We start from the raw sequence: 115,343 nt of genomic DNA, 5'->3' as shown, positions 1-115,343 counted from the left end.
TCATAACGAGATTTAACCTCTTCGATTAACTCTTCTGGGTTTTCTAAGTGCAGGGCATGAACATAGAGCCATTTTTGATCTTCAGAGATCTCGGCGCTGACTGTACCTGGGGTTAGAGACACTGTGCTAGCAAGCAAGGTGATGCCTAACTCTGTTTCTATGTCTAATGGTACAGCAACAAATCCAGGGCTTAGTTTTTTGAGAGGACCAACCACTAAGAGAGCCACAGAGAAATTCGCGCTAATGACGTCTCTAAGTACGAGAAATACATAGGAAATGGCAAGCATGGGCTTTTTAATGCGAGGGCGTTCAGTTGTCATACTGCTTACCCCCCAAGGAATAATAATCGCCAAAATGCTTGCTAATAGTATGTGCCCAGCAGAGAGGCTGTTATTTAATAAGAGCCAAATAACAAAGAGCAACATGCTGTGAAAAGGCATAGGGAACAAGCGAAAGCTAGATTGTTTCATTATGATTCCTCAGGCAATAAAGGATACACAGAGACATCCATATTATGAAGGTCAGCAGCGGCTTGGATGACGTATTCGGTCATAGGTCCACCAAAGAGCACAAGTAAAGGTGCACCTAGAATGAGTAAGACAATGGCAGTCACTTCGTAAGGATGTGCTTTTTCAAGTGTGGTGTTTTTAGTATTGGGCGATTTCCAGAAGAGCTTAGAGGTCGCTCTTGAAAAGGCCACCAAGGTAATCAAGCTGCTCATCAAAATCACAGGCCAAATCCATAAACGAGTGGCCATGCTCTCCGCTGAGTTAAGCACCATGACTTTTCCGATGAAGCCAGAGAATGGCGGCATACCGATAATGGTTAAAGCCAGTATGGCAAATCCAAAACCAATGAGTTTAGGTTGAGACAGGGCTCTAGAGTTCACTAGCCTGTCTTCTGCTTGACCTCTTTGCTTGGCAATCACATCTGCTAACAGGAAGAGCCCTGCTGTTACTAGCGTACTGTGCACTATGTAATAAAGCGCGCCCGCGATAGCGAGTTCAGAGTGCAGTGCAGCGGCAACGAGCAAGGTACCAGCAGAGACGACAACCAAATTAGAGGTAAGCAGTTTTAAGGTGGGGCTTGCTAATACACCGAGTGATCCAATCGAAATGGTTAGTATTGCCAAAGGCCATAACCAATCGGCTGAGAAGTTGGCTAGCTCACCAGCATCGTCGCCAAATATCACGGTAAAGACGCGGAAAATACTATAGATACCTACCTTTGTCATGATGGCGAATAAGGCGGCAACGGGGGCGCTGGCCGAAGAGTAGGTTCTAGAAAGCCAGAACTGTAATGGTAGCATGGCGGATTTAAGGCCAAATACTATCAATAGCAGTAGTGCACCAATTTTAGCCAGTATGGTTTCACTTTCTGGAAGTTGGCTGATTTTAACCGCCATATCTGCAATGTTTAAGGTGCCTAATGTGCCATATAGGATACCGAGGCCGAACAGGAATAAGCTAGAGCCAAGCAGGTTGATGACCACATAGTGGACCGCGGCTTGGGTTTTATTCTTACCACCAGAATGCACTAATAGGGCATAAGAGGCGATTAGTAAGACTTCGAAAAAGACGAAGAGGTTAAACAGGTCGCCAGTTAAAAAGGCACCATTGATACCCATGATTTGGAATAAGAAAAGTGGGTGAAAGAATTCACCGCCCTTATCATGATCCGCACAGGCATAAATCATACAGCACAGGGCAAGGAAGCTGGTAAGAAGTACCAATAAAGCAGACACTTTATCAGCCACAAGGACGATACCAAAAGGCGGTGACCATCCACCTAGAATATAGAGCTGCGTGCCTTCAGTAATAACGGTAGCGACTTGCAGTGCAGAAAGGATAGTGAGTATGACTAAGGTACTAATAGATGCGATACGTAACCACTGAATCCTTGAGGATAAAGGGGGTAATAGCATGGCAGATGCAACGAGCAAAGGCAGTAAAATAGGCAGAATTGTCCAGTGTTGCATTTAGTTTATCTCCCCTTTTTTATTCAGCGTCATTGAGGCTGCGACTTCATCAGGGTCTTTTCCATCAACATGGTCGTTACCTAAATCTGCGCGAGCCCTCATGGCGAGGATCACCACAAAGGCCGTCATCGCAAAACCAATAACAATGGCAGTGAGTACCAGTGCTTGAGGCAGTGGGTCTGCATAAATTTCAGACTCTCCCAGGATAACGGCGCTGTTGATCGCAAGACGACCACTGGCAAAGAGAAATAAGTTGACCGCGTAAGACAACATGGTAAGGCCTAATACAACGGAGAAGGTGCGTCCGCGTAGCGTTAAAAAGATACCGCATGCGGTGAGCATACCAACACAAAAAGCGTAAATGCCTTCCATTTATACTTCCTCCTTCTGAATAGGACGTTCGCTGGTGGTTAATTTGCCAAGGTTCGCCAAGATGAGCATGGTCGCACCTATGACTGTCAGGTAAACACCTAGATCAAATATCATGGCGCTGGCTAATTCAAATTTACCCACCACAGGCCAGTAGAAATAATCGAACCAAGAGGTGAGGAAAGGCTTATCAAATGCCCAGCTGCCCACACCCGTTAATGCGGCAATGGCAATACCGCTACCGATTAAGATTTGGTAATCGACTTTTACTCTGTGTTTCATCCAATCAACACCGTGAGCAATGTATTGCTGAATGATGGCAACCGACGTGATTAAGCCTGCAATAAAGCCGCCCCCTGGCATATTGTGGCCACGGAAGAAGATGTAGGCTGACACGAGTAACGCAATAGGTAATAAGCTTTGTGATAAGACAGCCAACATCATAGGGTGTCCATCATTCGACCAAGGGCGGCCTTTGTAGTCACTGCTTGGCATAAAGAGCTTCATGCGGGCAATCAGCTTGTAAATACCTAACGCTGCAATACCTAATACGGTAATTTCTCCCAGCGTATCAAATCCACGGAAATCAACGAGTATGACGTTAACAACATTGGTGCCACCACCGCCAGTTTTACTATTGGCAATGAAGAAGTCCGAAATGCTGCTTAATGGGCGAGTCAGTAGGGCATAACAAATGGTGCCGATTAGACCACCGACCACCGCAGAGATGCCCAAGTCACGAATAAGACGACGAGGATTGGACTGCTTTTGCGCTCTTTGGGGTAAGAAGAATAAAGACAGCATGAGTAATACGGCGGTGACCACTTCTACCGATAATTGCGTTAAAGCAAGGTCAGGCGCAGAGAAGCGTGCAAAGGCTAACGACACCACAAAGCCGACGATGGATAAGGAAATTAATGCCAGCATCCTGCGTCTATGACAAATGGCGGTTGTGAGTGCACCTATGACCAATAAAACGGCTGCGGTGACATCGACAATGTTATAAGGCAACTCAGGGCGCACACCCAAGGTTGTACTTAAATCCATCAGCGGTGCTGCCATCATGATGGCCGCTAAACTAATGAGTAAGTAGTTATACCTTTGTAATGACCCATTCTCTAATAAGTTAAAGAGGGTGGTTGAGCGCTTAATGATATTTTTGACGATCTTATCAAATATTAGTTTTGCATCAGGTTCAGAGAAGTTGGCTTGAAAGGCAAACAAATGCTGCCTGAAGTAGTAGATAACCAAGCCACCGGCTGTTGCGACAAAACTCATTAATAATGGGTAATTAAAACCATGCCAGATAGATAGGCTGTATTCAGGAACAGGACCATTTATCGCGGCCAAGGAAGCAGCATACAATAAATCACCAATAATAAAGCCTGGGAAGATACCCACTAATAAACACAAGGCGACCAATATTTCGACCGGCACTCGCATGTAACGGGGAGCTTCATGGGGCGTTTTAGGTAAATTGATTGGCTCACCATTAAAGAAAACGTCGTGTATAAAGCGCATTGAATAAGCCACCGCAAATACGGCGCCGACAGTTGCCAATACGGGAATCATCCAAGAAAGTGAGCCAAGTGCCGCTTGGTGTAGGGTTTCAGTAAAGAACATCTCTTTAGATAAGAAACCATTTAATAGCGGTACACCGGCCATGGAAGAGGCTGCCACCATGGCAAGGGTTGCCGTATGGGGCATGTATTTCCACAAGCCGTTTAGTTGTCGCATATCCCTTGAGCCTGTTTCATGGTCAATGATACCCGCGGCCATGAAAAGGGACGCCTTAAAGGTGGCGTGGTTGATGATATGAAAGAGTGCCGCCACAGTAGAGAGGCGAGTATCCAAGCCTAACAGCAAAGTAATCAGACCAAGGTGACTGATGGTTGAATAAGCCAGTAGCCCTTTTAAGTCGTGTTTAAATAGGGCGATATAGGCACCCAGTAATAGTGTGGTTAAACCCGTTAAACTTACGATTAAAAACCAGAGTTCAGTATCTGCTAAAACAGGGTGCATGCGAGCCATCAAGAAGATGCCCGCTTTTACCATGGTGGCTGAGTGTAAATAAGCGCTGACAGGTGTGGGGGCTGCCATGGCATGCGGCAACCAGAAATGGAACGGAAATTGTGCCGACTTTGTGAAAGCACCTAATAAGAATAAAACCAGAATAACAGGATAAGCAGAGTGCGCGCGGATGATTTCGCCGCTTTCTAAAATGACTTGCAAAGAGTAGCTGTCTACCACATTACCTAAAATGATAATGCCGGCCAGTAGGCACAAACCACCTGCCCCTGTGATTGTTAGCGCCATTCGGGCGCCTTTGCGCGCTTCAGACTTATGGCCCCAGAAGCTAATCAGTAAGAAGGAGCTGATGCTGGTTAATTCCCAAAACATCCACATTTGCAGTAAGTTGTCGGAAAGCGCCACACCTAGCATGGAGAACATGAACAACATTAAAAAAGAGTAGAATTTACCAATCGAATCGTTGGGTGATAGGTAATAACGAGCGTATAAAATAACCAGTAGGCCTATGCCTAAGATTAAGATGGAGAATAAGAGGGATAACCCGTCTAAACGAAAGGCAATGTTTAGGTTTAATAGGGGGATCCACTGAGCGGCGGCGTAATGGTTTTCACCATTGAGCACATCCGGTGTCATTTGTGCGACCAGTAAGAGTGCAATAAAGGGGAGAATAGCGGTGAATAATGTACAGACGTTACGGTGATAACGTGCGGTAAGAAGAGGAACTAAACTGCCTAATAAGGGCAGTAAAGGCAGCCAGAGTAAGGTATTCAACTATGATGCTCCTGCATTAAAAAATAACAAACTGGTCGATGTTTCTATATATCAAAAATAACAAATTAAAGGGGCTTAAAAGATAACCAGAGAGAAAGGTTATACAGTTAAGGGTAATTTTATCACGCTAGTCAATCCAACTTCTGCTTCAAAAAATATCTCTTATCTATGGGTTTAATCGTGCTGGTAAAAGGTCGGTATCAAACGTCTTATCTCAATGAGATTTAGACTAATGAACGCTAGCGCCATTTGATTCACTGTCGTTCGCTTCAAAGTAAGGCATAAGCCTAAATTAACCCCTAGTATTGATAATGAAAGACAGGGTTAGAATCATAACGTTTTAACTGACTATTTTATGAAGAAGATAGCTTAAAAGATATAGTTACGCTACCAAAAGAAAACAAGCCTGTCTTACAATAAATTGCCAAAGAAATCATTAACCTAGAAAATCTTGCAAACTAAAAATGATGAATCGACGCTGAATTCTAAAATTGAAGGCAGACTATCAAATGGGCATGAAAAAGAAAAGGTTCGGCTAGAAATTCCCACCAGATAGCCGTTATAGGGAAAGATGATGTGTTGAGCTTGAACTTAATCGATTGATCGTCTTCTCTCTAAAAAGCGAAAACCCACTTTTAGCTGCTGCATCAAGCAGATGGCTAGGGAACCTGCGAATAAGTCCTCCCGCCTCAGCGTGTGGATAAAAGCCGCTAGATTTATGGCGAGGAGCGCAACTTAATAGTTATTCTATTGATAAGGTTCTCAACATAAAGATAGGGCTTTTAGACCACGCCCTTCGGGTCTTTAAATAATACCTACTCGGCATTTCAGAAAAAGTAACACCCTGTGTTGTTACTTCTCGAAAGGTACCTACAATGACTTTCTATTAATAAACGCAAAGTAACGCCTTGTGTGACACTTTTTCCCCATATACCTTAAAAGAGCAGACTGGGAAGAGGTGACTTAATCGCAGGTTCCCTAGTGTACATGGCGCATTAAAAGTGGGGTTATTTTTTAAATTAAAGAATTTGCTTGAGAATGTGGTCGGCTTTAACTCTATGAATGCGTTTCATCAGCTTTTTGACCTCATTAGGATAACTATTCACGTTATCTATCATCAAATAGCTCCTTACACGCTTAGTGTGTTTCATGATCTGATCTAGCTCTTGCTTGTTTTGTTCTAGCAGTAATTGGTGCTTGTCATGAATTAAGATGGCATTTTCTAAATCTAGCTTCCAAGCTCTCGGGTTCAGGTTATTACCTGTAATCATCATGTATTCTTGATCGACCCAAATACCCTTTAAGTGAAAGCTATTATTGTCGTGACGCCAAAGGTGTAATGATAATTGACCTTTGTTAATCGCCATCTCATTTTGCTTGGCAAACTTTCTTAAATTAACTTCGTATAAATAAGGGAGACCAGCGATCGTTGTGAAGGGTTGGCTTGGCGGAATAAAAAAGTCATTAGCGGTTTTGTCGCCAATAATAATGTTGATGTTTACGCCACGCTTGAGAGCGAGTTTAATTTCTCGGCTAACTAATCTTGGAAAATTGAAATAAGGGGTGCAAATGGTGATTTCTTTTTGTGCACTTCCAAGCAAGGTGCAGATATGTTTGTTTAAACGGTTTTTGCGTTTTCCTAACCCTATCAGTGGGGTTAGGCCCACTTGATGATTGTCTATGGTTTGCTTTTCAAAACTGTAACTGGCGCTTTGTAATTGCGTTCTAAGGTCTTTAATTGCACCTTTAATGGTTTTGGTGGTGGGACGCGAGTGTTTGTTTAAACAGTTAACCGCCTCACTTTGGGATAAGGTCGAGATAATAAACTCAGCCATGGTATTAGCTAGGGCAATATTCTGAAACACGTGATATCTGTCGTAACGGTATTTATTGTTTTGGGCTAAATAAATATCATTTAAGCTTGCGCCGCTGTATATCACTTTATCGTCAATAATGAAGCCTTTTAAGTGAAGTACGCCAAATACTTCCCTATTACGAACGGGGACACCTAATACCTGAATCTGATGTTCATAGGTGTTTGCAAACTCGCGATAAAAAGCGGCATTTCCGTCTGATTTATTCGCCCCTATTAAGCCTCGTTGTGCCCTGTGCCAATCGACTAACACCCTAATGTCTAATTGAGGGTTAGCTTGTTTCGCCTCATACAGGGCCGTCATAATATTACGGCCAGCGGTATCGTCTTGAAGGTATAAGGCAACTAGGTAAATTCTGTCTTTGGCTTGGCTTATTTCAAGGTGTAAGCGTTCACGAAATGAACCTGCATCAAGCAGTGTGTCTAAATTCTCTGGCGCATGGGCAATGCAAGGAAGTTTGTCCAAGCGCTGCTTGTTAGCAATGGCTAAATCCATTCTCGTCTCGATGTTCGTACAATCTAAAAATAAAAGGGAAAACTAAAAAGAGCGCGATTATAACAGAAAAATATAAAAATCTTCTATCTCTTAGATGACGAGCTTTTGGCCTGCATTTCAGCTTATCAATCCGGCAATAAAATAAAGAAATTAGGGCCCTGAGTATAAGGAAATAGAGGATAGAGCAGACTTTGTTGATACTATTAACCCCATCAAGATTTAACCGGAGCTGAGCAATGAAACAAACCATAGTACATATCTCATTAGTGGTAAAAGATTATGATGAGGCGATCGATTTTTATGTCAATAAACTCAAGTTTGATTTGATTGAAGACCTTTATTTACCCGAAGAAGATAAACGCTGGGTTGTGGTTGCGCCTCCTGGCTCAAAAGAAATGAGTCTGTTACTCGCCAGAGCCTCGAAACCAGAACAAGAAGACTTCATCGGTTATCAATCTGGAGGGCGTGTTTTCTTGTTTTTGAATACAGATGATTTTTGGCGTGATTATGAGAGGATGAAAGGCCTAGGCATTGAGTTTGTGAGGGACCCTAAAGATCAGCCTTATGGCACAGTCGCTGTGTTTAAAGACTTGTATGGTAACTTGTGGGATTTACTCCAATTAAAAGAAGATCATCCTGTTATGTCTCGCATGTTAGCCAGAGCAAGTGAGTAAGGCATGAGGAAGAATAGGGTAAGAGGAAGAGTAGGGTATGAGGGAGAACCGAGTGACAGAGTTACAGATCAGAAAAATGAGCCAAGAAGAGCTTGGTTTAGCACTAAGCTGGGCGGCGCTTGAAGGCTGGAATCCTGGGCTTCATGATGCAAAAACCTATTACCTTGCAGACCCTCATGGCTTTTTATTGGCCGAATTAGAGGGTGAGCCAATTGGTTGTATTTCGGCGATTAAGTACTCGGCTGATTTTGCCTTTATTGGCTTTTATCTCGTTAAGCCTGAATATCGAGGCCAAGGTTATGGTATGCAACTTTGGCAAGCGGCACTGTCTTATTTGTCGGGCTGCAATATTGGCTTAGATGGTGTGGCTGCACAGCAAGAAAACTATCAAAAGTCAGGCTTTGAACTGGCTTATGCCAATGTGCGTTTTCAGGGAGGCGTTAGTTTAGAGAATAGCAATAAATTAGATAAGCTTAAAGGCGCTTTAGTGCCTCTTAAAACGTTACCGCTTTCATCATTAATGGCCTATGAGAAAGCCTTTTTTCCTGCCGATCGTACTGCATTTATGCAAGCTTGGGTTGAACAGGAGGATGCAAATGCTTTGGCTTATGTTGATGAGGGTAAGGTGCAAGGTTATGGGGTAATCAGGCAATGCCAATCAGGTTATAAAATCGCCCCTTTGTTTGCTGATTCACAAGAGATAGCGAGGTCTTTAATCACTGCGTTAACGGCTAATCTGGCTAAAGGAAGTGAATTCTTTTTAGATGTACCCGCTTGTCATCAAGAGGCCATGCTATTTGCAAAAGAGTTTGCCATGGTGCCGGTATTTGAAACCGCTCGCATGTACACTCAAACCAAACCAGAGCTCCCGTTAAATCGCATTTATGGTGTGACATCTTTTGAGATAGGTTAAAAGATAAGGCAAACTTTTCAAACTATAAAAAGAATTTGTATTATGAAATGATATTTTCTCGAATCTAGAGCGTTAGAGCCATACAATATAAGGCGTTATTTTGTTGATGAGATCCTCATCAATTTTTACATTTTTAATTAATAGGAATCACGCCATGAGCATTACTCGCTTGCAAACAGACGAAAGAGTTAGCCGCATTGTTATTCATAATGAGACGGTTTACCTTTGTGGCCAAGTGCCACATGATGTGACTGAAGATATGGCAGGTCAGACAAAATCTGTACTTGCTCGCATTGATGAGCATTTAAAAGAAGCGGGTACTGATAATACTAAAATCCTTTCTGCCCTTATTCATGTTAAAGACAATAAAGATGTACCAACATTTAATGCCTTGTGGAATGAGTGGTTACCAATGGGGTATGCACCTGCTCGAACGTGCGTTCAAGCGACTATGGTTCGTGATACTGTTTTAGTTGAAGTGACGGTAACCGCCGCTCTTTAAGGGAATAGAATCCATAAGCCGTAGCATTTTCGGATGTTGCGGCTTTTTTGTGTCTATAGGGAAAGTGCCTGGTTTTTAGGAATAGCACTTAGTTTTTAGGGATAGCACTTGGTTTTTGGCGCTGAATGTCATAACAAAGTTAAAAAGAAGTCCAATGAAGAAACATGCTTTTCGCTTAAGCGTTTGTATCATGTTAAATATTGGGTGTATTCACATGACGTTTGGTCAACGCGTTTCAATATTGGACTTAAAAGGTGAGCTTAGGAAGCAAGCTAAACAGATTGACTCTGCATTGATGCCTAGATAGCTAAATACCTAAAGCGCCGAACTACCAGAAGGGGGAGCCTGCTGGTAGCCCTAATCAGTCTTTAAGGGGAATAAAGAAGGATTAAAGGTGCGCTTTTAACAAGAGGCTAACGGCATTTTGATCTTGTCCATCGGTACCAAATTGATTGGTCCAATAGGAGTATTCAACACCCACTTTGACCTTGTTTTGAGTCCCTAACATAGGGCCAATGTTGTAAGTGATTTGAGGTGTGAAATTCATGCTGTCTTCAGTCGAATCATTATCACTGTTAAAGGCATAATCCATAAATCCATCAATGGCAAAGTTACCTTGGCTATAGCCAAAAACCAAGGTGAGCTGATAGTCTTTTGAGTTACCGTAATATTCTTCATTGTTCGCCATGTATACCGTCGCGCTAGCGAAGTCTAGGCCAGGTACATTTAAGTTAGAGCCAATACCAAATAGGTAATTATCTAGGCTTTGCCCGCCTTGGGTGGTACCAAACTCATAGGTGAATGCTGCGTTAATGTCCTTAAAAAAACCATCATCACTTAATTTTGTTAAGGTGTAAGCTGGGCTGAATTCACCGTAAGATTCCGAATAAGAGCCACCTTTGTGACGGTCTTGGAAGAAAAAGAGACTGCCCCAACTGTGACCGGACACATGCTCTAGTGTCATGGTGGTGATGTCTTCATCGGTAAATTCATAATCATCGCCATTTAAGATGGAGATACTGGTATCAGACCAGAATTGCTCTGCTTGAGCTGGGATAGAAATGAGTGAGGCCGTAGCCAATGTGATGAGTGCTTTTTGCATGGAAAAACTCCGTTATATGATTAAATCTTTGGTTAATTTATTTTTATTTTTTCTGATAAACGACCTAACTTTAAAAGCTGTACGATCGTTCAGATTTATTCAGAAGACCCATGCATGCTAGCTTTGAGCGAGGTTAGTAACAACGATTAAAGATTTCATAAGGTGAGTAATGGGGGGTTTTAGCTTGGTAAATATTCATGCTAAAACCAAAGTGGATAATAAATTTTCAATTTTAATAATGTTGAAATTAATGGTCTTTTTCTTGTGTTTTTATGGGGTTAGCGAGCGTCCATGAAAATGACTAAAAAGACAGGAATAGCCCTGAAAAAACGACCAAGATTGGTTTAAAAAAAGATCAATATTTTTTCAATAAAAGGCTTGAATGCCATTTTTGGGTGCTAGATGTTGGCATTTAATATTGAGATTTAGCCGTGTCTTGTTTGATTTTTTTCCGCTATTTTCTATTCATTGCTAACCACAAAAAAGGCTAACCCAATGGCTAGCCCCTTTTTATTTGTGATGCTACAACTTCATTATTTCGCTAATTGAGCGGCATCTTTTTTCTGTTTATCAAAGTACTCTCGGGTTAGCTGGAATACCACAGGGCTCAATACTATGATTGCGATCAAGTTAGGTAAGGCCATCATAGCGTTTAGTGTATCTGCCAGTAACCAAACAAAATCAAGACTTAATGTCGCACCCACTGGGATAGCAAGCACCCAAAGTATGCGATAAGGCTTGATGGCTTTCACGCCAAGTAAAAACTCAATACAACGCTCTCCATAGAAAGACCAGCCTATGATAGTCGTGAAAGCAAATATAGCTAGAGATATAGCTACAAGGTAGTTACCTATGCCAGGTAGTGCTTGAGCAAAAGCGGCTGAGGTGAGTGCAGCACCAGAAGTACCGCTTGTCCAAAGACCAGAAGACACAATCACAAGACCCGTAATAGTACAGATTAGGATGGTGTCTAGGAAAGTACCTAGCATAGCAACCAGACCTTGGCGAACAGGGTCTTTAGTTTGAGCGGCAGCGTGAGCAATTGGCGCAGAACCAAGACCGGCTTCGTTCGAGAACACACCACGAGCGACACCAAAACGAATCGCAGCCCAAACAGCCGCACCGGCAAAACCACCTTCAGCGGCATGACCTGTGAAAGCACTTTCAAGGATTAAAGACATAGCAGGCCCAATTTGGTCCGCGTTTGTCGCAAGAACAATCAGTCCAGCAATGATATAAGCAACAGCCATAACAGGAACAAGTGCACCTGCTACAGAACCAATTCGCTTAATACCACCCATTAATACGGCACCGACAAGCACCATGATGATAAGGCCAGTCACAAGCGGCGGCACAGAGAAGTTGGTTTCGATTACTTGGGCGATAGAGTTTGACTGCACACCGTTACCAATACCAAAACCAGCAATGGCGCCGAAGATAGCAAAGGTGGTGCCTAACCAAACCCAGTTTTTACCCATACCGTTTTTGATGTAGTACATAGGGCCACCGACATGGTTACCTTCTTCATCAACTTCTCGGTATTTTACCGCAAGTACGGCTTCTGCATACTTGGTTGCCATGCCGACTAATGCCGTCATCCACATCCAAAATAGCGCGCCTGGGCCCCCTAAAAATACGGCGGTGGCAACACCGGCAATATTACCTGTACCCACTGTGGCTGCCATGGCTGTCATCAAGGCTTGATAAGGAGGGACTTCACCCTCATTTTCTTCACCTTTTTCTGCCTTGGTGCCCCCTGCAAGTAGCTTAAAGCCTGTGCCCAGTTTCAAAATTGGCATGAGCTTTAAGCCTATGCTCATAAAGAAACCTACGCCAAGAATGAGGATAAGCATTGGCCATCCCCAGACTATGCCATTAACTGTGCCGATAAAATTTGTTAAAGCTTCCATCGAAAGAACTCCAGATATTGTTTTTTTTGTGTTTATGGGTGTTCGCTAAGTGCTTTTATAAGTCGAAAAGTACGTGAGTGTGCTTTTCTAAGGTGGGTGCGAATAAGCGATTTAAGCCAAGTTTGGAATCTTTTGAGAAGCAGCAACACAGGGTGAGCCTTTTTCAAAAAGTCCCAAAATACCTTGTGATCACCTTGGTTTAGTAAAATTTGGCCGCACTGATCCCGTACACGAAAAAAGTGCAAAAAAATTGGTCTAAAAGGGTGTCTCTACAAAATTAGGCTTGAAAACGAGTTCGCATCTTCCTTAAGTGCGCCGTGCTATGTCTAGGTAGTTTTGATACTCCTCCTGTGGAACAAATGAACCGCCAGTTAACCAGGCGATATGAGTGGATTTGTCTAGTTTGTCTGCTAGATTATGCTTGGCTAAGTAGACTTGCCCTTTCTCACTGGTTAGAAATTGTGGGCCAAGGCAAGCAATCGCAGCAGAAGGCTCGACTTCAATTTTTTCATTTTCTTTTAGCGCTAACAGAGATTGGTAGAGTGCTTGATCTGTTGCTGTATAAACGCCAGATAAAAGGTGTCGCGTCGCATCACATACCCATTGAGAGGCTGTTCCTACCGCCAGTCCGTCGGCATCTGTGTTAATACTTAACCCCATTTCTTTAACATGAATTGGGTGAGAGTTTTGAGTGCCTGCCATACCTAATAACATGCAAGGGGCTTGCACTGGCTCGGCAAAGAAACAATGCACATCTTCCCCAAATAAGCTCTTTAAACCAAAGGTGATGCCGCCGGGTGCGCCACCAACCCCTGCGGGTAAATAAACAAACAAAGGGTGTTCACTATTGACTTCAATGCCTTGATCATCGAGTTGAGCTCTGAGTCTTAACGCCGCTACCGCATAACCCATAAAGAGATGGCTTGAATTTTCATCGTCAACAAAATAACTAAAGGGGTCTGCATCCGATTCAGCACGACCCGCAGCCACTGCCGCGCCATAATCCGCTGTATGTTCGATAACAGTGACGCCACGCTTTCTCAGCCTTTCTTTTTTCCATTCCTTGGCATCAGATGACATATGTACCACAGCGTTAAAGCCAAGTGCATTGGCCATAATGCCAATACTTAGGCCGAGATTACCGGTACTACCCACAGCAATGGTATAGCGCTCGAACACGTCACGAGCTGGTGGTTCTGCTAGGGTTTTGTAATCAAAGTTTTGCTCATTTATGATGCCATTTTTAACCGCTAGGCTTTCGGCAAAATGCAGTACTTCGTGAATGCCACCACGGGCCTTAATCGACCCAGCGACGGGCAATTGGTGGTCTGCTTTGTAATATAAATGAGGCTTATCTTTGTTTGTGTTTTGGCTTGCTAGAAGAGGGGATTCAATTAAACCATTAAAGCTTTCTAGTTCTGGAAAAAGGCGCGCTAGCAAGGGGGCAAAGCGCGCTAACCTAGCTTCAGCAGCAAACAGTTCTTTACGGCTTGGTGTCACGGATGGCGTAATGGTTTTTTTAAATGCCGCGTTTAACCAAAGTAGTGGTTCGGCATTTTTAATCTTAACTTTTTCTTCATCTGTAATATTTAGTACTGCCATAATGTGTCCGAATTCGTTAACATTTGAGCGTCATTATGTTTTGCGATGTGAACGAAAACAAATGATACTTTCTTAAAAGGGGTTTAGTTATACTAAACAAGTTTTCTATTATAGGTGATTGAATGACCAAGTTGAACGCAAGAACATTCTCTTCTTTAGTTTATTTTGAGGCCAGTGGCCGGTTATTAAGCTTTTCGGCGGCAGGTAAAGAACTCTGTGTCACAACTGGGGCGATTAGTCAGCAAATTAGAAAGCTGGAAGAGCAATTGGGCTTTAAACTATTTCAACGTCAACCCAGTGGCATTGTGCTCACTCAGGAAGGTAAAGAGATGCTGAATGTGACACAGCAATCTATTGAATCCGTGGAAATGGTCATACGCAGATTGCAGGCCAAGCTTTCAGATAATGTTGTCAGGCTCAAATCAACACCATCCTTTGTTTTTAAATGGTTAATTCCTAAGTTGCAAGAGTTCAATTTAGAATATCCTCATATCAAGGTGGAAACCTATGCGGATGAGGCATTGCTGGAACTTGCAGGGGCCGATTTTGATATCGCCATTGACTATGGTGATGGCCAATATGAAGGTTTTACTTCAAACCTCTTGGTGAAAGAAACTCTCTTGCCCGTGATCAGTCCTGAATATATGAAACAGGCAAATTGGCGGGAGAAAAACACCTTAAAAGATGCCTCTTTGTTACATGATGCCATGCCTTGGATCGATGCTGAACGAGATGCAGAATGGCGGTTTTGGTTAGATCAAACCAAGCTGCCAGGTATTGATAGCACCAAGGGCCACTTTTTTAACCGTTCATATATGGCCATTGCGGCGGCGGAAGCGGGTTTGGGCATTGCTTTGGCAAGAGCATCCCAAGTGGGTGAAGAATTAAAAAATGGTCGCCTGATTGCGCCTTTTAATGGCGTGCCATCTTGTTGTGATTACTACTTGCTGATCCCGAAAAAAGGCCGAGCGAATATTCATGCTTATGTATTAAAAAACTGGTTATTAGAGCATGTCGATATGAACCAAGAGGTTAAAGTGCTTGACCCCAGTGTTAAATAATCGGCATCGGCTGTGTTATCTATATTGTCGCTTCAAACTTAGAAATAATTGCGTCAATAAACAATTGAACCGCTTGTGTTCTTAATTGGCTTGGGGGACGAACAATATAAATACCTCCTTCTCTCAGCTTCCAGTTAGGTAATAGTTCTTGCAGGACCCCTGCTTTTAAGTCTTTTTTGACGGTAAAATCAGGTAAAACACCAAAATACTGGCTGGTAAGCAAGGCTTCTCTAATGGCTAAGGTGGTATTGAAGCTAAGGTTTGTGGTGAGTTCGACTTCGGTACTTTGCTCTTTTGTTCCCCTGCTAGCTTGATGGATGAAGGTTCGAGTTGAGCGATCAATCACATCATAAGCGGTAAAGGGAAGTGAAGATAAGTCTTTCGGGGTTTTAGGTGCCCAGTTTTTTGCAAATGCTGGGGTAGATAACGCGACTTCACGAAAGCTTCCTATCTTTCTTGCGCGATTAGAGGAATCTTGTAACCAACCCACTCTAAAGGACAAATCATAGCGCTTAGCCACTATGTCTTTGACTTCGTCACTTAAATTTACCTCAATTTTAACTTTAGGATATTTAGCACAAAACTGTGTGATGATAGGCGCCAGTTGAAATATCCCTAAATCAATTGGCGATGTTAGCCTAATTAGTCCGCTGGGCTCGTGACTGTCTTCTGCCGCTGTATCAAAGGCATGTTGCGCATACTTAAGGGCTTCTTTACTGCGAGTATAAAAGGCTTCACCTGTTTTAGTGGCATGTAAATGACGCGTGTTTCTCACCACTAAACTCACACCAAGCTCTTCTTCTAAAAGCTGTAACTGTTTACTGACAACCGCTTTGCTTAACCCTAGCCTTTCAGCCGCAGCTGTTATGGTTTTTTCTTCAATAATGGCAACGAAATAAGTCAGGCGATTTAAATTATATTTGGTATTTGTATTCATTGTAAGTAAAAAGCTAACACAGTTTATTGGTAATCAATCTATCACGAACACTCCTTGGCTTGTATAGTTTTTCTAGCTTATTGCTGTTCGATCCTTTGTTAAGTCTTAAAACGAGCCGTTAGATTTAAGGTCTCAGCAGTAATTTAAGCAAGACGTTAAGCAATGAAAAAAGATTTTAAACCTTACATATTAAGCATTAAGGAGTATATCTCGTGATTACACTTTACGGACATCCTATATCGGGCAATAGCCATCGCGTGGCAAATTTTTTAAGTATTCTAGGAGTGGAATTCTCTGAGAGATTAGTCGATCTAGCAGAAGGGGAGCACAAATCCGCTGAATACTTAGCTATAAACCCGCTAGGCCAGGTGCCTGTCTTAAGTCATGACTCTGTCACCTTGAGAGACTCTACTGCCATATTGATTTATCTTGCCCGCACCTTTGATAAAACCAACACTTGGTGGCCAGAAGATGCATTAACTCAAGCCAAGATTCAGCAATGGTTATCGGTTGCAGTGCATGAAGTGATGAATGGTCCTTTTGTGCTTCGCGCAATACAGCTTTTTGGCATGCCAGCAGACGAAGCACAAGCAAGAGAAAAAACTGAAAAACTCTTTGGCGAGCTGTTTGAGCCTCATTTGAAAGAGACAAAGTGGTTGGTGGGAGAGACTCCGTCGATCGCTGATATTGCCTGCTATAGCTATATTGCCCGAGTTAATGAAGGCAACTTTAGCCTTGATGCTTACCCAGCGATTCAGCAATGGTTGCGCAACATCGAAGCCATTGAAGGCTTTAAACCTATGATGCACGCCGGTAACTAAAGTCAGTAATAAGGGGGCACTATGTTTATTAAAGGGCGAAATGAAACGTCTATGACAGATAAGAATACTGGCAAATTCCCATATCATCAGGGCGAATTAGCCGCTCAAGATAAAGCGGGCACCCGTGGCGCCGCGTCTGAATTAGCTGCAGGTAAGCGCAGTGCCCTCAATTTTTTAGCTAACCATGATGCGTTTTTGGCTGCTCAGTCATTTGCAGCGATGAGCAGTGTGGACTTGAATACGGGGAATGTCTGGGTAACCCCCTTGTTTGCAAAAGCAGGGGATCTTAGGGCTGTTACTGAAAACGAAATTGTTATTTCGCCCCATAGTATTCCCGACAATGATGTGCTCAATACGGTTGAATCAGGCACACCATTTTCCTTATTAGGTATTGATCTCAATAGACGGATTCGACATCGCATTAATGGCGTGGCACTGGGCTTTGAAGATAATCGTTTTGAAGATAGTAGCTTTGAAAATAATAGCTTTGAAGATAATGACGATAGAGGTAATAACGACAGAGGCCTTCATCTTCAGGTAAATGAATACACACCTAACTGCCCAAAATACATTAACCGCAGAGAAATCATTCTTGATGCGAGCAATGCTGAATCCATCAATAGGAAGGCGAAGAGAGAAGAGCGCACAAGTCTAACAGAAGATGACCAAGGCTTTATTCAAGCGATGGATACCTTATGGATTGGCAGTTATGCGCCAGATATTGGGGCAGACTGTAATCACCGTGGGGGTAAACCTGGGTTTATTCGAGTGACTTCTCCAACCACCATTGAATGGCCAGAGTATCGCGGGAATGGCATGTTTTTTACTTCGGGTAATTTGGAAGTCAATGACAGAGCTGGTGTCACTTTGGTGGATTTCGAAACGGGTAGCATGATTCAAATGACAGGTCGTGCGCTGGTGGACTGGAAGCATGATGGCCGCTATGAAGGGGCATCTAGAGCCATTGTTTTCCATATAGAGCGTTTAGTACGAACGGATAATGTAACGAGCCATAGGTGGAAGCGATTGGATTATTCTCCTTACAACCCTGTCGTTGCTGACAGTGATGGTACGGGCAAGGATAGTACAGGCAATGACAGTGCTATCAATGACACTGCTATTAATCACTCAGAATGTCCTATGAAGGCGACCTTAGTCAAAATTGTTGAGGAGACAGAAACCGTTAAAACATTTCGTTTTGTGGTCTCACAACGCATTGCTTTTTTGCCGGGCCAATACGCAAGCTTTGAATTTAATAATATTCTAGGAGGGGCTGCCTCAGAAGTGAGGACTTGGACTTTATCCGAGACACCAAATAGCTTAAAGGGCGATAATACGTTAGATATTAGCGTAAAACGTGTGCCAAATGGCTTAGTCACAAACTGGCTGCATGATCATGCCGAGTTAGGTTTAGAGCTTGTATTAACGGGTATTCAAGGTGAAATGACAGCCATCACATTAGATGCTGATACCCAAACGCCCCTTGTACCCGAGCAGCTTCTTTTATTAAGTGCTGGGATTGGCATCACCCCTAATTTAGCCATGGTGAGGGGGATTGGCGCTTTTTCATTACAAGATAAAACCAAGGTGACAATGATTCATGTGGAGAGGTATCAGCGCCATCTACTTAGCCATCATGAGCTTGTTCGCCGTTCACACAAGTATCCAGATTTTAGCTACACAAATATTATCACCAGTGAGCAAGGGCGTTTAACCAAAGCGCAATTAGAGGCTTTGGTTCCAAATCCGAAAGAGCAACAAGCCTATGTTTGTGGCCCAGCGTTATTTATGGCGCAGATGACGGAATACTTAGCTTCTATTGGTGTACCTGTCGCAAATATTCATACGGAGGCTTTTGACTTTTAAACGCTTTTAAGGTGGATTTTAAGGTGGATTTTAAGGTGGAGAGGGCTTTTAAGTTAGCCCGTTTCGAATCTTGATAGGTCACTTAACAAGGAATAAACAGCCTTGATCTTTTATTGTTTGATGTTTTCATGCAAAAAAAGAAAGGCTGCTTATTCGTTGGTGTTTCGTCAATTCGTTATGCTTAGCTGGTTAGATAATCATAGCTATCTTAATTAGCCAAATTCCTATCGCTATCTTAATTAGCCAAATTCCTATCGCTATCTTAATTAGTTAGATGGGCATAGCTATCAACAAAACGTTTGTACTTATGCTGTCCACAGGTATAAGCCTGATACTTAGCTGGGTTCTCCTCACTTTGACAGCTTGGTACAACACTCACCTCAGCATCAAAGTCCAGATCGATAAAGAAAGGGATAGAGTAACGCTCTTTACCGCTGGTATTAATCACTCTGTGTAGGGTGGAGATGTATTTATCATTGGTAAATGTCTGTACCAAATCCCCAATATTGACGATAAAAGTATCCTCAACAGGCGGAGCGCTGACCCACTGTCCATCACGGTTTTGTACTTGTAACCCCCCTATATCATCTTGGGATAATATGGTTAGAAAACCATAATCCGTATGGGCACCGATACCGATTTCTTCTTGGCTTATAGGGCCTTCTTGAGGCGGGTAGTGGAGTAACCTTTGAATGGTAATGGGCTTTTGCTGTAGCTTGGCAAAATAGTCTGCCTCTAGATCCAAGCTTAAAGCAATGGCACTGATGAGTTTACGGGATAAGGTCATCATGGCCTCATGATATTGCTCGAAGGTTTGTTTAAATTCAGTTGGATCTTCAGGCATCTGGTTAGGGCCAAAAAAAGGCGACACAGTCTTTTCATTTAAACCAAAATCAAAGCACTCTTTAAAATCACGGGTATTTTCAGGGTCTACATTCTCCCCGTACATAGGAATATAGCCTCTTAGGGTTTGACCCGAATTGACGATATTCAAGGCTTGTTTTTGTGCCAATGGTAAATCGAAAAACGCTTGAGCTTGGTCGTAGGCTTTTTTAACCAGTTGCCTATTAACGCCATGGTTTTTGATATAGAGAAAACCGACATTTTGACAGACATCACCAATCTCATTTGCTACCGCCATAGGGTCGCTACCATCAATGAGTTTAGCAAGGTCAATAATAGGGATTTCATTGAACGAGGTGGACTTACTTTCTAGACGAGAATCGAATTGGCTAGCGGTTGAAATTGACATAATTAAATACCTTCATGGCGTTGTTTTATGTCTTTCAGTGTCGCTGAATCCGAGGCTTCACTTATATAACAAAAGCGAAATATCCTGCTAGTTTAACGATGAATTTACCTGTCTTATCTCAGACGGGCTTTGGTGATATAAGTCCTTGAAACATTTACTGAAATGGCTTTGCGAACTAAAGCCTGTCGCTTGTGCCACCTTGGTTAAACTGAGGTGAGTTTCTTCTATCATTTTCCGGGCTTGTTGTAGGCGTAAACGTAGATAATAACGGCCAGGGCTAATCTGCTCATACTTCTGGAAAACGGTTTCTAGGTTTCTTTGAGTAGTCCCGATTTTATTGGCAAGTGTCGTTATTTGATAAGGGTGGCTAATGTGTTTTTCCATTAACTCTACTGCGGCACCTAAACAAGGTGATTTCATTCTTAGGTTAAGATGACGACGGCTGGTTTGTATCTCTTCACTGCTACGAATGCGTTCAAGTAAGAATTGCTGTGAGGTATTGTGGGCAAAGTCGCGTCCGTGATCTTGGCTAATGAGGTAAAGCAGCATGTCTAATGTGGCCGTACCACCTGCACTGGTCAACAAATTATCTGTCACTGTATAGAGGTTTTCCTGAATCGAAATATCAGGGTAAAGCTCTGTAAATGTGGTTTTGTATTCGGGTACCAAGGTGCAGCTTTTGCCTTGTAATAAGCCTGCTTTGGCAAGAATAAAACTGGCGCAACTGAGCGCCGCGATACGTCCTTTTTTACGGGCGACACTGCGCAATAAACTAAATAGGGCTGGGTTATCGTAATCCGCTGTATTTAGATAACCACAGACAAATATTAGATCGCTATTCTGGCAAAGGTTTAAGTCACCACTGGTTTCAATGGGAACATGGTTTGAGCTGGTGACAGTGGTTTGGTGGTTTGAGCTATGGCTATCGTTATTATTAGAGACATGAGCATGGCAAATTTGATATTGATACACCTCTTCAGCATAAAGCAGATTGGCCACACTTAAGGCCTCAATCGCCAGTGAAAAAGAGGTTAGAGCAAAGCCTGGTAACAAGATAAAACTGACTTTAACCTGTTTCATTTGGGTTCCATCCTGTGTTGTCTTTGCCCTGTATAGCACTTGTTTTTACTATATTGGATTGAGCTTAATTAAACTTATCCATTTTACCGCTTAATATGACTTATTGAGGCATTATTAATGATACTCGCGACAAAATGGTTCTTTTTTATTAGATAGATTAATTGGGACGTTTAACCTAGGGAGACATCAGCTGGTTAAAGAGTGCCTCACAACTCTCTGCCTGTTCTAAGGTATCAAGCGCATTAAGTATCGAGTCCATTCTCCCTTGGCTAAAATTAACTGAAGCAAGCAACTCAAATTTAGCTTTAAACTCGGCTTGGCTCATGGCGGTTTCTGGATCACCTTTTGCTTGAGTAATGGGGCTAGTTAAGCAACGTCCGTCTTTCAGTTGAATACTGACTCTTGAGAGTATTTCTTCTGGAAAACGATCGGATAAATCTTGTGCTTCTGTTATCTCGATCAAACGACTCATTTGCAAGATATCTTCTGCCTGTATGGCATCCCCTGTGACTTCATTTGGGCCGACTTGGCCTCGGCTGATTAATGCGGCCAAAGGAAAAGCTAAACCATACTGGGCTTCATCTGCATTCTTAGGAAAGTGCCCTTGTAAGCGCATGGATTCGTGGAAGGTTTCTACCTTGACGGACTCTATATTGGCTGGCGTAATTTCAGGCGAATGGCGCATCATGCTGGTGACAGCTGTTAGTGCTGGCTGCGCCCAACGACACACGGGCCAAGGTTTGAAGTATTGAGCATCTATTTCCCATCGTGTGCCTAGGTCATGCCAACAATGGCTTAATGTATTTTTTTCCACGGTTTCAGCAGGCGCACCAGTGATACCTGCTTGTGCCATGAATAAGGCATTCACACCCGCATAAGCGCCAGCGCCATGGGCATCTCGTAACATAGAAGGAAAATCTACTAGACGCATCATGGGGCAACGGGGCCCAAAATACTCAGCGATACCTAACGCATGTTTGAATTCTGCTTGGTTTAAGCCTAATAATCTTGCCCCGCCGCAGACGACCCCTAAACCCGAAAAAGCCCCAGAGGCATGATATTCAGTGGCACTGTCCATCAAGGCAACACCAGCTCTTAATGCTGTTTCATAGGCGATGGTTACCGCGACTAAAAATTCCTCGCCAGTGATGCTTCTACCTTGCTCATGACAAGCATCGGCTATAGCAAGGAGGGCTGGAATAACCGTCGCACCCGCATGGCCTTTAGAAGTAAAGTGACCTTCGTGGGCATCAAGGCTGTCGGCACTAAAGCCGCCTGCCCAAGCCGCACCTAATGGACTAACATGGCGGCCATCAAATAATAGACGACAGCTTAATATATTGGCTGGGTAATGTTCAGCCGCAAAGTGACGAATAGTGTCACTGGTTTGGTTGTTCTTAGCGCCAGCAAGGACACCGACAATGTCAATTAAAGAGGTTTTGATCAGAGCGCGCGTTTTGTTGGGTACCTGATGAAACTGCAAGCTTTGGACAAAATTAAATAACAGCATGTTGAAAATCCAAGAGTATACGAGAGGGAAGAGTGCCTTCCATGGCTAATTGAGATTAACGCCCAGTGAATAGCGCTAAACTAACTTAGAGCTGGTTAAATTGTTTAAGCACAGCATCATAGGTGCCATTGGTTTGAATCTTGATGAAGCCTGCATTAAAGTCATCGCGAATTTTTTCTGCATTGGCAATTTTCTTAGAAATCATAATGTAGAGGTCATTCTTTTCGATGGGTGGCTGCACCATAGCGAAGTCACTAGGCTCAAGGCCGAGTTTACTCGCAGCGCTTTTAGCAACGCTCAGGTTGTCGGCAAAGAGGTTAATTTGCCCATTTTGTAAGGCTTGGATGCCATCTTCAGTGCCTGCAAACCCTTGTAGCTTCTCAAAAGGGAATGAGTCAAAACTCTGGCCGACCACAGCCCCTTCAATCTTGCCTATCTTGTATTGGTTAAGCATTTCATAGGAGGAGTAAAAATCTAGCTCTAAGTTTTTATGTTTAATTACCCCGGAAAAGACAGAATAGATAGGGATAGAGACATGGTAATCTTGAGCCCGTTCATCTGAGTAAAATGCGCCCACTAATACGTCTTTTTCTCCTTCTTTTACTTGTCTCATAGCGTCTGTCCATTGGGCGAACTCAAGCTCACTTTGATAACCTGATGCCTTGAAAGACTCATTGACTATGACTGAAATAAAGCCACCCTGTTCTAGGTTATCCCCATAATAAGGCGCCCAGTTGGTGGTGGTTAAAGAAACATTTTGAGCATAAGAGAAACTGGTAAGGCTTAGGCCTAATGCGATTGTTGCCATGGTTAAGGTTTTCAAACTTGTACCTCGCTTTGCAATCTGAATGTGTGTGTTTATGGTCGAAACAGTGAGTACTAAAGTGTTGCCCCAAAGACTCATTTTTAATCAAGTCGTCCTTGGGGCTAATGCTTTTATTTGATAGGTAAAACTACATCGCAGTGCGGGCCGCTTCTAACCAACTGTCGTATTTAGCTTGGTTAGCCGAGATCCATTCTTGGGCATGGCGTTTAATGTCTTTCATAGACTTCTCGCCATTTTGCATTTTAAGGTTTTGTGCGCTTTCATCACTGGCACTGATTTGGACTAAAGATAAGAATTTAGTCGCTGCTGGGTTTTCTTCGGCAAAGTCCTTATTCAAAATAGATTGAATTTGGTCGACCGCGAAGCCTAGGTTTTTACCATTAAAACTAGTGTTAACTGAGTTGTTGCCATCTGGTAGATCGGTTTGTGGCACTTCTAACCAAACTACGTCTTCATTTTCGACTAGCACGCCCGCAATCCACTGAGGCACCCAAGTGTAATAAAGAATAGATTGGCCTTCGTTGTAACGTGTGATGGTATCTGCCATAAGGGCAAAGTAGGAACCACGGTTGTGATTGACGGTATCACCTAGGCCATAAGCTTCTATATGATGGTCGATAACAAGTTCACAACCCCAACCTGGGTTACAACCTGTTAAGTCTGCTTTACCATCATCATCTGCATCAAAAAGCTTAGCAATTTCAGGTTTTTTCAGATCGGTTAGTTGAGTGATATTGTGCTTTTCAGCGGTTTTCTTATCGATGAGATAACCTTGCAATACACCAGGGATCACATTACCTGCTTTGACTAAGGTGTCATCACCGCCGGCTTTTTTGTAGAAGGTTTTATGTAATTCTTCCCACGCATGTACACTAAAATCTGCATCGCCGTATGAAAGCGCCAGCATCAAGGTGGCGTATTCTGTTTCTTTTGGCTCTTCAACTTCATAGCCAAGTGCTTCTAGACCGGCAATGGCAATTTCACCACGAAAGCGTTCTTCCGCAATGGTTGGGAAGATAGGCGTAATTTCTACCCCTTTACCCGGCATTGCCTCTGCTGCAGAAGCGATACTCGACATTGTCAGGGCAGAAAAAGAAGCGGCTGCTGTCAATGAGAATAAGGTTTTAGAAAGTGCTTTTAAGCGTGATTGCATCATGGTCAATTCCTCGTTATGTTTTTTTAGTGAGAATCTATTGAAAGACTGTTTGCTATTACTTAAGCGAATCTTTTATTTAGTGCTCTCTATTTAGAGAGCAGGCTGCGATAAGCGCGAACTAAGGCGCCGATAGGGCCTGTTTCATACCATTGTTGGGTATGACTAATCCTGGCTCGCTCACCCATTGCCTGAGTAAGGCGGTCAAGGAAGATGGCAAGCAGTACCAAGCCAACACCGCCAACCGTGGCAAGGCCCATATCAAGACGGCCAATGCCGCGTAATACCATTTGTCCTAAGCCACCTACCGCTATCATGGAAGCGATCACCACCATAGACAGGGATAACATTAAGGTTTGGTTAATGCCGGCCATAATGGTGGGTGTTGCCAGTGGTAGTTGGATCTTGAGTAGCATTTGCTTAGGGGTGCAACCAAAGGCACGGGCTGCTTCTATCTTGTCTTCTGGCACTTGGCGTATGCCTAAGTTTGTCAGCCTCACTAAAGGTGGAAGCGCGAAAATAATGGTGACTAGAACACCAGGTACGTTACCGATACCGAAAAGCATGACCACAGGGACTAGGTATACAAAGGCAGGTAAGGTCTGCATGGCATCCAGTACAGGTCTCACAAGACGTTCTACCCTGTCACTACGGGCTGAAAGAATGCCGAGAGGAACGCCAATCACCACACAGAAGAAGAGGGCGGTTAACACCAAAGAAAGGGTTGTCATTGACTCAGCCCAAACACCGATTAAGCCCAGTATTGTCAGCGTGATAGCGCAGAATAGCCCCATTTTTTTACCGGCAACTTGCCAGCCTAAAAGGGAAGAGAGAATAATACCGATTAAAGGTGGAATGGATTGCAACATAGTTTCTATCAGGTCGAGTACCTGATCGATTGGCCAACGAATCGAACGGAAAAAGCCACGGAAGTTTTGAACTAAATAGTTGAGTACCGTTTCTACCCATTCCCCTAATGGGACACTGAGAAACTGAAAGGGATCTAATAGGTTAAATTCAGACATTCTAATTTACCTTACATTTATCATTATGATGAAACTTAACGTGTGAGCATCGAATTAGTGGCTCAAGGTCTTAAGCATTAGGTCTTTGGAAATCACGCCGCAGAAGGTGCCATTGCGCTCTATCACAGGCACTGGGTAGTCAGAATGAGCCACTTTCTTCATCACATCGCTGATCATGTCGTCACTATAAACAGACGCATGTTGCTCTAGCTGTTGTGCTAATAAAGTGCCGGCACTGGCTTGGTTATCAATGCTTTTTAGTGGTACCACACCTAATAGGCTTTCCTTATCATCGACTAGATACGCAAACTGATTGTCGCCCGCGTCAAATGGATGAACACTGCCGTTTAGTTGAATCTTACAAGCACTTTGCTGGCAGGCAATATCGCCTGCTTTGAGAATCTTGCTGACATCGACCCCTTTAAAAAAAGTCTCCACATATTCATTTGCAGGGTTGCGCATAATTTCTTCTGGTGTGCCTATCTGTACCACTTGGCCGCCTTCCATAATGGCAATGCGATCACCAATACGAATGGCTTCGTCTAGGTCATGGGAGATAAAGACGATGGTGCGAGACTGTTCTTTTTGCAGGCGAATTAGCTCCCCTTGCATTTCATGTCTAATAAGGGGGTCAAGGGCTGAAAACGCCTCATCCATTAGCAATATGGTGGGATCATTCGCTAGGGCGCGGGCTAGGCCGACCCTTTGTTGCATACCGCCAGACAGTTGATGCGGGTAGCTATCGCCAAGCTGACCAAGGCCAACTTGGTCTAACGCCGTTTGTGCTCTTTTATGCCTTTCTTTCTTTTCAACCCCTGATATTTCTAGTCCAAAAGCCGCGTTGTCGATCACGGACATGTGAGGCATGAGTGCGAAAGATTGAAACACCATGCTCATTTCCTGACGGCGAACATCCAGTAAGCCCGCATCTCCAAGGGCGGTAATGTCTTTTCCGTTGAGTTTGATGCTGCCTGAAGTGGGCTCAATAAGGCGGTTTAGCAAACGTACCATGGTGGATTTACCTGAACCGGATAAACCCATGATGACGAAAATCTCCCCTTTCTTGACTGAGAAGCTAGCGTCAAACACACCCACGGTCTGACCTGTCTTTTCGAAAATTTCATCTTTATGTGCGCCGTTTTGTAACATTTGCATGGCAGTATCTGGTTGTTCACCAAATACCTTGTATACATTGTTGATCGACAGGATATCTGTGGTGTCTGTCATCGTGCCCTCTGTATTTATGATTATTATTGCGTTCTATTTGGCTGAATCAGTGTGCTAGTTCAACACGACTTGCTTGCTTGTCTCTGTGTTCTGTTTATTAAGTTACGGCCTCCACGTGGCAGCGTCCAACGACATATTTAGTGTAAAAACCATAACTCCCCGTTATTGCTAATGGCTTCATAAACCTTGATTGAGATGATGAAAAGCTGTCAAAAGTACTAAAGAAAAAGTGCCTATTAAGGTGCCATGAATTTGTTTTAGATCTTCTCTAACCTAATGTTTATGGGGCTTTTGGGTAAGGAGTTGATAATAAAGAGTAAAGAAAGCTCAGCAGGCTTGAGGGGCTCGTATAGAGTATCTAAAGACGCCTTCTTAACCCGTGTTAGGATAAAGCTGTGTTAGAAATATTATGAGAAGCGGCTAAAAGAATAAGCTGGATAGAGATGGCTTTTCTCCATAAAAAAAGCCCCCACAATGTGGAGGCCAAAGGGAAGCGACTACCTAGTCACTTATTTATAAATTAAGACACACTTAGCTTCTTCTTCATGGTGTCACAGTACCAATCGACAAACTGGCAAACGCCGTTTTCGGCAATGTCAGAAAAAGGCCCAGGAATATAGGAAGGCGAGCTCACCCCTCTAAAGGTCTCTTCAACCAGTTCTTTGTCTTGATTATTGGTTTCAATCCAAACTTTAATCAGATTCTCAAGGTCATAATCAACCCCTTCAACCGCATCTTTAGGCACTAGCCATTTAGTCGTGACCAGCGTTTGTCCTGAGTTAAGCGGTAGGATTCGAAAGCTTAAGGCATAGTCCCCTAAAAAGTGATTCCAAGTAGAGGGATAGTTAAAGTAGAGCAGGGCACCGATATCTTCGACATCCGTATTATCTAATCGACCTTTTACGGCGGGTTTGCCATCCATGGTATAGCTGACGGCTTTGGCTGAAAGCGGAATACGTGTCATTCGATACTGGCCCCCTTCATCCATCACTAAACGGCTCGGTAAGCCTGCAGCTTCACATTTATCCCAATGGGCAACCAGCTCTGGGTCATCATCACCACCAACGCCTGCAACAGACAGGTTCTCAACAAACGAGTTGAGTAGCTCAGGGTGGTTGGCATCACAGTGATAACATTCACGGTTATTCTCAAAGACCAACTTCCAGTTACCGTCTTCGACTATATTGGATTCGTGGGCTACTTTGGCGTCTTCTAAATTATGTGGGGTGATAAAAGGGCTCACATCTTTACGGAATTGTTCAAAGTCTGGGGCTTCTTCTGCCACACAAATGTAGATGTAACTGTTAACCACTTCACAGTGGACAGGCATTAACCCATGGTCATCATTGTTGAAATTCTCGCCCATGTTGCCAGCATAAATAAGCTTGCCATCAAGGCCGAATGTCCATTTGTGATAAGGGCAAACCAGCTTGGCGGCTTTACCTTTAGCAGCAGAACAGACGCGTGAACCACGGTGACGACAAGCATTATGAAAGGCTCTGACTTCACCAGAATCGTCTCGTACCACAACCACAGGGTAGTCACCCACTTGCAGTGTTATGTATTCGCCAGCTTTATTGATCTCTATGGTATGGCCGGCAAAAATCCACTCTTTATGCCAGATCTGCTCTAAATCTTGTTGGTACACATCCTCGTCACGGTAAATTTCTCGGGTCAAGGCATGGCGTGGTTTACGCAGATTAATTAGCTCAAGAGTTTTTATCTTACTGGTCATTCTATTGCTCCCATTTGGCTAGACTGATGTCCTAGCTATTTTTGTTTTACTGGTATTGGTCAGATGGTTTGACCCTGTATGTGGTAAAGATTGTCAGTGTTTTAATTAACCTAGTTGGCTTTTTGTCGCCAGTAGCGCTTTGATTACTAGTGTTTTTGCCAGTAGCCTTAGCCAACTTGAAAGGGTATAACTGAGTTATCATCTAACTTCCCTAACTTGAATTTCAGTGTATGGGCGGTACCCATAAGGGTAAAGCAACTTTTTATTTAGTGAATTGAATACGAGACGTTATGGTTAAGCATGTAGAACCTGATCAAATACTAGTGAAGATGCCTTCGTTGCGCGCGGTGAAGTCATTTGTTGCGGCGGCTAAGTACTTAAATTTCACCCGCGCAGCAGAAGCCTTATGTGTGACACAAGCGGCAATTAGTCGTCAGATTCGTGAATTAGAAGCGTCACTCGGGGTAGCTTTATTTAAACGTACGGGCAGGGCGGTTGAGCTTACTGAAGCTGGGGTGATCTTTTATGATGCCGCCTATTTATCCTTTGTAAATATTGCCCAAGCGGCGCAACGTATTCAAGACAGTGATAAGCGCAAACAAGAGCTGACTATCTGTTGCTCGCCTGCTTTTTCGGCTTATTGGCTATCAAACCGTTTACCGAGTTTCTTTTCAGATAACCCTGATATCGATGTGAATATCGTTACCACCAATAACTTTTTACACATGGAGCCCGGTGTTCACCCTGATGTGTTTATTAATAAGGTGAGTGATTCACGAGAAGGTTATCATTCTATTCCTTTGTTTTATGACCAGATCTACCCTGTGTGCTCACCTGAATTTTTAAAAGACAATCCCAATGTGGCCAGTCTTGAAGGGTTGCAAAGCACGACCTTATTAAATCTAAGCCCTTATGGACGTTCGCAAATAGCAGAGCATGTGGATTGGAGTGTTTGGTTAAATAGCCAAGGGATTAACTTTAATCTAGGTTCTGAGGTGGGTTCCCATGTGTTTAATGCCAACGATTACAATATGCTGATGCAGATGGCCCTTAATCATCAAGGCATTAGTTTGGGTTGGCATCACCTCGTTGCGCCTATGATAGAGCAAGGTAAGTTAGTGCGAGTGGGCGAACCTGAAACTACCTATAAGGAAAAGCGCCACTATTTAAGTTATGCCGAAAGTAAACAGGATAATGAAGCCCTGCAAACCTTCAAACTTTGGTTCTTAGAACGAATACAAGAAGAGCGCACTTATATTGGACAAGCAGAGTAGGACAAACAGAGTAAGACAAATAGAGTAGGGCAAGTAGGTTAGCGCTTAAGTGAGCCCTGTTTTATCTGAAAATGAACCCGCTTCAAGCGGGTTTTTTTATGCCTGTCTTTTTTATGCACCATAACTTGGCGTTATTCTTTGCGTGAATAAAAGGTTGATTGTGTGCTTATCTCCTCCCTCGTTAACATTTTATCAAGCCGTTTTATAAGGTTGGATGATAAACGTTATGCGTGCTCACCCCTGTAAAACAACCCTGGATAACAATGATAATTAAGGTGAGTTAAATGCATTTTGAAGGCATCTATACCCCAGTAATCACGCCTTTTAAGGACGATTATTCCATCGACTATGAGGCTTATTCTGCTCACGTTCAGTATTTACTAGAGTCAGGTGTTCATGGGCTGATGATAGGTGGCACAACCGGTGAGTATTATGTTGAAAGTCACGAAGAAAGGGTCGAACTGCTAAAAATAGCTCGTCAGATTTGTGGTGATAAATTACAGATTATTTTTGGTACGGGTTCAGTTAACCCAAATGCGTCAATTAAATTAGCCGAAGATGCGGCTAAGCATGAAGCGGATGTGATTTTGGTGGCAACGCCGCCTTATTCTCTACCGACTCAAAGAGAGTTGGCGTTACATGCATTGGCTGTGGATCGTGCCGCAGACTTGCCTATCATGCTTTATAACTACCCAGATCGTATGGGTGTCAACATGGAAGAAGAGTTTCTTGACCGTGTTGGACGCTCTAATAACTTCTGCGGTATCAAGGAAAGTTCTGGTGATATCAATCGCTTACATCTATTAGCCCGTGATTATCCTCATATCCAAGTGGCCTGCGGTATGGATGACCAAGCCTTAGAGTTCTTTGCTTGGGGGGCTAAAAGCTGGGTTTGCGCTGGGTCTAATTTCTTACCTAAAGAGCATATCGCCCTTTATCAAGCCTGTGTCATCGAGAATGACTTTAACAAAGGCCGTCGCATTATGTCTGCCATGATGCCACTTATGCGTGTACTAGAGCAGGGCGGTAAGTTTATCCAGAGCGTGAAATACGGCGTGACCTTGGATGGTCGTGTATCTGGTGAAGTACGTAAACCACTTTGTGGCCTTAATAAAAGCGATAAACAAGCGATGGCACAAGTGGTAAAAACCTTGAAAACGACCATAGCGAGTATCGTGGCAGAAACCCCTTCGTCATCTGAAGCTGGCGCATTTGTTGAGACCATCAAAGCCAATATCAACAAGGCCAACACATCCTCAGCGAAGACAGAAACAGCCAGCACAGAAGCAGGAGAGTAAGCATGTCAGATTTATTAACATTAGAAGAGTACCAAGCAATTGCCGCCGAGCTTAACCCTGCCGCCATGAGTTTTGTTGATGGGGGCTTTCGCCCTGCTTTATCAGGCAATACTTTTGCGACAATTAATCCAGCTAATGGAGAAACACTGGCACAGGTTGCAGCTTGTAATGCTCAGGATGTGGACTTTGCAGTAAGTAAGGCACGTGAGTCTTTTGAAGACGGCCGTTGGAGCAAGATGCATCCAAGTGATCGTAAACAGGTATTGATTGAACTGAGTAAGTTGATCAAGCGCAATAGCCGTGAGTTAGCTGTGCTAGAAAGCCTAGATTCAGGTAAGCCGATACTGGATTGTGAAACCATAGATATTCCAGAGTTTATCCATACGCTGACGTGGCACGCAGAAGCAATTGATAAAATTTATGATCAAACCGCACCGGTAGGCCCAGATGCCATTGCCATGGTGGTGCGTGAACCTATTGGGGTTGTGGGGGCGGTTTTACCTTGGAACTTCCCGCTATTAATGTTGGCTTGGAAGATAGCGCCAGCGTTGGCCAGTGGTTGTTCTATGGTAGTTAAACCTGCTGAGCAAACCTCATTAACGGCTTTGCGTATAGCAGAATTAGCCAGTGAAGCAGGCTTACCAAAAGGTGTGCTTAACGTTATCACAGGGACAGGTGCAGAAGTGGGTGAACCCCTTGGTTTGCATAAAGATGTGGACATGGTGACCTTCACCGGCTCAACCCAAACTGGACGCCGCTTTTTACGTTATTCAGCCGACTCTAACTTGAAGAAAGTCGTATTGGAGCTTGGGGGTAAAAACCCTTGTATCGTGCTAGATGACGCTGAAGATCTGGATAAAGTGGCAGAGCAAGTCTGTGCCGCTGCTTTTTGGAATATGGGAGAGAACTGCTCAGCAGGGTCTCGCTTAATTGTCCAAGAGGGTGTGAAAGCGCCATTGTTAGAACGTATTAAAGCCCATGCAAGAGACTGGAATACCGGCGATCCATTAGATCCAACTAAACAGCTGGGAGCCATGATAGACAAAGGTCATTTTGCCAAAGTGAATAGCTATTTGGATGAAGCTAATTCGCAAGGTTATGAGGCCATTGTTGGCGGTCAAACCATGGATGGCATCTTTATTCAGCCGACCGTTTTTGACGGGGTGAATAATCACGACAAGTTAGCTCAAGAAGAGATCTTTGGCCCTGTTTTATCTGTCATCACAGTCGCAAGTTACGATGAAGCTATCGCAGTGGCAAATGATACTGACTACGGTCTAGCTGCCTCTGTCTTTACGGCTAACGCTAAAAAAGCCCTTCGTGCTGCACAAGCGATTAAAGCAGGCACAGTCACAGTGAATTGTTTTGGTGAAGGGGATATCACCACACCTTTTGGCGGTTACAAGCAGTCAGGTTTTGGTGGTCGTGATAATTCTGTCCATGCCCATGATCAATACACAGAGTTAAAAACCATCTGGGTTGATCTGAGTGATGATGCTGTTGACGCTTGCGTTGACTAAATCGCCACGCCTATTGGGTCCATATGGGGTGCTGTTTACACACGCCATATGGTTCAGACAGGAAGTAATTTATGCCTAAAAATATCGAAGTGAAAAGGCTGCCGAAAGACCCAGGACCTGCCGCATGGAATAGTATTTTACCCGCTGCACCTGAGTATCCAGCGTTAACCTCAGATATCGACGCCGATTGGGTAATCGTAGGGGGCGGCTTTACCGGACTTGCGGCTGCAAGACGCTTAAGCCAGTTGGTGGGTGACGAGTCAATTGTTTTGCTAGAAGCAAATAAGCTTGCTGAAGGTCCAGCAGGTAGAAACTCTGGATTTATGATCGATTTACCCCATGATTTGAATTCAGAAACCTACGCAGGTGCCCATGAACATGATTTACAGCAAATACGTTTAAACCGTGCTGCGATTCGTTTTGCCCATGATATGGCAGAAGAATATGAGATGGATTCAAAGGTGTTTGACCCTTGTGGCAAAGTAACAGGGGCAGGTTCAGCCAAAGGCCAAGCTCATATAGAGAGTTATCGTCATCATCTTGAAGCGCTTGGAGAAGAGTATCGCCTGATGAGTCTTGGGGATATGAAAGATTGGACCGGGTTAGATTTTTATCGCCAAGGGCTTTATACCCCAGGGGCGGTCATGATTCAGCCAGCCGCTTTTATTCGCCAAGCTGCCCAAGGCTTAAGTGAAAGAGTGAGCTTTTATGAGAATAGCCCTGTCATTCATATTGATCTGGGTAACCCGCATAAATTGGTAACACCAAAAGGCTCAGTGAAAGCGAAAAATATCATTTTAGCTGTGAACGGTCATATTCAATCTTTTGGTTTTTTCCCTCGTCAATTACTGCATGTCTTTACCTATGCTTCTATGACAAGGGCGTTAAGCGATAAAGAAGTGACTCGTCTTGGTGGTGTTGGCGATTGGGGGATTTTACCCGCTGATCCTATGGGCACCACAGTGCGCAGAAGTTCTGACTTTATGGGCAGCGGACACAGGGTAGTGGTGCGAAATCACGCGACCTTGAATCAAAATATGGAAGTGAATTCAAACAATATACGCACAGCACAAAAGCTACAAGATAAGGCTTTTTCTAACCGCTTTCCTATGCTAAATGGCATCGAAATGGAGCATAGATGGGGTGGGCGTTTATGTTTGTCTTGGAACTCTATGCCTGCTTTTGGTGAGGTTGAAACCCGTATCTGGTCGGCCGCTTGTCAAAATGGTCTAGGTACAGTCAAGGGAACCTTATCTGGCATGATGGCGGCAGAACAAGCCGTGCTAGGTAAGTCCGATATGCTCAGTGAATTCTTGATCCATCAAGCGCCAGCCGTTTTGCCACCAGAGCCATTTTTGTCCCTAGGGGCCAAAGTGACTATGCGCTGGAAAGAATGGCAAGCGGGTATCGAACTTTAACCAGAATAACTGAAAGACTAATCATTCAAAGACAGACACGTTAGCTGTCAGGAGAGGCCAATGAGCCAGTTTAATACCTCTGATTTTATCAATCCCATGATGACCCAAACTTGGCGTAATGGTCGTCATGAAGTGCGTTGTGTCAAAGTCATTGCAGAAACCCATGATGTCACCACTTTTACCTTTGGCATGAGTGAGCCCGTGCTTTTCTTTTTCAAACCGGGGCAATTTGTCACTCTAGAGCTTGAAATAGAAGGGCAGCGAGTCATGCGTTCATATACGATTTCAAGTTCGCCTTCGATTCCTTACAGCTTTTCTATCACAGTCAAGCGGGTTGAAGGTGGCCAGGTGTCGAACTGGCTACATGATAATCTCAAATCGGGTGATCAAATCGCTGTCCATGGGCCCGTCGGGCAATTTAATTGTATGGATTTCCCTGCAGATAAAGTCTTGCTTTTGTCGGGTGGTGTGGGCATTACGCCTGTGATGTCCATGGCTCGCTGGTGGTTTGATACGGACTCAGAAGTCGACATGGTGTTTGCTCATAGTGCGCGCTCTCCTAAGGATATTATTTATCCGTTGGAGCTTGAGTATATGACCACACGTATTGAGAATTTTAAGATGCACCTCATCTGTGAAACCACAGAAATAGGGCAGGCTTGGGGCGGTTATCGTGGCTATTTAGATAAGGCTATGTTGGGTTTGATTGCACCAGACTTTATGCAAAGAGAGGTTTTTTGCTGTGGACCTGAACCTTATATGAAGGCGGTCAGACAGATGCTAGAAGCCGCAGGTTATGACATGTCTCGTTATCACGAGGAGTCCTTTGGCGCGACACCTGTGGATGATGTCGAGCAAGCCCATAAGCATGCGGATGCCGCTGAGATAGAAAACCAGCAACCAAAAGACAGGGTACAAGTGAGCTTTAGTGACTCGGATAAAACCTTGGATGTGGCAATAGGCACCAACTTAAACCAAGCGGCTCAAGAGGCTGGGGTCAATATTGCCAAAGCCTGTGGCGTGGGTATTTGTGGTGCTTGTCGGGTCAAGGTGGAAGAGGGCGAGTTTGAAATGCTGCAAAACGGCGGTATCAGTGAAGAAGAAATCGCACAAGGTTATGTGCTCTCTTGCTGTACCAGTGTGACTGGCAATATCAGAATTGAATATTAGGGAGCCTGCGATTAAGTCACCTCTTCTCAGTCTGTTCTTCTAAGGTATACGGGGAAAAAGTATCACACAAGGCGTTACTTTGGCCTAATGTCGGTACCTTCCAAGAAGTGACAACAGGGTTTTACTTTTTCTGAAGTGCCGAGTAGGTATTATTTAAAGGCCCGAAGGGCGTGGTCTAAAAGCCTTATCTTTATGTTGAGAACCTTATCAATAGAATCACTATTAAGTTGCGATCCTCGCCATAAATCTAGTGACTTTTATCCACACGCTGAGGCGGGAGGACTTATTCGTAGGCTCCCTAGACCCCTGGTAATGGTTAAGGTGAGAGCCATTTCTTTTTCAACCAAGAAACCAGATCATCAAGCATAGGGGGTTGTCGTCGATGAATTTTAATAAACGTCAATCTTTTAAGTTCTGCTTTTTATTGGAGCAGGGATTCTCTCATTTATCCTTGGCTTTGATGTTGGAAACACTCAAACAGGCCAATAACTTTTTACCAGAAAAGTTATACAGCTATGTACTTGTGTTCGATGACTCTCATCTAAGCCATTCAAAAATTCTTTATCAAGATGAAACGGTTAAACCACTGTCAGTCCTAGCCCTATCCCTAGCTCAAGGAGAAGGCTTTGATCTTATTGTGGTGTTAGGTGGAAACCAGCATCAGCAACAAATGTCCCAAGGTCCAGATGCATTTATTCGACATCATTACTTAAAAGGAGCTTGGTTAGTTGCGCTACAAACTGGTGTTCATCGATTGGCCAGTTTGGATTTATTAAATAATAAACCTGTGAGTTGTCATGCGAATTACCTAAAAGACTTATCAGAGCAATATCCTAGGCTGAGCTTTAACACCCATATCTTTAGCTTTAGTCAGGGAATTTATACCTGTGCAGGAGGTCTAGCTACGGCCGATATGATGCTAGATTTGATCGACAGAATCACACCAGTAATCTCGCAAAGACTTTATGCCCAGCTGGTGGTTGATAAGCCACGAACGGGCAATGCTACCCAGAAAAACGCGCTTAAAAAACAGTTTTCAGGGTTAGGCAAGAGCTTAATCAATGCGATTGAGTTGATGGAGTCTAACTTGAGTGAGCCCCTTGAAATGCAAGAAATCGCTTTTCATAGCGGAGTTTCCACGCGACAGTTAGAAAGGTTATTTCAAAAGCATTTAGCTAACTCACCAAAAAGGTTTTATTTACAGCTTAGGTTGAAGCATGCGCGAGATAAGATCATTAACACCAGCCATTCAATTTTGGATGTGGCTTTATCCTGTGGTTTTACTGCCCCGACACACTTTTCAAAGTGCTATAAAGATTTCTTTGGTATGTCACCCAGGCAAGACAGATCCGCCATGTTTGATGGCCAGAATACCAATGACTGGATAGATAGGTTAGTGTGCTAAATGGGGTGATGGCAATTCCCTATTTTAACCTTAAGGAGACTTATAATTGGCTAGTCATAAACAAGCGTTTTGGTTTGGAGTAAGGGACTTGCTCCCTTTAGTTTCAGGTGTATTACCTTTTGGTCTGATTGCCGGTGCCACAGGTGTTTCCATGGGCATGACACCTGAAATGATCATGGGAATGACAGTGCTATTTTTTGCAGGTTCTGCGCAATTAGCGGCTTATTCTCTGATTCAAGATAATGCGCCCTTTATCATTATTGTATTGACCGTATTGGTCATTAATTTCAGATTTGTGATTTACAGCGCAAGCTTCGCGCCTTTGTTAGGCCCATTAAAAAAACGTTATCGTCTGCCTTTAACTTTTATGTTGTCAGATCAGGTTTATGGGCTTTGCTCCATGCCAGAGCAACAAGCTAAATCTAACGGTGAAAGAGTTTTCTATCTAGCGGGCGTCGCTATTTCTATGGCTTTAAGTTGGTTTATCTCGGTGGCTTTAGGGGTGGCACTCGGGGCCAGTATTCCTGCGAGTTGGTCGTTAGAATTTACCATTCCACTGGCTTTTCTTGCCATGTTAGTCACCACAATCACCAATAGAAGGCTGTTTTTAGTCGCCTGTATTTCTGCCCTGTGTGCCATCACCTTTCAACTTTTACCTTATAACATAGGCTTTATTGCGGCTGTGGTCGCAGGTGTTTCCTGTGGCTTGCTGTTACCAAATTTATTGCAGAAGAGGGTAGGAAAACATGGATAATTTAAGCCTTTGGCTACTCTTTTTTGCCGCAGGATTAGGCACCTTTTTAATCCGTCTCTCTTTTATTCAGTTACATGCAAGTTCAGCGGCTTTGATTGAGCGTAGTAAGCCCATTTTGGCCCTATTGCCGCCGGGTATTTTAGCCGCGCTTTGTATGCCAGGAATCGTCTTTACCAGACCCACTAATGAGTACCAAATAGACCCTTTACAAATTGTGGCTGCCTTAGTCACCATCCTTATTGCTAAGTACAGCAGTAGCGTTTTTTGGCCTGTAGTAGGAGGTATGTTGTGCCTTTGGCTACTCAGGGCTTATGGCTAAAAAGTAGCTTATGGGTAAAAAGTGGCTTATGGATAAAAAGTGCTTATGGCTAAAAAGTAGCTTATGGCTAACAAAGTGGCTTATGAATAAAAATACTTAGGAATAAAGAGCTTTCTAACTTGATGACAGACTTTCTATTTGAGAAAAGACGATGCGAAACCTTCCTTCTTTAACTGGGTTGCGTGTGTTTGAAGTTGCAGCAAGGCATGCCAGTTTCAAACTCGCAGCGGATGAGCTATGTGTGACACAAGCTGCGGTGAGTCGTCAGATAAGGCAACTTGAAGAGGATTTTGCCGTTGACCTTTTTCTGCGTGGTCATAGAAAAGTCAGTCTCACCCCAGCGGGCAAAAAACTGTATTTAAGTACCCATAATGCCTTTTCTGATATTGCTAAAACTAGCCAAGAAATTCAATCAGAGTCTTTGCCAAACTACCTTAATCTATATGCCACCAGCTCCTTTAGCCGCTTCACTGGCAAAAAGCGTCACTAAGGTACGGCCCACACCACCTGTCCCCCCTGTTATGACACAGACTTTATTTTCGAAACGCATTGGCTTACTCCCATCTTGTTATTTTGTGATGAGACTCATGGTGGCGTAGGAAAAAGAGGGCGACAAACGATCTTTATGCTGCATTCACTTAACCTCATGTTAAGTGAATGGTTGAGTGAAAGAGTAAGTGAAAAGTTGAAATGAGAGAAGAGAGAAGAGAAAATAAAGATAAATCATGTATGAATTCTCATGGTAATGATCTGCTCAATTTAATATATTGGCTGTAAGTAATCTGAAATTTTAATCCAAGCTTTTTTTTAACAAAAGCTTTTAAAACCAAGGCGCCTTTAATAAAAGCCCTTTGAACCAAAACATCTAGCTTAGAACGAGGTCAAAATGTTAACCCTAGAAACCCTCATTACTTATCTTGCTATCTTGATAGGTTTTGCCTTCACCCCAGGTCCTGCTACCTTGCTAACCCTAGCAAGATCAAGCCAATCAGGTGTGCGTGTGGGTCTTTTCACTGGGTTTGGGATTGCGGTTGGGGACTTAATTCATACCTTGTTAGCGGTATTGGGTATCTCTGCGATTATTTTTGCGTCAGCCTTGATGTTTAGCATAGTGAAGTACCTAGGGGCTGCTTATCTTATTTACCTTGGTATTAAGGCGTTGTTTGTTAAAAGTGACCTGAGCTTACCTAAACAAATGAGTGTCATCTCAGCTAAAGAAGCCTTTCGACAAGGGGTTTTATTAGAAGTACTTAACCCTAAATCGGCCATGTTCTTTTTAGCTTTCTTACCTCAGTTTGTAGCGCCAGAACAAGGCATGGTGGCTTTGCAAATGATGACACTAGGGCTTCTGTTTGTGGGGATTGGGCTTTTTAGCACCTTTGTTGTGGCGTTAAGTGCCGGCAGGATAGGTGAATTTTTACGCCGTAACCCTATTCTAATGCGTCGACAAAATAAGGCGGTGGGTAGCCTTTATTGTGGTTTAGGTGTGAAGCTAGCGTTTCAGGAACGCTAGTTTTTTATTTCACTTTTTGTTCAGTAAGATAAGCCTTAAATTCCGCAATAAACTGGGTCAATCTCGCCGAAGTATGTTTTCTATGTGGGTAGACTATCTGTATGGGAAAATGAGTTTGATGAGCCTTCGCTAAAATAGGAATTAACAGTCCTTGATTGATGAGATCTTGGGCGGCAAATGCTGGGGTATAACAAATGAGTTTTCCATGGCGTGCTAGCTGAACCGCCGCCGAGGCACTATTCACCCGTATCTTATAATTTGGTGTTACTTTAACTCTACTTTCTATTCTGCCTTTCTTGTTATTTCTTCCCAAAATATCTTGGTTTTCAATGGCTTCGAACGACCAATAATTCTCACGGGAGTTGTCATCAAGTACACAAGGCAAGTCGCTTAAGTCACTAAATTGTTTAGGTGTTGGATAGCTCTCTAAAAAGGCCTGAGAGGCGCATAGCATCATGTTCACCTTACCAATATGGCTGGCGATTAAGGATGAATCTTCTAATCTACCAATGCGAATGGCTGCATCAACCCCTTCGTTTATCAGATCCACATATCGATCGCTTAATAGAATATCAATCTCTAATTCTGGATAGGTTTCTATAAGCTTTGCCACAAAGGGCATGACAACCTGCTCACCATACGTTGTCGGTACAGCAATTCTGAGTTTACCCGCCACATTTTGAGATGACTGAGTTAATTGAGACTCTAAGTTATCTAAATCCTCAAGCAGAAGTTTGGCCTGTTCATAATAGGTTCGCCCCATGGCTGTTGCCTGTATCGAGCGAGTAGAGCGTGTCATTAAACGAATCTGTAAGTGAGCCTCAAGCTGAGAAACCTGTGTGCTCACCATGGCCTTAGTTCGACCCAAGCGTTTAGCGGCTGAGGTGTAAGAGCCTTCTTCAAACACTGTGATAAAGGCTTCCATCAATTTTAATTTGTTGATTGTAAAATTTTCCTAAACAGTGATTTCAAAATATTGGTAATTGTTAAATATATTAGATTTTAGATAATAAAACTATCAAAGGTGGTGAATGAAGAAATAAAGCACCTCCCATAAGAGAGCCAGTTAGAAAGTCATCTAGAGACTCAATTAGAGACTCGGTTCGAAAGTTCTGTTTTGAAATAGCGGCTCAGAGACAGCTTAAAAGCTTAAGAGGAAAAAATTATGTTAGTAAATGGTGTATGGCAGAAAAATTGGGATCCAGTACAAAAGAAAGATGCTCAAGGTCGATTTATTCGCCAAGACAGTGTGTTTAGGGAGCGTATTACAGACCCCGCGAAAGCAGTTAAAGAAGGCCTAAGATTGTATGTTGCCTACATTTGCCCTTGGGCAACGCGAACCTTGATTGCCCGCTCCTTATTAGGTTTAGAAGAGCAAATAGATGTGAAGGTAGTAGAGCCTGTATTAACAGACTTTGGTTGGAAGTTTGGTGATTTTCCGGGCGCAACATCAAGTGCAATTACTAATGTGGAGTTTGCGCATCAACTTTATACGCTAACTGACCCAGATTATTCAGGTCGTGCCACTGTCCCTGTGCTTTGGAGCCTTTCAGAAGGCCGTATCATGAATAATGAATCATCTGATATTTTAAGAGTATTAAATGAAGATTTAAGACCGATTCATAAGTCTGATATCGACCTATACCCGAGTGCATTACAAACGAAAATAGATGCCTTTAATGACAGGATTTATCACTCACTTAATAATGGGGTTTATCGTGCGGGTTTTGCCTCAAGCCAACTTGCTTATGATGAAGCTTTCGCCGATGTTTTTAATTGCTTAGATGAACTTGAAGTGCATTTCGAGCAGGCAAACTATGCGGTGGGAGAGCAAATAACTGAAAGTGATATTCGTTTATTTGTGACCTTGGTGCGCTTTGATCCAGCCTATTTCAGCTTGTTTAAAACCAACTTACGTCGCATTTCTGATTATCCTAATTTGTCTGCGTATCTTGATCGTTTATTAAGTATCAAAGCCTTTAGTGAGAACACACGAGTCGACCATATCAAAGCGGGTTATTACTCAGTGAAAGCCTTAAACCCATCGGGAATTGTGCCACAAGGCCCTGAATTACCATGGTTTAAATACCTAAAGGCTGGGCAATTTCAAACTCAAAAGCCAGCCGAGGAGGTTGCCTAATGTCACTCGCTCCTGTGATGTTTATTAGCCATGGCTCGCCCATGTATGGTCTTGCCCCCGGCATTGCTGGGCAGCAATTAAATGAAATCTCAGATTTGTTTGATCAAAGTTCAGCAATTGTTGTTATCTCACCCCATTGGATGACCAGGCTGTGAAAGAATTAGTTTCAATACTTTTTCATGTACTAAAGAGCTTTTTATAGCTTTGTAGGGATTATCAGAGCTCTTTATGAAGACTTCAGAAGGAATCTGTTTTTAAGGTGCTTGCGGAACCTCTGTAGGCTTTAGATAACACTTTTTTCTATTGGCAGTAGGCTTTAAAGCCCTTTATACCAAGAATATTTAATACGCGTGTAAAATTGTAGGCAAGGTTCATTAATGACCATTCTCCTCTGACCTTTTTAAACCCTCTTACAAGAAAATGTTGCCATCCAGCCCTCATTTTCAATGTGCCAAACGGGTGCTCGACGATCGCCCCTCTTAGCTTCATTTTTCCTTCTCCCTGTCTTTCCATTCTTCTCTTATGTTCATCGATAGCAAACTCATATTCGTTTCGATACAGCTTTCGTCGAGTAGTATCTTTTGCTAAGCACTGATCTTTCTTAAAACAGTTTTTACAGTCCTTTGAATGACTAATATAAAGCTGCTGCTTTTTATTATGCTTTATTGTCAACGAACTAGATGGAATAAGTGACTTGCCTTCGGGGCAGATATAGTGATTGTTTGTTGCGTTATACTGGAAGTGATCTCTGGTAAATCGATTTTGTTTTTTGATGCTGGCTGACTTATTAGGTATGGGGACATAAGGTGTAATTTGGCTCTCAGTACAAAAGTGCAAGTTAGCTGTTTCGTAGTAACCAGCATCAGCAAGTACCGTTAATTTATCTACACCAAGCGTTTCTTTTGATCGCTTTGACATAGGATAAAGTTGCTTTTGATCATTGCCATCATTGGTGACATCACTTGCAATAATTAAGTGATGACGATCATCCACTGCAGCCTGAATATTATAACCTGCTATTTTGGCTCCTCGTTTAAAAAGCAGTCTAGCATCTGGATCTGTCCGTGATAATTGACCGTTACCTGATTGAGCTAACTCTTTTAACATTTGATTGAGATTAGCTTGCTTAGTCGTTAATTCATCAAGCTTGATGTTATCTAAGCTACCCTCTTCAGACTCTTCGTTATCTAATGCATCCAACATGGCGTGGTAGTCTTGGACTTTTTGTTCAATTGCTTTTAATTGCTGTGTTAAGCGGTTTTTCGTCAGAATACTCTGTTTACTTGCATTGCCATGAAAGAAGCTTCCATCGATTGCAATTAGCTCACCACCAACTAAATCAAGCTGCTTACAGAGTAAGACAAAGTCACGGTTTACTTGAATCAGAAGTTTATGATGATCTTTTCTAAAGTTAGCGATGGTCTTGTAACTAGGGCGTTGGTGCTTAATGAGCCACATAAGCTCGATATTTCTTCGACACTCTTTTTCAAGCTTGCGAGAACTTCGTATACCGTTAAGGTAGCCATATAAATACAAGCGTAGTAAATCAGCAGGGTTGTATGCAGGTTGTCCTCGTAATGAGGATGATGGCTTATACACATCAACAGCCAGTTGATCAAAATTCAATGTATCAATATAGGCATCAATTGCTCGCACTGGATTTACATCAGAAATGTGCTGATCAAGGTGATCAATAAACAAGGAAAATTGTGCTCGATTTTCTGTTTTACGATAGTTCTTATTCATAATGACGATAATCCACCTAGCTTCAAACTATCGCCATACTATAACAATAATTCTTTCACAGCCTGATGACACGAGGGAATGCTATTACGCATAGTTGTGAGCCTGGCATTTTGTATGATTTTGGCGGCTTTCCGAAAGCCTTATATGAGCTGACTTATCCTGCTATCGGTCAGCCGGAACTTGCTCAAACTATTCAAACCTTGCTTGCAAAAAAAGGTGTGCAAGCCCATTTAGATTCAAGACGAAGTTTTGATCATGGGGTCTGGATACCCTTACTGCATTTAAGGCCAGAGGCGGATATTCCCATTGTGCAAATCTCACTCAATGTGGATGCTACACCAGAGGACTTGATTGATTTAGGCTCTCACTTGTATTCATTGCGCGAGCAAGGTGTCGCTATTATTGCTTCCGGCGGGTTAACCCATAACTTGTATGATATCCAAATGAAGCATCAAAAAGTCGCTGACTATGCAGCAAGGTTTGAGTTATGGGTAACCGAACAGGCGCAAAAACGTAATCTAAAAGCTTTGCAAAATGCGTCTGTGAAGAATCCAGATTTTAAGCAGTCACACCCGACGCCAGAGCATTATTTACCTTTGTTAATTGCGATGGGAGCGACCACCAAAGAGGATGAGTTTAGCCAGTTAACCAGCCCTATACAGCATCACTCTATCTCAATGACGAGCTTTCTTTGGCAAGGCGTATCTTAATATGACAAGAAGAGGAGAGAGCAAATGCGAGGGATAAAATTAAAGATAGCGCTTAATATCATAGAGCATGGACTCGAGGAGGCTGAGAAATAACACTCAGCCCCTTTGACACTTGTTGTGCTTGATACAGGTGGCCATATTAAAGCCTCGGCCAGTCAGGATAACTCAGGCACAGCAAGATTTGATATTGCTAAAGGTAAAGCTGCTGCGGCTTTAGGGTTAGGCTTTGGCACAAGGCAATTTTATAACCTAGTGAATAAAAATGTATTGCCAGCAATGTTCGCTACAACTATTAATGGCGTAACTGGAGGCAACTTTATCCCTTTGCCCGGTGGTGTTTTAATACTGGAGGCGGGCGAGGTTATCGGCGCCATAGGGGTATCGGGCGCAAGCTCAGATCGAGATGAATTTATTGCCATAAAAGCCATCGAAAAGCTTGGTCTAAGTGCTTCTGCTTAAGGATTTGAGGTGAGTGAGTATTAGAGGTAAGGTTTAGAGAATATATGGCTAACAGTCTTTAAATTGTTTGGACTTCAAAGGAATGAATATGAATTTCGCAATTGGGTTTCAATGTTTGGAGCTTACCTTTAAACCTATCGCGATACTTGATGTAGCGTTTTTATTCGACGCTGTTTCATCTGCTGACTTCCCACCTGATCTTGCTTTAGCAGAATTAAAAGATCTAGAAGAGGCCCGAAAATGGTGTGAGAAAAGAGTGGTTCAATGGCATGAAAAGCAATGTTTCGTTTGGACCTGCCAACGTACCTGTGATAATCAAGCTTTAGGGCAGGTGACGCTAACTGTGAAAGGACATGATTTAATCCTAGCTTACTGGATACACCCAACGTTTTGGGGCAAAGGGTTAGCCGTTAAAATGTGTCAATCTCTTATTACTCATCTTACTGAATTTGGCTTTCGAGGCTCTCTATTTGCAGCAATACATGCATGGAATGTAAGAAGTGAATCTGTATTGTTTAAATTAGGTTTTGAAAAAATGATTACGAAGGGACAATCAAATACTGATCATCAAGGAGAAAAACAGTTCCAATTAAAAACGATGAAACCCTAATGCTATGAAAGAAGCTAAAGGTTATATAAAACACCTACAAGCCGAACTCAGGCAAGTCAGTACGCCTGAAAAAGCCGCATCAAGTGCTCGTTATTTTCCCGAAGGCTTTGAATGTCTTGGAACCAATGCAACGGATATCAAACAGATACTGAAGGCTTTTCAAACTGAGTATGCTGATCTTAACGCCGAGCAAACCCTTGCATTAACCGAAGCCTTTCTCAAAGAAGCCAAATATAACGAAGAATTTTTATTGGCCTTTGCGCTGATTAATAAGTTTGTAAAACGTCATTATGACGATGCCTTATTAGCACGCTTTGAGTATTGGTTAGAGCACTATGCCGATAATTGGTCCTTGGTAGACGATTTATGTCTGAAAGCGATTTTTAATTTCTTGATGGCGCGGCCTCATCTCATTGAATCCATGCAACATTGGGCGTTATCACAGAGCCCTTGGTGTAGGCGCGCTGCCTGTGTTGTCTGGGTAAAATTTATCAAGCGTAAAATTGGCAAAGAGATCTATTATCTGAATACCGCCTTAGTCTTCAAACAGTGCGACTTATTGCTTGGGGATGAGAATAAGTTTGTACAAAAAGGGGTGGGCTGGTTATTAAAAGTGACGGCAATAGAGCACCAAGCTGAAGTTATCCTTTTTATAGAAGAAAATATTAATCGCTTTTCAAGGCCTACATTAGGTTATGCTATTGAGAAAATGGATGGCGAAACACGCAAAACAATGCTTTCTCTGAAATAATTTTGTGACAGCTACTTTCTGACAGCTACTTTCTGACACCTACTTTCTGAAACCTGATATTTGATGCTTAAAAGGAGCCTTTATGGATTTAGCTAATTGGATCATGTTTTCTTCAATCATTACTTTGGCTTCTATTTCACCTGGTCCTAATGTGATTGCCGTGATAGTACAGGCGTTAGAGTCTGGCTTAAGGGGCGCTTTTTATACCATCTTAGGTAATCTAATTGCGTTATTTACCATAACCCTAGCAGCGGCCTTAGGAGTAGGCGCTTTATTAGACGCCGCTCCCAGCGTCTTTAATGTGATGAAATTAGCAGGGGGTGCTTATTTAGCTTGGAAGGGTTTTAGGATGCTGAAAAGCTCTTTTAATAAGATGCCTACTATCAATTTGGCGAAGGCAGATAGTGATAAGTTAGAGCAAGAAAAGCAGATATCAAAACGAAGCTTGATTATCAAAGCCATGCTGATCTCCTATAGTAATCCAAAATCCATTTTATTCTTATCGGCTGTTTTCCCTGCGTTTTTAAATCAAAGTGAACCTTTACCGCTACAGTTTGGCATCATGTTTATGTCTATTATTTTGATAGTCAGTTCAATACATGCCGTTTATGCATTATTAGCCTTGCGCATGAAGTCTCGTTTGGTTGGCGCTAAATCGAGACGAATCATGGCTCGCCTCTCAGGCATTAGTTTTTTAGGCTTTGGTTGTGGGTTTATTTACCAGTCTCAGAAGTAAGATGCTAATTGAATATTATTAAAGGCCGTTATATACGAATTTATCTAATATTTGCGTATATAGAAGTCTTTATCAAAAAATGCTATTTCTTTATAAAACAATGGTTTAATGTATAGCCCTATTGTATCAAATTCTAGATCTGTTGAACTCTTAGTAAAAAGGAGACACTCGATTATTGCCTTCTATTGAGTCTGGTCGAGCACTTTTATTAATTTTCAGTTCAGAATAATTGTGCTTAATTGCTCCCTTTCTGTTTTAGTTTAAGAATTTAATTAAATACTAGATATTGGTATTTTAGCTATAGATGAATATTGACTGCTTTGTTTAAGGTATTAATTATGGAAGAAGTAAATAAAAAAATGATTTGTGGGTTCTGGCGACGTATTGCTGCTTTTATTATTGATGTAATCATTTTATCTGCCATTGGGTTTATTTTAGGCTTATTATTAGAGGATGTTTTTGTTCAGCTTGGCGAATGGGGAAGGCTGATCGGTTTTATCATTTCAATCTCCTATTTCGGAATTATGAATAGTTCTAAATTTGATGGACAAACTTTTGGTAAGAAATTATTTAAAATTCAAGTAGTCGATTCATCTAATTCAACAGTTGGTTTATCTAAGTCATTTTTACGATATAGCTTTCTTGCCGCACCATTTTCTTTAAATGGTATCCACATAACAGATCAAACAGTATCTTCTTATTTAGGATACCCATTATCGTTTATTATATTTGGCGGTGTATTTTCAATTGTTTATTTATATTTATTTAATCGAGTAACACGACAGTCTCTTCATGACCTTATGGTTGGTACTTATGTTGTAAACATCAGTCGTTCACAAGAAAGATTTGGTATGATTTGGAGACCACACCTTTTTATTGTGTCTAGTTTGTTTGTTATTGGTACTGCTTCACCTGAAATAGCATCGAAATTTATAGAAAATGAGCCATTCCAAGAAATACTATTAACTCAGCAAACGATTAATAAACTTGATGTTGTAAGATATGCAGGTGTTATGCAGAGTTCTAGAGTTTTAACTTCAGCTAAATCAGGTAATAGTAGTTCATTTACTTATGTAAGCGCTCAAGTAAATTTGTATGAAAAAGATGTGGATAATAACGATTTTGCTCGTGAGCTAGCAGAACTAGTGGTTAGCTCATATCCTGATTCACGAAGTCAAAATTTAATACAAATTAGCCTTATATATGGATATGACATAGGAATTTGGTCTAAATGGTATAGGGAAAACTATTCGTTTAACCCAAATGAAATTTAAGTCATAAAATAAAAAATATTTAATAACTTTTAGAAAATGGTTTGATTTATAGTCTAAAAATTAGGCTATAAATTGACCACACTTTGCTATTGTTGAATATATTTATTGCTTACATTTAGAACACGTTATTTTATAACCGATTATCTTTAATCAGCTATTGGTTATATGTATAAAACTGTTTTTGTTCTTTTTTAGAGTTTTTTTGCAAACCTTTGCCTGAATTGAGATGGGCTCAGCCCCATCTTTTGGTTAAAGGCTTTGCGATAGGCGCTGGTATCGAGATAGCCGACTTTCTGGGCGATAGATTCCACACTCAAATTAGAAGACTCTAAAAGATCGCACGCACTTTGAATGCGGGTGTTTTGAATATATTCGCTGGGTGAGAGTTGAAGGTGCTTTTGAAAGCGGCGTAATAAGGTGCGTTCGGTTAAATGAGTCAGTTGGGTTAAATCACCGACTTTGATCTGTTTTGCATGATGTAGTTGAATATAGTGCTGGCATGCAAGCACACTTTGGTCTGAGTGTTTATTGGGCTTAAACACTTGATAGTAAGCTTGTTCTCTATGGCCTGTGTCGACAACGAGTTGTTTGCCTAATTGTCGCATTAAGCTTGGGCAGGTGAGTACCGACACTAGCTCTAAACCTAGGTCCAGCCATGCCATAAGCCCGCCCGCGGTAATGATGTCTTTATCATTAATCAGAATCTTATCACCTTCTATTCTTGCCTTGGGGCAGTGTGCCTGTAGCTTTTGGCTTAATTGCCAATGGGTGGTAACAGGCCTGTTGTCTAATAATCTGGTATTGGCGAGCAGAAAAGCGCCTGCACAGGCTGAGCTCAAAATAGCGCCTTGCTTGTGTTGATCTATCAGCCAGAGATTCAATTGATTGAAAGAAGGGCTTTCACTCGCTAGATAAAAGTCAGATCCCAAACTCGGTGGGAGAATAATGGCATCAAATACTTGTTCAATGGGCTTGGATGCAGTCTTCTTAGACCAGTCAACTAAGCTCACGTCAAAGATTGGCTTTGCTTCATCTTCTCTACTGGTCTTAAATGCTGAGTGTGCTAATTCATCATCAGATTCTAGCGGTTTTTGAGTCAGGTCTAGACCCGGTAATAATTGCGGCGAGCTAATGCCATTAGCAAGTAAGAAGAGTTCTTCAAGGCCATAAAGGGCTGACTTTAGCGCATTAGGATAATTCACTATGGCAATCTTAATCATAAAGCTGGCTCGAATATTGGATTTTAACTAAATAAAGTGAATGTCTGATTATGCATTAATTGTGTCTAATTAGACGCTTATCGGTCAAGCCGTTAACTTGCATAATGTCTACCAAGTAATCGCCTAGCAAATAAAGGGTGGTTTTAGCTGAGAGCCTGAGTAAGCGCTTTCAATGAATTGAGTCTAATAAAAGGTAGAAAAAATGAGCCAATCCACAAACAACAAATCAGCGTTAGTTATTATTGATCCACAAAATGATTATTTGCCAGGTGGCAAGTATCCTCTTTGGAATATGGAAACCAGCATTAAGCAAATTATTGAGGCCATGGATAGAGCCAAAGAAAAAGGCATGTCGATTTACTTTGTACAGCATATTGCCCCAGAAGATGGCCCTTTTTTCCAAAAGGGGAGTGAAGGTGCTGACATTATCCCAGCGCTTAAAAAAGAAGCCCCGGATGCTAAGGTAGTACAAAAAACGTATGCCGATAGTTTTGAAAAAACTGAGTTAGATAGCCTACTTAACGCAGAAGGTATCGAGAATATCGTGCTTTGCGGCATGATGACACAAAACTGTATTACCCATACAGCGTTATCGAAAACAGCAGAAGGCTATCAGGTTTCCATCTTATCGGATGCCTGTACAACCGTGGATGAGATGGTACATAACATTGCCTTAAGTGCTTTGTCGGTTCGCTGTACTTTTATACCGACACAAGCACTTTAAATGGGCTTTATTACACTTTAAATTAATGCTGATGTGATTTGCTAGACCGCTTAATCGGTCCAGGGAACCTGCGATTAAGTCACCTCTTCTCAGTCTTCTCTTTTAAGGTATATGGGGAAAAAGTGTCAATCAAGGCGTCACTTTGCGTTTATTAATAGAAAATCACTGAAGGTACCTTTCGAGAAGAGACAACGCAGAATGTTACTTTTTCTGAAATGCCGAGTAGGTATGATTTAAAGACCCGAAGGGCGTGGTCTAAAAGCACTATCTTTACGTTAAGTGCCTTATTAATAGAATGACTATTAAGTTGCGGCTCTTGCCATAAATCTAAGCGCTTTTATCCACACGCTGAGGCGGGAGGACTTATTCGCAGGTTCCCTAGCTATAAGCCAATGTCCTTACAGTATACTGGGCGCTGAACTTCGGTTGTTTCATCGTCATAAGTAATGTAGGTTTTGACAGAGCATATTGGCTCAGGGTCAGGGAAAGATAAAATATTAACCGCATAATTTATCAAAGTAGACAGTAGTACTAATTCAAGTCCAGTCATTGTGTACTCCTATACCTTTTCGGGTATCCATGATTCATACCCTGTAACATCAGAAATCATGTCATTGTTAATACTTAGTGTTAATTGCAATTAATTAACTGACATAAGCCTATCTAAGTGAATGATCCTTTTCTGCGCTAAATCCATTTTTTTAGAGATTTTTTATGGGAGGAGTTAGCGAAAGTTTTGACTTCCTTATTTAAAATACTAGTTGCTTATGTCATTGATTTCCAAGATTTTACAACTTGATACAATTAAGGTAATAAATTGGAAGTGGGTTCACTATTGAGCATGAGATTAAAAGAGGAATAACGGAATTAGGTGGAATATAACTAGGCTAAATTTAAGTAAAAAAAGCACCTATTATGAAATAGATGCTTCTATTTTTGCTTTCTTGTTAAATCTTAAATTGGTTTAAGTCTGAATTTAGGCTGACCACACTCATGGCAATATCTTCATTGGCTTGAGCGACAAGTTTAGCGTCAGACCCTGTATCCTGTACGATTTGATTGATGTTATCTATGTTTCTTTGAACTTGATCTGCTACTGCAGCTTGTTGTTCCGCGGCGGTGGCGATCTGTCTATTCAAATCAGCAATTTCATTAACAGAACTCACTGTTTCTTCAAAACTTAAAGCGGTTTTTTGACCGATTTCTGAGCATTGTTGAGTAATGCTTAAACCTTTACTCATTCGGCTCATGGCATCTTCTGCACCACGTTGCAGGTTTTCAACCAGTTTTTGAATATCAACGGTGGATGTTTGTGTTCTCTGCGCTAGGGAGCGTACTTCATCGGCAACAACCGCAAAGCCTCGCCCTGTTTCTCCGGCCCTAGCCGCTTCGATTGCGGCATTAAGTGCTAAGAGGTTAGTTTGCTCTGCAATGCCTTGGATTGTATCTAAAACCGTACCTATATTATTGGTTTCTTGTGCTAGGTTACTGATGCTATCTGATGTCTCTTGCACATCTTTGGCAAGCTGAGAGGTGATTTTTTGGTTTTCTTCTGCCGCGGTTTGTCCTTTAGAGACCATTTCACGCACATTATTAGCAACCTCTGAGGCCTCATTGGTGCTGCGTGCCACTTCACTGGTTGCTTTACCCATTTCTTCGACGGCTTGTGCGACTTCTGAGGTTTCTGATTTTTGTTTCTCGACGCTATCAAGTGTGTTCTGGATAACTTGAACCGCCGCTTCAGAGCTTGAATTTAATTGATCTGTGGATTGAGAAACGTTGCTAATAATGCGATTAAGTTTTTCCATAAATTGGTCAAGTTTTTTGGCAACGACACCTAGTTCATCTTTAGATTTAAAGTTGAGTCTAATGGTGAGGTCGCCTTCACCTGTGACCAGGTCTTCAAGTCGACTTAATAATTCTTGTAGAGGGAGTATGACTGAGCGTCCAATGATGAATGGGATAATCAAGCTTAGTAATATTGCAAGCGCTAATCCAAGACTGATAAATACAATGGCGTCTTGCTCATCTTGATAGGCAGTGTTAGCCGCATCAATACTAAATGCTTGAACATCATTGAGTACTGCAATTAGATGTTCATCTAGGGAGTGGTTTAAATCTTCAACGCGCTTTATTTTATCTAGGGCTTTTAATATGCCATCCGTTTTGATTACCTTAAGAAATGCATTTGTTTCTTCCTCAAGTTGAAAAAACTCTTGCTCAACTTTTATATATTCAGCATACAAAGCTTGGTATTTTACTTTTGATTCAGGTATTAAAACTTCTTTTTCTAAATTGACAATTAATGCATCTGTTTCAACAATTTCGTCATGTAGTTTTTTTATTTTATATTCGAGCTCTTCAACAAGCTTACGTGTCTCAGGTGACTCACCTTGACCCTTTACGGCGTCCAATAACTCATGTGAGATAACTTTTTCTAATGCGATAGTCTGTTGTAATTGATGTTCTGTGATTAATGTCAGCGCTGCTGTAAGCGGAAGGTGGTCATTAGAAATTTCTTTGATCTCGTGCCCAATTTTCGCCATTTGAGCCAATGCAAACCAACCAAGAGTAGCAACGAGTACAATTTGTATCGCGCCCATTATGATGAATTTGTGCGAGATTTTAATTGAAGAAAGCATTTATCGTCTCCAGATCAGTCGAAAGTTATTCGAAAATAAGTTCTTGTGTTTTATTTTTGAAATTAGTTAAAACCTTTAAAGCAAAGTCAGTATCATCAGACAAGAAATGCTCTAGTTTGTCGTCATCCATAAAGATAGTCATTTTGCTGGCATCTACCAGTTCATCGTTAGAAAGTTTACGAAATCCCATCCGCCATTCTGAAAAACTACGATTCGTTATTTGGGCGCGTCTTAAGCAGGTGACTTTTGAGTGGCGAGTGTCACGCTTAATTTTTTGGTAGAGAGTATCAACACTTGTTTCATTGCCCTCAATCACTTGGATAAATGTACCTGCGCCGTTATAAAGTAAGACACCAGATATAGAGTCTTTTTCATTATTCTTGCGAAAGCTATCAAGCATTTTGATCAGTTCAGGGGTGGAGAATTTTTTTTCGGCTTTACTTATATAGGCAACAGAAATCATAGGGAAGCCCTCCTTAGCATTAATCATGCACTATGAAAGCCTTTTAAAACGTTTGCTTATGTTTTGATTTTGTAGTGTTTTGAAAGCAATAAGGTATTGATATTGGTAAAAGCTAAAATCTGACGTGATTCGCTATATCAGTAATTTGAATAAAACAAAAATGCTGTAAAGTTTTGATAATGATTAACGCCACTTTTAATTCAGCTTATAAATATTTTTTTATTTTTGATACCAGCGCGCTAATAGTTTGCTGAGTGCTTTACTGGCGCTATTTCGTTTTTCACTTTCTCTTATTAAGGCTGACCAAGCCAGATCCAATCCTTTTTCTCCTAATTGAACGAAGCTCAGCCTTTGTGATTGAAGGGCGGCATCTACGGCCCATTTAGACAAAATACTCATACCTAAGCCTGCACTAATTAACTCTATGATGGCATCTGTCATTTCAACCACCTCAACTTGTTGAGGAATAACACCAGACGGGCGAATGAAACGCTCATATTCAAACCCAGGCAAAATGTTTTGACTGTAGGTGTAATACTTTTCTTGACTCAAATCTTGCGCTTGTATAAAGGGTTTGTGGCTCAGAGGGTGATCATATGGTGTGACCAGAACTAACTCGTCTTTAAAGAGTGGAATAGGAATAATACCAGGGGTTGCAAGATAACCAGGAGCAATGACGATATCGACTGAACCATGTTGTAAACTGGTAATCGGGTTTTGGGTAGCTGAGGCAACCAGTTGCAGCTTTAGTTTAGGGGCTTTGTGGCTGACAAACTGCATAAATTCAGGCAACCAGTGATAGCAAGAATAGGCTGCAACACCTAAGCGTACGATTTGGTTTTGGTCACTGGCATTTTGTTCAAAATCCTTTTCGGCTCTTCCAAGGGCGGGTAACGATTGCAATGCGGCTTGGGTAATTAAGTTGCCTGCTGGTGTGAGTTTTAAACGCCTGCCTTCTTTCTCAAATAATTTGCCTCCCATACGCCGTTCTGCTTCAGCGATTCTATGACTTAAGGCCGACTGGCTAATACCGAGGGCATCGGCAGCTTGTGCCACATTGCCTAGCTCTGAAATCGCTTTTAGCATCTGCCAGTGTCTAATTTCTAGTTTCATGTTAGGCCTATTTTGCTGTTTAAATACATTAAAGTTTTGCATGTATTTAATGATTTATTCACTTATATATTAATCTAGTTTCAACTATTGTCTAGCCTGTAAAAACGAAAATAAAGCGTAAGCGGCATAAGGGTTAGTTTGAATGAGTGTTAACCAAATCAAAGAGATACAAAGTATGAGCACAGACGTTAGTGGCCCTATTATGGTGTTGCTCGCGGCAATTGGCTTTGGTTTTAACCCTCTCTTTGCACAGATACTGTTTGCTCAAGGTATGTCTGCTGAAATGGTGACCCTTTATCGCTTTATTTTACCGGGTATCTTGTTGTCATTTTATCTTCCAACCCCGGCTATTTTATGGCCAGAAGTGACTAGAATGCTGATGCTAGGCTTTGCTAATGGCGTAGGGATTTTTGCTTATTTTTATGCATTGCAAACCTTAGCATCGGCGACGGCGATTTTAATTTATTACACTTATCCTTTTTTCTCACTGTTATTAGGGGTAATGATTTTTAAGCGCAGTGTGAATACGAATGCGGTTTTGTCCGCTGCGCTTGTCTTGATTGCGGCATCTTTAGTCATAGACCCTGCAAGCTTATCTATGGAATCTAAGCTTGCTTTAGTTGGCTGCTTTCTGGCGCCTTTGGTATTTGCGTTTCAAATACAATATTTGGCTAAGCCAAAACAAAATCTAACTGCACCTAGAAGAATGGCTTGGGGCACGCTTGGTCACTTATTTGTGCTGATTCCTTTAGCCATTTATTGCGCGCCGCAAATGCTCTTTCCAGAAGAGGTGAGTGGTTGGTGGGCTTTAATCGGGTTGGCTTTTCTGGCAGCGGCTATTCCTCAATATTTGTTCGTGATGGGCGCGATTAAGACTAAGCCAGAAATTATAGCGATTTTTGGCTCTGCTGAGCTGGTGGTGGCCATGCTTTCTTGTGCTTTTTTACTTGATCAAGCGTTGACGCGTTTAGATATCACCGCCATGTTATTGGTCATGATTGCGCTAGCGATTCGACATCCTGCCCCTAAACACGCAAGCGAGCCGTTATTAGCAAAATCTGATTACCCTAAAACCATAGAGCAAGCGCTAAAACAAGCCTCTTGAGCTGATTGCTGATACACTCTTTTCCCTTATCGGTCAATTTGTTAGCTTATATAAAGCAAATTTAGGTTTGGATGGAAGTGTTTGTATGATTGCCATTTTATGGATGACTGGGAGCCTAGTGTCATTTTGCCTCATGGCGGTAGCGGCGCGTGAGTTAGCGAGTGAACTCTCTATTTTTCAAGCGCTATTTTTTCGCAGTGCCATTGGCCTTATTTGTTTAAGCGTGATTTATCTAGGTTTAAACAATAAACCTCAACTTTCGACTCAAAGGCTTAAACTTCATTCGTTACGAAACCTTGTGCATTTTGCTGGGCAATATGGCTGGTTTATGGGGATCAGCTTATTACCTTTAGCCAATGTGTTTGCATTGGAATTTACCGTCCCAGTCTGGACCGCATTAATTGCCGCTGTATTTTTAAAAGAAACCCTCACTCAAAAAAAGATTATCGCGATATGTCTTGGCTTAATGGGTGTACTTATTATAGTGAAACCAGGCTATGGCATTTTTGAAATGGCTTCTTTAATCGTCATAGGCGCAGCCATGTGTTATGCCGTGGCTTATACCTCAACTAAAGCGTTAATGAGCACAGAAGCCCCTTTTAGTATTTTATTTTATATGTGTCTTCTACAGCTACCGATAGGTTTAGTTGGGTCAGTCGACCATTGGCTTTGGCCAGAAGGAATACAATGGTTGTGGCTAACATTGATAGGAATTACCGCTTTAACCGCGCATTTTTGCATCACCAAGGCCATGGGGTATGCCGAAGTGACCGTGATAGTCACCTTGGATTTTTTACGCTTACCCCTTGTGGCACTAATTGGTGTTCTCTTATATCAAGAGGCATTTGAGTTAAGTTTACTGCTAGGGGCTGGGGTGATGTTATTGGGTAATCTGGTAAATACCCAACGCAAAGCTAAAACCTAATCCAAGCTTCCTTAATTGATAGGGGTGGCTCCCTTGTTTCTTCGGCTTACATTGATTGAGAGATTCCCACGATATTCTTTTAGGCCCTCTTTATAGACTGCAAAAGTTAATTATTGATTGAGTAATTAATGCTTAATTTTTTTATTTAAATTGCAGGTATCACTATGAAAGAGACAGATGCTCAAAGAAATGCCCGACGCAAAATTGCTTCTTGGGTAACAAATAAATTAAACGATACTCAAAATTCAGCAGAAGCACGTTTTATGCGTGATTGTGTGTTACGAGCGCTTGGCCGTATTAATACTAACCTAACCGCTTTAGAAGGTTCAGTGCGAACCAGTATGATGCTAAAAACCACTGAGCCGTTGGTATGTTTTTATATGAAAGGGGGTAATGCCTATAAATGTATTATGGATAATAATGCCCGTACCCGTGATGGTGGTGGTGATTCTGATTGGGATACCCAAATCCTGATTAACCCTTGGGCACCAGAACCTGTGCGTAAAAAACTTTATGCCGAAATTGAAGAGTTAGTACTGGATGAGTTTAAAACCTGTGCCAATGAAATTGCCACTGGATTGCATCAAGGTAAGGCCACAGCCACACCTGCACCGCTACCTGGTGCTGTCGCAGTACCTGTTGTTGGTCCTGATGATTTTGCAGCAGCAAGGGATCTCAATGCTATTTATCAAACTGCAATTGACGCGGAATATTTAGCTGATGCGGTCGCTAGAACTGAATTTAAGCCTGCCATTCGAGCCACATTAGGTAACATCTCAGCGGGTAATAACATGATTAAGATGGATGGCGAACAAACGATCCGTCGTATTTATGATAATGAGGTGATAGGCCTTTCTTTTAACGACAGAATGCCATTGGTTGCACCAATTGATAATGCACTAACACCCTGTCCTGGTTTATTGTTTAATGAGTCGATAAAGCCTTTTTCCCTTTATCGTTTAGGTTATACCTTCCATGTGATGGATCATGCGAATGAAAGAGTGTTACCGAAAGTTGCTTTAGGTGAATTGATTGACGTGACCATACCCAAAATTCACACGGTTGAAGCGGTTGAAGTATGGGAAGATATGATGGTTTCTGGTCATATTACGATAGCGCAAATCCCTGTGAATGTAGGGACTTATGCGCCGGTAAATTTACCTTTACCTAGTATGCAATATCATTTAGCTGAAATGATGCTGATGTTAGGTGAAATCAGTGATGGATCTTCACATCATATGGATAAAACCCATAAACGAACGCGCCGAATGCATGATATTTTGGAATACACCATACCGGGGGCAGTGGGTAATCAGCAAAATGATTTTGATGCTTTAAATACAAGAATGCTGTGTGCTGCTGCCGGTGTGGCGAATGAGACTGAGCTAAAATCGTCAACGGCTTCGACTCAGCAATTTACCCAGTTAGTGAATGTGAGAGATCCTGCTCGAAACTTTACAGGGGGCTCAAACCTTAGGGTGAAAAATTTCATGATTAACCAGATGGAAAATGCAATTGTGCCGGAAGTAGGTCCTATTCCGGTTACCTTTAGTCATGAAGCATTTAATGAGTATTATGTCACTAAATCTCTACCATCGAGTAAAGGTTATGCTAAGAAGCTTGTTTTAATTATTCCCAAAAATGACCCTAGTGTTAGTTTAAGTAAATTGATTTTAACTATTTCTAATATTAAATATGGTACGACCAAAAATTGGGAGCCTACTTTATTAGAAAGTGGTGAACTAGGATTAAAGGAAAGGTTAGAGAGTTCTAATATTATTTCAACTAATAATATTGCAACAACAGGAATTGATTGCTGGAAAATTATAGTTTGTGAAAATGATATAAACCTAAATGCTATATTTAGTGAGCTTTCTAAAGGCTTGCTTAAGATTAAAGATAATCTTACAAGAGGTATTCCTGCTGCTTTATCTATGAAAGTGAAGGATTATGTAAGGTATGACCATAGAGGTATTTTGCGTGAAAAATTTATCATTATTCAAGACCGTGGTAGCAATATTATCGGTGTAGTTAATTTAGTGATTGGCGATCAAGCACGTTCAGGTGGTACTTTCTCAATGTTAGGTACTCAAGATGCGCATAAGTTAGCAACCTTAGTCGATATTGGTCGACAACGTAAGTTTGCGGCGTCTTTGATTCATGATTACACACTGAAAACGAAAGTCTCTAAACAATTAGAAACTATTCAATCTTTAATAGATTGTTAATTTCTTAAATGAAGTGGCATAAAAGGTCGAGCATTTAATTATGTTCGACCTTTTTTATACGTTAAAGAATAACCACAGATTAAACCGCGTTTTCCATTCATTATCTCGATAAACTTTTTAATAAGGTGTTTTAGACAAACAACACATATTAAAACAGGAGATATTATGTCTGGGTCTAACTTATCACTTCAAAATTTGGTTGAAGCAATCATGAATTCGATTGCGGATGCACAAGATCAGATTGAAAAGCAAACACTCGATAATATAAATGAATGGTTTGACGAAGATGGTCGCCCCAAAATGGTGTCCTTTAAAGTGCCTTCTTTACATCCTGATGATATTGAAAAACAACATCAGGGTGAACCTGTTGAACGTGAAGTCAATATCCCTCTTTTAACCCTCATGCAGAAAAATCCGATCAAGATTAAACGTCTTTTAGCTAAGTTTGAAATCACGTTAGGCAGTGTGCAAGTCGTAGAAGATGAAGAAGTAAAAGGGAAACGAAAAATGATTGGTTCAGAAACGACCAAGAAGATTCGTAAAGTTCTTTCGACTGATTTGTTTACGGCCAATGGCAAGGACAGCGCGCGTTCTCGTCAAGCCAGTATGGAAATTGAGTTTGAAAGTAGTGAGCCGACGGAAGCATTCTTGAAATTACAGAATGACTTACTGAAGCTTTTTTAAGATGAGTAAGTGAGAGGTATTTATATGAGTGAACTAGTAAAAATGTCGGACCAATTTGGTGGCTTGCCGCTGGATCAATTAATTGGTGGCCCGTTAGCAGCGGCTTGTGATGCACAAATGTCACTGGCTAAAGCCACATCGGACTTTATCGAAACGGTAGGCTTTGAAGATGGCAAGGTACGTTATGTTAACTTCAAATACGATAAGTATGAGCAGGAAGACCAAGCGGATGGTAGCTTAAAAAATGTTAAACGTGAGTACGACTTGCAAATTCCGTTTATCTCTATTGTCTCTGTTCCGACTCTGCAAGTGACGGAAGTTGATGTTAATTTCATGATGGAAGTGAAATCTTCTTTCAGCGAAAAAACCAAAGAAGATCGCCAAGCCTCTTTTGAAGCCGAACTGCAAGGCAAAGTGGGTCCATTTAAAGTGAAAGCTAAGGTGCAAGGATCGATTGCATCGAGTAAAGAAACCCAGCGTCAATCGGATAACTCGGCGAAATATGATATTGCCATTAAGGCGCGTCAATCAGGCACGCCAGAAGGGTTATCTCGCGTGCTAGATATTTTGCAACAATCCATTGCGCCTGTACCTACCGGTGTTGCCACAGCGATTGAAGAGGAAGTGGCTTAACTTTAACAACACAAATGGTCTCCTTGGAGGCCATTTTACCTTATTAGCTAGATGACAATTATTAGAAAAATAGAGCAATAGGACTGAGTATGTTTAATCAATCTTCAGAAGCCATGAATACTTTTGATATCACTGATGTGGGCCATATTGAACGTATTGTCGTGGGGAGTATTACCCCAGGCGAAATGCCCACTGAGCAAGATAATCAAGCTAAAATGGCACGGATTAACCGCTGTTTAAGTGACTTCCCCAAAGGACGTATTATCGGCGTAGAACGAAGCTTCTCTGTGGTTCGAGTAGGGGAGCATCAAGTGGTACTTGAAGCCGTGGTGTATCATATAGGGTTTAAGAAGGTGCCGCTTTGGTTAGAAGAAGAAAAGCGCCGCAAGCCTAACTATCAAATTGACCCGGAGAAAGTGGATAAATTTGTCAGCCAATATTAAGACAAGTTTGTTCCTTGATAGCTGTTCACACCTCCATAGCTCTATTACTAAGGCCCTTTTACGCGACTTTCAACTTGTCTGATAAAGGCGCTAATTTAGGGCTATGTTTTAGCGCTATTTTTAGAACTATTTTTAGAGCTATTTTTAGAACTATTTTTTAATGCCGCTTTCTTTCTAACATTTTCTTGAACACTGACTCATTTCACCTTTTTCTTAAGTTTGTTAACATCACTTGCCCTTTAAGAAGGGGTCATTAATAGAGAGAATGTTTAACAGAAGGTTATATTCGATATGCTCAGTTTTTTTCGAGCACTCAGCTTTGCTGAAGGTGTTTCTTATATATGGATTCTTGCAATTAGTCTTGGACTAATTAGCAGAGATTATGTCTCTATGGTGGGTATGACACATGGGATATTATTTATGATTTATCTCGTCATTCTTGCCCTAGTATCTGAGAAAGCAGGATGGTCAAAAAAGGCCAGAGGCGGGTTGTTTTTAGCTTCTATCATTCCTTTCGCTTTTATAGGCGCAGAGATGTTTCTAAGGGAATCTATTATTAAAAAGAAGCCAGTAACTAATTAACTTGATTCTAACTATTTTTTATGAGATGAAAATAGATGTGCGGTTAAGATGTAGAGGCTATTAATTAAATGGAATAAAAAATCAAGAGTGAAATAATTTATACAGGAGAAATTATGAAAAAAATAATCTTATTAACACTGCTTTCAGTATGCCACACTGCATATGGTGATATTAATTGTAAAGGTACTGTGGATAATGTTATGGATTATCCTGGAAAATGCGAAAATGGAAATATGGCTTTTAGAACATCAGCAACAAACGGTAAGTGGGTTTGTCCACCATCTGATAAAGGGAATGCTCTGATTTTATCTTCTTACGCCGCACAGTTTGAAATTGGTGTCTATATAGATGATCAAGATGGAACTGTTTCATGTGATACGCTAACAAATTATACAAAAGCAAAGTATATCCTTACAATACGTTGATTTATATGATTTTTTATTGATTTGAACTTTTATGATATTCATAATATAAGGAAGTAATGTGTTTAAAAAAATTTTATTAATGACTTTTTTTGTAAGTATGAGTGTAAACTCTGCTGAATCAATTAGAACAAAAATCACAAGAGTTGGAACATCTAATTCTGGTGAAGGTATTATTATTCAGACTCAGGACCCAGCACCAACAACATGCTCATCAACAAGTAAAATATTCATGAAAAAAGATACAAACTTACTGTTTGAAGAAAATTTAAGCATATTGCTTTCTGCATTCCATTCTGGCTCTAAGGTTTTAATTTATACTGAAGGTTGTGAAATTAGTTCTCATATAGCCTTCAAATCTGTCAGCGTAATAAAATGAATTAACTTAAATTATTTTTATTAAAAATATTAAATTTATATGGTTTTTATAGATTTGACCGAGGCAATTAATCACTCGTTTGGGTTATTGATTGCCTTTTGCCTTCGCAAAATATCAACTAATGCTTTTTTGGGTACGGGTTTGTAAAAGTGAAAGCCTTGAATACATTCTATTCCTAAGTTGTTTAAGGTTGAAACTTGAGCGATATTTTCAACACCTTCAACAATGATTTTAGTTTTAAGACTGTTTGATATTTGAATGATAGATTCAATTAAGGGAATGGCATAGCTAGATTCATCTGTGATATTTTTAACAAATACCTTATCTATTTTTAAAATGTGGAAAGGAAACTTTCTGATAAAATCTAAGCCAGAGTAGCCAGTACCAAAATCGTCAATAGCGATTTTTACCCCTAGTTCTGAAAAGGCTTTAAGGTTTTCTTTTATGACCACTAACTCTGCTTCACTACACTCTGTATTCTCAGTTATTTCAAATACAATTTGAGTTAATAGTTGTTTCTCGTTTTTAAATATATCATTTACTTTTTCAATAAAGTCCTTTCTACAAATAACTTTACGACTAATGTTGACGCTAATATAAAGTGTTTTGAATGTGTGTTTGTGTGTCTTCAGAAGGTTTAGCGCTTCTTTTAACACAAAATAAGTTAAATCATTTATTAGTCCAGATCTTTCTGCTAAAGGGATAAATACATCGGGTGGAACATTACCTAGTTGAGGGTCTTTCCAGCGTAAAAGCGACTCGCAACCGACAACTTTATAACCTAAATTCGGGTCCGTATTTTCTACAATGGGCTGGTAGTTAATGTATAGCTGGTGTTTATCAAGGGCATTGGAGAGAGAGAAGCCTAAGCTGCTCTGGGACAGTTTTTTGTGTTTATAAAAAACTAACAAGCTGGTACTTACCCCAGCAACTAAGCAACCAAACCATAGGTAATTGAGTAAGAAGTTTAAATAATAAGAAAGGCCTAAATAGGCTGTCACTGATAATGGGTATTTATCTGATTGGTATGAGTATTGTGTTATCTCACGGTTCTCTTTTTTTTGCGTTAATCCTCTATCTATCACGGCTAATTTGAAATCAATATCGTAGGGGCTTAATTTTGTTTTGACCATGTCGATCAAGTATTGCGGTGGTATTAGGCTGCTTATCCCACCTACTTCAGGTTTGGAGAAGATGAGAAGAACTGACTTTTCACCTGTTATTGCTGTTTTTGTATAAGAGAGTGTGGTGTTGGTAGGGCTATCATTGAGCCTTTTCCTGATGCTTTTGAATAGATTAAAAGAAACATCACCTTGTGTTGTAGAGCAAAATACATGGTCTTCTTGATTAAATATACCAGATTCCTTAACGATTTTTTCATTAAAGACTTTTTGGCGAAACTCCCTGATAAAACTAGCACAATTCTTCTGTGTAAATGTCTTATCTAAGAAAGGTATAAATGATGATTTGATATTAGTTAGTTCTGTTTCTAAATAGAGCACAGATGTTTGAGTGAGATTTTTATAATGGAAAGCGGAAAAAGGAAGTAGCAAAACCATAGATAGGATTAAACAAGCGATAAAGAAAAAACAAACTTTTATACCACTATCAATTTTGAATTTTAAAATGAAGTGTTTATTCATTTTTGTGCCTTAAACTAGATAAAAATTTTTATGCTGATGGATTTTTATTCGTATTAAGTAAAGCGTTAAAAGGTAAGGTAAAAAATTAGACTTTTTAAAATTTTATATATGAAGGCTCATTTATTGGATTGGAAAGATCATAAAATATTTTTTTGCGAGAGTATATGTTTTTTTAAGCGTTTTATTTTTGTCGTCTTTTACTAAGAAATGGCGCAATTTGATCTAATTAAAACGACTTTTTTTGAGATTAAAACTTTGTTTTTAACCTAGCGTTTACCTTGTTTGTGTTAAAGGGGGGGCTGAGTTTTTATTCAGCATAAGGGGTGACGTTAAGAATTTATTGCGCATAATAGAGGTCTTACTTTGGGAAGCGAAATAGGAAATTAAATGGATATTGAGGTACTAGAACAACCGGATCAAAGTTTGATCGATTTTCTTAGCCATAAAATTAGAGAGTTTAACTGGGAAAATTGGGAAGTGAGCGAAAGGCTCCCTTTAGCGGTGCAAGTTAAAGATGATGACGGTAACCTTATTGCAGGTGCTGGTGCACGTACCTTTGGCGACTGGCTATTGCTTGATACCTTGTGGGTGTCTGAGACGTTACGTGGCCAAGATGTGGGGAGCAAAATTTTACAGGCTGTGGAAGAAGCTGGACGTGCGCGAGGCTGTAAAAAGTGCATGTTAGAAACACTGAATTTTCAAGCAAAACCTTTTTATGAAAAGTTCGGTTATCAGGTTGTTTGGACTCAAGAAAACTATCCAAAAACAGGCTGTCAGTATTTTATGGTTAAACAGCTTTAGGGCGTCAGTTTAAGTCGCACTTTTATATAAAGGTAAAATCTATAAAATTGTTTATTTCAGCAAACTCCTCATTTAAGAACTACTTTTAATAGGGCTGTTTATATTATAAAAGAAGTTATGAAATAGGGTGTTTGAACCCTATTTCAAGCGCGACTTATAACTCTAATCATGAGGAATGAAAGATGAATTTTATTGATGGTTTTGTCGCAGCGGTACCGACAGAGAATAAAGCGAAGTACATAGAACATGCTAAAGAAGCAGCCCTACTTTTTAAGGGATATGGTGCCTTAGGTGTTGTTGAGTGCTGGGGGGAGGATGTGCCAGAAGGTGAAAAAACCTCTTTCCCCATGGCGGTTAAATGTGAAGAGCATGAAACGGTCGTGTTTTCTTGGGTGACTTGGCCCTCTAAAGCGGTTCGAGATAAAGGCTGGGAAGCCATGATGCAAGATGAAAAAATGGCAGCCTTTGAGATGCCTTTTGATGGTAGTCGCCTCATTTATGGGGGCTTTCAAACCATAGTGAATGAGTAACGCTTTTAAGCATTAAAAATGCGTTTAAAGGGTTTGAGTAAAGGTAATAAAAAGGGTTAATAAGGTTGAGCTTATTAACCCTTTTTTATTAAGGAAGCTGATTTAATGTCTGGCTCCATAATTATCAATGATTTGCTGGAGTGACTGAGACACATACTACCAATTTGGTCGCTTGATGATTTAGCGTCACATCAATTGATTACATTTACGCCATCCCAGAGACTATCTTGGACCTTTTATAAGAAGGATATTACTGCGCAGGTAATACCCACTTCTATGGTAAAAGTTAATAATAGTCATGCGATATTGAATGCCGCTTTGGCTGGATTAGGCATTGTAATTCAGCCAAAAGTATTGCTTGATGCTGATATAAAAGCGGGGCGTCTAATACAGTTATTACCTGATTGGGAATTAGGAAAGAAGCCATTATCTATGATTTATTATCAAGATCAGCATATGACTCCTAGAACCAGGAGCTTTATAAATTTTGCTTTAACGACGTTTGGTCAATGAATTAAAAAGTCGGTGTTATCACCAAGGCTAGATAAATGATTTAATGAGGAGGATGAATGAAAGGGTATTGTTTATGTGGTGATGTTAGCTTTTTGCTTACAGGCGATTTGCCTGCTATCTATCAATGCCATTGCTCCTTATGTCGAAGGGTCTCTGGTTCGTCATCTAATTCGGCCATCATAGTTCCATTTGAGCAATTTAAGTGGTTATCTGGCGCTATAAACAATGATAGTGGCCAACAAGGTATTCGCTCTTTTAGCACAAAAACAGGTTTCAAATCAGATTTTTGTCTTCATTGTGGTAGTCCGGTGCCAAATTTATCTGCAGATAGCCGTCATTACTGGGTGCCAGCAGGCTTGTTAGAAGGTCCAATGAAGACACAAGTCAAAGCGCATGTTTATACCAATTCAAGAGCTGAGTGGGATACGGCATTTATTAAGGATGATGTCGAAAAATTTGCAGAAATGCCAAGTGAGCAAGAATGGCTTGCTCTTAACAATACAAACAAAGGGTGAATGTGCCTTTTATATTTAATTTGGCCCTAAGATGCCGTTTTTAAGGGATTAAAGAAATTAAAGAGCAAAATAAACGAGAAATTGGAGAAAGATATGTTTATCGCAATGAACCGTTTTAAGATCAAACTGGGTTTTGAAGAAGATTTTTTAGCCATTTGGAAAGGGCGTGATAGCCTGCTAAAAACTGTGCCTGGTTTCGTGAGTTTTAACCTATTACAAGCTGGATCAAACGATGAGTTTACCTTGTTTGCTTCCCATGCAACGTGGGAGTCTAAAGCAGACTTTGAAGCTTGGACTAAGTCTGATGCGTTTCGAAAAGCCCATGCTAACGCTGGCAATCGCCGAGAAATATATCTAGGGCCACCTCAACTTGAACTATTTGACGTTGTTATTTAGTAACAATTTTTATCAAAGGTACTTAGCTCAAGTGTTCAGCGAAGTTCTTATCTCGGCTGACTAAATACTGCTGGCTTAAAAAACGCTACTTAAAAAGAGGATAGGGATGAAGATTGCGATTTTAGATGATTATCAAGATGTGGTTAGGCAACTTAACTGTTTTTCCTTGTTAGAAGGACACAATGTCTTAGTGCTTAATCAGACATTGACTGAAGATGAGCTAGTACAAAAATTAGCGGATGTTGAGGTTTTAGTGCTGATTCGTGAGCGTACTGAGATCAGTGAATCTCTTTTAGCTCGTTTGCCAAATTTAAAGCTGATCAGTCAAACCGGCAAGGTGAGTAATCATATTATCCCGAGTGTTTGTCATCAGTATGGGGTGGAAGTGGCAGAAGGGGTTGGCTCGCCAGTTGCCCCTTCTGAGTTATGCTGGGCCTTGATCATGGCTGCGTCTCGTCATATTCCTAGCTACAGTGCGAATTTAGCAAATAACCAATGGCAAGACTCGGGAAATCTTGGGTTAGGTCGATCTTTAAATGGCTTAACTTTAGGCATTTGGGGGTACGGTAAAATAGGTAAACGCATCGCTCAATATGCCAAAGTATTTGATATGAAAGTGCTCGTGTGGGGCAGTGAAAGCTCACGCCAAGCTGCTCTTGAGGGTGGTTTTGATGCAGCAGAGTCAAAAGGTGCGTTTTTTGAAAATGCGGATATTTTAACTTTGCATTTGCGTTTAAACGAGGTAACCAGAGAATGTGTGACTTCTGCTGATCTTGCCAAGATGAAGTCAGATTCTCTATTCGTCAATATTAGCCGTGCAGAACTGGTTGAAAAGGAGGCTTTATATCGAGAGCTTAGTCAGAACCCGTCAAAGAAAGCGGCCATTGATGTTTATGAAAGTGAACCAGCCAAGCTTGAAAACGAGCCATTAATTGGATTAGAAAATGTCACCGCTTTACCGCACTTAGGTTATGTGGAGCAGAAGAGCTATGAGTTGTATTTCAAGATAGCATTTGAAAATGTTTTAGCCTTTGCAAATGGCGAAGCAAAAAATCTAGTAGCTAGAAAGGCCTAGTGGCTAGAAAATCTATTTAAACAGGTTATAAAGAAGGATGAATGACCTTGCGTATTATCGAAGTAGTGGATTACAACCCGAACTGGGTAAATGAGTTTGAAAAGGAAAAGGCGCTGATCTTATCTCAGTTTTCGGGTGAAGGTGTTCAAGTGTATTCTCAGCCCTTTAACATATTTCATATTGGTAGTACTTCTGTTGTAGGGCTAAGCGCTAAGCCTATTATTGATATTCTATTAGAAGTAGAAAGTTTGGAATCGCTTGATCGTGATTCAGATAAATTCGCGGCAATTGGTTATCAAGTAAAAGGTGAATATGGCATTAAGGGACGTCGCTATTTTCAACGAGGTGAAACGGAACGAACACATCATATACATGCGTTTTTGAAGGGATCTGACCATGCGATTCGACACCTTGCATTCCGTGATTATTTAACGGCCTTTCCTGAGGTTGCAAAGGTCTATGCAAGCATCAAAAAAGAAGGGGCGACACGCTACTCTCATAGTATTGATCAATACTGTGAGCATAAAAACGACTTTGTTGTTAAGCATGAAGCAGAGGCATTGGCTTGGTTTAAAAATAGATAAAGCAAACCTTGTTTATGTGACGAGCTTTATTAGGAGAGCTTTATTAGGGGATGTCTATGAAGGCAAAGATAGAATATATTAAATTCGATGACATTGATCAGCAAGCATTCCTCCCACTGGTGAATAGCAATAAAGTGCGAGAGCATCTGATGGAACATGCTCTTTTTACCCCCGAGACATTAGCCCAATGGATGGCAACGAAACGTGCACTTGATAAAGAAGCTGGCTGTAAAGCGAGGGGTATTTTGTGTGATGGAAAACTGGCTGGTTGGTGCGCGATCCAATACGAAGAGGGTCAGTATGAAGTCGCTATTATCATTGATGATAGTCATTGGGGCCTAGGAAAGCGCGTGTTTAAAGATATGATGCAGTGGGCAAGAGAGTTCAAACATAAAGATGTCTATATTCATTTTTTACATACTCGCCCTGAGTATAAATTCTTAAAAAAAATAGCTAAATCTGTTCATGAAACTGAGCTTTATGGTCATAAATTTTTAAGTTATCAATTGGCGGTTGAGTAAGAGTGACGCTCTTATGAAATGGAAACAAACCGTATTTGTAGAAGGACATTTATGACGCCAGTGAGTGTATTAATTCATGTGCCAGATGTAGACCAAGGTTTAGATTGGTATCAAAGGGCTTTCCCTAACGCGAAGCAAATCTACTTAAAAGAATTTGACATGAAGCTACTGGATATAAATGGATTCATGATTGAGATAGTCAAAGCTGACGCTAAGGTTGGACCTGGAAAAGCAGGTAGTGTTTTATATTGGCAGGTGAGTTCGATTGATAAAACCTTAGAACACTTTCAGCACCTTGGTGCTAACGTATATCGTGGGCATATGGCCATAGAAGAAGGGCTTAGCATGTGCCAAGTTGAAGACCCATTTGGTAACCTGATTGGATTACGTGGGAAGTAGCTTAGCTTAATTTATGGTGAAAATTGAGTGTGATTTATTAATGAAAAGGAATTTGAATGAAACTCTATGGAAGAATTACCTCTTTTAACGTGCAAAAGGTGTTATGGCTACTTGATGAGTTAGGTTTAAATTATGAACTTGTTGAATTAGGCGGACGTTTTGGTGGACTGGAGACTGAAAATTTTCAACAGTTAAACCCTATGAAGAAGGTTCCTGTTTTAATTGATGGTAAAAGGCATATTTGGGAGTCACATACCATAATGAGATACCTTATTGCTGAATACTCATCACAGCTATGGTGTCAGGGAAGCCCTTATAGCCAGTCATTATATGAGCGTTGGATGGATTGGTCTCAGGTGACATTTCAACCTGCTTTCATGGCAACTTTTTGGGGCTACTATCGAATGCCTCCAAATAAAAGAGATATGAATACGGTTGAGTTAAATTTAGCTAGATGCAAGCTGTGTCTTAAGCAGATTGAAGTTCAATTAAAAGAGACGGATTACCTTGCTGGTTCATCAATGTCTCTTGCTGATATTTGTGTTGGTGCAGTCCTATATCGTTTGACGACACAGGGGCTTTCTATCTCATTGGCCTCAAATACTCAACAATGGTTTGACAAGTTAAGCAAAAGACCAGGCTATAAAACTTGGATTATGAGTGATTATAGTGAGCTAAAAGGGCGTGAAGGTTATTAATTCGATTTAATTGGATTAATAAAAAATGTTCTCCACTTGATGCTTTTAAGTTCATCTCTTTCTAAATACTGCTTTAGTGCGAGAGTTAAAGTTGGAGAAAAGTCTTTCTCTTCATCCAAGGCGATCGCATTGATGCGCATTGTGTACCAAGCCGTTATTCCTTCTGCTGGTGGTGAGTCAAAACGAGGAAAGCTCAGTGTTTGATTAGTGCCTGCAAACCAATCGTTAGCAAGGTCTGGGTTGAGTACCATAGCGCGGGCCAAACCTACTAGGTCTGCGCTCTTATCTTGCAACAGAGAGCAGGCATCCGATAAAGACTTGACGCCACCTGTCACCATGAGGGGAATAGAGGTAAGGTTTTTTGCTCTTTTAGCAAAGCTCTTGTAATAAACCCCTTTGCTTAAGTTATCTGAGCTGGACTTTGCCCCTGGAAAATAGGTGCCTGCGCTAATTTCAATCAGGTCCACACTGGTTTTGTCTAATAAGCGAATATGTGCCAAGGCATCATCTTCTGTTAGACCGCCTTCAAGTAAATCCGATGCATTAATTTTGATGCCAATGGGGAAGTGAGGCCCGATCGCAAGGCGCACTGCATCTATGATGGCCAGAATTATACGACAGCGATTTTCGATACTGCCACCGTATTTATCGTCCCTTAGGTTAAATAAAGGGGAAAGGAATTGGCTCAATAAAAAGCCATGGCCTGCGTGAATTTGTACGCCAGTAAAGCCCACCTCTTTGGCAATGCTGGCAGCCTTGGCATAACTTGCCGGTAAGTTCTCTATCTCTTCTATCGTCATACCTTCACAGTGAAGTGTGCCGACATCTAGTGTAGATGGGCCTTTAGCTTGGCTGATAGGCGCGTGAGATAAGGCGCCTGCATGACCAAGTTGTGGCCATATATGTGCGCCTGTGATGCTTGCCCTTTGCGTCAGTTGCCTTAAAGCTTCTTTATCCGAATATTTGGTGAGGCTGAGATTGCCTGGTTTTTCAGGGTATCTTGGGTCAACTTGCACTTCACCTATGATGGATAGGCCAATGCCGCCTTGCGCCCATCTTTGATAAAGCCTTATCTGAGCTTGGGTTGGATTGGCTTCTCCGTTGCCTAATGAGTCGGACATGGCTGATTTTGCCAATCTATTTTTTAATATCGCCCCACAGGGCAGGGTACGAGGTTGCTCAAGTAAGGTTTGTATTCTATCCATTGCTTTGCCCTTTGTTAAATGTGGGAGCCATCTAGCTTCATAGCGCTATTATTGATATTTTTAGATAAACTAAAAAGAGGGTAATGATTAATAAACTATTAAAAATAAGTTGATAATGAATACATCTGATCTCACATTGTTTGTGCACATAGCCCAGTCAGGCAGTATTACAGCCTCGGCTAAACAAGCGGGCATTACAACAGCTGCAGCAAGCTCAGCACTTAAACGTTTGGAACAACAGCTTGGGGTACCGCTTTTTATGCGTAGTACGAGGCAATTACGTATCACGCTTGCGGGTGAAAAGTTTTTGTTCCATTGTCAGCTGGCACTTGCCTCCTTAGAGATGGGTCGGGTGAATGCGAATCAAGCAGTTGGCAATATTTCTGGTCATTTAACCTTGTCTGTATCTTCAGATTTTGGTCGAAATATACTCATGCCTTGGATTGATGAAATGTTAGAGGCCCATCCTGCTTTATCCCTAGACTTGAATGTGAGTGATTCGCTTTCAAATTTTTTTGAGGATAAAGTAGATATAGCGCTCAGATATGGAAAACCTAAGGACTCGAACCTAGTGGCATTTCATATTGCTAAGCTCAATAGGATTACCTGTGCTTCTCCTGAATATTTAGCGAAATACGGTGAACCTAAAGAACCTGATGATTTACAAAATCATGCCTGTTTACTGTATCGCATTAATGATCGACTTTTTAATCTTTGGGAATACTCGGATAAGACTCAGCATTATAGGGTGAAGGTGACTGGCAATAGAATTTGTAATGATACAGATATTGTAAGGCGGTGGGCTGTGGCTGGTTTAGGTGTTGCTTATCGGTCTCAGATTGATATTTCAGCAGAGCTTAGTAATGGTCAATTAAAACCCATTTTAATGGATTATCAATCGCCTCCAGTTGATTTGTATTTAATATGTCCTAGTCGCAGTGTTATCACACCTGCTGTCATATATTTTAGAGAGCTACTAAGAAAGAAATGTGGTGAACAAGGTTTTTGTTTATCCATGGCTTAGTGCACTTTACATAAAAATAAATTTTAGTTTTTTTATTGAACTATACTTTTCATTATTCGATTAAGACCTTGCTTTATAATGCCTTTATTTAAACCTTGTAATCATCACGGAGAATGAAAAGGCTTAAAAAATTAAGACTCAACTTACTTAGATGAGGATGTAATATGGACGCTGATGAGGATAAAAAAGAAAACTTAGTTCACTGCATTTACTCTAGTGTTGCAACGGTTAAATTTTCCCAAAGTGACATTGCTGACTTACTTGAAAAGGCCAGAGCCAACAATGAAAAGTTAGGTGTCTCTGGAATGCTTTTATACGATGAAGGTTCTTTTTTTCAGGTTCTTGAAGGTGACCCTCAAGTGGTAGCGACTTTACTTAGGGTGATTCAACGGGATCAAAGACATGATAAAGTCATTAAAATTATTCATGAGGAAATAGAAGAGCGTGATTTCTCTGAGTGGACCATGGGATATTCTGGTGCCACTAGAGATGATCTAAAATGTATAGAAGGCTTAAATGACTTCTTTCTCTCTAACAATACCTTTATTGAGTTAGATGAAGGTAGGGCAAAAACCTTATTAACCGCCTTTAAAGAGGGGAAATGGCGAACATCAATTAATTAGTCGCTAAAACCCTTTTCAGAAAATTGACCATCAAATTGAAACCACCTTTATTGGTGGTTTATTTATATCACCCTCAGCATATTTTATAGCTTGTATAAGCTAGCCAAAATACAAAAGATGATGAAATAGGGCCAATAAAGCAGCTTTAGGAAGAATCCATCTTTATAGTTAATAAGGCTATTTTTATGGTTGGATAAATACAATAGCGTTGAAACCGAAACCAAGATAAGCAAGCTATAACTGGCTAAATAATAATACTCTAAGAAAATAATCCCCTTAGCTTCTAATGCTTCTCGCAAGGAAATATGTGAGAGGATAAGAATAAAAAAGAGAGAAGATATTCTTCCTAAGACACTGGTTAAATTAAACCCTAATAAAGCGAGCTTTTTAGGCTCCTTTGTCCACATTAATAAGGTGAAATAAGCTAAGGATAGCACCATCAACAAAGGGAAAAGGTAAGTAATAAAGGGACCTGCCAATTTTCTTTTAATAATAAGGTTGTAATTCAAGGTGCTAAAATCATTATCAAAATAGCTAAAAAAGCTTTCACTAAATTCCCAGCCATTCAAGTGAACATTATCCTGATTAATGGCAATTAAAGAACGAGGCGTCATTTGTGGGTAAGAGTCAAAGTGGGGTATGAAGAGGCTAGATTGATATTCATTTTTAAGACGAATAGAGAGTTGAATCTTTTCTTTATCAAAAGGAAAAGAGGCGTAATCAAAAGGTTGTCTTATTTTTGCATTAAATCGCCAAACATTAGAGGTTTTACTCACTTTTTCCCAGTTCGTTTCTAGGCTTAACGGAAAGAATAAGGGGGGCTCATCTAAGCTTTTTTCTATACCAAATAGCTCAACTTTACCGATTAGAGCAAGTGTTGAAGGGGCACTGAAGTTGATACTTTCGAGCGCCAATGAAAGCTGAATTTTATCCTGATAAAAGAGATCTTTTTGATTTTGTTTAAACAACAAATTGTTTATATTCTCTTTGTCATAGATTTGATTTGATACAATTTCCTTCGGGTCTTTTTCTAGTTTATCAAAACTAATAATGAGTAAAACACTGAATAAAATACCACATAGAATAAAGCAGATTTGAAAGGGAATACCTGTCTTATAGCGTGAAAAAATTAAGGCCCCAAGGAGAAAAATACCACTTCCAATATGGCATATTAAGCTCACTTCTTGATAGGGAAAAAGTGGCGCAATATTATGCTTAGCTCTCACTTCCTCTGCCCAGACTAAAATTCCCAAGCGATAGTTACTTGACGCAATTGGACTGAACATTAACCAGGACTCTTTGTGATTGGTTGGGTGGATAAAGCGAGAAAGGCTTATATTCTCTCCTTGCTCAAGCACGACTTTGATTAACTGGCTTTGAGGTGCTATTTGCGCTAAAGATTTACCTAAAAAATCGCTTTTAGGGTAAGCAACCAATATATTTTTATCAGATAAAATAAAGGCATAACCGCTGTTCTCAAGTTCTAGCTCTGAGGTGATGATTGATAGATCAGACAAGGAAAGGTTCATAAAAATGACCCCGTCAAATCCATTACTATAGTCTTTATCATAATCTGAAAAAAAGGGACGAATAAACTCTGACAGTAAGGTGTTTGCGGAATGCCCAAAGTAAGGGGCAAGCCACATAGCACCTTCTTTTAACGGTTGATGGAACCAAAATGTTCTCGGTGTGGTGCTTTGCGACGCCTCCTTTATTTCACCTCCTTCTTTGATAAGTGTTAAAGGGTCTGCTTGAGTGTAATCATACAGATCTGAAATTTGCTGATTAGGCGTGTTCTTCCCTGATTTTTGATAATAAGGGGAGTAGAGGGGGTAGGTTTCATTAAAGCGGTCTTTTTTAAAGGCAAGTCCCGCTCTAAAGGCTCCTTTCGTGCTTTTTAATGACTCTGTGATCATGGCGCGAATTTCTGCATTGGTTAAGTTTGATTGGGTCACTTCCTTTTCAATCTGTGCTGTCGCCGCTTTAATATCATGAAAGAAAGTGGCTATCTGTTTGCTTGCCTCCTCAGCATGTCGCACTATCTCTGCGATAATTAACTTGTCTCTTTCTATTTGCTTTTTTTGATGTAAGTCTGAAAATATAAAACCTATGATAAAAAGGCATAAGCTGATGATGAGCACTGCAAAAATATAAGAGTTTTCTTTTTGTAGAAGATTTTTAATATATTTAACTTCTCTCATTAAATGCCTCCTATTTACTTATTTATGGTTTTGATTTTTGTGGTTGTTTTGAATACTTAATTTATATTTTCTGGGAGTCATCCCTGTAAATTTCTTAAAAGTTTTTTCAAAGTGGCTCAAATCACCAAAACCTGTGTCTAGTGCAGATTCTGTAATGCTTTTTTTGGGGTTCTCGTTAAAGTAACGCTTTATCATTTCGACTCTTAATTGACTAATAATGGCTTTGAAGCTAATGCCGAAATTAGATCTAAACAAAAAAGATAAATGTGAAGGGCTAATGTGAGATTTATCTGATAAAAGCTGTAGATTCACATCTTGCTCATGGTTGTATGCAATAAAAGTTAATGCTTTTCTTAGGCTTGGATGAAAATCATTAAAGGCATAAAAATCTTTATTTATCAGTGCTCTAACTAATTTTTTATGATCTATTAATGTTTCTTTTTTAGATGATATATGTGGTGCATACCTTTCAATATCAGACAGTGAAATCGTTTTGTTTTGCGATAAGGCGATTAACTTAAGAACAATGTTCTTTAACTCATAATCATTTTTAGGCCAGGAATAAGATTTGAAAAGCAAGATGCTGGCATTTGAAAAGGTTTTACCCGCTCCGTACTTTCTAGTTAACATCTCTAGAATATAAGGAATGTCTTCTTTTCTGCTATTTAGAGAGATTAGTTTTATCCCTAATTGGTTAATACTATTGTATAGTTCTTTGTTAAAACGTTTATTTTCAACCAAGTTTAATAAATCCGTGTTTGTACTACTGATTATTCTAATATTTCCATTAAGTGTTTTTATGATTTGATTTAGCTTACTTTGAAGAGCTTCACTTAATATATCAATATCCTTAAGATATAAGGTGCCTGCCTCTATGTCAGTGAGTTTTGATAAGTAATTATTCGCATCAGGGTAGGTGTTTAATTTATTACAATTTAGTTCATAAATTGATTGCTTACTTTGTAAACTTGCGAAGTGTATGCTGGTGGCAAGGGTTAGTTTTTCACAGCCATCCTCACCTTCAATCAGCACGCTTTTAAGTGTCTTAGATGTTTCATAGATAAAGTTTTCAATATCAATTATGTGTTGACTAACACCAAATAGGCCATGTTCTGCTTGCGCATTATGGTTATTTTTTTGATTTGAAAGATATCGTTTTGCTAGAAACATACATTCAGTTTCTAAGTTTTTAATCTCATTTAGCTGCGACGGGTTCCGTGGGGTGATCCTTATGGTCTCATTAAATAGGTCTTTAAATCTAAATGTTTGCTCATTGTCTTTTTTATTGATTGTTTTTTTTAAATCAATTATTTGAATTTCGGATATTTTTACATTATGGCTTTCTAAATTATGTCTTAATATTTTTTTAAGAGTATTTATTTCCGCTATATCAAGGGGAGTGTTTAATTCCTTAAATTCCATGCTTTCTACCTCAGACTCTATTTGTTTTTTTGTTACCTTTAGAGACTAATCCTTTTGTTATTTTTTGTGTCGGGGAAATAGATTAAATTTTTAAAATATAAAAAGTGATCCTGTTTAATTAAAAACAGATACTTTAAATGTGAAGAAAGTGTGGATTTCGATTTATTTGACACAATATTTATCTTTATCTTAAGAAATTATATTGTTTTTATTCTATTAATGGATTATTTAGAGGCAAGCTAGGCTTTAGCTGTTTATCTCACCCTTCTTTTTTCTGATAAGGTTTTTATAAATGAGGGCGTCGTTTTACTTTATTAATTAAGAAACATTTGTTTCGTACCTTCAAAGAAAGTTAATTAAGGTGATAGAGATGCAAAATAAGAAATAAAAAGGCCAATATAGCATTTTGATAATGAGCCCCTCTCTATAGTCCAAAATATGTACCGAAATATTTGAGGTGTAAATGATGGCAGCGATAGCAACAAAAACAATTTGAGCATAGGTACCAAAATAAAAATACTCTAAAAAAATCATACCTTTAGCCTCTAATTCATCCCTTAAAGAAACATGAGAAATAACGAGAATAAAAAATAAAGCGGCGCACTGTTCAAGAACGGTGGCACTACTAAACCCCCATAAAGACATCTTCTTTTCGGTTTTTGACCATAAAAGCAATGTACAAAAGGCAAGGCAGCTCACCATAATCAAGGGTAAAAGGTGCGTGATAATGGGGCCGGTAATGTTTCTTTTGATCAATATATTAAAAGACAGCAAACTTTTTTTCTCTTGCTCAAAGATTTCATAGCTAAAATAGCTCTGCTCTGTTTTCCAGCCTTTTACTTCGATCTTGTTGGGACTCAAACCAGGTAGATCTTTAGGCGCCATACTTGGGTAAGAATGAAAGTTGGGCGTAATCACCTTATTTGCTAATGGCCCCTTGCCTTTGATCTGGATCTTCACTTCTTCCATATCAAAAGGGAAAGAAGCGTAATTAAAAGGCTGCTTAATATCGGCAATAAATTTCCAGCTTTGTGTTTGCTTAGTGCTTTCAAGTTTTTCCCACTCAGTGGCATTCGCTAATGGGAAAAAAAGAGGAGGCGTATCTGGTAAGTCTGATAAATGATCGATTGATAGGGTGCCAATCACCTGAATAACACCTGGGGCTAACATGCTTAAATTTTTGATATTTAAGCTGATTTCATGGTTTTTACTCTCTTTGATATGGGCCTTTGATAATAGGGATTCTTCGGCTAAATATGGGTTTTTAAGTAACAGGTTATTCACATTAACCGCTTCAAAAACTTGGTTTTCAGAAAAAAAGGATTGTTTGCCATTCAGCTGATCTGCCCAGAGATTAATGAGGCTGATAAACATGATTAAGCTGATGAGAATTGAAAAACGATAACCTAATCTAATGAGGTTATTAGGAAAAAACAGACAGCTTAAAATTAAGATAAGGGCGATTAGGCAAAGTAGACTCGCTATCTTGTCAAGAGGCAGGCTAGCTTGGTTTAAGCCTTGTGTTGCTCTTAGTTCATCTGCCCAGACAAGAATGCCAAGGGTGTCTTGAGTACCGGCAATGGGGCTAAAAAACAACCAGCACTCTTTTTTATTGATGGGGTGGGTAAAGACACTTATTTGGCCTTGGTTTTTTTGCGCTAAAATGTTGTTAAATAAGCTATTTTGGCTTTTTATCTGGTTGATATTCTTGCCTAGTAAGCTTTGGTCTGGGTAGGAGATAAGCGTGTTGTCTGACGTTAAAATAAAGCCATAGCCGCTTTGGGCAAGGTCAAGTTGTGAGACGATTTTGCTTAACCCTGATAAGGATAGGTTTAAGAAAATGATGCCATCAAAACCATTTTGAGAAAGGCCATCATAGTTTGAATGAAAGGGGCGAATATACTCAGCAATCCAGCTTTTAGCTGAGGTACCATAATAAGGAGGGAGCCACATGGCACCTTCTTTTAGTGGTTGATGAAACCAAAATGTTCTCGGTCGTTTGGAGAGAGGATCATCTTCAATGGTATAGTCGTAATTATCTGATAATTGCTGAAGTAGCTTGTTATCGGCCCCTTTTTGATAAAAAGGGGAATAAAGAGGAAGGCTCGGATCAAATCGATTTTTTTTGAAAACCACGCCACCTCTGAATGCCCCATGGGTTGTATTGACTGTGTTAGCAATTAACTGTCTTATTTCCTTATTTGTGAGTTTATTCTGCGTAAGCGCTGTTTCGATATCCGCCGTTGCCTGTTTAATTTGATTAAACTCTTGGCTAATTTTTAATGTGGCGAGCTCGCCTTGCTGAATAATTTCTTGGGTCAGTAACTGATCTCTCGCTTCTATCTGCTTTGTATCTTGATAGTTCAGTGCTTGGCTTAGCATAAACAAGAGCAAGGCCGCAAAGAGTAGGCCTATCCGCCATGTGCTTTTATTCCCTATATTGAGCGTCTCATCGTCTTGACTAACCTGAGTGAGTTTCATTATTTACTCTCTTGATCTAGGTGAGGGTTTGCGACTTGTTCCTTGCACTGACTTCTTTTATTGATGACTTTATCTAAACGTTTGATGGTAGCGCTCAAAATTAAACTGCAACTGATAAACCACAAGGCCACAAGGCTATAAATAGGAATCACCATTTGACTGTCCCCTGAAATCGCTATTCTTGCATTGGCTGTGGACATGAGCTCCTTAACACCTATGACAGATGCTGTGGTAGATGCCATGAGAATGACAATAAAATATTGATTCCACGGTGCTAATAGAAAGGGTTTTTTATGGGCTTTAAATTCTAAAAAATAACCGCAGGCAAAACCGGTGACAGGCGCGGCTAAAGCGAAAATAGCTTTTGCGATAGGAGAAATTTCAAAGTGTATATTAGCAATGGAAAATTGAGTGGGAATGATTAAAGCAAGGTAAAAAAGTAAAACAAAGCTGGGTATATTCCTAAACATTAAGATGATGCTTTTAGCTAAGTATTTTATCCCTCTTGATGATTGATGCAGGTTGGCAAGATAAAAGCCACAAAGGCTACCGACTAACATGGCACAGACGGCAATCAATAGGTTGAGGCTGAAAGCTTTAAGAAAGCTTGGAATTAAGATTAAAAACTCTATTTGATTCATGTATATGTCCTTATTTTGAATGAAGGGGGTGTAAGCTTTATGCTTGTTGCTGCGGCAAAAAGTGAAACAGCATGTCTAACCCTTTGCTAAAGAGCACCACTTCAAAGAAGTAGAAAAGCATGAGTAGTGTCATTAAAAATAAAGTATGTCCTTGAGAGGCGACCAAGCTGGTCGTGACGAGAATGGCATTAGGCACGGACAGGGCACTGGCCATGGCTGAGGCTTTTACAAGGTTAATAAGGTTTGCTTTGATGCCATGTTGGCAATCCATAAAGGTTTTATGTAATGAGTTAAACCTTCTAGTGTGTTGCTGGTGTTCAATATTGTCTTCCAATAAGCTGCTTATGCCTGCTGCTGTGTATAAAGATAAAACTAATAAGGCCGTCCCTATGGCACCTCCACTGAAAAGGCTAAGCACTCCCGTTTGATTGTTAGCGTATGAAAAGAGCCCAAAATACAATAAATATAAGAGGACAATGGGCGGTATGCTGCGTTGAATATTAATCATGCTGTTTATCATCTTTCTTAAATACGGATTTTTAAGTAATGAAAACAAGGTGAAACAATAGGCAATAATGAGGGTGAGAAGCACCACGGCAAAGGTAAAAAGCAGGGTTTGATAAAACGCTGTCATAAGCCATTTTGAATCGTATTGATCAAAGGGCCACCAGCTAGTTGTTATGTCACTTTTTGATGTCGGACTTTGGTCGCACTCTAAGGGCAATTGTTTATTTTGATTAAACTGGCAAACATACTTCCCATCTTTATCTTTTTTATTCCACGCCAGTACTCGATCAGCAAGATACGCTTGATCAGGCAATGCCCATTTTGAGGCATAGTGATAAAGGGTGGCTTGGCGCTGCCATGAGATGATGATGTTTGCTATTTTCTCAGCAAGAGAAGCACTTGAAGGCTGGTTGCTGACCACCACTGACCATAAAATAGGGTAAATAATCGGTGCTTTCGCTTCGTAATCTTGCCAGCTATCAAACGTAAGTAAATGATAAATCGCGCCATTATCATAAGCCCAAGCACGGCATTTTTTGGTTAATAAGGCAAGTTGAGCATCTCGGGTATTGAAAAGAATCAGCGGTTCAATATCATAATCTTGGATGAGTTGTTTATTAAAATAGGCGCCACCGTAGAGGCAAATCTTCTCTCCTCTTATTTGTTCCCAACGGTTTATCTTGTCTGCTTTGGCTGATAGAAGTGTAACGCCACTGCGATAATAATGGGGCTCTATCATGGTAACGCGCTTACGTCTTTGTTGCGTATCGCCAACGGTTGCAATCAGAACATCGACTTCTCCCTCTTCTAAAAGTTGAAAACGATTGCCACTGGTCACGGATTTAAGCTTAACTTGGACCCCTAGTTCAGCGCCTATCAAGTGTGCAAGGTCTGGTTCAAAACCAACTATCTCTCCAGCAGAAGAGAGCATTCCCCAGGGGGGATAATCCGTTTTGACCCCAATTCTAATGAGATCTTTTGCTTGTATCTCAGCTAAATCATCAGCAAAAGCATGATGAAATGCACTGCTTAGAATGATGAGAAAGGTACCCATAAAAAGAGATGAGACGGCTTTTAGCATGCTTCACCTCCTGTTGCTATCTGGGTGTCAGCTTTAGTTGAAATGGGTTTTACTAAGGCTAAAAAACCATAACTACATTGTGATGGCAGCAAGTAACATAAAGCTTGATCAAGACGAGCAATGAGGGGGTGAGATAACACCCACTTCTCCGGCAGGATACTTTCAGCCCTAAGGCATAAAAGCTCCAAATTCGCCGCTTTTAGCTCGGCTAATAATGAGCGTTTTGAATATAGGTGATAGCTTAATTTAATATTATTTGAACGTGTATATTCAATATTTTCGCTGTTTTTTATGCGTCCACTTTTGATTACTTTGATGCATTGCTTAGCTAAAAAACGTCGATAGCGGTTAGGGACTGAGAGTAACATCCGACCTTCATTTGGGGTCAGTTGTGAGGCATTTTTTTTAAGGGTATTAATGCGTTCAGAGTCTTTGCTGATATGAGATAAGACACCGAACATCATTAAGGTCAGTAATACGGGCCCTTTTTTATCAAGGTAATCTTCTAAGGTCTTTGACTGACTAAATAAGCGTACTTTTTTATCACTGATCTGGTTTAGCTGAAGCAATTCATTAAGATCATTTATGGCCCTTTTACTGATGTCATAACCTAAAAAATGCACATTATAAGTAGTTGAAAGCGCCAATAAATAGCGTCCTTGTCCACAGCCAAAATCGAGAACTTGGCTAGTAGGTTGAAGCGGTAACAAACTTAAATGAGCATGAATGAAACCTAATACATTAGGGTTCGCGTTGGGGTAACGGGTTTGATACAGGCCTGATTGATAGTATTGATTATATTGCTCAGCCATGTATTTTTCATATTGTTTTGTCATGGATTTTTCCTTGCAAATACGCCACTTAAATTGATCATTAGGTGTTGTTAGTCTGGCATCAGCAAGGACAGGAAACTTGGGGTAAACCACTGTAAATTCAGTGGCTTATATTGTTTTATAAGATTAAAGAAAAGATGTTTAGATGAAGAAACCTGCGAATAAGTCCTTTTGCATTACATCAAAGTGACGCCCGGCCAGATACTTTTTTTGAGAAGACTGGGAAAAAGTGACTTAATCGCAATTTCTTTAATGTGAGTGGCTGTGTTGCAATATCTTTTGCTTCTTAGATTCGAAGTCCTCTACCAGGTGTTTTGCCTTTTCTAAATTGCTTGGGCTGATGCTAATGCTGGTATGACAATCTGGGTTGGAGCAGCAAAAACGCATGCCACTGACAAAGAGTTTGGCGTCGAACAAAATAACAGAGTGGCAATGAGGGCAAGGGAGTTGTTGTTGATATGGCATAAAACCTTCTTATTAATGAAACAGGTTGATTTGAGTAAGCGGGTGCGATGAGGTCGCACCCTTGTCCTTGGGGCCCTATTTTTTCTCGGGCTCTATTTGAATTGGTTGGATAGCTTGAGAGTAAGCATCAATAATGGTGGTTACCCCTTGTGGCAAGGGGAGTTGTCCAGCGTGAACATGCACATTGTATTTCGCACTGTTCGATTTTTCGTAATGAGACTTATCTGACGAAGCCGTTTTACTGGTCGATTTGACACTGCCGCTAATTTCTACGGAGAAAGGGCCTATCCCTGCTGAGGCGCTAAATTTTGCTTCTGCGCCCACTTCAGTACTCGAAGAGGTTTCTTTATCGTTTGAAAAGGAGCTTTTCACTTCCATTTCAAAATCAACAGAGACATCGTCAACGGCTAAGGAATTGAGTGGCAAAATCGTTAGCAGAGGTAAGTTCATTTTAGTTTGCGCGGGTTTTTCTTGAGGTGTGCCATCAGCATTAATGATAGCTCGCTCAATAATCATATCTATCATGATGGGGGTGCGAGTGCCATCTTCTGCAGGTGGCTGAAAACAGGTATTTAATAAGAACTCTGTTTGGGTATGAGCCATTAAAGCATTTGCTTCAGCTGCGGCTTTTAAAGGCCCGCCAATTAATGACTTCATGGGTAGCCCACTAAATTGTTGCGCCATAGATAATAAAGCTGGTCCTGGCATATAGAACTCCTTGGATTAAGGTTGATATTGGCTGAATTAGCCTGGGATTTGCGATCTTAGGGCTTTTTCATACCCTTCAATCACAAGCTGGAGACCCTCTGGTGGCTCGTTACCTTTAAGGGTGATTTCGATCGCAGTATTGGTGCTTTTGTGGTCACAGTGAGTAAGCAAGCCGCGTTTATTTGAGTTAGCAAATGCCACCATCAGTTCATTATCTTCATTGGTTGTTACATCCAATTCTGCTTTAAACTTTACTTCTTGAATACGTGGGGAACTGACGGGAGAAAGGGTAATTAGGGGAACATTGACCATCACGGTTTCAACCCCTTTTTCTGTCCGGCTAGGAAATGCCATAGCGACCATTTTCGGCCTATGGGTGATGTGAGATTCAGGGGCAACGCCTGCATCATTTTGATCTAGTTCTTCGTGTTTTATCGCATCAAAAAAGGTTTCTATGTGTTTTACACCTTCTGCTTCTACCGCTTGTGCAGCGCTGTGAATACTTTGGTGTATGGCATTCATTAAGGCTTTAAATTTAATCATGGCAAACTCTTATTGGGTTGAGGCTTTTGTTTGTGTTTAAAGGCTATCGCTTGCCAAGCCTAATAACTCGGTAAGAAAAATGGCAAAGCCAGTGAAATAAGGGCTTTCTTGAATGGCGTCTTTAGAGTGACGTCTTTAGGAATGACTTAATCACAGTTTCTTTAATCAGAATGACCAGTAAAGATCATGGGTTTTAACGAGTATTTTTGATATATGAATGGCAGGATGAATACCCAGGATTTGTTATTATCGTATTGTTAATTAAAGGAAAAAGGGACTCAAAAATGACATCAAAGAAGGTTGAAGAGCTAACACAAATTATTAAAAAGTATCAATTTAGCCCTGTAAATAATGGGGCTTTATCTGAACTTTCTCAGGTGAGCTTAAATTATGCGCAGCAGTTGCTTGATGAAAATAATGGCGAAAACTTAAGTGCTTTTAGGGCGTGGTGGCAAGCGAATTATCACCTTTTTGCTAATCAACAGATGCGCATAACAGATTTGAATTTTAATGGTTCAAGTCCTGGTCAGCGCCGTCCAGAAGAAGATGAATACATTGAAATTACTAACCAAGGTCCAGGGATCTTGGATTTAGCGGGATGGCGCATTGAAGCAGGCCCGCATCAAAAGATGGTATTCAAAGGCAGTACCTTTGTTGCAAGTGGCCAGACTATTCGTGTTTATACTTTTGATAAAGGTGAATTTTCATTTAAAAGCCATCAGCCCATTTGGAATAACCGAGGGGATGAAGCGAGCCTCTATGATGATGCTGCTAATCTAATATGCCAATGGCGTTATGGTCGAAAAGCAGAGCAAGATATCATTATTTCTCATATCGCATTTGATGGAAAAGAAAGGGTTTCAGAGGGAGATGAATACGTTGAAATAACCAACCTAGGTTCAGCTTGGGTTGATCTATCGGGTTGGGCATTAGGTGGCGGCCATGCGGATGATTTTATCTTTAGGGAAGGCAGCCATATTGTCCCTAATAGCAGCATTCGTGTGTATACCAATACCATAGATGATAGCAGCGGTGGCTATTCTTGGGAGAGTAAACGGGCACTCTGGAATAATGAATCGGGTCATGCTTATTTAAAAGGATTAGCGCAACACTCAGTGAGTGAATTTAGTTATTAGTCAATCTCGCTGTTAAAAAAGTGACGCTAGCATAGCAAAGGCCCCAAATTCACCCTGCTTGATTTGGGGCTAAAACGCATCATTTGCACCAAGTATCGCGGCCCACTTAGCCCTAAGATGAAAGCACTTATCATTAAAGGGCTCATCTTATGTCGAATGCATCATCAATTAAGCAAATGGCGGTTAATCCATCTTCCATCGATTTGAGTGTGAAAGAAGGGTCAAACTATTACCAGTTACTTTTTCCTTATTTAGAGCTAGAAAATGGCCCCAAGATAACCCAGATAGAATTAGATAATAATTTTTTCACTTGCCCTGATAGTCTTCAAAATAACCCGATATTTGAGCAATGGGTGGCCGCAAAACAAGCAGGAGATAGGGCTAAGGTTCAGGCCAGTGCAGTCAACTTTATTAACAGTCAGCAATTTATTCGATATCCACAGCAGTTGTCTCATCCTTTACTTGCGTTACTAGAGCAAGACTTTTCTCGCTTGCAATCGAAAGAAGATGTCATGCATCTAATAGATAGACACTTTACCTCTACAGATAGTTTGTCTGAGTTTCTTGCTTCTCCTGATTATCAAACAAGCCTTACTAACATTTGGTTAACCTGCTTTTCTCTCATTATTATTCTTGATTATGAAATCAGTTGGCTTGATCTGTTAATCGGTATGTTAAAAAAATTGAATTTTATTCAAAAAGTATTAACGCAAATTCAGGCAGATCAGGCCTGGTCTGTTTTTAATATTGAACTATGGCTAAGTTCGGACCTGTTATTGCCTGTTAGTGTCTTCCCACTGCCCTATGCCGCCATGGCAAGCGCAGAAGGAAAGGCAAAAATATCACCTAATCAATCGACGAATGTGAGGCCCTATGCCATAGGCACTTTGCATAGGATTGAGTATCAATTGATGGGTTATGAGCTGGGTGAATTACAAAAAGTGGAGACGATATTATCGGGTGAGGCTAGAGAGCATCAGCTTAATCTCACTATCAAATCAAACACGCAACAGGGTGTGGAAGAAAACCAACAAGCCTTTGATAAAAGCTTATCTAGTCATAAGGAGCAGGATTTATTAGCCCATGTACAACACACATTGGCTGATAAACAAGTGACAAACACACTTGATAAGTACGCAACGCAATACATTGCAACCTCGGCTAATGCCAGTACGTCAGGAAGTTGGACGATAGATGAAAAGCCAAGGGGTGGTGATGAAGAGGTCTCTTCTGATTTTATTAAAGATGTATTAGCTAAGACGGAGCAAAGAGTGTCTCGTCATGTTAGTCATGTCAAACAGGTGCAACTCAGTTATGAACAAGCCAGTAAGGAAAGTCAGCGTTTTCAAAATGATAAAGAAAGGCATATTAATGGGTTTTATTATTGGCTAAATAAACGTTATCGGGTACAGGCTTTAGAGTCACAAAAACGCTTAATGATAGAGATAAGCTTGGACCTTAAGCAGGATGAGCTACAAGATGAATTAGCTAAAATGATTCAATTAGATCAGCCTAAACCCATTAGCTTGAGTGAATATGGGGTTAATCAGTTCTCAGATATTCTCATTGATGATCCTAATTTGGTGGATAAGGCTGTCAATAGCCAAGAAAATGGGCAAGCCAATGCTTCTGGTGCTCCAACGACTCAAACTACAGGCACTCAAACAAATAGCACAGGCACTCAAGCTACAGGCGCTCAAGCAAATGGCACAGGCATAAAACCAGCGGATGAGAATATTGCCTCAGCCTATTATTTAAATCTTTATCAAGCTTATAACATTGACAATATCGACCCAGCACCTAGGCTGAAACGCTCAATGAATAAGAGCATTCGCTCGCAACTGTCCTCATCTTCTCAGGTGTTAGCTATTCCTAAAGGTTATTACGCCAGCAAGCTGACACTCAGTGCGTTAGTGTCAGATTCTGTGTCAGGATTAGCGGTGTTATTGTTAGGTAATGTCTATCACATGAGTGTCACTAATGGTCAGGCCAATCAGGAAATTGACATTGAAGGGGAGGTAGAAGAGTCAATCGAAGTCTCTTTTCTCGCCAAGCTTGAGGCGCTAACGTGTTCAAGTGGGACGCAGGCAAGTTGCCCTAATCAGCAAATAGCGAGCACACATGCTCATACCCAAATTATTAGCTTAAATTTAGACTTGATGTTAACGCAAGAGACGTTAAGTCAATGGCAATTAGGTGTGTATGAGGTGTGTCAACAAGCTTATCAAGTTGAGCTTGCGGCCTATAAAGTCGGTTTAGAGATTTTAAAAGAACGCCTTAAAGAACAGGATAATAAGGTGACGCTTAGCTTAATTAATCGTGAATTAATCAAGATGAGCATTAAGTCTTTGTTCGAACATAGTATGGCTTTTGTCGAAAATGTAGAAGGAGAGCCGAAGGAGCTGCTCGCTTATCAAGGGTATTTTGATTACACCTTAGAATGGGACCAACTTTATTGTAAATTGATCAATTATCATGGGGCTCACCTTGCAGAACAAGGTAAAGGCGGCTCTCTATTTAAGCAAAATGCATCAACCGCAACCGCAACCGCAACCGCAACCGCAACCGCAACCGCAACCACGGCCACAAGGTCACAGCAGGTTTCTGAGTCGATAGATAAGGCTCAAGATGATCTTGTTCGCCTTGAAATGCAGGAGACTCAAAGTTTACCTGTTTTGGCCGAATTAGATTCATCCCTGTATTTATATCGGTTTCTTAAGGCTCAAGAAGCCAAGCTTCTTATTCCTGTTAAGCCAGGTTATGAAAAACGTTTTATGTACTTTTATGAAACGGGTCGAATTTGGCATGGTCAGGAGAACTTAGTCCCTATCAATCAAGGTGCCTTGGCCTTAATAAATGATTATAAAGGATTAAGACATCATCTTGAGGGGGAGAAGCGCATTAAAGAGTGGCAAGTCTGCCTACCCACTGTGATGTCAGTGATAGACGATAAGTCAGAGCTAGACAATATCGCCAGCCATTTAGAGAGCAGACGATAAGAATGACGAAAATGACAAGGAGGAAGTGAGGATGGACAAAAAAATAGGCAAAGTGACACAAGCGCTTTCAGCAAATAGGGCTAAGTTGCCCGCATTCACTCCGCCTGCAATCATGGGAGATGCAATGCCGGTGGGCTCAGTGATTGCGTTTGCTGGGGAAATACGTACTTCAGGGGATAAGCCATTTGAAACTAATTTGCCCATGTTTAACTGGTTAAAGTGCGATGGATCAAGCTTAGAGGTTGCTCAATATCCTGAGCTTTTCTCTGCCCTTGGTTATCGCTATGGGGGTAGTGGGCAGAAGTTTAATCTACCTGATCTAAGAGGCGAATTTTTACGAGGTGTGGATGTAGATAGCTCTAACAATAAGAAAGCAAGTTTAGAGGGGCGAAAAGGGGCGGCAAATGGTGGAAACCATGAAGTTGGCTCTACCCAAGGTTTTGCACTTCAAAGCCATGTTCATACATACCAAAAACCAAAAAGAGCTATGCCTATTCTTGCTGAGCCTGGTGTCTCGACAACTCAAATTCCATTGAGTCAAGAAGACACTTCAACGCCCAAATCATCACAAAAGAATGAAAACCTTGCTCTAAGCGACAAAGAAACCCGGCCAGTTAATACCTTTGTCTATTGGCTGATTAAAACCAAACTTTAAATTCCGCTCTATCTTTTCATCAGCCAAATACTCTTCCTAATCATCATTAGGTAAGAGTGGCTTGATGACACCGCTCACATTCTGTCCATTATAAAATTAAGTCAATATTGGCTTAGCTTGTTTTTACATGGGTAGGCTCTCAATCAATATTCTCTTAATGGGTTCTTTATAACGAGACACGCTTTAACTCTACATGATTTAACAGGGCATGAATTAAATAGGTATGAGCAAAATAGTTATGAGCAAAATAGTTATGAGCTAAATAGTTATGAGCTAAATAGTTATGAGCTAAATAGACAGGCCTTAACACTATGAATTTTATCCCTTTATTGAAGCTGTGGTGTGCTTGGCCACTGAAAAATATTTAGTGGCTAGGGAGCCAAGAAGACAAAGATATTTTTCTCATTGCTCAGCTAACACTGAATAGTGTTGCAGAGAATAGTCGGTCTGAATAAGCGAAAATGAGTATAAATAAAGGTGGGGGTGTTTTGTTGCGATTGAACCAGCTTAAGGCTATTGAATCAGCTTAAGGCTATTGATTCGGCTAAAGGCTATTGATTCGGCTAAAGGCTATTGATTCGGCTTAAGACTATTGATTCAGCTTAGAATGACGGTCGTCATATTGAAGCCCTTGTATAGTATTTATTTGAATCTATTGATCAGATTCCATTTTTTAGGTTAAGCGTGATCTGCCTATACAAGGGGCTGTATTATTTCTTTTGTGTGTTTTTTAATTGTTTACTCAGGTTATCCATCAGGGTCTGTATGTCTTGACGTGACTCTTTAACCTGTTCCAGTTGATCGTTAATATGCTGATTAATCTCTTGATAAAGACTGCTTAAATCTTCATTAATATTATCTATCATCGCTGTGAGATCAGTGGCTAGTTCTGGCATATCCGTTGTGCTTGAATCAGGTGCTGAGTCTGACGTTTGCTCGGCATAACGTCCTTCATCTTGGTCAGCGTTTTGATTTGTATAACGATCACTTTCATCTTGAGGTGCTGGGCTTGGATTTTGATTCGTGCTTTGTGCTGTACTTTGATTTGATGAAGTGGGCTGATTTTGTGTTACGGCTTGGCTTTCATTGATGTCACTCATGGCTATCTCCTTACGTGTTTATGATATTGGCAATGATGGTCAGGTGCTGGTGGCGCGAATTGTCTAGCTGTCTGTCGTGAAGGCTTGATCCTTTGTTCTTGTCTTATTCGCTTTTTCATTAACTGGTTGCTGGGTAGTGTAAAAAGTACAAGCCTGCTGTTAATAAGCCAGTCATTAACACACCAAAAGTTAAAAACAACGCTGTCTTTTTGAATTTAGATAAGCTGGCTATATCAGAGCCAATGCCTGATTTTGGTGGGCTCGTTGTGTCTTCAGAGGCCTTCGCATTTGTTTGTCCTGAACTTATTTTGTGAGCCGAACTCGGATTAAAGTGGTTGGTATTATCAATTGCCGTTAATTTATCCCCTAGACTTTTTAGCGGCGCGGCTGTTGTCTTTGCCTGGCTGTCGGAGGAAGGCGTTTTTGCCGGCACAGGTGCAGGCTCTGCTGTTGCTGCTGTAGCCGGTGCGCTTGCTCTGGCTTGCAGTATTCTTGCACATGCGTTGGTAATAGAAGTTGAAGACGCCATTTGTGCATTTTGTTGCGAGGTAATGGCATTTTGCATACCTCTAGAGAGCGTGTCTGCAAAGATGGTATCGACCATGGTTACAGAGTATTCTTCACTGCCTGGTTTGATATTTGTGATTGATTCAGCCTGATCTTGTGTCTCTTTGTGGTTTAACAAATCCATGATGAAGTCCTGTTATCTAAACAATTTTGTCCGTCGGTGTTTTAATTATTTGCCATCTGTGACGCTGGTATAAAGATCGATAAAATTGCTTTTCGAATCTTTTGCTTGAGCGTTCAACTTGTCTAATGCTTCTAAATACTTAGGATCACCAGACTCGATGAAATTCGCTAAAGCGACACCGGCTGCCGTGGATAATAAGGTGTTCATATCTCGCATCGTATTGGCGGCATCTTGAACCGCTAGAGCGCCTGATTGTGCCAGTGACTTACCTGCAATAGAGTGGGTGTTATCTTGATTTGATTCATTAGACATGTCGGTTTCCTTGTCATTCATGTTAAGAAATTAGGGTTAAACGTCGGCCTTTTAGTGATTCTTTATCTTAAAAATGCCTAATAAAGACGTGCTGAGTTGGGATATATTGCTAAACCCAGCACGTATTTTTGCAATCCTAGAAAAAGCTTAGCGACGCGGCGCTTCACCTTTATCTATGATTTGACCTGAGACTGTGCCTGTTACCGCATTACCTGTATTCATCAAGGCGTTAATACCTTGCACGGTCGCGGCTTGCCACATCACATTCGCTTGTTGTTGGCCGGTTGTTAGGTTTTGCGCGCCAGCAGCTAATGCTTGGCTGGTAGCCAACATTAGGTTGCCCATGGCTGTTGCGGGTGTATCGCCCAATACTTTTGTATTTACTTGAGTAACAGAATCTGTAATGGCTTCATTTACTTGGTTTGGCATGGTTTTATCCTTAAAAAATTATTTAAAAGTGTGCGAATACCCATATTTGGGTATTCGCATGATCGAGCTTAGCCTCGGTCAATGATGTTGCCTGTCACTGTACCTGTGACTGCATTACCTGTGTTCATTAAGGCATTAATGCCCTGAACTGTGGCTGCTTGGTACATAACATTGGCTTGTTGTTGTCCAGAGATTAAGTTCTGAGCACCAGCGGCTATTGCTTGGCTAGTCGGCATCATAAGGTTGCCCATAGCGGTTGCTGGGGTATCCCCTAATACTTTTGTATTTACCTGAGTAACGGAATCTGTAATAGATCCATCAACTGAATTTGGCATGGCATGCTCCTTAAGTTAAAAAAGTGAATTAACCACGGTCAATAATTTGGCCAGATACTGCACCTGTTACAGCACTACCTGTGTTCATTAGGGCATTGATACCCTGCACAGTCGCTGCTTGCCACATCACATTCGCTTGTTGCTGACCTGTTGTTAGGTTCTGAGCTGAAACCCCTAGCGCTTGGCTAGTTGCTAGCATGAGATTACCCATAGCGGTTGCAGGTGTGTCACCCAATACTTTGGTATTAACCTGAGTAACAGAGTCAGTAATTGCTTCATTTACATATCTAGGCATAATATATTTCCTTATTTATCAATGGGTTGTTAATGGTTTGAATTAACCTTTGTCAATGATATTGCCTGTAACTGCACCCGTTACCGCATTACCTGTATTCATCAAGGCGTTAATGCCTTGCACTGTCGCAGCTTGGTACATCACATTTGCTTGCTGCTGTCCTGCTGTTAGGTTTTGTGCTGATGCAGCCAAGGCTTGGCTTGTTGGCATCATCAAGTTACCCATAGCGGTTGCTGGTGTATCACCCAATACCTTGGTATTTACTTGAGTGACTGAGTCTGTGATGGCTCCATTTACTGTATCTGGCATAATAATTTCCTTTTTTTAAATGAATTGTCTAAACGAAATGAATAGACGTCTTTGCTTACCCACGGCCAATAATTTGGCCGGATACTGTGCCGGTAACGGCGTTACCAGTATTCATTAGGGCGTTGATGCCCTGAACTGTTGCTGCTTGGTACATAACATTTGTTTGCTGCTGTCCTGTGGTTAGATTCATTGCGGCCGCCGCCAGAGACTGGCTCGTGGCAAGCATCAAATTTCCCATGGCTGTGGCTGGTGCCATGCCCAGCATATTCGTATTTACCTGGGTAACAGAGTCTGTAATGCTTTGGTTCACTTGATTTGGCATTTGTTTCTCCTTGAAAATGACGACTTTTTATTAATCGGTTAGATTTTGAGCAACAGCACCGTTAACGGCGGTACTGGTTGTGTACATGCCGGTACGACCTTGGGTACCAGAGGCTTGTCTTGTAATGTTTCCTTGTTGCTGATTTGCCACCGCATTATGAGCCGCAATAGCAAGTGATTGACTGGTTGCCGTGATTAAGTTCGCAGCGGCATTGGATGACGTTAGTCCTATGGTTAATAGGGTCGTTTGTGCGACAGCATCTTCAATTGCATCTTGGCTCATAATTTTTTCCTTTAATTTAATATCCATATATTATTTTTTAAGGCATTATTAAACTTGTAAAAAACGATTATAAAATCGTGATTAACAGGTTTTTAATTTGTTTTTATACTCTCTAGGTGTCATACCTGTGTGTTTTTTAAAAATCTTTTCAAAATGACTCAGATCCCCAAAGCCCACCTCAAGAGAGCTAATTGTAATTTTTTGATTTGGAAATTCTTTAAACGTCTTTTTAATTTTTTCAATTCTTAGCCCTGTTAGTATTTGTTTAAAACTTCTCCCTAAATTTGATCTAAATAAATAAGATAAGTGTGAAGGGCTTACAAATGAATAATCAGATAAGTTCTGTAGTGTGATTTCTTTATGGTAGTTTCTAGAAATATAAACCAGAGATTTTCTTAAACCTGGGTGCAGGTCTTTAATAGAGAAAAAGTTCTCATTAAATAAATTCTCAATAAGTATCTTATGATTGATTTCTTCCACATCATCATTAAACACTTCCGGTGCTAACATTTTAATGTCTTCTGGTGTGATGACATCACCCTTACTTAGCACAATTAAACGAATGCCAACTTGTTCTAGCTCAGAGTAATTTTCAGGCCAGTTATGGTTTTTTAAAATTGAAATTGCTTGTTCTGAAAAAACCTTGTTACCTTCACTGTTTTCATGAAGCAAAAAATTTAGAATATGAGGGATGTCACCCCGTCTGTCCTTTAATGACGGCATTTTGATTTTCAAATAATTAAACTGCCTTAAAAGGCTGTCTAAAAAGCGACTTTCTTTTACTTCGTCTATTAGGTTGTGACTGGTAGAAATAATATAGCGAATATCAAATCTATCTTGAGCTGAGGGAGTGCTTGAATGGTTTTTTGAATTTAGAGTTTTGGCGCTAAGTGATTGAATTAATTTGCCTTGTTGCGATATTGACAAGTGTTCTATTTCGCTGATAAATAGGGTGCCGCCATTAATTTTATGCATGAGTGCAAGTAGGCTTTGTTCAAAGTTTTCATGCTTTAAAGAAGAGCAATTTAACTCATAAAAATTCTGATGACTGCGCTCGCTGTTATAATGAATAGCGGTTGCAATTGCTTGTTTTTCACAGCCTGAATTTCCTTCAATAAGAACAGGGTGACTAGTTTTTGAAACCCGTTTTATAAAGCTTTCAATGGATAGAATATGGTCGCTAGTACCAATGAGTTCTTGGCCTTTACCAAGGTGAAAACGAGTGACTTTATTAGTAACATGTCGGCTGATGAGCAAATCCACTTTTTCAAATACTTCATCTAAACGAATATCTTCAATGTTACTTTCGTTTATTCTAATGTAACCGATAGGTGATTTTTTATAATAGATAGAATACTTATTAGGGTGATTAACATTGAAATGGATGTCTTCGTTATGCCTACCATTACCAAAATGAATAGTTGCTTTGTTTATGTTTGATTCATTTAACTTAGAGTAGATAATTGATTCTAAAACTTCCTTTCCACTTTTTTCTATAATTTCTTGGATATTAAATCGGTCCATCTTTTTCTCCATTCGATATCAATTCCGGATATCATTTAAATCTTTACTTTTAAATAGAAAATTATTAGTTCTTATCCGGGTTAACTTTCAATACAGCGTATAAATATTGGCTGTGGTTAAATTGGCGGAATAGGCTGAAAAGTGGTTTAAATCTATTATCATTATATTTAGGTTGATTTCTTATTAGTGGCCCAATTAAAAATGAGCTCGATTCACCTTAACTTAAGAAGTAGAAAAAAATAGTGCTGTTTGCTTTTTAATACTAAAAAGCGTCATTTGTTAATTTTTGTTGTAATACATTTGTTTTGCATCATTAAAGGGTTTAAAACAAATGCGGATGCTAAAAGCGAGTAAAAGAATAAAAAGCAGAAAATGGCAGCGTAAAACAGCGATTTGAGACGTTTAGAGAAGACAGAAAAGAAGGGCAGGAAAGAAGACAAAAAAGAAAAGGGCAAAGCATAAAAAGCAGAGCAAGGGAGTAATAAGGAAAAGCCCTATGCAGATTGAATAGGTCCCTTTGGTGTCAAACCGCAAATGTCTTGTATAAATAGAAGCGCTTTTGGTGATAAGTGAGTATCATGTCGAGAAATATTTAAAGAGAATGATAGTGCAACAAAATAACCCCCTCCATGGCATTAAACTTGAGCAAATACTGATCCAATTGGAAGCAAAAATTGGCTGGCAAGAAATGGCAATTCGTATTCCGATAAACTGTTTTAAATCAGACCCAAGTGTGAAGTCCAGTTTAAAGTTTTTAAGACGAACACCTTGGGCAAGAGCCAAGGTAGAAGCACTATACTTAGAAGTGATTCTGTAAGTGGATCGCTCAATCGATTGATCGCTCAGTAGGTTGAAAGCTCAGTCGATTGAAAGCTGATAATTGCTAGTTATTCAGACTACCAAATAGATGAAATACTTAATGCGCCATAGCTTGAGTCTTGCGCCTGAGTTTTAAAGGTTTTGCTGGATTCCTGGTATGACAACATGATACTCCAGGACTGAAAGCCAAAAGAGATACCTAATACACTGAGCATTCTGTCCTTGATAAGATCAACTGAATGACTGTCGGTAAAGGTATTGCCATCTAAAGTGATATCATTAAACACATAAGATTTTGCTCGGCTGGCAAAGATCTGCCAGTTAGCTGACCTTCCTGCAAGGTAATTTGGATTACGAACTGGAAAAGACGAAAAGTTAGGGTAGGTTTGATCAAGGCTATGGCCAAAACGAACCGAGATACCCGCTTCCGCACTGCTCATTAGATTACCAAGGCCAAGTGACCCAAATGCCAAAAAGTCCATGCCAAAACTTGGGTTAAGTTCTAGCTCCAATGCTCTAAAGAGGGTTTCTTTTTCTATTCTAAAAACCGGCTCGTTATTTAATTGGTTATCCCAGCCCATAGGCTTGTCTGAGCCTGTCGCCTTATGAATACTGGTTTGAACATCTTTTGCAAATGCTTCTGGGCCGACAAGGCCTAAACTGAATGTCCAGCGATCAGAAATGGATTCATCAAAGGCAATTAAGCTAGTGTTCCAGATAAGTAAACCTGCATAGGGCCTGTCATTCTCAATTAAACTTTCTTGGCTAATGTCTTCAGGGGTGAACATGGCTTGGCCAAAACTGTGTGCGATACTGCGCCTTTTTCCAGTTTGATTGGCAAAGTCTGTGTCTTTAAGAAGCCAGTAAATGAGGGAGGGTGTTTCATTTTCTTGGAAGTAGCTTCTAAGTGGCTTGGCATAGCTAAAGCCAATGCCATTGGTGTATTGGCCATCACTGCTTGAAAATAAATCATTTTCCCAGGTGAGTGTTACCATGCCATCACCCGCATAACTCTTACTTATCATCAAAGCAGTCATCATTAAGGTGCTCGTCAACAGCTTAGTGACATTGGTCGCACTTTTTTTAATTTGATAACCACTCAATAACACTAATTTTATCAAAATGGCGGACGCTCCCATCCAAAATTGGGAGCAGGGCAATACCTGCTCCCATCATTCATTCTATCTTACTAAATTCATTCAGTATCAATCGCTAATAGGTCTTTAGCGACCGCTTCCGCTACCTTTATACCATCAATGGCTGCTGACAAAATACCGCCAGCATAACCCGCGCCTTCCCCTGCAGGATACAGGCCTTGGGTATTCATGCTTTGATATGTGGCATTTCTTCGAATACATATGGGGGAGGACGTGCGTGTTTCAACCCCTGTTAAGATAGCGTCATTCATAGAAAAACCTTTAATTTTTCGTTCAAACGCAGGGATTGCTTCTCGGATGGCGGTAACGGCAAATTCAGGCAAGGCTTTACTTAGATCACCTAGTTTAATGCCTGGTTTGTAAGAAGGCATGACACTTTTTAACTCGGTTGAAGGGATGTCCTTTAAAAAGTCGCCGACAAGTTGTGCTGGGGCATGGTAATTTTCGCCCCCTAATTGATAGGCGAGCGACTCTAATTCTCTTTGCAGGTCTATACCGCCAAGCACACTATCCGGGTAATCTTTTTCTGGGTCTATGCCTACCACAATTGCCGAATTAGCATTACGCTCGTTGCGAGAATATTGTGACATGCCGTTTGTTACGACGCGTTTTTCTTCAGATGTCGCTGCGACAACTGTGCCACCTGGGCACATACAAAAGCTATAAACACTGCGGCCATTTTGACAGTGATGAACGAGCTTGTAGTCAGCGGCGCCAAGAATAGGGTGTCCTGCATTATCGCCAAAACGTGCTTCGTCAATCACTGATTGTGGGTGTTCGATGCGGTAACCGATAGAAAAGGGTTTGGCTTCCATGTAAATCCCTTGTTTTTCAAGCATGCTAAAGGTGTCTCGAGCACTGTGCCCAATGGCTAAAATAATATGGCGAGAATGCAGTGTCTCTCCCGAGGTTAGCTGAATGCCTGTTAAACGGTCTTGGTCCCCATCTTCTTTGATCAGGGACTCAACCTTTTCACCAAAGCGTATTTCACCCCCAAGCTCGATAATTTCGGCGCGCATTTTTTCCACCATGGTAACAAGTTTAAATGTACCTATGTGGGGCTTGCTAACATACATAATCTCTTCTGGTGCGCCGGCTTTGACGAACTCAGTAAGTACTTTACGGCTTAAGAAACGCTTGTCTTTCACTTGGCTATAGAGCTTGCCATCAGAGAAAGTCCCCGCACCGCCTTCGCCAAATTGTACGTTAGATTCAGTGTTTAATTTCTCTTTACGCCAAAGTCCCCAAGTATCTTTAGTGCGCTGTCTTACATCTTGTCCACGCTCAATCACGATTGGCTTTAAGCCCATTTGAGCCAATAATAATGCCGACAACATGCCACAAGGACCAAAGCCAACGACAATAGGCCTTTGTTGATCTGCTTGTGGAAAGTCTTTTTCTGCCTGACCCACAAAATAATAGCCAGTATCAGGGGTGGGTTTGACGGTATTTGAATCGGTGAACCTAGCTAATACATTTTCCTCAAGCGCCTTTGCTAGCACCACATCAAGTTGATAAACAAGCTGGATGTCTTTCTTTTTTCTCGCATCATAGCCACGTTTAAAAATGCTAAAACTATCAAGTTGTGACGCTTCAATAGATAAAAGGCTGGTGATAGCTTTGGATAAATCTTCTTGGGAGTGGTTTAGGGGCAGCTTAAATTCAGTAATTCGTAACATAGGGGATCAAAGTATCTTTTGTATTAGCTAATTTGAGACAAATCATGCTGATTCAAATTAGGGTTTAATGGAAATTGTTGGCGAGTTTATCATGGGCACAAGCAAGCTCATATTATTAATGAGCTTGTATCGCGATAAGGTATCGTAAAGGTGTGTTCAAAAGGGGCAGCCAAAACAGGCATGCTGGCTTTATGTTTCAAAAATAGCGAGCAATTCTTTGAGTTTAACATCGAGCTCTTTTTTCTTAGTGTCATTAAGGCCAGCTAGCAGAGACTCCATATTATCCACATGTGCTGTGGCTGCCTTATTAATAATTTCAAACCCGGTTTGGCTTAATTTAACTAGCTGACTACGGGCATCCTCAGGGTTAGGCAACCTTTCAATGAGGCCTCTTGCTTCGAGGCGTTTCATTCTGTGGGTCATGGTGCCAGACGTGATCATCATGATAGAAAAGAGCTCAGTAGGGGCTAATGTATAAGGCGCGCCAGAACGTCTTAAAGTGGCTAAAACATCAAACTCCCAATAATTTAAATCAAACTTGGCGAAGGTGTTATCTAATCTATCTGTCATCAGCATAGAGCAGCGTTTCAGACGACCAAAAATCCCCATAGCATCAAGGCTTAAGTCAGGTCGTTCAAGTTGCCATTGTTGTTTGATCGCATCAACTGCATCCCCATAATCCATATCATTCTCTTTCATTCTTATGCCTGTTTTTAAAGTAAGTGACGCTTATTAAGGCCAAAAATCCGACCAATTTAGCAATATTCATTAATGACTAATTTCTCTAAAATTTACCTTGAAGTCAAGATAAAATCCTGCCAATCTAAAAAGTATCTTAACTTCAAGATACTTTCTTGGCGTTCAATATCATTTACATTGGAGAAGAATATGGCGATTAAGGATCAAGCCCTGGGCAATATACTGTTAACCGCATTAGCACCCATTATGTGGGGGACTACCTATGTGGTAGCGAGTGAATTACTGCCCCAAGATAGACCATTTACAGCCGCTTTAATTCGTTCTTTACCTGCGGGTATTTTGCTGATTTTATGGGGTTATGTTTTTCTTCCAAAAGTCAGTCTCACGATAAAACAGTGGCTGCAATTAATCATTTTGTCAGGCCTAAATATCGGTGTTTTCCAAGCCTTATTATTTGTCGCAGCCTATCGATTACCAGGGGGAATTGCCGCCGTAGTTGGTGCCATTCAGCCCTTATTAATGATGCTGATAGTGTGGTTTTTTGAGCATAAAAGGCCTCAGTTAAAGGTGGTTTTAATGGCTCTTATCTCAGTGCTAGGGATGAGTCTGCTCTTTGTCTCTCCTCAAACCCAATGGGACAGTTTAGGCCTGATTGCTGCTTTTGCTGGCACCCTATGCCTAGGTTTTGGTACTTATCTCGCTCGACGTTGGAATAATGGGATGTCGACTTTAAGTTTTACCGGTTGGCAACTTGGTTTGGGGGGGCTGCTGCTTTTACCTTTAGCATGGCTGTTTGAGGGGGCTCTACCAAGTTTAACAACAAATAATTATTTAGGTTATGGCTACTTATCTATTTTTGGCGCCCTGCTTGCTTACAGCCTTTGGTTTAGGGGCATTACCAAACTTTCTTCCGTCTCAGTTTCATCTTTAGGCTTACTTAGCCCTGTGACTGCCATTTTGGTTGGTTGGGCTGTGCTAGAGCAGGCGTTAACCCCACGAGAAAGTATCGCCATATTAATTGTATTGAGCTCAGTGTTATTGCTTCAGCGTTGGTTAAATTCGAGCCCAGAAAACAAAGCTAACAAAGCAGAAGTCATGGTTGCCGAAACAAACCTGGTGCAGCAAAAGTAAGCTCAAAAAATTTTTTTTAGCCAAAGTAATTAGCTGATCGCGTCTTTACAAAAAACATTTTTCATAAAAAAGTATTATTAAAAGGAAATAGTATGTCTGAATTAATTGCAAATATGACAACAACTAACACGAGCCAAGCTTCTCAAGCTCACTTTGAATCTATTTTAGAACAACGTACTTCAATAGGGCGATACGATGCATCGGCGCAGCTTGATGAAGAGATGGTAAATGAATTGGTTCGACTGGCTTGCCTAGCGCCATCGGCTTTTAATCTTCAAAACTGGGCGTTTGTGGCGGTTCACTCAAACGCAGCAAAACAAAGGTTATACCCACTGGCATTTGAACAGCCGCAAGTGTTGGATGCCGCGGTGACTTATATTGTTAGTGGTAGAATGCAAGGTTATAAGGAACTGAATACCACTTTACAAGCTTCTGTGGACGCCAAAATTATTAGTGAAGGTGTACAAAAAACTTGGGTTGAGATGGCAAGCCAAACCCATCAAGAAAGTGACCAAGCTAGGCGAGATGAAGCGATTCGATCGGCTTCTTTAGCGGCCATGAGTTTGATGGTAGCAGCACAAGAAAAAGGCTTGGCCTCTGGTGCCATGGGTGGGTTTGATGCCCAAGCGGTAAAAGCTGAATTTGCGTTAGAGGAAGACAGTTTACCTGTTATCTTAATTACCGTGGGAGTGGCGGGAGAGGGCAATTGGCCGCAAAAAGTACGGAAACCGTTAGCACAAGTGTTGCGTACTCTTTAAGGGCTTTTGTTAAGCCTCAGGGGTAATGGTCTCTTCATCATGCTCAGCAGTTTGTGCATCTTGCTCTGCGTCTAATTTTGCACGATCTGCTTTGCTTATGTATTTTGGCTTTTTATTTAAATTGTTATGACGATTGGACATCTTTTCTTTCTTGGTTAAGATGCTTTTAATCTTTTTACGACGATTCATTTTAAACCCCTTTGTTTAACCTGTGTCAAAAATAAAGTGTGAGAAATCAAACACTCGCAAAAGTAAGACGAAAAAAAAGCCCTGATACTGATCAGGGCTTTTTTAAACCATGCTTTTACTATTAAAACAGTAAAAAAATATGGTACCAGTAGGCGGACTCGAACCGCCACGCCTTTCGGCAACGGATTTTGAATCCGTCGTGTCTACCAATTCCACCACACTGGCATGGAAACTGTGGCTGCGTATTATCTGTATTTTTGAGAGTGCGTCAACCTTTTTTACCTGAAATTTTATAAAATCTAAGCAAATCAATTTTTTTAGGCCTAACCCAGGCTGATTAAAATGATAAAAAATCTAACAAACTCGCTGAATAACATACCTTTTTAACGTAATTTTCGATAAAATGCCGAGTCTTTTTGACTTACTCATAAATGATTTTTTCTAGGCCTGTTGCGAATGCGTGTTTCTGATTACCACTTTGATTTACCTGACTCCTTAATTGCTACTTACCCTATGCCTGAACGTACTGGCAGCCGTCTTTTATCTTTAGATGGACCCAGTGGTGATTTGTCACATTTAGATTTTTGTGATGTGTTGAGTTTGGTAAACCCAGGTGACCTCATGGTGTTTAATAATACACGTGTCATTCAAGCGCGTATGTTTGGACAAAAAGAATCTGGCGGTAAATTAGAAGTACTAGTAGAGCGTCTGTTAGATGAAAACAGTGTCTTAGCCCATGTTAAATGCAGTAAATCACCTAAGCCTGGCAGCAAGATTAGTTTAGGCACAGACCAAGGAAAAACTTATCAAGCGGTTATGGTGAAGCGCCATGATACCTTGTTCGAATTATGTTTTGATGATTATGTGCTGGATGTTTTAGAAGAGGTGGGTCATATGCCATTACCGCCTTATATTGAGCGTCCAGATGAAAATTCGGATAAAGAGCGCTATCAAACGGTTTATAACGAAAAGCCAGGTGCGGTGGCAGCACCGACAGCAGGGCTGCATTTTGATGAGGCCTTATTGAATGCATTGAAGGAAAAAGGTGTCGATATCGCCTTTGTGACCTTACATGTAGGGGCGGGCACCTTTCAGCCAGTAAGAGTTGAAACCCTAGAAGAGCATGAAATGCATGCCGAATATGTTGAAGTTGAACAAAGCGTCGTCGATAAGGTTACTCAAACAAAAGCAAAGGGCGGCCGTGTTATCGCTGTCGGCAGTACTAGTATGCGTAGTCTTGAGTCTGCTAGTCAGTCGGGTCAATTAGAAATGATGAAGGGCGATACCAGTATCTTTATCTACCCAGGTTATGAATTTAAAACCGTTGATGCCATGGTGACGAATTTTCATTTACCAGAATCAACCCTAATCATGTTAATTAGTGCCTTTGCAGGTTATCAGCAGGTAATGAATGCTTATCAAAGCGCAATTGACAATGAGTACCGATTTTTCAGTTATGGCGATGCCATGTTTATAAGCCGCAACCCAGATGCAACTGGGCCAGCGAATGAGGAAAATGTGTAATGACAGATAAACGTCCAGAGTGTTTTATGGACTTTGAAGTAGCCGCTACTTCAGGGAAAGCACGTCGTGCTACCTTAACCTTCCCACGTGGTAAAGTTGAAACACCTGCCTTTATGCCTGTAGGTACTTACGGCACAGTAAAAGGCATGTTAACTAAAGATATTGAAGAAATTGGTGCTGATATTATTTTAGGCAACACCTTCCACCTTTGGCTACGTCCAGGTATGGAAGTGATAAAAGCCCATGGTGATCTCCATGACTTTACTCAGTGGAAAAAACCAATTCTCACTGATTCAGGTGGCTTTCAAGTTTTCTCTTTAGGCGCTATGCGTAAAATCACCGAAGAAGGGGTTAGCTTCCAATCGCCTGTTAATGGGTCAAAGGTCTTTATGAGCCCTGAGATTTCTATGCAGGTACAGCGTGATTTAGGTTCAGACATTGTCATGATCTTTGATGAATGTACGCCTTATCCAGCAACGCCAGAGCGTGCTGCAGAATCGATGCGCATGAGTCTTCGTTGGGCCAAGCGTTCTAAAGCTGAACACGGCGATAGCCCTTCGGCTTTATTTGGTATTATTCAAGGTTCCATGTATGACAATCTTCGTGATGAGTCTTTAGAAGGCCTTGTTGATATTGGTTTTGATGGTTATGCCATCGGTGGTTTATCGGTTGGTGAGCCAAAACAAGAAATGATGAAGGTGCTTGATTATATCACGCCTAAGATGCCTGACGATAAACCCAGATATCTAATGGGGGTGGGTAAGCCAGAGGACCTTGTAGAGGGTGTTCGTCGTGGTGTCGACATGTTTGACTGTGTGATGCCAACACGTAATGCCCGTAACGGACATTTGTTTACTTCAGAGGGTGTGGTCAAGATTCGTAATGCGAAACATAGGCATGATGTGTCGCCTTTAGATAAAGAATGTGACTGTTACACTTGTAAAAACTTTTCTCGGTCTTATCTACATCATTTAGATAAGTGTCAAGAGATGGTGGGTGCGCAATTAAATACCATTCATAATCTTCGTTATTATCAAACACTTATGGCTGGTTTGCGTCTTGCTCTAGAAGAAGGTAGATTTGACGCCTTTGTTGATGAGTTCTATGCCAAACGTGGTTTAGAAACACCGCCTTTAAATGCGGAACAGGCAATAGAGTCCTAGTTGTTTGATAGGCGTTTAGTAATTTCAATAATAATTTTATAACCATTGGAGACAGAAATAATGATCTCATTGATCTCAGCTGCCCATGCAGAAGGTGCTGGTGCACCGGCTGATGCAGGTATTTTGAACCTAGTGCTACTTGTTGGCTTTGTATTAATTTTTTACTTTTTAATGTGGCGCCCACAAGCAAAACGTCAAAAAGAGCATAAAAACTTGATGGCATCTCTAGCAAAAGGCTCTGAGGTGTTAACCAATGGCGGAATGCTAGGTAAGGTTACTAAAGTAAATGACAATTATGTTGTACTTGAAGTAGCTGAAGGCGTTGAGTTGAACTTCCAGAAAGCCTCTGTAGCTGCTGTGCTACCAAAAGGTACTCTGAAGTCAATTTAATCCTCTGAAAAGCGCCGAAAGGCGCTTTTCTTATTTCTGTTAACAATAAGTGTTTTTAAACACAGTGAACCAAAGGATGTTTCATGCTTAACAAGTATCCCTTGTGGAAGTATTTGCTGATTCTTTTTGTATTAGCGCTTGGGCTACTGTATGCCTTGCCAAATCTTTACCCTGATGACCCAGCACTTCAGCTATCTACTCAAAAAGCGACGGTTAGCATTGATGAGAATGTGATTAGCAAAGCTGAGCGAGCTTTAGAGAAAGCAAATATCGAATTAAAAGCGTCAGAGTTAACCTCAAATGGTGCAACTTTACGTTTCAATAGCGGCATAGATCAGTTAGCAGCGAAACCGGTTGTCGCAGCGGCCTTAGGCGAAAATTATGTAACCGCATTAAATTTAGTGCCTACGACACCTGATTGGTTGGCGTCGTTTGGTGCAGGTCCTGCAAAGTTAGGCTTGGACCTTCGTGGTGGTGTGCACTTTTTGCTTGAAGTGGATACACCAGCAGCGCTTGAACAGCGCATGGAAGTCGCGTCTGCTGAAATGAAAACCTTACTTCGTCAACAAAAAGTAAGATACCGTAAGGTGAGTGTGGATGCGGGTGTGTTAAAAATCCGCTTTTTACAGCAAGCTTTTTTAACCCGTGCAGAAACCCTGTTAAGCGAAGAGTTTCCTGAATACATTTATTCGACTCAAGCCCAAGAGGGTGAATTCTATTTGATGGCGAGTTATTCGGAGTCTTCAAAGGCTGAGATTGAAGCCTATGCATTACAGCAAAACTTAACCACACTCAGAAATCGTGTGAATGAATTAGGTGTTGCTGAGCCATTAGTGCAGCGTCAAGGGAGTAACCGAATAGTGGTTGAGCTTCCTGGTGTACAAGATACAGCAGCGGCTAAGCGTATTATCGGTGCAACGGCTAACCTTGAGTTTCGCTTGGAAGCGCCGCTTGAAGCGGATGATGTTGAAGTCATGACATTTAGAGATGGCAGTGGCCGTACCGCGCGTTTAGAGCGTGATTTGATTATTACAGGTGATAGTGTCTCTGATGCCAGCTCTTCATTTGACGAGAATGGCATGCCTCAAGTAAATATCAGCCTTGATAGCAAGGGTGGTAAGCAAATGGCGAAAGTAACGCGTACTTCTGTTGGCCGCAACATGGCGGTTGTCTTTATTGAACACAAATCCCGTTCTCGTTTTGTAGAAGATGAAAATGGTAAAGCGCAAGAAGTTCGCCAGTCTTACAGTGAAAAAGGCATCATCTCGTTAGCAACCATTCAAACAACCTTAGGTAATGCGTTTCGTATTACTGGGTTAGATAGTTCACGTGAATCGTCTGAACTTGCGCTACTTTTACGTGCAGGTGCATTGGCTGCCCCTATTTACTTTGTTGAAGAGCGAACCGTTGGTCCAAGCTTGGGCGAAGAGAACATTCGTCTTGGCGTCGTGTCCGCTCAAATCGGCTTGTTAGTGGTTATGCTCTTTATGTTGGCTTATTACCGTGTGTTTGGTTTGTTTGCCAATATTTCTCTTGCTATCAATATTGTGCTGCTGATGGCGTGCATGTCTTTGTTAGGTGCAACGCTAACCTTACCAGGTATTGCAGGGATTGTATTGACTATGGGGATGGCGGTCGATGCGAACGTCTTGATATTCTCGCGGATTAAAGAAGAGTTAGCATCAGGTTTACCGACCCAGCAGGCGATCTATTCTGGTTTTAACAGAGCCTTTACCACAATTTTGGATGCCAATATTACCACTTTGTTGGTTGCTGTTATCTTGTTTGCTGTGGGAACAGGTTCGGTGAAGGGCTTTGCAGTGACACTGTCTTTGGGCATTATTACCTCTATGTTCACGGCAATAATTGTCACAAGAGCGCAAGCTAACTTGGTTTATGGTGGTCGTAAAGACGCCCGTTTATCGATATAGGAAACAAGACAATGAAAACATCTAATATCCCTTTTATGGGAATGCGAAAACCCGTTGCTTTGTTATCCATTATATTGGTCGTGGCATCGCTTATTTCGTTAGCGGTTAAAGGCCTTGAGTTTGGTCTGGACTTTACCGGTGGTACCTTGGTTGAAGTGGGCTATCAGGTTGCGCCAGAGCTTGATCAAATTCGCGCCTTATTGGCTGAAAATCAATATGATGATGTGGTAGTGCAGACCTTTGGTGCCAACACGGATATCGTAGTGCGTATGGCGAATGTTTATACGCCAACCTTAGGTGATGAAGTGCTTGCTGTGTTGCGTTCTGATACGGCGAGTGTTGAGCTTTTAAGGTCTGAATTTGTTGGTGCACAGGTAGGTGAAGAGTTAAGAGAGCAGGGTGGCCTAGGTATGCTATTAGCTTTGGCTATTGTTATGCTCTATGTTGCTGTTCGCTTTCAATTTAAATTCTCAGTAGCTTCAGTTGCAGCCCTTGCCCATGATGTGATTATTACCTTAGGTATTTTCTCTATTATGGGTTTTGAGTTTGACTTAACCGTGTTGGCTGCTTTGTTGGCAGTTATTGGTTACTCGCTTAACGATACGATTGTGGTATGTGATCGTATTCGAGAAAATTTCCGTATCATGCGTGAAATTGAGCCGGTTGATTTAATAAACGAATCCATTAATCAAACCCTTGGTCGTACCTTGATTACCTCGTTAACAACCATTTTTGTGTTGTTGGTGCTCTTTTTCTTTGGTGGTGAGGCGATTCATAACTTTGCTTTCGCATTGTTAATTGGTGTCATTATCGGTACTTATTCTTCTGTTTTTGTTGCGGCTAATCTATTGCTTGCGCAAAAAATTGAAAGAGAAGATCTGGTTCCAACACCAAAAGAAGAGTTTGAAGACGAAATGCCTTAGAGGGTGTTAATTCTTTAGGGTGTTAACGAGAAAGGCCGCATCTAAGATGCGGCCTTTTTTTTGGTGGATGATGTTGAAAGTGTTTAAACTTTAAAGAACTTTGTTTCATGCTCTAGTTTATTCACTAGGTTGCTTAACTTTGAGCTGGAGTCGGCAATATCATGTGTTGCACTATTGGTTCTATGGACGCCTTCATTTAAGTTTTCGACGTTAGATAGAATGCCTTCGATCATTTGAGACTGCTCTTTGGTTGAGGTGGCTATTTGTGAGCTTAAGGTGCTTATGTGGCTAATTTGATCCGTAATGACGACATTAATGTCAGTGGCTTTTTTGGCGTGCTCTTGAACTTCTGTTGCCCTTGATACACTTTTTGCCATGATATCGACGGATGAATTAGCCCCCGCAATGATATTTTGAATCATATCATCGATTTGTTTAGTGGAGTCTTGGGTTCTTTGGGCGAGTTGCCTTACCTCATCTGCTACGACGGCAAAGCCTCTTCCTTGTTCTCCTGCTCTGGCAGCCTCTATTGCTGCATTTAAAGCTAATAGATTGGTTTGTTCTGCGATGTCTTTAATCACATCTAATACGCTGCATATTTGATCAAAATCACTTCTTACCTGTTGAACCGATTTTTCAGACTGTTGAATTTGTTCTGTCATTGAGAGAATAGAGTGATAGGTTTTATCAAGCGCTGAAGCGCCTTCCATAACTTTGCTTTGGATTTCATTAACTGCAACTGAGGTGTTGGAGGTATTTTCTGCTACCTCGGTAACTGTGGCTCCCATTTGGCTCATGGAAGATGAGAAATTTTCTGCAATATCTTGCTGCTCTTTCACTATGTTGGTGGTTTTGCTGGTAATTGAAACAAGTTGCTCAGATGTGACAGACTCTTCTTTGGCAACCGAAGCAATATTTACCACCATGTTGCGTAAATTTTCGATCATTTGTTTCATGGCTTGTTGTAACTTGCCCACCTCATCATTTGATTTTGCTTCAACTAAGGAGGTGAGGTCGCCGTTAGCAATTAGCTTGGCGACATCTGAAATGTTAGAAATGGGCTTGGCAATCCTGCTTGCCGCTAAAAAACCAACCGTGGCGATTAGAGTGCCTGCAATAAGCATGATAACCAACATAAATAACGTATTGGTGTGAATAGAGTGGAAAGCTTCTTCTTCATCGACTTCAGATAAAATTGCCCATTTAAAGTTTTTAAAGTCGATGTGATCAAATGAAGAAAGAACAGGATGTCCATTGTAATCAATAATAATATCGGTGCCTTTTTCTCCATTAAGAGCTCTGCGGCTGGCGTCGGTATCAACACCATTTTCAGCAATGGTGCCGGCAAAGCTGTTTTTAACACTGTGACCTTCTGGGTCTAGGAAAGAGTTGCTGCGCATGCGTAAATCTTCACCAACAAGATAGCTTTCGCCTGTTTCGCCCATGCCTTCCCTAATTTTCATGATATTTTCTATACCTTCAAGGGGGAGCTGAAGAGCAAGATAAAGGCTTATTTCACCTGTCTTATTCAGCAAGGGCTGAGCGATAAAGGTGGCAGGGTCGTCATTACTTGGAGAATAGGGGGAGAAGTCAGCCATGCTGTATGCTTTACTTTGACTAACGCTTCGAATGAGCTTTCCCAGCCCGCTATCGGCATATTTACCATTAATAATATTGGTGTGATAGTCTGCTTCTTTGGTAACCGTATAGAAAATATAACCATCTGGGTTAATTAAAAATAAATCGTAATAACCATATTTTTCGATATAGCTTTTGTAGAAATCAATACCATCTGAGGTTTTTGGGTTGAAGGCTTCTGTGACATCAACTTCTGAGATAATGGCCCAGCGAATCCGTTCACCAACATCGACGTAATCCCAGCTACTAATAACGGGGTTGTTATTGTAATCAAGGATAACGGCTGTATTTTTTCCTCCATCTAGTGCGTCCAGTGCCGCTTTGGTTTCTACTTTATTTTGATGCTTAAAGGAGGCTTTTACTGAAAACTCACTGGGATTAAGGAAGGAGTCTGAACGCATTAGGAGATCTTGTCCAACAAGGTAGGATTCCCCTGTTTCGCCCATACCGGTTCTGTGGCCTAAAATTTCGTTAATATGTTCCAGTGGTTGTTGGTAGGCAATATAACCGATGCGTTTACCCTCTTTTACAACCGCTTTTACGGCAAATGCGGCAGGGTCATTGTTGCTGGGGCCATATGGCAGAAAATCAGCTAGATGAATATCATTGTCTTGACTGTTTTTGGCCTTTTTAAAGGCTTGATAAAAAGAGCTTGAGGATAGCTCTTCTTCTAGGTTTTGTCTTAAATCACTTTCTCGGGTAACGGAATAGACAATGTCCCCTTCAAGATTAATCAGAAAAAAGTCATACCAACCAAAGTAATCCAGTAATTGTTTGAACTCGGTATCATGCACATCAAGTAAGGGGGTCCAAATTGCTTGATTGTTAAAGGTAGCCGACATTTCTTCTAGGGCGTGTTTTACATGTTCTTGAGAGGTTAAAAGTTTTAATTGGGAATAGTTATCGTGCAAATAATGGGTAAGCTCTGACTTTTTTAAATCCTGTACAGCGGACAATTTTTGAAAGGCTTGAATGCGAAGGGTGTCGGCAATATTAACTAATACGCCCATGTCACTTTCTCTTTCATGAAAGTAAGTTTCTATGGTTTTTTTCTTTATTTGATTAATGGCTGTTAGCTGATTATAGACTTTTTCTTGTGCGTCAATCGTGCTGTTTTGGGTAGAAATATAGCTAACGACAATAATGGGTAAGAGACCAATAAGAACAAACAGGAGGGTGAATTTAGTTTTTAAGTTAAGGTCTTTAACTTTCTGCATATTTGGCCTCACATTTATAAAATTAATTATTTATGTAGACGTGTGTCTATTTTACAAAAAATGCTTCATTAACTAATTATTAGTTAATGAAGCATTTTTTGTAAAATGAGGTTTGTAATAAAAGCGTATGGAATTGTATTGATCGTGTCGTATAAATGAGTTGGGCGCTAATTACTGGTGTTAGCGCCCAAAGTTGTTTGTATTATCCGCAGCTTTCCTAGAGGTTAATGGTGCCAAATGGCATGCCCATAGTGGTTGGTGTGGTGGCTTCTAGTGTTTCTTCCCAGTTATTAGCGTCTTCTCCAAAAAGAACAATAGCCGTTGAGCCTAATTTAAAACGGCCCATTTCTTCGCCTTTTTTAAGTTCAACTTGATTGAGCTTATCATAATCCCATGTCACGACGTTTTTATTAAAAGGGGTGACTTGTCCTGCCCAAATGGTTTCTATACTTGCGACTATCATAGCGCCAACAAGAATAACTGCCATAGGGCCGACCGCTGTCTCAAATATACAAACAGTACGCTCGTTTCTCGCAAAAACATTGGGTATTTGCTCTGCTGTCACTTTATTAACGGAAAATAATTTACCTGGAATGTGAATCATTTTGATTAACTTTCCGTCAATCGGCATATGCACTCTGTGGTAATCTTTTGGCGAAAGGTAAACGGTTGCAAATTTGCCGCCAATAAATTTGTTCGATAATTCTGCGTCACCGCCCAGTAAGCTGGTCAGGCTATAGGTGGAGCCTTTTGCTTGTAGTAGAGTGCCATATTCAATCTTGCCTAATTGGCTAATGGCGCCGTCTGCAGGGCAAGCTATCGCATTAGCTTCTGACGCTATGGGTCTTAGTTCAGGTTTTATGGCGCGAGTAAAAAAGGCATTAAAGTTTTTGTAGCTTGTTGGGTCTGATTCAATCGCTTCATTCATATCAACTTTGTATTTACTGATAAAGTGCTTGATAAAAGTGTCTTTTACCCAAGTATTCTCACATTCAGCTATCTTGCCAATCAGTCTTGATAATGTTTTTTGCGGCGTAATATGCTGTGCTAAGGCAAAAAGTTGATCTTTATTCACGAAGTTTTCCTTATGCTGTCTGGCATTATAATATTTAATTAATTGAGAATCGTTTACTTAATAAGCTAGATATTCGCTTACTATTATTAAAGTCCAATTCAGAAAAAGTTTTGTTACTCGCTATCCAGATGAGTTTCCAACTGGTTTTGCTTGTTTTAAAAGAGACTAAAATTAATCCATTGTTGTGTTTAAGTTCAGTATGTACTTGCTCAGGTAAATGTTTTGAAATTTGTTCAATTTTTCTTTTATCAAGGTGTATCGCACTGGGTTTTTGTAAAAGCTGACTTAATATTTTGCTGTCAGGGTCCCACTTCACTTTTTTTAAAGTTTGAACATTAAAACCAAACTGTAAACTGACTTTGAGTTTTTTAAGAGAGGCGTCAAAATCTAAGATGAGAGATTGATTGCTTGGTTTTATCAGTGCCTGAATCGTTTTTATTGCGTAAATTAGGCATTCTTTATCAGATGTTTTATCTGAGTGGGTTACTTTTTGCAGTTTAGATAATGGCGATGTGGTAATTGGCTTTATACTGGTTTTCTTTTTTATATAAAGATCAGGTGATAATAAGTGTTTGGCTAAAGGTACTTTAAAATCACTCGGAAATAAGCGCGCTGATTCTACACAGGCAGCATGGGCTGCACGAATGGTTTTGGCTTGCTTGCAGTGTAGTGCTGCCGATATGATTTTGTAATAGTTTTCTAGGTTCTGGCTTCCCCAGCCTGATTTATTCGCAATTTGAGAAAGTTTGCTGGCGCAAACGGCAAATAAAAGTGAGTGGTTTACCAAAAAATTCAAACGTCTGTCATCAGGGTCAAGGGGGATGTGATCTGGGTCCTTAGTTAAATCTGCTAAAGCTTTGAGCTCACTGCCTGTTGGTGTGTTATCGGTTTTAAATGAGTCGATGATAATACTGGGTATGCCCCAATGTTGAAAAAGCTTAACGGTCAGTTGATCTATTTTGCAGCCAAAGATGTCGTTTTCTGCTTTTTTGCTGCTCATGCCTTGTTTCAATTTTTGCTGAAGCTCGTGCATGGATTCATAATGATAAAACCAGAGTAGCCATTTAACCGCATCTCTAAAAAAAGTAATCCAAAAAATTTCTTCGCTGTTGGAGTGACGCTTTTCAATTGACCAAAACTTGGCAATGCATGCGGCTTCATAGCTAATTTGAACTTGTTTTAGGAATTCGCAATGAGCTCGATTGTTACTGGAGAAGGTGCATGGGTAAAGTTGGCCAATAATTTTAGTTAATCCATCAATGCCCACCATAGAAACAGCGTGTGCTGGTGTTTTAATTTGACTATTGTTATTTTTTGCAATCTGATTGGCGACTGAAATTGCCATAAAACCAATAAAAGGTTCAGCTAAAATGCTTGTTTGGAGCCCATCTATAGCCCCTTTCGGCGAAGTTAGTTGCTTTTGAAGCTTTGTTAGATTTTTGGAGCCAACAGGAAACTTCTTATCCTTAAGGTGAGTTAGCCATTCTTCTGGGCTAGTGGGTGACTTGTTGCTCATAGGTAGTTACATTAAAGCTCTGTAAGTTGTTGCTCTGTTCGATAAAATGATAATCCAGTAATGTGAAATATCATACTTTATAATGTGCAATGTGCATACATCGTAGATCGTAGGAAGAAAAATATGTTTGTAATAGTAGGGATGATTATTGTCATTGCCAGTGTTGTAACTGGTTATATGGCGTCCCATGGCGAAATGATGGCTTTATGGCAGCCTTTTGAAGTCTTGATTATTTGTGGTTCTGCCTTAGGTGCATTTATGGTTGCCAATCCTTGGCACTTACAAAAACGTATTTTGAAACTCTTGCCGCAAGCGTTTTTAGGCAGTCGTCATAATGAGCGTTATTACATGGGGCTAATGGCTTTAATGTATACCCTGTTTTTTCGAAGTCGACAGGAAGGTTTTTTAGCCATTGAAGATCATATTGAAGCGCCGTATGAAAGTGAACTTTTCCAATCGTTTCCTGACTTGTTGAGAGATCAGGAGATGGTTGAGTTTATTACGGATAATTATCGTATTTTTATTTTAACCGGTTTGCCTGCCCATGAATTTGAGGCAATTATCGATGCAGAAATTGAAAAAATAGCGGAAGATTTGGTTGCACCAGGCCATGCGGTAAATAAAGTGGCAGAAGCTTTGCCAGGGTTTGGTATTGTTGCGGCCGTTTTGGGTATTGTTATCACCATGGGCTCGATTGGGGGTCCGATGGAGGAAATTGGTTATCACGTTGCTGCAGCATTGGTGGGTACATTCTTAGGTGTATTTTTTGCCTATGGTTTTGTTGGCCCCTTAGCGGGGCATTTAGAGGGCTTGGGTGAGCATGAGTTAAAAGCCTATAACGCGGTTAAAGCAAGTTTAGTATCAACGGTTTCGGGGTTTTCACCGGGTGCTGCAGTGGAAACAGGCAGAAAATTACTGCCATCTGAAGAGCGACCTTCTTTTGCGGAGTTGGCGGAATATGTGCGTACTTATCGTTAAGCTTAACAAGCATATTTGTCTGAATTTATACTGCTGGGAGAGGGTATATGGCTGAATCATCTGGCACCATTATTCGCCGGGTTAAAAAGGTTAAAAAGGGTGGGCACCATGGCGGTGCTTGGAAGATTGCATTGGCTGATTTTGCCTTAGCTATGATGGCCTTTTTTTTGGTGATGTGGATTATTAATGTGGCATCACCGCAAGAATTGGCTGCTATTCAAGGCTACTTTAATGATCCTAAAGGGATGTCGACAGCAGGTTATAGTAATAACCCAATTGACTTAGGTGGGAGTCCTGCTAAGAGTACCGAAAGAAAACTTGATATTAATTTGCCCGACCCAGGAAGCGTGCAACGACCAGACTCTGTAAAAGAAGATGCTAATTCACATCGTGATCAAGTCGCTGAACAAGAGCAGGCTGATTTGGCGGCTGCGTTAGGGAAAAAGTTTGAAGGGGAAAAGGTATTTGAAGCGGTCAAAGAAAACCTGCAAATAGAGATTACCCCTGATGGCATCAGAGTGACCTTATTGGATAAGCAAAATAAACCTATGTTTGCTCAAGGCAGTGGTCGTCTTATGCCAGACTTTGAGCTTGCCATGGTAAATATTGGGCAAGTCTTGTCTGGGTTAAATAATAAGTTGGTGGTCTCTGGCCACACAGACTCTTCTGCATATTCGTTTGCAGGGCTTGGGAATTGGGAGTTATCGGCCATGCGTGCAAATGAGGCTCGCAGGTTATTAAGGGAAGGTGGGGCAGGTGATACCCGTTTTGTGCAAGTGATGGGGCTATCTGATACCGCTCCTTATGATAGAACCGACCCAGCTGCTGGTATCAATCGAAGGGTGAGTGTTTTATTGCTTACGGATGCTGCCTATAAACGAATGCAAGAGCGTAATCGATATATTTATGGTGAAGCGATAAAAACGGAAGATGTTGAAATCGACCCTGAAACCGTATTCTAACTGAATTTTTGTTGAGATTTGATAGGGCTTTTTGATTTGAGCGACTAGTGCGCTTGGTCAAAAAGCCTTTTTTGTTAGAGGTTGTCTAGAATGGAGTTTTTGATTCTTAAGAAACTTTGATAGCGAATATCAGAGATTTTATTTTCTTCTCGTGCCTGTTGCAGGGCGCAACCTGGCTCTTCTTCATGGGCGCAATCTCTAAAGCGACAGTAACCAAGATGCTCTCTAAATTCGATGAAGCCTTCAAGTAGTTCTTCAATGCTAATGTGCCATAAACCAAATTCACGAATACCGGGAGAGTCAATTAAATCGCCGCCTTTGGGCATATGGAACAAACGTGCCGTCGTCGTTGTGTGCGTGCCTTTTTTTCTTTTTTGGGAAAGTTCGCCAACTGAAAGGTCAACCCCTGGCAATAACGTATTAACAAGGGAAGACTTACCGACCCCTGATTGGCCAACAAAGACACTGGTTTTATCCCCTAAGAAGCGATAAAGGTCGTCCATACTGTCTTTTTGTTTTGTCGAAGTTCTAAGTACTTGATAGCCCAGGTCATCATAAGTTTGGAGTAATTGATCTAGACTTTCTTTGTTGCTTTCATCGATCAAATCAATTTTATTTAATAAAATAACCGGCGGAATTCCCGCAGTCTCTGCGGCAACTAGATAGCGGTCAATTAAGTTGGCATGGGCGAGGGGTTCAGCGGCGACAACCACGATAATGTGGTCAATATTGGCAGCGATAGGTTTTAGTCTGCCGTGCATATCCGGTCGGCAAAGGTCATTGTCTCTGTCCAGTCTGGCCACAACAACACCACCTTCTTGCTGGTTGGCGCGCCAAACGACTTTATCTCCTGTCACTAATTGACCAAGGTTTGCTCTTAGGTTGCAGCGGGTGGCTATGATGCTGTTATTTTCGTCTGTGCTCTCAACTTCCACTTGAGTGCCAAAATGAGAAAGAATAAGTCCTTCTGTTTCAGGGCCTAAATCAGAGGATAATAATGCTTCTTCTGCTTTGGTATTGCGCTTGCTGACTCGCTTACTGCGTTCAGCTTGAATTTTTTCAATGCGCCATGTTTGTTGTTTCGTGAGTTTTCTTTTAGACATTATCTCAAGTGGGTCCTTTATTTAGGCGCATAGAGTATAATGCCTAGCATTGAGAATAAAGGTTTGAATGAATCATGAGCTTAGATAAAGAGAATTTGATCTGGATAGATCTTGAAATGACGGGGTTAGACCCTGAAAAAAATACCATTATTGAAATTGCTACCATAGTGACTGACAAGCATTTAAACGTATTGTCTGAGGGGCCGAACTTGGCAATACACCAACCCTTAAGTGTCATGGACGCAATGGATGAGTGGTGTACAAGTCATCATGGTCAGTCAGGTTTAACTAAGCGAGTGTTAGAGACGCAAATGAGTATGTCTCAAGCAGAGTTGGAAACCATCCAGTTTTTAGAGAAATATGTGCCTAAAGGGGTGTCGCCAATTTGTGGTAATAGCGTAGGTCAGGACCGTCGTTTTCTTTACCGTTATATGCCTGCCTTAGAGGCTTACTTTCATTATCGCTATATTGATGTGAGTACAATTAAAGAGCTTGCTAAACGTTGGCAGCCAGAGGTGTTAGATGGCTTTTCCAAAAAAGGCTCTCATTTGGCGATGGATGATATAAAAGAATCTATTGCTGAATTAGCCTTTTATCGTGAACAATTCTTCAATTTTAATCATTAAGACTCACTTTTTTTAGGCATTGTTTTGCTAAATGATGCCTTTTAAATGTTAGCTGCCTATTGGCGGTGATTGCTTAGTTTGATGGTAAAAATTGCGACGACGCGCTAAAATCACAGGGCTCAAATCTTGGTTGTGATTAACTCACGGATTTATAAGGGTTGATTCTTCCTTCAAATCGATATCGATAGTTAAAATCACCTTTGTTAGATTACTTGCTGTCATATAAACGTCATAATTTTAACTTACTGTGACGAACTTACCTTTCTTTTTCAAGTCTTTGAATATGATGCCTGCCTAATATGTCATTGGTCACTGTTTAGGCCAAAAAGCATAAAGTGCGAAAACGTGAGTTGTCTGCTTGCTCCCCATGATTTAAGAAAGTGGTTTACCCCAAGAATATAGATATGTTTAAGCCGATTATTGTGTTGGCTTAAAGTGAGATGATGAAAAAACGAATAAGATAATAGATAAGAAAGAGGTCGAAATGACAAAAATAGAATTTGAACTGTTTGGTGAGGAGGCAATGGAAGCCTTTGGCGAACAGTTGGCAAAAACACTCATGAGCGTAAACCTGGTTCATTTGAATGGCAATCTTGGTATGGGTAAAACTACCTTGGTTAGAGGCTTGCTTAAGGGGGTAGGTTATGTGGGGCCAGTAAAAAGTCCGACTTATACCATAGTAGAGCCTTATGA

114 protein-coding genes and 1 tRNA gene (1 of these 115 only partly in view) are annotated in these 115,343 nt (G+C 40.9%); 61 read left to right on the top strand and 54 right to left on the bottom strand.

Going from position 1 to position 115,343, the window contains the following annotated elements:
* The 5 genes from MED121_RS08700 to pssA all read right to left on the bottom strand — a co-directional run.
* Positions 1-470: the 5' portion of a Na+/H+ antiporter subunit E gene (locus MED121_RS08700; protein WP_009833297.1), read on the bottom strand. 31 nt of this gene lie to the left of the window's left edge; the window shows 470 of its 501 coding nt (coding positions 1-470); it begins with the start codon at positions 468-470; its stop codon lies beyond the left edge, outside the window.
* A complete protein-coding gene (locus MED121_RS08695; RefSeq protein ID WP_009833296.1) occupies positions 470-1,978 on the bottom strand; it encodes a monovalent cation/H+ antiporter subunit D in 1,509 nt (502 codons plus the stop codon). The genes MED121_RS08700 and MED121_RS08695 overlap by 1 nt, the downstream gene beginning before the upstream one ends.
* A complete protein-coding gene (locus MED121_RS08690) occupies positions 1,979-2,350 on the bottom strand; it encodes a Na+/H+ antiporter subunit C (RefSeq protein ID WP_009833295.1) in 372 nt (123 codons plus the stop codon).
* Positions 2,351-5,149, bottom strand: a complete 2,799-nt coding sequence (locus tag MED121_RS08685; protein WP_009833294.1) for a monovalent cation/H+ antiporter subunit A — start codon at positions 5,147-5,149, stop codon at positions 2,351-2,353.
* A 1,019-nt stretch (positions 5,150-6,168) separates the two neighbouring features.
* Positions 6,169-7,518, bottom strand: coding sequence for a CDP-diacylglycerol--serine O-phosphatidyltransferase (pssA, locus tag MED121_RS08680; protein WP_009833293.1), 1,350 nt, complete (start codon positions 7,516-7,518; stop codon positions 6,169-6,171).
* Between the two features lie 236 nt (positions 7,519-7,754).
* Here pssA and MED121_RS08675 point away from each other — a divergent pair, with 236 nt between their 5' ends.
* From MED121_RS08675 to MED121_RS08665, 3 genes are all read left to right on the top strand, one after another.
* Entirely contained in the window at positions 7,755-8,192 is a 438-nt protein-coding gene (locus MED121_RS08675) for a VOC family protein (protein WP_009833292.1), read from the top strand.
* A 52-nt stretch (positions 8,193-8,244) separates the two neighbouring features.
* Positions 8,245-9,105: a GNAT family N-acetyltransferase gene (locus MED121_RS08670; protein WP_242603194.1), complete on the top strand. Its 861-nt coding sequence runs from the start codon at positions 8,245-8,247 to the stop codon at positions 9,103-9,105.
* 154 nt (positions 9,106-9,259) lie between these two features.
* Entirely contained in the window at positions 9,260-9,607 is a 348-nt protein-coding gene (locus tag MED121_RS08665; RefSeq protein ID WP_009833290.1) for a RidA family protein, read from the top strand.
* Between the two features lie 388 nt (positions 9,608-9,995).
* On the opposite strand, the gene MED121_RS08660 is transcribed toward MED121_RS08665, so the two are convergent.
* From MED121_RS08660 to MED121_RS08650, 3 genes are all read right to left on the bottom strand, one after another.
* A complete protein-coding gene (locus MED121_RS08660) occupies positions 9,996-10,709 on the bottom strand; it encodes a hypothetical protein (protein WP_009833289.1) in 714 nt (237 codons plus the stop codon).
* Positions 10,710-11,242: 533 nt separating this feature from the next.
* Positions 11,243-12,619, bottom strand: coding sequence for a sodium:alanine symporter family protein (locus MED121_RS08655; RefSeq protein ID WP_009833288.1), 1,377 nt, complete (start codon positions 12,617-12,619; stop codon positions 11,243-11,245).
* 306 nt (positions 12,620-12,925) lie between these two features.
* Positions 12,926-14,221: a D-serine ammonia-lyase gene (locus tag MED121_RS08650; RefSeq protein WP_009833287.1), complete on the bottom strand. Its 1,296-nt coding sequence runs from the start codon at positions 14,219-14,221 to the stop codon at positions 12,926-12,928.
* A 122-nt stretch (positions 14,222-14,343) separates the two neighbouring features.
* Between MED121_RS08650 and MED121_RS08645 the strand changes: the two genes are divergently transcribed.
* Positions 14,344-15,282 (top strand): LysR substrate-binding domain-containing protein, encoded by a 939-nt coding sequence (locus tag MED121_RS08645; RefSeq protein ID WP_009833286.1) that lies wholly within the window; start codon positions 14,344-14,346, stop codon positions 15,280-15,282.
* 19 nt (positions 15,283-15,301) lie between these two features.
* Here MED121_RS08645 and MED121_RS08640 read toward each other — a convergent pair whose 3' ends face one another.
* The gene (locus MED121_RS08640) at positions 15,302-16,219 is read right to left on the bottom strand and encodes a LysR family transcriptional regulator (RefSeq protein ID WP_009833285.1); all 918 of its coding nucleotides are present in this window, start codon (positions 16,217-16,219) and stop codon (positions 15,302-15,304) included.
* 212 nt (positions 16,220-16,431) lie between these two features.
* On the opposite strand from MED121_RS08640, the gene MED121_RS08635 reads away from it, so the two are divergent.
* The gene (locus tag MED121_RS08635; RefSeq protein ID WP_050764556.1) at positions 16,432-17,040 is read left to right on the top strand and encodes a glutathione S-transferase family protein; all 609 of its coding nucleotides are present in this window, start codon (positions 16,432-16,434) and stop codon (positions 17,038-17,040) included.
* 21 nt (positions 17,041-17,061) lie between these two features.
* A complete protein-coding gene (locus tag MED121_RS08630; RefSeq protein ID WP_009833283.1) occupies positions 17,062-18,906 on the top strand; it encodes a pyridoxamine 5'-phosphate oxidase family protein in 1,845 nt (614 codons plus the stop codon).
* Between the two features lie 262 nt (positions 18,907-19,168).
* On the opposite strand, the gene MED121_RS08625 is transcribed toward MED121_RS08630, so the two are convergent.
* The 8 genes from MED121_RS08625 to MED121_RS08590 all read right to left on the bottom strand — a co-directional run bounded on the left by MED121_RS08625 (position 19,169) and on the right by MED121_RS08590 (position 28,714).
* Positions 19,169-20,158 (bottom strand): 2-oxoglutarate and iron-dependent oxygenase domain-containing protein, encoded by a 990-nt coding sequence (locus tag MED121_RS08625; RefSeq protein ID WP_009833282.1) that lies wholly within the window; start codon positions 20,156-20,158, stop codon positions 19,169-19,171.
* Between the two features lie 87 nt (positions 20,159-20,245).
* Positions 20,246-21,238: a GlxA family transcriptional regulator gene (locus tag MED121_RS08620; RefSeq protein WP_009833281.1), complete on the bottom strand. Its 993-nt coding sequence runs from the start codon at positions 21,236-21,238 to the stop codon at positions 20,246-20,248.
* 175 nt (positions 21,239-21,413) lie between these two features.
* Positions 21,414-22,748, bottom strand: a complete 1,335-nt coding sequence (locus MED121_RS08615) for an MmgE/PrpD family protein (RefSeq protein ID WP_009833280.1) — start codon at positions 22,746-22,748, stop codon at positions 21,414-21,416.
* 85 nt (positions 22,749-22,833) lie between these two features.
* Positions 22,834-23,571: a transporter substrate-binding domain-containing protein gene (locus tag MED121_RS08610; protein WP_036180060.1), complete on the bottom strand. Its 738-nt coding sequence runs from the start codon at positions 23,569-23,571 to the stop codon at positions 22,834-22,836.
* 130 nt (positions 23,572-23,701) lie between these two features.
* Positions 23,702-24,730, bottom strand: a complete 1,029-nt coding sequence (gene proX / locus MED121_RS08605; protein ID WP_009833278.1) for a glycine betaine/L-proline ABC transporter substrate-binding protein ProX — start codon at positions 24,728-24,730, stop codon at positions 23,702-23,704.
* Positions 24,731-24,816: 86 nt separating this feature from the next.
* Positions 24,817-25,752: a glycine betaine/L-proline ABC transporter permease ProW gene (gene proW / locus MED121_RS08600; protein WP_009833277.1), complete on the bottom strand. Its 936-nt coding sequence runs from the start codon at positions 25,750-25,752 to the stop codon at positions 24,817-24,819.
* Positions 25,753-25,806: 54 nt separating this feature from the next.
* Complete coding sequence (gene proV, locus MED121_RS08595; protein ID WP_009833276.1) at positions 25,807-26,979, bottom strand: glycine betaine/L-proline ABC transporter ATP-binding protein ProV; 1,173 nt, start codon at positions 26,977-26,979, stop codon at positions 25,807-25,809.
* A gap of 520 nt (positions 26,980-27,499) precedes the next feature.
* Positions 27,500-28,714: an aromatic ring-hydroxylating dioxygenase subunit alpha gene (locus MED121_RS08590; protein WP_009833275.1), complete on the bottom strand. Its 1,215-nt coding sequence runs from the start codon at positions 28,712-28,714 to the stop codon at positions 27,500-27,502.
* A gap of 290 nt (positions 28,715-29,004) precedes the next feature.
* Here MED121_RS08590 and MED121_RS08585 point away from each other — a divergent pair, with 290 nt between their 5' ends.
* The 10 genes from MED121_RS08585 to MED121_RS08540 all read left to right on the top strand — a co-directional run bounded on the left by MED121_RS08585 (position 29,005) and on the right by MED121_RS08540 (position 39,385).
* Positions 29,005-29,988, top strand: coding sequence for a LysR substrate-binding domain-containing protein (locus MED121_RS08585; protein ID WP_009833274.1), 984 nt, complete (start codon positions 29,005-29,007; stop codon positions 29,986-29,988).
* 284 nt (positions 29,989-30,272) lie between these two features.
* Positions 30,273-31,286 carry a dihydrodipicolinate synthase family protein gene (locus MED121_RS08580; protein ID WP_009833273.1) on the top strand — a complete coding sequence of 338 codons (1,014 nt, stop codon included), beginning with the start codon at positions 30,273-30,275 and terminating at the stop codon, positions 31,284-31,286.
* Positions 31,287-31,288: 2 nt separating this feature from the next.
* Entirely contained in the window at positions 31,289-32,806 is a 1,518-nt protein-coding gene (locus tag MED121_RS08575) for an aldehyde dehydrogenase (RefSeq protein WP_009833272.1), read from the top strand.
* 71 nt (positions 32,807-32,877) lie between these two features.
* Positions 32,878-34,224 (top strand): FAD-binding oxidoreductase, encoded by a 1,347-nt coding sequence (locus MED121_RS08570; RefSeq protein ID WP_009833271.1) that lies wholly within the window; start codon positions 32,878-32,880, stop codon positions 34,222-34,224.
* A 60-nt stretch (positions 34,225-34,284) separates the two neighbouring features.
* Positions 34,285-35,394, top strand: a complete 1,110-nt coding sequence (locus MED121_RS08565; RefSeq protein WP_009833270.1) for a hybrid-cluster NAD(P)-dependent oxidoreductase — start codon at positions 34,285-34,287, stop codon at positions 35,392-35,394.
* A 382-nt stretch (positions 35,395-35,776) separates the two neighbouring features.
* The gene (locus MED121_RS08560) at positions 35,777-36,799 is read left to right on the top strand and encodes a helix-turn-helix domain-containing protein (protein WP_009833269.1); all 1,023 of its coding nucleotides are present in this window, start codon (positions 35,777-35,779) and stop codon (positions 36,797-36,799) included.
* A gap of 46 nt (positions 36,800-36,845) precedes the next feature.
* Complete coding sequence (locus MED121_RS08555) at positions 36,846-37,553, top strand: AzlC family ABC transporter permease (RefSeq protein WP_009833268.1); 708 nt, start codon at positions 36,846-36,848, stop codon at positions 37,551-37,553.
* Complete coding sequence (locus MED121_RS08550; RefSeq protein ID WP_009833267.1) at positions 37,546-37,872, top strand: AzlD domain-containing protein; 327 nt, start codon at positions 37,546-37,548, stop codon at positions 37,870-37,872. The genes MED121_RS08555 and MED121_RS08550 overlap by 8 nt, the downstream gene beginning before the upstream one ends.
* 151 nt (positions 37,873-38,023) lie before the next feature.
* Complete coding sequence (locus MED121_RS08545; RefSeq protein WP_009833266.1) at positions 38,024-38,362, top strand: LysR family transcriptional regulator; 339 nt, start codon at positions 38,024-38,026, stop codon at positions 38,360-38,362.
* Between the two features lie 396 nt (positions 38,363-38,758).
* A complete protein-coding gene (locus MED121_RS08540; RefSeq protein WP_009833263.1) occupies positions 38,759-39,385 on the top strand; it encodes a LysE family translocator in 627 nt (208 codons plus the stop codon).
* Positions 39,386-39,389: 4 nt separating this feature from the next.
* On the opposite strand, the gene MED121_RS08535 is transcribed toward MED121_RS08540, so the two are convergent.
* Positions 39,390-40,310, bottom strand: coding sequence for a LysR family transcriptional regulator (locus MED121_RS08535; RefSeq protein WP_009833262.1), 921 nt, complete (start codon positions 40,308-40,310; stop codon positions 39,390-39,392).
* A gap of 240 nt (positions 40,311-40,550) precedes the next feature.
* Here MED121_RS08535 and MED121_RS08530 point away from each other — a divergent pair, with 240 nt between their 5' ends.
* Both MED121_RS08530 and MED121_RS24405 read left to right on the top strand, forming a co-directional pair.
* Positions 40,551-41,525: a glutathione S-transferase C-terminal domain-containing protein gene (locus tag MED121_RS08530; RefSeq protein ID WP_009833261.1), complete on the top strand. Its 975-nt coding sequence runs from the start codon at positions 40,551-40,553 to the stop codon at positions 41,523-41,525.
* Complete coding sequence (locus tag MED121_RS24405) at positions 41,525-41,680, top strand: hypothetical protein (RefSeq protein WP_009833260.1); 156 nt, start codon at positions 41,525-41,527, stop codon at positions 41,678-41,680. The genes MED121_RS08530 and MED121_RS24405 overlap by 1 nt, the downstream gene beginning before the upstream one ends.
* 145 nt (positions 41,681-41,825) lie before the next feature.
* Here MED121_RS24405 and MED121_RS08525 read toward each other — a convergent pair whose 3' ends face one another.
* Positions 41,826-43,271, bottom strand: coding sequence for an IS1182 family transposase (locus MED121_RS08525; RefSeq protein ID WP_009833259.1), 1,446 nt, complete (start codon positions 43,269-43,271; stop codon positions 41,826-41,828).
* A gap of 65 nt (positions 43,272-43,336) precedes the next feature.
* On the opposite strand from MED121_RS08525, the gene MED121_RS08520 reads away from it, so the two are divergent.
* The 6 genes from MED121_RS08520 (at position 43,337) to MED121_RS08495 (ending at position 47,811) form a co-directional block, all read left to right on the top strand.
* Positions 43,337-43,981, top strand: coding sequence for a class III extradiol ring-cleavage dioxygenase (locus tag MED121_RS08520; protein ID WP_009833258.1), 645 nt, complete (start codon positions 43,337-43,339; stop codon positions 43,979-43,981).
* 105 nt (positions 43,982-44,086) lie between these two features.
* Positions 44,087-44,440 carry a heme-binding protein gene (locus tag MED121_RS08515; protein ID WP_009833257.1) on the top strand — a complete coding sequence of 118 codons (354 nt, stop codon included), beginning with the start codon at positions 44,087-44,089 and terminating at the stop codon, positions 44,438-44,440.
* Between the two features lie 88 nt (positions 44,441-44,528).
* On the top strand, positions 44,529-45,050 hold the full coding sequence (locus MED121_RS08510; protein ID WP_036179794.1) for a GNAT family N-acetyltransferase: 522 nt from the start codon (positions 44,529-44,531) through the stop codon (positions 45,048-45,050).
* 4 nt (positions 45,051-45,054) lie between these two features.
* Positions 45,055-45,801 (top strand): DNA alkylation repair protein, encoded by a 747-nt coding sequence (locus tag MED121_RS08505; protein WP_009833255.1) that lies wholly within the window; start codon positions 45,055-45,057, stop codon positions 45,799-45,801.
* Positions 45,802-45,883: 82 nt separating this feature from the next.
* Positions 45,884-46,537, top strand: coding sequence for a LysE family translocator (locus MED121_RS08500; protein ID WP_009833254.1), 654 nt, complete (start codon positions 45,884-45,886; stop codon positions 46,535-46,537).
* 338 nt (positions 46,538-46,875) lie between these two features.
* Complete coding sequence (locus MED121_RS08495) at positions 46,876-47,811, top strand: RDD family protein (protein WP_009833253.1); 936 nt, start codon at positions 46,876-46,878, stop codon at positions 47,809-47,811.
* 191 nt (positions 47,812-48,002) lie between these two features.
* Here MED121_RS08495 and MED121_RS08490 read toward each other — a convergent pair whose 3' ends face one another.
* On the bottom strand, positions 48,003-49,031 hold the full coding sequence (locus MED121_RS08490; protein WP_009833252.1) for a helix-turn-helix domain-containing protein: 1,029 nt from the start codon (positions 49,029-49,031) through the stop codon (positions 48,003-48,005).
* A 202-nt stretch (positions 49,032-49,233) separates the two neighbouring features.
* On the opposite strand from MED121_RS08490, the gene MED121_RS08485 reads away from it, so the two are divergent.
* On the top strand, positions 49,234-49,755 hold the full coding sequence (locus tag MED121_RS08485) for a cysteine hydrolase family protein (protein WP_009833251.1): 522 nt from the start codon (positions 49,234-49,236) through the stop codon (positions 49,753-49,755).
* Positions 49,756-50,137: 382 nt separating this feature from the next.
* On the opposite strand, the gene MED121_RS24400 is transcribed toward MED121_RS08485, so the two are convergent.
* From MED121_RS24400 to MED121_RS08470, 4 genes are all read right to left on the bottom strand, one after another.
* Entirely contained in the window at positions 50,138-50,305 is a 168-nt protein-coding gene (locus MED121_RS24400; protein ID WP_009833250.1) for a hypothetical protein, read from the bottom strand.
* Between the two features lie 397 nt (positions 50,306-50,702).
* Entirely contained in the window at positions 50,703-52,397 is a 1,695-nt protein-coding gene (locus MED121_RS08480) for a HAMP domain-containing methyl-accepting chemotaxis protein (RefSeq protein ID WP_036179792.1), read from the bottom strand.
* 25 nt (positions 52,398-52,422) lie between these two features.
* Positions 52,423-52,860, bottom strand: coding sequence for a BLUF domain-containing protein (locus MED121_RS08475; protein ID WP_036179791.1), 438 nt, complete (start codon positions 52,858-52,860; stop codon positions 52,423-52,425).
* 219 nt (positions 52,861-53,079) lie between these two features.
* A complete protein-coding gene (locus tag MED121_RS08470) occupies positions 53,080-53,973 on the bottom strand; it encodes a LysR substrate-binding domain-containing protein (RefSeq protein WP_036180048.1) in 894 nt (297 codons plus the stop codon).
* A 142-nt stretch (positions 53,974-54,115) separates the two neighbouring features.
* Here MED121_RS08470 and MED121_RS08465 point away from each other — a divergent pair, with 142 nt between their 5' ends.
* From MED121_RS08465 to MED121_RS08425, 9 genes are all read left to right on the top strand, one after another.
* The gene (locus MED121_RS08465; protein ID WP_009833246.1) at positions 54,116-55,078 is read left to right on the top strand and encodes a DMT family transporter; all 963 of its coding nucleotides are present in this window, start codon (positions 54,116-54,118) and stop codon (positions 55,076-55,078) included.
* Between the two features lie 85 nt (positions 55,079-55,163).
* Entirely contained in the window at positions 55,164-56,003 is an 840-nt protein-coding gene (locus tag MED121_RS08460) for a DMT family transporter (RefSeq protein WP_009833245.1), read from the top strand.
* 164 nt (positions 56,004-56,167) lie between these two features.
* Entirely contained in the window at positions 56,168-58,231 is a 2,064-nt protein-coding gene (locus tag MED121_RS08455; protein WP_009833244.1) for a hypothetical protein, read from the top strand.
* A 165-nt stretch (positions 58,232-58,396) separates the two neighbouring features.
* Positions 58,397-58,915 carry a DUF2589 domain-containing protein gene (locus tag MED121_RS08450; RefSeq protein WP_009833243.1) on the top strand — a complete coding sequence of 173 codons (519 nt, stop codon included), beginning with the start codon at positions 58,397-58,399 and terminating at the stop codon, positions 58,913-58,915.
* A gap of 24 nt (positions 58,916-58,939) precedes the next feature.
* Positions 58,940-59,548, top strand: coding sequence for a DUF2589 domain-containing protein (locus MED121_RS08445; protein ID WP_009833242.1), 609 nt, complete (start codon positions 58,940-58,942; stop codon positions 59,546-59,548).
* Positions 59,549-59,637: 89 nt separating this feature from the next.
* Entirely contained in the window at positions 59,638-59,991 is a 354-nt protein-coding gene (locus MED121_RS08440; protein WP_009833241.1) for a hypothetical protein, read from the top strand.
* 291 nt (positions 59,992-60,282) lie between these two features.
* Positions 60,283-60,573 carry a DUF3817 domain-containing protein gene (locus MED121_RS08435; protein ID WP_009833240.1) on the top strand — a complete coding sequence of 97 codons (291 nt, stop codon included), beginning with the start codon at positions 60,283-60,285 and terminating at the stop codon, positions 60,571-60,573.
* A gap of 113 nt (positions 60,574-60,686) precedes the next feature.
* Positions 60,687-60,998, top strand: a complete 312-nt coding sequence (locus tag MED121_RS08430; RefSeq protein WP_009833239.1) for a hypothetical protein — start codon at positions 60,687-60,689, stop codon at positions 60,996-60,998.
* A 58-nt stretch (positions 60,999-61,056) separates the two neighbouring features.
* The gene (locus MED121_RS08425) at positions 61,057-61,374 is read left to right on the top strand and encodes a hypothetical protein (protein WP_009833238.1); all 318 of its coding nucleotides are present in this window, start codon (positions 61,057-61,059) and stop codon (positions 61,372-61,374) included.
* A gap of 71 nt (positions 61,375-61,445) precedes the next feature.
* Here MED121_RS08425 and MED121_RS08420 read toward each other — a convergent pair whose 3' ends face one another.
* Positions 61,446-63,017: an EAL domain-containing protein gene (locus MED121_RS08420; RefSeq protein ID WP_009833237.1), complete on the bottom strand. Its 1,572-nt coding sequence runs from the start codon at positions 63,015-63,017 to the stop codon at positions 61,446-61,448.
* A gap of 387 nt (positions 63,018-63,404) precedes the next feature.
* Here MED121_RS08420 and MED121_RS08415 point away from each other — a divergent pair, with 387 nt between their 5' ends.
* The 10 genes from MED121_RS08415 to MED121_RS08370 all read left to right on the top strand — a co-directional run bounded on the left by MED121_RS08415 (position 63,405) and on the right by MED121_RS08370 (position 69,049).
* Positions 63,405-63,818 carry a GNAT family N-acetyltransferase gene (locus MED121_RS08415; protein WP_009833236.1) on the top strand — a complete coding sequence of 138 codons (414 nt, stop codon included), beginning with the start codon at positions 63,405-63,407 and terminating at the stop codon, positions 63,816-63,818.
* 182 nt (positions 63,819-64,000) lie between these two features.
* Entirely contained in the window at positions 64,001-64,348 is a 348-nt protein-coding gene (locus MED121_RS08410; protein WP_009833235.1) for a DUF1428 domain-containing protein, read from the top strand.
* A gap of 144 nt (positions 64,349-64,492) precedes the next feature.
* Positions 64,493-64,861, top strand: coding sequence for a LysR substrate-binding domain-containing protein (locus MED121_RS24045; protein ID WP_083789382.1), 369 nt, complete (start codon positions 64,493-64,495; stop codon positions 64,859-64,861).
* A 56-nt stretch (positions 64,862-64,917) separates the two neighbouring features.
* Positions 64,918-65,376: a GFA family protein gene (locus tag MED121_RS08400; RefSeq protein ID WP_009833233.1), complete on the top strand. Its 459-nt coding sequence runs from the start codon at positions 64,918-64,920 to the stop codon at positions 65,374-65,376.
* A gap of 93 nt (positions 65,377-65,469) precedes the next feature.
* A complete protein-coding gene (locus tag MED121_RS08395) occupies positions 65,470-65,772 on the top strand; it encodes an antibiotic biosynthesis monooxygenase (RefSeq protein ID WP_009833232.1) in 303 nt (100 codons plus the stop codon).
* Between the two features lie 106 nt (positions 65,773-65,878).
* The gene (locus MED121_RS08390; RefSeq protein ID WP_009833231.1) at positions 65,879-66,847 is read left to right on the top strand and encodes a D-2-hydroxyacid dehydrogenase family protein; all 969 of its coding nucleotides are present in this window, start codon (positions 65,879-65,881) and stop codon (positions 66,845-66,847) included.
* A gap of 41 nt (positions 66,848-66,888) precedes the next feature.
* Entirely contained in the window at positions 66,889-67,431 is a 543-nt protein-coding gene (locus MED121_RS08385) for a GrpB family protein (RefSeq protein ID WP_009833230.1), read from the top strand.
* Positions 67,432-67,487: 56 nt separating this feature from the next.
* The gene (locus MED121_RS08380) at positions 67,488-67,952 is read left to right on the top strand and encodes an N-acetyltransferase (protein ID WP_116371597.1); all 465 of its coding nucleotides are present in this window, start codon (positions 67,488-67,490) and stop codon (positions 67,950-67,952) included.
* A 51-nt stretch (positions 67,953-68,003) separates the two neighbouring features.
* Entirely contained in the window at positions 68,004-68,351 is a 348-nt protein-coding gene (locus tag MED121_RS08375) for a VOC family protein (RefSeq protein ID WP_009833228.1), read from the top strand.
* Positions 68,352-68,407: 56 nt separating this feature from the next.
* Positions 68,408-69,049 (top strand): glutathione S-transferase family protein, encoded by a 642-nt coding sequence (locus MED121_RS08370; protein ID WP_009833227.1) that lies wholly within the window; start codon positions 68,408-68,410, stop codon positions 69,047-69,049.
* Here the strand turns inward: MED121_RS08370 and MED121_RS08365 are convergent.
* Positions 69,046-70,254, bottom strand: coding sequence for an NADH:flavin oxidoreductase/NADH oxidase family protein (locus tag MED121_RS08365; RefSeq protein ID WP_009833226.1), 1,209 nt, complete (start codon positions 70,252-70,254; stop codon positions 69,046-69,048). The two genes, MED121_RS08370 and MED121_RS08365, sit on opposite strands and share 4 nt — an antisense overlap.
* 115 nt (positions 70,255-70,369) lie before the next feature.
* Here MED121_RS08365 and MED121_RS08360 point away from each other — a divergent pair, with 115 nt between their 5' ends.
* Entirely contained in the window at positions 70,370-71,278 is a 909-nt protein-coding gene (locus MED121_RS08360) for a LysR family transcriptional regulator (RefSeq protein ID WP_009833225.1), read from the top strand.
* A gap of 164 nt (positions 71,279-71,442) precedes the next feature.
* Entirely contained in the window at positions 71,443-71,901 is a 459-nt protein-coding gene (locus MED121_RS08355) for a BLUF domain-containing protein (protein ID WP_009833224.1), read from the top strand.
* An 83-nt stretch (positions 71,902-71,984) separates the two neighbouring features.
* Here MED121_RS08355 and MED121_RS08350 read toward each other — a convergent pair whose 3' ends face one another.
* The 9 genes from MED121_RS08350 to MED121_RS08315 form a co-directional block, all read right to left on the bottom strand.
* Complete coding sequence (locus tag MED121_RS08350; RefSeq protein ID WP_009833223.1) at positions 71,985-74,102, bottom strand: hypothetical protein; 2,118 nt, start codon at positions 74,100-74,102, stop codon at positions 71,985-71,987.
* 18 nt (positions 74,103-74,120) lie between these two features.
* Positions 74,121-75,524: a helix-turn-helix domain-containing protein gene (locus MED121_RS08345; RefSeq protein ID WP_009833222.1), complete on the bottom strand. Its 1,404-nt coding sequence runs from the start codon at positions 75,522-75,524 to the stop codon at positions 74,121-74,123.
* 342 nt (positions 75,525-75,866) lie between these two features.
* On the bottom strand, positions 75,867-78,005 hold the full coding sequence (locus tag MED121_RS08340) for a hypothetical protein (RefSeq protein WP_009833221.1): 2,139 nt from the start codon (positions 78,003-78,005) through the stop codon (positions 75,867-75,869).
* The gene (locus tag MED121_RS08335; RefSeq protein WP_009833220.1) at positions 78,005-78,646 is read right to left on the bottom strand and encodes a hypothetical protein; all 642 of its coding nucleotides are present in this window, start codon (positions 78,644-78,646) and stop codon (positions 78,005-78,007) included. Before MED121_RS08335 ends, MED121_RS08340 begins: the two co-directional genes overlap by 1 nt.
* A 37-nt stretch (positions 78,647-78,683) precedes the next feature.
* Positions 78,684-80,234 (bottom strand): transporter substrate-binding domain-containing protein, encoded by a 1,551-nt coding sequence (locus MED121_RS08330; RefSeq protein ID WP_009833219.1) that lies wholly within the window; start codon positions 80,232-80,234, stop codon positions 78,684-78,686.
* A complete protein-coding gene (locus MED121_RS08325; protein WP_036179788.1) occupies positions 80,228-81,070 on the bottom strand; it encodes a methyltransferase domain-containing protein in 843 nt (280 codons plus the stop codon). The genes MED121_RS08330 and MED121_RS08325 overlap by 7 nt, the downstream gene beginning before the upstream one ends.
* A gap of 246 nt (positions 81,071-81,316) precedes the next feature.
* A complete protein-coding gene (locus tag MED121_RS24335) occupies positions 81,317-81,532 on the bottom strand; it encodes a hypothetical protein (RefSeq protein WP_131470981.1) in 216 nt (71 codons plus the stop codon).
* Between the two features lie 75 nt (positions 81,533-81,607).
* Positions 81,608-82,240, bottom strand: a complete 633-nt coding sequence (locus tag MED121_RS08320) for a DUF2589 domain-containing protein (RefSeq protein WP_009833216.1) — start codon at positions 82,238-82,240, stop codon at positions 81,608-81,610.
* A 36-nt stretch (positions 82,241-82,276) separates the two neighbouring features.
* On the bottom strand, positions 82,277-82,783 hold the full coding sequence (locus MED121_RS08315; RefSeq protein WP_009833215.1) for a DUF2589 domain-containing protein: 507 nt from the start codon (positions 82,781-82,783) through the stop codon (positions 82,277-82,279).
* A 284-nt stretch (positions 82,784-83,067) separates the two neighbouring features.
* Between MED121_RS08315 and MED121_RS23665 the strand changes: the two genes are divergently transcribed.
* The 3 genes from MED121_RS23665 to MED121_RS08300 all read left to right on the top strand — a co-directional run bounded on the left by MED121_RS23665 (position 83,068) and on the right by MED121_RS08300 (position 87,573).
* Entirely contained in the window at positions 83,068-83,919 is an 852-nt protein-coding gene (locus tag MED121_RS23665) for a lamin tail domain-containing protein (RefSeq protein ID WP_009833214.1), read from the top strand.
* A gap of 149 nt (positions 83,920-84,068) precedes the next feature.
* Positions 84,069-86,918, top strand: coding sequence for a hypothetical protein (locus MED121_RS08305; RefSeq protein WP_009833213.1), 2,850 nt, complete (start codon positions 84,069-84,071; stop codon positions 86,916-86,918).
* A gap of 31 nt (positions 86,919-86,949) precedes the next feature.
* Complete coding sequence (locus MED121_RS08300; protein ID WP_009833212.1) at positions 86,950-87,573, top strand: phage tail protein; 624 nt, start codon at positions 86,950-86,952, stop codon at positions 87,571-87,573.
* Positions 87,574-88,283: 710 nt separating this feature from the next.
* On the opposite strand, the gene MED121_RS08295 is transcribed toward MED121_RS08300, so the two are convergent.
* The 10 genes from MED121_RS08295 to MED121_RS08250 form a co-directional block, all read right to left on the bottom strand.
* Positions 88,284-88,673, bottom strand: coding sequence for a hypothetical protein (locus MED121_RS08295; protein ID WP_009833211.1), 390 nt, complete (start codon positions 88,671-88,673; stop codon positions 88,284-88,286).
* Between the two features lie 118 nt (positions 88,674-88,791).
* On the bottom strand, positions 88,792-89,364 hold the full coding sequence (locus MED121_RS08290) for a RebB family R body protein (RefSeq protein ID WP_009833209.1): 573 nt from the start codon (positions 89,362-89,364) through the stop codon (positions 88,792-88,794).
* A gap of 45 nt (positions 89,365-89,409) precedes the next feature.
* On the bottom strand, positions 89,410-89,676 hold the full coding sequence (locus MED121_RS08285) for a hypothetical protein (protein WP_036179783.1): 267 nt from the start codon (positions 89,674-89,676) through the stop codon (positions 89,410-89,412).
* Positions 89,677-89,823: 147 nt separating this feature from the next.
* On the bottom strand, positions 89,824-90,105 hold the full coding sequence (locus MED121_RS08280) for a RebB family R body protein (RefSeq protein WP_009833206.1): 282 nt from the start codon (positions 90,103-90,105) through the stop codon (positions 89,824-89,826).
* Positions 90,106-90,173: 68 nt separating this feature from the next.
* The gene (locus MED121_RS08275) at positions 90,174-90,440 is read right to left on the bottom strand and encodes a RebB family R body protein (RefSeq protein ID WP_009833205.1); all 267 of its coding nucleotides are present in this window, start codon (positions 90,438-90,440) and stop codon (positions 90,174-90,176) included.
* 28 nt (positions 90,441-90,468) lie between these two features.
* On the bottom strand, positions 90,469-90,735 hold the full coding sequence (locus MED121_RS08270) for a RebB family R body protein (RefSeq protein WP_009833204.1): 267 nt from the start codon (positions 90,733-90,735) through the stop codon (positions 90,469-90,471).
* Positions 90,736-90,777: 42 nt separating this feature from the next.
* Positions 90,778-91,044: a RebB family R body protein gene (locus MED121_RS08265; RefSeq protein ID WP_009833203.1), complete on the bottom strand. Its 267-nt coding sequence runs from the start codon at positions 91,042-91,044 to the stop codon at positions 90,778-90,780.
* 55 nt (positions 91,045-91,099) lie between these two features.
* Entirely contained in the window at positions 91,100-91,366 is a 267-nt protein-coding gene (locus tag MED121_RS08260; protein ID WP_009833202.1) for a RebB family R body protein, read from the bottom strand.
* A gap of 30 nt (positions 91,367-91,396) precedes the next feature.
* Positions 91,397-91,648 (bottom strand): RebB family R body protein, encoded by a 252-nt coding sequence (locus tag MED121_RS08255; RefSeq protein WP_036179780.1) that lies wholly within the window; start codon positions 91,646-91,648, stop codon positions 91,397-91,399.
* Positions 91,649-91,729: 81 nt separating this feature from the next.
* Complete coding sequence (locus MED121_RS08250; protein WP_036179777.1) at positions 91,730-93,172, bottom strand: AraC family transcriptional regulator; 1,443 nt, start codon at positions 93,170-93,172, stop codon at positions 91,730-91,732.
* 601 nt (positions 93,173-93,773) lie between these two features.
* Here MED121_RS08250 and MED121_RS08245 point away from each other — a divergent pair.
* The gene (locus MED121_RS08245; protein WP_009833199.1) at positions 93,774-93,989 is read left to right on the top strand and encodes a VF530 family protein; all 216 of its coding nucleotides are present in this window, start codon (positions 93,774-93,776) and stop codon (positions 93,987-93,989) included.
* 79 nt (positions 93,990-94,068) lie between these two features.
* On the opposite strand, the gene MED121_RS08240 is transcribed toward MED121_RS08245, so the two are convergent.
* From MED121_RS08240 to MED121_RS08230, 3 genes are all read right to left on the bottom strand, one after another.
* Positions 94,069-95,112 carry a lipid A deacylase LpxR family protein gene (locus MED121_RS08240; RefSeq protein WP_165474617.1) on the bottom strand — a complete coding sequence of 348 codons (1,044 nt, stop codon included), beginning with the start codon at positions 95,110-95,112 and terminating at the stop codon, positions 94,069-94,071.
* A gap of 74 nt (positions 95,113-95,186) precedes the next feature.
* Positions 95,187-96,827, bottom strand: a complete 1,641-nt coding sequence (locus tag MED121_RS08235; RefSeq protein WP_009833197.1) for an NAD(P)/FAD-dependent oxidoreductase — start codon at positions 96,825-96,827, stop codon at positions 95,187-95,189.
* A gap of 189 nt (positions 96,828-97,016) precedes the next feature.
* Positions 97,017-97,526, bottom strand: a complete 510-nt coding sequence (locus MED121_RS08230; protein WP_009833196.1) for a MarR family transcriptional regulator — start codon at positions 97,524-97,526, stop codon at positions 97,017-97,019.
* A gap of 189 nt (positions 97,527-97,715) precedes the next feature.
* On the opposite strand from MED121_RS08230, the gene MED121_RS08225 reads away from it, so the two are divergent.
* Positions 97,716-98,657 carry an EamA family transporter gene (locus MED121_RS08225; protein WP_009833195.1) on the top strand — a complete coding sequence of 314 codons (942 nt, stop codon included), beginning with the start codon at positions 97,716-97,718 and terminating at the stop codon, positions 98,655-98,657.
* 92 nt (positions 98,658-98,749) lie between these two features.
* A complete protein-coding gene (locus MED121_RS08220) occupies positions 98,750-99,415 on the top strand; it encodes a nitroreductase family protein (RefSeq protein WP_009833194.1) in 666 nt (221 codons plus the stop codon).
* A gap of 9 nt (positions 99,416-99,424) precedes the next feature.
* On the opposite strand, the gene MED121_RS08215 is transcribed toward MED121_RS08220, so the two are convergent.
* A complete protein-coding gene (locus tag MED121_RS08215; protein WP_009833193.1) occupies positions 99,425-99,604 on the bottom strand; it encodes a DUF2986 domain-containing protein in 180 nt (59 codons plus the stop codon).
* Between the two features lie 140 nt (positions 99,605-99,744).
* A tRNA-Leu gene (locus tag MED121_RS08210) sits at positions 99,745-99,829 on the bottom strand.
* A gap of 231 nt (positions 99,830-100,060) precedes the next feature.
* Between MED121_RS08210 and queA the strand changes: the two genes are divergently transcribed.
* The 5 genes from queA (at position 100,061) to secF (ending at position 105,535) form a co-directional block, all read left to right on the top strand.
* Positions 100,061-101,128: a tRNA preQ1(34) S-adenosylmethionine ribosyltransferase-isomerase QueA gene (gene queA, locus MED121_RS08205; protein WP_009833191.1), complete on the top strand. Its 1,068-nt coding sequence runs from the start codon at positions 100,061-100,063 to the stop codon at positions 101,126-101,128.
* The gene (tgt, locus tag MED121_RS08200; protein ID WP_009833190.1) at positions 101,128-102,291 is read left to right on the top strand and encodes a tRNA guanosine(34) transglycosylase Tgt; all 1,164 of its coding nucleotides are present in this window, start codon (positions 101,128-101,130) and stop codon (positions 102,289-102,291) included. Before queA ends, tgt begins: the two co-directional genes overlap by 1 nt.
* Positions 102,292-102,351: 60 nt before the next feature.
* Entirely contained in the window at positions 102,352-102,681 is a 330-nt protein-coding gene (gene yajC / locus MED121_RS08195) for a preprotein translocase subunit YajC (RefSeq protein WP_009833189.1), read from the top strand.
* 83 nt (positions 102,682-102,764) lie between these two features.
* Positions 102,765-104,612: a protein translocase subunit SecD gene (gene secD / locus MED121_RS08190; protein WP_009833188.1), complete on the top strand. Its 1,848-nt coding sequence runs from the start codon at positions 102,765-102,767 to the stop codon at positions 104,610-104,612.
* An 11-nt stretch (positions 104,613-104,623) separates the two neighbouring features.
* A complete protein-coding gene (secF, locus tag MED121_RS08185; protein WP_009833187.1) occupies positions 104,624-105,535 on the top strand; it encodes a protein translocase subunit SecF in 912 nt (303 codons plus the stop codon).
* 83 nt (positions 105,536-105,618) lie between these two features.
* Here secF and MED121_RS23660 read toward each other — a convergent pair whose 3' ends face one another.
* The 3 genes from MED121_RS23660 to MED121_RS08170 all read right to left on the bottom strand — a co-directional run bounded on the left by MED121_RS23660 (position 105,619) and on the right by MED121_RS08170 (position 110,981).
* The gene (locus tag MED121_RS23660; protein WP_009833186.1) at positions 105,619-108,390 is read right to left on the bottom strand and encodes a methyl-accepting chemotaxis protein; all 2,772 of its coding nucleotides are present in this window, start codon (positions 108,388-108,390) and stop codon (positions 105,619-105,621) included.
* Positions 108,391-108,607: 217 nt separating this feature from the next.
* Positions 108,608-109,465, bottom strand: a complete 858-nt coding sequence (gene asd, locus MED121_RS08175) for an archaetidylserine decarboxylase (protein ID WP_009833185.1) — start codon at positions 109,463-109,465, stop codon at positions 108,608-108,610.
* A gap of 34 nt (positions 109,466-109,499) precedes the next feature.
* A complete protein-coding gene (locus MED121_RS08170; protein ID WP_009833184.1) occupies positions 109,500-110,981 on the bottom strand; it encodes an HDOD domain-containing protein in 1,482 nt (493 codons plus the stop codon).
* Positions 110,982-111,104: 123 nt separating this feature from the next.
* Here MED121_RS08170 and motA point away from each other — a divergent pair, with 123 nt between their 5' ends.
* Together motA and MED121_RS08160 are read left to right on the top strand one after the other, a co-directional pair.
* Positions 111,105-111,959, top strand: a complete 855-nt coding sequence (gene motA, locus MED121_RS08165; protein ID WP_036179769.1) for a flagellar motor stator protein MotA — start codon at positions 111,105-111,107, stop codon at positions 111,957-111,959.
* A 47-nt stretch (positions 111,960-112,006) separates the two neighbouring features.
* Positions 112,007-112,921, top strand: coding sequence for a flagellar motor protein MotB (locus MED121_RS08160; protein ID WP_009833182.1), 915 nt, complete (start codon positions 112,007-112,009; stop codon positions 112,919-112,921).
* 74 nt (positions 112,922-112,995) lie between these two features.
* On the opposite strand, the gene rsgA is transcribed toward MED121_RS08160, so the two are convergent.
* Positions 112,996-114,024, bottom strand: coding sequence for a small ribosomal subunit biogenesis GTPase RsgA (gene rsgA / locus MED121_RS08155; protein ID WP_009833181.1), 1,029 nt, complete (start codon positions 114,022-114,024; stop codon positions 112,996-112,998).
* Between the two features lie 74 nt (positions 114,025-114,098).
* Between rsgA and orn the strand changes: the two genes are divergently transcribed.
* Both orn and tsaE read left to right on the top strand, forming a co-directional pair.
* A complete protein-coding gene (gene orn, locus MED121_RS08150) occupies positions 114,099-114,650 on the top strand; it encodes an oligoribonuclease (protein WP_009833180.1) in 552 nt (183 codons plus the stop codon).
* Between the two features lie 484 nt (positions 114,651-115,134).
* On the top strand, positions 115,135-115,343 hold a 209-nt coding region (gene tsaE, locus MED121_RS08145), incomplete at its 3' end, for a tRNA (adenosine(37)-N6)-threonylcarbamoyltransferase complex ATPase subunit type 1 TsaE (protein ID WP_009833179.1).

It is taken from the genome of Marinomonas sp. MED121, assembly GCF_000153025.1.
In the GTDB taxonomy this organism is placed as follows: Bacteria; Pseudomonadota; Gammaproteobacteria; order Pseudomonadales; family Marinomonadaceae; genus Marinomonas.
This window is presented reverse-complemented; position numbering and strand designations above follow the sequence as displayed.

Bases quoted from the DNA above. Each gene is read 5' to 3' on its own strand.
- MED121_RS08695 (WP_009833296.1), bottom strand. From the start codon at position 1,978: ATGCAACACTGGACAATTCTGCCTATTTTACTGCCTTTGCTCGTTGCA.
- MED121_RS08690 (WP_009833295.1), bottom strand. From the start codon at position 2,350: ATGGAAGGCATTTACGCTTTTTGTGTTGGTATGCTCACCGCATGCGGT.
- pssA (WP_009833293.1), bottom strand. From the start codon at position 7,518: ATGGATTTAGCCATTGCTAACAAGCAGCGCTTGGACAAACTTCCTTGC.
- MED121_RS08675 (WP_009833292.1), top strand. From the start codon at position 7,755: ATGAAACAAACCATAGTACATATCTCATTAGTGGTAAAAGATTATGAT.
- MED121_RS08665 (WP_009833290.1), top strand. From the start codon at position 9,260: ATGAGCATTACTCGCTTGCAAACAGACGAAAGAGTTAGCCGCATTGTT.
- MED121_RS08660 (WP_009833289.1), bottom strand. From the start codon at position 10,709: ATGCAAAAAGCACTCATCACATTGGCTACGGCCTCACTCATTTCTATC.
- MED121_RS08655 (WP_009833288.1), bottom strand. From the start codon at position 12,619: ATGGAAGCTTTAACAAATTTTATCGGCACAGTTAATGGCATAGTCTGG.
- MED121_RS08650 (WP_009833287.1), bottom strand. From the start codon at position 14,221: ATGGCAGTACTAAATATTACAGATGAAGAAAAAGTTAAGATTAAAAAT.
- MED121_RS08645 (WP_009833286.1), top strand. From the start codon at position 14,344: ATGACCAAGTTGAACGCAAGAACATTCTCTTCTTTAGTTTATTTTGAG.
- MED121_RS08640 (WP_009833285.1), bottom strand. From the start codon at position 16,219: ATGAATACAAATACCAAATATAATTTAAATCGCCTGACTTATTTCGTT.
- MED121_RS08630 (WP_009833283.1), top strand. From the start codon at position 17,062: ATGTTTATTAAAGGGCGAAATGAAACGTCTATGACAGATAAGAATACT.
- MED121_RS08625 (WP_009833282.1), bottom strand. From the start codon at position 20,158: ATGTCAATTTCAACCGCTAGCCAATTCGATTCTCGTCTAGAAAGTAAG.
- MED121_RS08620 (WP_009833281.1), bottom strand. From the start codon at position 21,238: ATGAAACAGGTTAAAGTCAGTTTTATCTTGTTACCAGGCTTTGCTCTA.
- MED121_RS08615 (WP_009833280.1), bottom strand. From the start codon at position 22,748: ATGCTGTTATTTAATTTTGTCCAAAGCTTGCAGTTTCATCAGGTACCC.
- proX (WP_009833278.1), bottom strand. From the start codon at position 24,730: ATGATGCAATCACGCTTAAAAGCACTTTCTAAAACCTTATTCTCATTG.
- proW (WP_009833277.1), bottom strand. From the start codon at position 25,752: ATGTCTGAATTTAACCTATTAGATCCCTTTCAGTTTCTCAGTGTCCCA.
- proV (WP_009833276.1), bottom strand. From the start codon at position 26,979: ATGACAGACACCACAGATATCCTGTCGATCAACAATGTATACAAGGTA.
- MED121_RS08590 (WP_009833275.1), bottom strand. From the start codon at position 28,714: ATGACCAGTAAGATAAAAACTCTTGAGCTAATTAATCTGCGTAAACCA.
- MED121_RS08585 (WP_009833274.1), top strand. From the start codon at position 29,005: ATGGTTAAGCATGTAGAACCTGATCAAATACTAGTGAAGATGCCTTCG.
- MED121_RS08580 (WP_009833273.1), top strand. From the start codon at position 30,273: ATGCATTTTGAAGGCATCTATACCCCAGTAATCACGCCTTTTAAGGAC.
- MED121_RS08575 (WP_009833272.1), top strand. From the start codon at position 31,289: ATGTCAGATTTATTAACATTAGAAGAGTACCAAGCAATTGCCGCCGAG.
- MED121_RS08570 (WP_009833271.1), top strand. From the start codon at position 32,878: ATGCCTAAAAATATCGAAGTGAAAAGGCTGCCGAAAGACCCAGGACCT.
- MED121_RS08565 (WP_009833270.1), top strand. From the start codon at position 34,285: ATGAGCCAGTTTAATACCTCTGATTTTATCAATCCCATGATGACCCAA.
- MED121_RS08560 (WP_009833269.1), top strand. From the start codon at position 35,777: ATGAATTTTAATAAACGTCAATCTTTTAAGTTCTGCTTTTTATTGGAG.
- MED121_RS08550 (WP_009833267.1), top strand. From the start codon at position 37,546: ATGGATAATTTAAGCCTTTGGCTACTCTTTTTTGCCGCAGGATTAGGC.
- MED121_RS08545 (WP_009833266.1), top strand. From the start codon at position 38,024: ATGCGAAACCTTCCTTCTTTAACTGGGTTGCGTGTGTTTGAAGTTGCA.
- MED121_RS08540 (WP_009833263.1), top strand. From the start codon at position 38,759: ATGTTAACCCTAGAAACCCTCATTACTTATCTTGCTATCTTGATAGGT.
- MED121_RS08535 (WP_009833262.1), bottom strand. From the start codon at position 40,310: ATGGAAGCCTTTATCACAGTGTTTGAAGAAGGCTCTTACACCTCAGCC.
- MED121_RS08530 (WP_009833261.1), top strand. From the start codon at position 40,551: ATGTTAGTAAATGGTGTATGGCAGAAAAATTGGGATCCAGTACAAAAG.
- MED121_RS24405 (WP_009833260.1), top strand. From the start codon at position 41,525: ATGTCACTCGCTCCTGTGATGTTTATTAGCCATGGCTCGCCCATGTAT.
- MED121_RS08525 (WP_009833259.1), bottom strand. From the start codon at position 43,271: ATGAATAAGAACTATCGTAAAACAGAAAATCGAGCACAATTTTCCTTG.
- MED121_RS08520 (WP_009833258.1), top strand. From the start codon at position 43,337: ATGACACGAGGGAATGCTATTACGCATAGTTGTGAGCCTGGCATTTTG.
- MED121_RS08510 (WP_036179794.1), top strand. From the start codon at position 44,529: ATGAATTTCGCAATTGGGTTTCAATGTTTGGAGCTTACCTTTAAACCT.
- MED121_RS08505 (WP_009833255.1), top strand. From the start codon at position 45,055: ATGAAAGAAGCTAAAGGTTATATAAAACACCTACAAGCCGAACTCAGG.
- MED121_RS08500 (WP_009833254.1), top strand. From the start codon at position 45,884: ATGGATTTAGCTAATTGGATCATGTTTTCTTCAATCATTACTTTGGCT.
- MED121_RS08495 (WP_009833253.1), top strand. From the start codon at position 46,876: ATGGAAGAAGTAAATAAAAAAATGATTTGTGGGTTCTGGCGACGTATT.
- MED121_RS08490 (WP_009833252.1), bottom strand. From the start codon at position 49,031: ATGATTAAGATTGCCATAGTGAATTATCCTAATGCGCTAAAGTCAGCC.
- MED121_RS08485 (WP_009833251.1), top strand. From the start codon at position 49,234: ATGAGCCAATCCACAAACAACAAATCAGCGTTAGTTATTATTGATCCA.
- MED121_RS24400 (WP_009833250.1), bottom strand. From the start codon at position 50,305: ATGACTGGACTTGAATTAGTACTACTGTCTACTTTGATAAATTATGCG.
- MED121_RS08480 (WP_036179792.1), bottom strand. From the start codon at position 52,397: ATGCTTTCTTCAATTAAAATCTCGCACAAATTCATCATAATGGGCGCG.
- MED121_RS08475 (WP_036179791.1), bottom strand. From the start codon at position 52,860: ATGATTTCTGTTGCCTATATAAGTAAAGCCGAAAAAAAATTCTCCACC.
- MED121_RS08470 (WP_036180048.1), bottom strand. From the start codon at position 53,973: ATGAAACTAGAAATTAGACACTGGCAGATGCTAAAAGCGATTTCAGAG.
- MED121_RS08465 (WP_009833246.1), top strand. From the start codon at position 54,116: ATGAGTGTTAACCAAATCAAAGAGATACAAAGTATGAGCACAGACGTT.
- MED121_RS08460 (WP_009833245.1), top strand. From the start codon at position 55,164: ATGATTGCCATTTTATGGATGACTGGGAGCCTAGTGTCATTTTGCCTC.
- MED121_RS08455 (WP_009833244.1), top strand. From the start codon at position 56,168: ATGAAAGAGACAGATGCTCAAAGAAATGCCCGACGCAAAATTGCTTCT.
- MED121_RS08450 (WP_009833243.1), top strand. From the start codon at position 58,397: ATGTCTGGGTCTAACTTATCACTTCAAAATTTGGTTGAAGCAATCATG.
- MED121_RS08445 (WP_009833242.1), top strand. From the start codon at position 58,940: ATGAGTGAACTAGTAAAAATGTCGGACCAATTTGGTGGCTTGCCGCTG.
- MED121_RS08440 (WP_009833241.1), top strand. From the start codon at position 59,638: ATGTTTAATCAATCTTCAGAAGCCATGAATACTTTTGATATCACTGAT.
- MED121_RS08435 (WP_009833240.1), top strand. From the start codon at position 60,283: ATGCTCAGTTTTTTTCGAGCACTCAGCTTTGCTGAAGGTGTTTCTTAT.
- MED121_RS08430 (WP_009833239.1), top strand. From the start codon at position 60,687: ATGAAAAAAATAATCTTATTAACACTGCTTTCAGTATGCCACACTGCA.
- MED121_RS08420 (WP_009833237.1), bottom strand. From the start codon at position 63,017: ATGAATAAACACTTCATTTTAAAATTCAAAATTGATAGTGGTATAAAA.
- MED121_RS08415 (WP_009833236.1), top strand. From the start codon at position 63,405: ATGGATATTGAGGTACTAGAACAACCGGATCAAAGTTTGATCGATTTT.
- MED121_RS08410 (WP_009833235.1), top strand. From the start codon at position 64,001: ATGAATTTTATTGATGGTTTTGTCGCAGCGGTACCGACAGAGAATAAA.
- MED121_RS08400 (WP_009833233.1), top strand. From the start codon at position 64,918: ATGAAAGGGTATTGTTTATGTGGTGATGTTAGCTTTTTGCTTACAGGC.
- MED121_RS08395 (WP_009833232.1), top strand. From the start codon at position 65,470: ATGTTTATCGCAATGAACCGTTTTAAGATCAAACTGGGTTTTGAAGAA.
- MED121_RS08390 (WP_009833231.1), top strand. From the start codon at position 65,879: ATGAAGATTGCGATTTTAGATGATTATCAAGATGTGGTTAGGCAACTT.
- MED121_RS08385 (WP_009833230.1), top strand. From the start codon at position 66,889: ATGACCTTGCGTATTATCGAAGTAGTGGATTACAACCCGAACTGGGTA.
- MED121_RS08380 (WP_116371597.1), top strand. From the start codon at position 67,488: ATGAAGGCAAAGATAGAATATATTAAATTCGATGACATTGATCAGCAA.
- MED121_RS08375 (WP_009833228.1), top strand. From the start codon at position 68,004: ATGACGCCAGTGAGTGTATTAATTCATGTGCCAGATGTAGACCAAGGT.
- MED121_RS08370 (WP_009833227.1), top strand. From the start codon at position 68,408: ATGAAACTCTATGGAAGAATTACCTCTTTTAACGTGCAAAAGGTGTTA.
- MED121_RS08365 (WP_009833226.1), bottom strand. From the start codon at position 70,254: ATGGATAGAATACAAACCTTACTTGAGCAACCTCGTACCCTGCCCTGT.
- MED121_RS08360 (WP_009833225.1), top strand. From the start codon at position 70,370: ATGAATACATCTGATCTCACATTGTTTGTGCACATAGCCCAGTCAGGC.
- MED121_RS08355 (WP_009833224.1), top strand. From the start codon at position 71,443: ATGGACGCTGATGAGGATAAAAAAGAAAACTTAGTTCACTGCATTTAC.
- MED121_RS08350 (WP_009833223.1), bottom strand. From the start codon at position 74,102: ATGAGAGAAGTTAAATATATTAAAAATCTTCTACAAAAAGAAAACTCT.
- MED121_RS08345 (WP_009833222.1), bottom strand. From the start codon at position 75,524: ATGGAATTTAAGGAATTAAACACTCCCCTTGATATAGCGGAAATAAAT.
- MED121_RS08340 (WP_009833221.1), bottom strand. From the start codon at position 78,005: ATGAAACTCACTCAGGTTAGTCAAGACGATGAGACGCTCAATATAGGG.
- MED121_RS08335 (WP_009833220.1), bottom strand. From the start codon at position 78,646: ATGAATCAAATAGAGTTTTTAATCTTAATTCCAAGCTTTCTTAAAGCT.
- MED121_RS08330 (WP_009833219.1), bottom strand. From the start codon at position 80,234: ATGCTAAAAGCCGTCTCATCTCTTTTTATGGGTACCTTTCTCATCATT.
- MED121_RS08325 (WP_036179788.1), bottom strand. From the start codon at position 81,070: ATGACAAAACAATATGAAAAATACATGGCTGAGCAATATAATCAATAC.
- MED121_RS24335 (WP_131470981.1), bottom strand. From the start codon at position 81,532: ATGCCATATCAACAACAACTCCCTTGCCCTCATTGCCACTCTGTTATT.
- MED121_RS08320 (WP_009833216.1), bottom strand. From the start codon at position 82,240: ATGCCAGGACCAGCTTTATTATCTATGGCGCAACAATTTAGTGGGCTA.
- MED121_RS08315 (WP_009833215.1), bottom strand. From the start codon at position 82,783: ATGATTAAATTTAAAGCCTTAATGAATGCCATACACCAAAGTATTCAC.
- MED121_RS23665 (WP_009833214.1), top strand. From the start codon at position 83,068: ATGACATCAAAGAAGGTTGAAGAGCTAACACAAATTATTAAAAAGTAT.
- MED121_RS08305 (WP_009833213.1), top strand. From the start codon at position 84,069: ATGTCGAATGCATCATCAATTAAGCAAATGGCGGTTAATCCATCTTCC.
- MED121_RS08300 (WP_009833212.1), top strand. From the start codon at position 86,950: ATGGACAAAAAAATAGGCAAAGTGACACAAGCGCTTTCAGCAAATAGG.
- MED121_RS08295 (WP_009833211.1), bottom strand. From the start codon at position 88,673: ATGAGTGACATCAATGAAAGCCAAGCCGTAACACAAAATCAGCCCACT.
- MED121_RS08290 (WP_009833209.1), bottom strand. From the start codon at position 89,364: ATGGATTTGTTAAACCACAAAGAGACACAAGATCAGGCTGAATCAATC.
- MED121_RS08285 (WP_036179783.1), bottom strand. From the start codon at position 89,676: ATGTCTAATGAATCAAATCAAGATAACACCCACTCTATTGCAGGTAAG.
- MED121_RS08280 (WP_009833206.1), bottom strand. From the start codon at position 90,105: ATGCCAAACCAAGTAAATGAAGCCATTACAGATTCTGTTACTCAAGTA.
- MED121_RS08275 (WP_009833205.1), bottom strand. From the start codon at position 90,440: ATGCCAAATTCAGTTGATGGATCTATTACAGATTCCGTTACTCAGGTA.
- MED121_RS08270 (WP_009833204.1), bottom strand. From the start codon at position 90,735: ATGCCTAGATATGTAAATGAAGCAATTACTGACTCTGTTACTCAGGTT.
- MED121_RS08265 (WP_009833203.1), bottom strand. From the start codon at position 91,044: ATGCCAGATACAGTAAATGGAGCCATCACAGACTCAGTCACTCAAGTA.
- MED121_RS08260 (WP_009833202.1), bottom strand. From the start codon at position 91,366: ATGCCAAATCAAGTGAACCAAAGCATTACAGACTCTGTTACCCAGGTA.
- MED121_RS08255 (WP_036179780.1), bottom strand. From the start codon at position 91,648: ATGAGCCAAGATGCAATTGAAGATGCTGTCGCACAAACGACCCTATTA.
- MED121_RS08250 (WP_036179777.1), bottom strand. From the start codon at position 93,172: ATGGACCGATTTAATATCCAAGAAATTATAGAAAAAAGTGGAAAGGAA.
- MED121_RS08245 (WP_009833199.1), top strand. From the start codon at position 93,774: ATGATAGTGCAACAAAATAACCCCCTCCATGGCATTAAACTTGAGCAA.
- MED121_RS08235 (WP_009833197.1), bottom strand. From the start codon at position 96,827: ATGTTACGAATTACTGAATTTAAGCTGCCCCTAAACCACTCCCAAGAA.
- MED121_RS08230 (WP_009833196.1), bottom strand. From the start codon at position 97,526: ATGAAAGAGAATGATATGGATTATGGGGATGCAGTTGATGCGATCAAA.
- MED121_RS08225 (WP_009833195.1), top strand. From the start codon at position 97,716: ATGGCGATTAAGGATCAAGCCCTGGGCAATATACTGTTAACCGCATTA.
- MED121_RS08220 (WP_009833194.1), top strand. From the start codon at position 98,750: ATGTCTGAATTAATTGCAAATATGACAACAACTAACACGAGCCAAGCT.
- MED121_RS08215 (WP_009833193.1), bottom strand. From the start codon at position 99,604: ATGAATCGTCGTAAAAAGATTAAAAGCATCTTAACCAAGAAAGAAAAG.
- queA (WP_009833191.1), top strand. From the start codon at position 100,061: ATGCGTGTTTCTGATTACCACTTTGATTTACCTGACTCCTTAATTGCT.
- tgt (WP_009833190.1), top strand. From the start codon at position 101,128: ATGACAGATAAACGTCCAGAGTGTTTTATGGACTTTGAAGTAGCCGCT.
- yajC (WP_009833189.1), top strand. From the start codon at position 102,352: ATGATCTCATTGATCTCAGCTGCCCATGCAGAAGGTGCTGGTGCACCG.
- secD (WP_009833188.1), top strand. From the start codon at position 102,765: ATGCTTAACAAGTATCCCTTGTGGAAGTATTTGCTGATTCTTTTTGTA.
- secF (WP_009833187.1), top strand. From the start codon at position 104,624: ATGAAAACATCTAATATCCCTTTTATGGGAATGCGAAAACCCGTTGCT.
- MED121_RS23660 (WP_009833186.1), bottom strand. From the start codon at position 108,390: ATGCAGAAAGTTAAAGACCTTAACTTAAAAACTAAATTCACCCTCCTG.
- MED121_RS08170 (WP_009833184.1), bottom strand. From the start codon at position 110,981: ATGAGCAACAAGTCACCCACTAGCCCAGAAGAATGGCTAACTCACCTT.
- motA (WP_036179769.1), top strand. From the start codon at position 111,105: ATGTTTGTAATAGTAGGGATGATTATTGTCATTGCCAGTGTTGTAACT.
- MED121_RS08160 (WP_009833182.1), top strand. From the start codon at position 112,007: ATGGCTGAATCATCTGGCACCATTATTCGCCGGGTTAAAAAGGTTAAA.
- rsgA (WP_009833181.1), bottom strand. From the start codon at position 114,024: ATGTCTAAAAGAAAACTCACGAAACAACAAACATGGCGCATTGAAAAA.
- orn (WP_009833180.1), top strand. From the start codon at position 114,099: ATGAGCTTAGATAAAGAGAATTTGATCTGGATAGATCTTGAAATGACG.